The following is a 110624-nucleotide window of genomic DNA, read 5'->3' on the forward strand; positions in this document are numbered from 1 at the left end:
GGTTGATGATCGCCAGCCACTCTTGCGGGACCGAGGAAGAACCGTGCATCACCAGGTGGGTGTTAGGGATGCGCTTGTGGATTTCCTTGATGCGGTCGATGGCCAGCACGTCGCCGGTAGGCGGCTTGGTGAACTTGTAAGCGCCGTGGCTGGTACCGATGGCGATGGCCAGGGCGTCAACTTGGGTCTTTTTCACGAAGTCCGCGGCTTCTTCCGGGTCGGTCAGCATTTGGCTGTGATCCAGCACGCCTTCGGCGCCGATGCCGTCTTCTTCGCCGGCCATGCCGGTTTCCAGAGAACCCAGGCAGCCCAGCTCGCCTTCAACCGATACGCCGCAGGCGTGGGCCATGGCCACGGTTTGTTGGGTGACACGTACGTTGTACTCGTAGTCGGTCGGGGTCTTACCGTCTTCGCCGAGGGAACCGTCCATCATCACCGAGCTGAAGCCCAGTTGGATGGAGCGCTGGCACACGTCAGGGCTGGTGCCGTGGTCCTGGTGCATGCACACCGGGATGTGCGGGAATTCTTCGATTGCGGCGAGGATCAGGTGACGCAGGAACGGGGCACCGGCGTATTTGCGGGCACCGGCCGAGGCCTGGACGATCACGGGGGAGTCGGTCTTGTCAGCGGCTTCCATGATGGCGCGCATCTGCTCAAGGTTGTTGACGTTAAAGGCTGGGACGCCATAGCCGAACTCGGCTGCGTGGTCCAGCATTTGACGCATGCTGATAAGTGCCATTGTGTTGTCTCTCCCGGTCGAGGGTCGTTAATCGTGCAAGCCTGCCGTAGCGGCGGCTGCTATTCAAGTTATTGCCGGCGAGGCTTTCAATACCTGGCCTGCTGAATCGTTATTGCTGTCAGGCTTACTGCGCTTTGCAGCCGCGCCCGATCAAATCATCGGTGGCAACCCAGTAAACCAGGCCTTCCTCACCTTTTGTGTGAAACGCCAATTGACCGTCGCTGTACAGCACGCCCGAGGCGGCAACGTCCTGCTTGAGGCGGTAAACCTGGTCGGAACCGCCCAAACGGACATCCACCTCGGATTTGGCCTGATTAGCAAAGCGCCAGTTCACCTCGGCTTTGCTGTCGCAGGTCCACGTGGTCCACTTGTCGGCAGTTTCTGCCTTGTTGCTGAACAAGTTCATGCTGCTGCAGCCGGCCAACAGGGCCAGGGCTGCCAGGGCGAAAACGCCTTTCATTGCCAATCCTCGTGAGGCGACCGATGGCCGCCAGTTGATCAGACCCGTCAAGGGCAACCCTGTTCCTGACCGTTGGGCGCGGCGTCGTATTTCTCCAGCCGTTCGTTGCCGATGCGCTTGTTGATCACCGGCATGGTCTCGGCTTGCCAGTCCGCCTGGTAGCAGCTCTTTTTCTGCTGTGCCGCAGGCTTGCCAGCGTCCGGCTCTGCGTTTGGCGTGCTGCCGCAGCCGGCCAACAGGCCCGCTGCGATCACCATTGCCAACGACTTGATCATGGGAACACTCCTTTTCCGGATCACGAGCCTCAGCCTTTGGCTCGGGTTTCCAACACTTCCACGGCCGGCAGAACTTTGCCTTCGACGAATTCAAGGAACGCGCCGCCACCGGTAGAAATGTAGGAGATTTGGTCAGCAACGCCATATTTATCGATAGCTGCCAGGGTGTCGCCGCCGCCGGCGATGGAGAAAGCCGAGCTTTCTGCGATGGCCTTGGCCAGCACTTTGGTGCCGTTGCCGAACTGGTCGAACTCAAACACGCCAACCGGGCCATTCCACAGAATGGTCTGCGAGGCTTTCAGCAGTTCGGCGAAGTTGGCTGCGGTTTGTGGGCCGATGTCCAGGATCATGTCGTCGGCGGCCACATCAGCGATCAGCTTGACGGTGGCTTCGGCGCTTTCGGCAAATTCCTTGGCGACCACTACGTCGACCGGCAATGGCACGCTGACTTTGGCGGCGATGGCACGGGCCGTGTCGAGCAGGTCCGGTTCGTACAGGGACTTGCCCACCGGGTGACCGGCTGCGGCCAGGAAGGTGTTGGCGATGCCGCCACCGACTATCAACTGGTTGCAAATCTGGCTCAGGCTGTTGAGCACGTCCAGTTTGGTGGACACCTTGGAGCCGGCCACGATGGCAGCCATTGGCTGAGCCGGAGCGCCCAGCGCCTTGCCCAGTGCGTCCAGTTCAGCAGCCAGCAGCGGGCCAGCGGCGGCAACCTTGGCGAACTTGGCCACGCCGTGGGTCGAACCCTCAGCACGGTGAGCGGTGCCAAACGCGTCCATCACGAACACGTCGCACAGCGCCGCATATTGCTGGGCCAGTTCGTCGCTGTTCTTTTTCTCGCCCTTGTTGAAGCGTACGTTTTCGAACAACACGATGTCGCCAGCTTTCACGTCCACACCGCCCAGGTAATCAGCCACCAGCGGCACGTCGCGGCCCAGGGCCTTGCTGAGGTAATCGGCGACAGGCTTGAGGCTGTTTTCGGCGGAGAACTCACCTTCGGTCGGACGACCCAGGTGGGAGCAGACCATCACGGCCGCGCCTTTTTCCAGGGCCAGCTTGATGGTCGGCAGCGAGGCCAGGATTCGCGCATCGCTGGTGACAACACCGTCCTTGACTGGGACGTTGAGGTCTTCGCGGATCAGTACGCGCTTACCTTGCAGATCGAGGTCGGTCATCTTCAACACGGTCATGGGTCGCAGTTCCTGAATTACTGTTGAGGTTGTTTAGAGGCGATGTGCAGATAATGTTCCGCAACATCCAGCATTCGGTTGGCAAAGCCCCATTCGTTGTCGAACCAGGCCAGGATGTTCACCAGCCTCGGGCCGGAAACGCGGGTCTGGCTGGCATCGACAATTGCCGAATGCGGGTCATGGTTGAAATCGCAACTGGCGTGCGGCAACTCGGTGTAGGCCAGCAGGCCTTTGAGCGGGCCGCTGGTGGCGGCGTCGCGCAGGATCCGGTTGACCTCTGTCGCATCGGTGTCGCTGACGGTTTGCATGGTGATGTCCAGGCAGGACACGTTCACCGTCGGCACCCGTACGGCTTTGGCCTGGATTCGCCCGGCAAGTTCCGGCAACAGTCGTTCGATACCGCGAGCCAGGCCCGTGGACACCGGAATCACTGACTGGAACGCCGAACGCGTGCGGCGCAGGTCTTCGTGGTGATAGGCGTCGATCACCGGCTGGTCGTTCATTGCCGAGTGAATCGTGGTGATCGACACATAATCCAGGCCAATCGCCTGATCCAGCAGGCGCAACAGCGGCACGCTGCAGTTGGTGGTGCAGGAAGCGTTGGACACCAGCAGCTCATCGCCGGTCAGGCAATCCTGATTGATGCCGTAGACGATGGTGGCGTCGACATCCGCCTCGCTGGCCATCGGCTGGGAAAACAGCACACGCGGTGCGCCGGCGTCGAGGAAACGCTGGCCGTCGGCACGGGTGTGATAGACACCGGAACATTCCAGCACCAGGTCGACGCCCAATGCCTTCCAGTCGATGCCTTCGGGGGTGGCACTGCGCAAGACCTGCACGCAGTTGCCATTAATGTGCAGACAATCGCCTTCGACCCGTACTTCGCCGGGGAAGCGACCGTGGGTGGAGTCAAAGCGTGTCAGGTATTCGATGCTGGCCATGTCGGCCAAATCATTGATCGCGACAATTTCAAACCCGGCCGCCGCCCCTCGCTCGAACAGAGCACGCAAGACGCAACGACCAATGCGGCCGTAGCCGTTGAGTGCAACTTTGTAGGGACGCGGTTGAGGCATGGGGTTCTCGCATTATGGGCGACACAAACCATTGTAGGAGCTGGCTTGCCAGCGATGAGGCCATCAGCTTCAACATGGATGTTGGCTGGACGGACGCCATCGCTGGCAAGCCAGCTCCTACAAGGGGTGCGGCGGCCAGTCGACCACCGCGTTCGCGCTTTAGTCTTCCAGCAGCTCTTCAGCCTGACCCAGGATGTTTTCCAGGGTGAAACCGAACTCTTCGAACAACGCTGGCGCCGGCGCCGACTCACCGTAGGTGGTCATGCCAATCACGCGGCCTTCCAGGCCCACGTACTTGTACCAGTAGTCGGCATGCGCCGCTTCGATGGCAATGCGCGCGCTGACCTGCAACGGCAGCACCGATTGCTTGTAGCCGGCGTCCTGGGCTTCGAACACGCTGGTGCACGGCATGGACACAACGCGTACGTTGCGGCCTTGGGCAGTCAGCTTGTCATAAGCTTGAACGGTCAGGCCCACTTCGGAACCGGTGGAGATCAGGATCAGCTCCGGCTCGCCGATGCAGTCCTTGAGCACGTAGCCGCCACGGCTGATGTCGGCGATCTGCGCGTCGGTACGCACTTGGTGCTGCAGGTTCTGACGCGAGAAGATCAGCGCCGAAGGGCCGTCCTTGCGCTCGATGGCGTGCTTCCAGGCCACGGCGGATTCCACCGCGTCGGCTGGGCGCCAGCAATCCAGGTTCGGCGTGGTGCGCAGGCTGGTCAGTTGCTCGACCGGTTGGTGCGTCGGGCCGTCTTCGCCGAGGCCGATGGAATCGTGGGTGTACACGTGGATCACGCGCTTCTTCATCAGCGCGGCCATGCGTACAGCGTTGCGGGCGTATTCCATGAACATCAGGAAGGTCGCGCCGTAAGGCACCAGGCCGCCGTGCAGGGATACGCCATTCATGATCGCGCTCATGCCGAACTCACGTACGCCGTAGTACATGTAGTTGCCGCTGGCATCTTCCGCCGACACGCCCTTGCAGCCTTTCCACAGGGTCAGGTTGGAGCCGGCCAGGTCAGCCGAACCGCCGAGGATCTCCGGCAGCAGCGGGCCAAAGGCGTTCAGGGTGTTCTGGCTGGCTTTACGGCTGGCGATGGTTTCGCCCTTGGCCGCGACTTCGGCGATGTAGGCCGAGGCTTTTTCCGAGAAGTCGGCAGGCAGGTCACCGGCGAGGCGACGGACCAGCTCATTGGCCAGCTCAGGGAATTCGGCGGAGTAGGCCGCGAAACGCTGGTCCCACTCGGCTTCGGTGGCCAGGCCTTTTTCCTTGGCATCCCATTCGGCGTAGATGTCGGCCGGGATTTCGAACGGGCCGTGGTTCCACTTCAGGGCTTCACGGGTCAGGGCGATTTCCGCATCACCCAGGGGGGCGCCGTGGCAGTCTTCTTTGCCCTGCTTGTTCGGCGAACCGAAACCGATGGTGGTCTTGCAGCAGATCAGGGTTGGCTGCGCGCTCTTGCGAGCGGTGTCGATGGCGGTCTTGATCTCTTCCGGATCGTGGCCGTCGACGTTGCGGATCACCTGCCAGTTGTAGGCTTCGAAACGCTTAGGGGTGTCATCGGTGAACCAGCCTTCGACTTCGCCGTCGATGGAGATGCCGTTGTCATCGTAGAACGCGATCAGCTTGCCCAGGCCCAAGGTGCCGGCCAGGGAAGCGACTTCGTGGGAAATGCCTTCCATCATGCAACCATCACCCAGGAACACGTAGGTGTGGTGATCGACGATGTCATGGCCAGGGCGGTTGAACTGCGCGCCCAGGACTTTTTCAGCCAGCGCGAAGCCAACGGCGTTGGCCAGGCCTTGACCCAGCGGACCGGTGGTGGTCTCGACGCCTGGGGTGTAGCCGAATTCCGGGTGGCCCGGGGTGCGGCTGTGCAGTTGACGGAAGCTTTTCAGGTCGTCGATGGTGACGTCATAGCCGGTCAGGTGCAGCAGCGAGTAGATCAGCATCGAACCGTGGCCGTTGGACAGCACGAAGCGGTCACGGTCGGCGAACGACGGGTTGCTCGGGTTGTGTTTCAGGTAGTCACGCCAAAGCACCTCGGCGATATCCGCCATGCCCATCGGGGCACCGGGATGGCCGCTGTTGGCTTTTTGCACGGCATCCATGCTGAGGGCACGAATGGCGTTGGCACGCTCACGACGGCTGGGCATCGCTGATCTCCTGGGGTTTGCTGAAAAGAAACGGAAAAAAGGACCGGCATTTTCCCTCAGCCACCGCCTGCGGGCAATGACAGATAGTCACTTGAGGACGTTTTTCCTGTGCTTTGGGCATCAATCCCTTGCAGAAACCTTTAGCCGGTTCGTCTAAAGGTTATAGCGGCGGCTTATAACCGCCACTTATCGATCAATATCAAAACTTTTTGATATTGGCCTTGCGATGCATTCCGCCCGTCACTAGACTGCTGGCCTTATGAATCTACCCATGCCCTCACTGCGCCCCGACGACGGCGATGAACTGGCAGCCTTGTGCAAGGCCGCTGGCGATCCGTTGCGCTTGAACGTGTTGCGCGCACTGGCCAACGATTCCTTCGGCGTACTGGAACTGGCGCAGATCTTTGCCATCGGCCAATCCGGCATGAGCCACCATTTGAAGGTGCTGGCCCAGGCCGACCTGGTGGCTACCCGCCGTGAAGGCAATGCGATTTTCTACCGCCGCGCGCTGCCCCATACCGAGCTGCTGGGCGGCAAACTGCACGCAGCCCTGCTTGAAGAAGTGGATAACCTGAGCCTGCCGGGCGACGTACAGTCGCGCATCGGCCAGGTGCATGGGCAACGCGCCGCCGCCAGCCAGGATTTTTTCGCACGGGTTGCCGAGAAATTTCGCGCCCAGCAAGACCTGATTGCTGGCCTTGCCCAATACCGCGACAGCGTATTGGCGCTGCTCGACAAATTGAGCTTCAGTGATGACGCCACGGCACTGGAAGTCGGCCCTGGCGACGGCGGTTTCCTGCCAGAGCTGGCACGGCGTTTTCAGCAAGTCACAGCGTTGGACAACAGTCCGGCGATGCTCGAACTGGCGCGCCAGCTCTGCGAGCGTGAGTCGCTGGGCAACGTCAGCCTCCAATTGGCCGACGCACTGAACAGCACAAATTTAAAGGCCGACTGCGTGGTGTTGAACATGGTCTTGCACCATTTCGCCGCCCCCGCCGACGCCCTCAAGCAAATGGCCGGGCTGCTGCACCCCGGCGGTAGCCTGTTGGTTACGGATTTATGCAGCCACAACCAGAATTGGGCCAGGGAGGCCTGCGGTGATCTCTGGTTGGGTTTTGAACAGGATGATCTGGCCCGTTGGGCCACCGCTGCGGGACTTGTTCCCGGGGAAAGCCTCTATGTAGGTTTACGTAATGGTTTCCAGATCCAGGTCCGCCATTTTCAGCGGCCGGCTGGCGACACTCACCATCGGTAAATATCAGGAAAACATCGAGATGAGCGAATACTCCCTTTTCACCTCCGAGTCCGTGTCTGAAGGGCATCCGGACAAAATCGCCGACCAGATTTCTGACGCGGTACTGGACGCCATCATTGCTGAAGACAAGTTCGCCCGTGTGGCGTGCGAGACTCTGGTGAAAACCGGTGTAGCGATCATCGCTGGCGAAGTGACCACCACCGCCTGGGTTGACCTGGAGCAGATCGTTCGTGACGTGATCACCGACATCGGCTACACCAGCTCCGACGTCGGCTTCGACGGCGCGACCTGCGGCGTGATGAACATCATCGGCAAGCAGTCCCCGGACATCAACCAGGGTGTCGACCGTGCCAAGCCTGAAGATCAAGGCGCCGGCGACCAGGGCCTGATGTTCGGCTATGCCAGCAACGAAACCGACGTGCTGATGCCTGCGCCGATCACCTTCTCGCATCAACTGGTACAGCGTCAGGCCGAAGCGCGTAAATCCGGCTTGCTGCCGTGGCTGCGCCCGGACGCCAAGTCCCAGGTGACCTGCCGTTATGAAGGCGGCAAAGTCGTCGGTATCGACGCTGTCGTACTGTCGACCCAGCACAACCCGGACGTGTCCTACGCCGACCTGCGCGAAGGCGTGATGGAGCTGATCGTCAAGCACGTGCTGCCGGCCGAACTGCTCAGCAAGGACACCCAGTTCCACATCAACCCGACCGGCCAGTTCATCATCGGCGGCCCGGTAGGTGACTGTGGCCTGACCGGTCGCAAGATCATCGTCGACAGCTACGGCGGCATGGCCCGTCACGGCGGCGGCGCGTTCTCGGGTAAAGATCCATCCAAGGTTGACCGTTCGGCTGCTTACGCCGGTCGTTACGTGGCCAAGAACATCGTCGCCGCTGGCTTGGCCGAGCGCTGCGAGATTCAGGTTTCCTACGCCATTGGTGTGGCCCAGCCTACGTCGATCTCGCTGAATACCTTCGGCACCGGCAAGATCAGCGATGACAAGATTGTGAAGCTGGTGCGTGAGATCTTCGACCTGCGCCCTTACGCGATCACCACCATGCTCGACCTGCTGCACCCGATGTACCAGGAAACCGCAGCCTACGGCCACTTCGGTCGTACCCCTGCGCAGAAGACTGTCGGCGACGACACGTTCACCACCTTCACCTGGGAAAAAACCGACCGCGCCAACGACCTGCGCACTGCCGCCGGCCTGTAATCGCTATCGATGCACAAAAGCCTCGCCGGATTATTCCGGCGGGGCTTTTTTATTGCGCGACGACCTTCACGCTTTTTGGATCCAAAGCTTGCAGGCCAAATGATGGCCCCTTAGAATCCGCGCCCTCTCGGGCCCTTCACCTTATTTGGATATTGCCCTGCGCCAGCCCGGGATTCATCAGTGCGCAGGCAATCGAACATTGAGGTTTTTCATGCGCATTTCCACGCTCGCCCCTGCCGCCCTTCTGCTCAGCCTGTTCGCCCTGCCGGTAAACGCCGCTGACCTGAGCGCACTGAGTGGCGCCCTGAGCGCCCAACTGGGTGGCGGCAACTCCGGCGATTGCCAGAAACAAGCCAACGACCTGCAAGCCAAGATCGAGGCCGCCGAAGCTCAGAAAGACACCCTGAAAGTGAAGGCCTTCAAAGCCGCGCAGGACCAGATCAACAAAGGTTGTGACAAACTTTCTGAAGCCCAGGCCAAAGCCGACGCCAAGCAGCAAACACAGGAGGCCAAGGCAGATAAGCCAGACGCCATGAAGGCCCTGGGTGGTCTGTTCAAGTAAATAGAAACACCCAGTAAAAAGCCCCGCAACGTCGGGGCTTTTTTGTGCCTGAGTGGATCATTTAGGCTGGGCACCCTTTTCGAGCAAGGATGCTCATGATGTATTTACTGCTAGCGCTTTTACTCAGCATTTTACCCAGCGTGGCGTGGGCCGAGGAGTGTCCCGACGCAGACCGGGCACAGGTCAAGACCTTGGCCGAACAGATACGCTTGTGGGACGACAGCTACCACCGCCTCAACCAATCCCCCGTCAGCGACGAACTCTATGACCAGGCGCGTCAACGCCTGGCCCGCTGGCGCCAATGTTTCCCCGATGCCCTAACGAAACCCGACAAGCCACTGGCGAGTTCACGCGGCACCCAAGCTCACCCCATTGCCCATACGGGTCTTGAGAAGCTGCTAGATGAACAGGCGGTCGGTACCTGGCTGCAAACACGCGAAGAGGTATGGATTCAACCCAAGGTGGATGGCGTGGCAGTGACGCTGGTCTATCAACGAGGTCGCCTACGGCACGTGATCAGCCGGGGCGACGGCTTGATGGGCCGCGACTGGTCAGTGTCCGCGCGCAGGATCCCCGGCATTGTCCAGCAACTGCCGGAGCCTATCGACCTGGTGCTGCAAGGCGAACTCTATTGGCGACTCGACGACCATGTGCAATCGGCAAACGGCGGGCTCAATGCCCGCAGCAAGGTGGCCGGGCTGATGAGCCGCCTGCATCTGAGCGACGCCGACGCTGCCGGTATAGGCCTGTTCGTGTGGGCGTGGCCGGAGGGGCCTGACTCGTTTACCGAGCGCCTGGCCACACTGGCACGCTGGGGTTTTACCGATAGCCGACGCTACAGTCAGCCCATCCGGGATATCGCCGAAGCCACGCACTGGCGCACCTATTGGTACAACCATCCATTGCCATTCGCCAGCGATGGGGTGGTGCTGCACCAGGCGCAGCGCGCACCCGCCAAACGCTGGCAAGCCAGCGAACCTTATTGGGCGGTGGCCTGGAAGTATCCGGCTGCCAAGGCCCTGGCACTGGTGCGCAGTGTGCAATTCAAGATCGGTCGCACCGGACGCATTACACCCATGCTTGAGCTGGAACCCGTGCGGTTGGATGACCGGCAGATCAGCCGGGTGAGTACCGGTTCATTGAAGCGTTGGCAAGCGCTGGATATCCGCCCTGGCGACCAGGTTTCCATCAGCCTGGCGGGCCAGGTGATCCCGCGACTGGATGAAGTCATCCTGCGAAACACTCACCGGGCAGACCTGAAAGTGCCTGACCCACGGGACTTTCATGCCTTGAGCTGCTGGCAACTGGACCCTGGCTGCGAAGAGCAGTTACTCGCGCGCCTGACCTGGCTGAGCAGCAATCAAGGCCTTGCATTACCCCATATAGGCCGCGAGACCTGGAACATATTGATCCAGGCCGGTCTAATCGCAGGCTTTCTCGATTGGTTAACCCTGGATGCGGCAGAGCTTGCTAACATTGATGGCTTGGGTGATCGCAGCCGCGCGCGCGTGCTCGAAAGCCTCCACAACGCGCGGCAACAGTCCTTTGCTCAATGGCTCAAAGCCTTGGGCGTACCGCCTGCGGCACGCAACAACCTGGAAGGCGACTGGCACACGCTGGTCGCGCGCGACACCCAGGCCTGGCTGGCCATCGATGGCATCGGCCCGGGCCGCGCGGCGCAACTGAGCGCTTTTTTCCGCGACCCGCAAGTACAGGCCTTGGCAAACACATTACACGTGGCCGGCATCGACGGTTTTTGAACCCGAGCCGACCACCAGATTGCGACCTTGGAGCTCCACATGAAATTTCTAGCCCCCTTTGCCCTGTTGACCGTCGCAAGCTTCATGGCGCCCCCCCTGCTGGCGGCCGAAGAGGCCCCTCAGCTCACCGGCTGCGCCGCCAAGCGCCAAGCCATCAGCACGCAGATCGAACAGGCCAAAGCCCACGGCAACAGCGCCCAGCAAGCCGGCCTGGAAAAAGCCCTGAGCGAAGTCACCACCAATTGCACCGACGCGTCCTTGAAGAAGGAGCGCGAAAACAAGGTGCTTGATGCCAAGCATGAAGTCAGCCGCCGTCAGGCCGACCTCGACAAGGCCATGAAAAAAGGCGACGCAGACAAGATCAACAAACGTAAGGACAAACTCGCCGAGTCCCGCAAAGAACTGCAGGACGCGGTGGAAGAACTCGACCAGTAAAACCGGTCAGTGGTCCCGGAACTGCTTATGGCAGGCGCTGCAGGCATCTTCGACTTTCTGCACTGCCGGCCCCAGGTTGCTGGCTTTGTAAGGCTGAACCTGGCTCGCGGTCACCAATTCACCGGTGGCCGCTTCAAGGTCGCGGGCCAGTTGCTGGAATTGCGCCTGCTTCTGCCAGACATCATCCTTGGCACTGGTGTGATCTTCTTCGCGCACGCTCGGAAAATGCTTCCAAGGCTCATGGGACAACGCGTCCAACTTGACCGCGCCTTCGGCAAATTTGGCGCCGTCGAACGGGATACGCCCACGCAGCATGCCGCCCAGGTCTTCGCCGGTCTTGAGCATCTGTTTGAAGATCGCCTTGCGCTGGCCCAGCGGCGAATTCGGATCCACGCCGCCACAGGCGGACAGTGTCAGGCAGGCCAGCAATACAACAGTCAGTCTTTTAAAAGTCATGGTTGCTTCGAGGTCACGGGAGACGGCGGCCAGTATCCTCGCCTCGCCCGCAAAGACCAATAGCCCTATTAATAATAAGGGTTGCCCAGCAGCGTTGCGACGCGGGCAACCGCTTCAGGAAGTGTTTGTATGAATGTCACCTTGAAACCCTGGAGCCGGCGCCTGGCGTGGGCTCTGCCGATGATCGCACTGCTGGCCGGCTGCGACGCGGGCAAAGAAACAGCCAAAGATGAAACACCCAAGCCCCACGCCGTCGCCACTTATGTCAATGCGCCGTGGGAAGCGTTGCCGGCGGTGTCCGACAGCGACTTGCTGGCGGGATTTGAATCCTGGCGCAGCGCCTGCCAACGCCTCAAGGCGGACCCGATCTGGGGTGCGACGTGCGCAGCCGCTGCGACCGTGCCCGCAAATGCGGCGGCGGTGCGGGGCTTCCTCAAGGAACGTCTGGATGTGTTCGGCCTGCGCTCTGCCGACAACACGCCCAACGGCTTGATCACCGGCTACTACGAACCGGTCTACCCCGGCAGCCTGACCAAGACCGCCAAAGCCAACGTGCCGGTATACGGCGTGCCAGACGACCTGATCATCGTCAACCTGGAAAGTATCTACCCCGAACTCAAGGGCAAGCGCCTGCGCGGTCGCCTGGAAGGTCGTGTGCTCAAGCCTTACGACGATGCCAACGCCATCAACGGCCAGGGTTCCACGGCCAAACCGATTGCCTGGCTGACGGACCCGATGGACCTGCAATTCCTGCAAATCCAGGGATCTGGCCGCATCCAACTGGCGGGTGGGCGCCAACTGCGCGTCGGTTATGGCGACCAGAACGGCTACCCCTATCGCCCTATCGGCCGCTGGTTGGTGGAGCAAGGCGAGCTGAAGAAGGAAGACGTCACTATGGGTGCCATCAGTGCCTGGGCCAAGGCGCACCCGCAGCGCATTCCGGAACTGCTGGCGAGCAACCCGAGCTACGTGTTCTTCAGCGCGCGCCCCGACAGCAACGAAGGCCCGCGCGGCTCGTTAAACGTGCCATTGACCGCCGGCTACAGCGTGGCGGTGGATCGCAAGGTGATTCCGCTGGGCAGCCTGTTGTGGCTGTCGACCACCAAGCCCGATGGTTCGCCAATCGCACGGCCCGTTGCTGCACAGGACACCGGTGGCGCGATCACGGGTGAAGTGCGTGCAGATTTGTTCTGGGGCACCGGCGATGCGGCGGGTGAACTGGCTGGGAATATGAAGCAGCAGGGGCAGATCTGGATGTTGTGGCCAAAGGGTGCAGCGTTGCCCCAGGTGCCGGATGTGAGTCCCGGGAGCTGAAGACGCTCTGCCCAACTCAATGTATTGGGGTGAGCGGGCTTGCCCCGCGCTGGGTGGCGAAGCCGCCCTAAAACCATACGCCTCGGCGCGCCTGAAGCAATGTGGTGAGGCTGATAGGGGCTGCTGCGCAGCCCAGCGCGGGGCAAGCCCGCTCACCACACAAGCCCGCTCCCACAGGGGATCTTCATCAACCCGTCAGATCGAGACGAAGAAGAAACTCGCAATCAACACCATCCCCACGAACCACACCAGCGAACGCAGCATCGCCCAGTCTGCCAGGTAGCAGATGATGTACAGCAGGCGGCTGGTGATAAACAGCACGGCCAGCACATTGATGGTCACCAATTCGGCCGTGCCGGCCAGGTGCGCGATGATCACTGCCGCCGAGAAGGCCGGCGTGACTTCGAAACTGTTGAGCTGGGCACTGTGGGCACGCTTGGCAAACCCTTCAAGGGTGTCCAGGAAAGCACGCGGGTCATGGTTCTGCCGTGGGCCGAACTTGCCACCGCTGAACTTGGCCACACCTGTGCACAGGTAGGGTAGAAAAATTGCGATCAACACACACCAGAAAGCGACCGTCATCACACATTCCTTTTGTAGTTTTAAACAGCGATTAGAGTTTTAGCACTATAAATACCAAACCGCACTCACCCGCTATGAGCCCTGGCTCACCCAAAGGTTCTATGGCGTTTTATCCAATGCCTTGCAACATCGCGTCTGTGGCGCGGTCCATCCCCCCAACAACGCACTGCCACCCAACTTCCAAGGACCCCGGATGCTTGAACTTGTCGCCGCCTTTATTTGCCTCACCACCCTGCTCACCTATGTGAACTTCCGCTTTATCGGCCTGCCGCCCACCATCGGTGTGATGGTCACGGCCCTGTTGTTTTCGCTGATCCTGCAAGGCTTGAGCGTTCTCGGTTACCCAGGCCTGGAAGAGCGCATCCAGCAGTTGATCGGCCAGATCGACTTCGGCGATTTGCTGATGAACTGGATGCTGTCGTTCCTGCTGTTCGCCGGCGCCCTGCACGTGAACCTGAACGACCTGCGCAGCTATCGCTGGCCCATCGGCCTGCTGGCGACCTTCGGCGTATTGATCGCGACCGGGGTGATCGGCAGCCTGGCGTATTACATCTTCGCCCTGTTTGGTTGGCATGTGAGCTTCCTTTACTGCCTGCTGTTCGGTGCGCTGATTTCGCCTACCGACCCGATTGCGGTGCTGGGTGTATTGCGTACGGCCAATGCCTCGAAACCGCTGAAAACCACCATCGTCGGCGAATCGCTGTTCAACGATGGCACCGCCGTGGTGGTCTTCACCGTATTGCTGGGTATCGCTCAATTGGGTGAAACGCCCACCCTCGGCGCCACCGCCATGCTATTCGCCCATGAAGCCATCGGCGGCGTGGTGTTCGGCGGGCTGATTGGCTACCTGGTCTACCTGATGATCAAGAGCATCGAGCAGCACCAGATCGAAGTGATGCTGACCCTCGCCCTGGTGATCGGCGGCTCGGCGATGGCCACCGAACTGCATGTCTCGGCACCGATTGCGATGGTGGTCGCCGGCCTGATCATCGGCAACCTGGGCCGCAAGCTGGCGATGAATGACATGACCCGTCGCTACCTGGATGGCTTCTGGGAATTACTCGACGACATGCTCAACGCCCTGCTGTTTGCCCTGATCGGCATGGAACTGCTGCTGTTGCCGTTCAACTGGCTGCATGTATTCGCCGCCAGCCTGCTGGCCGTGGCAATCCTGTTGTCGCGCCTGTTGACGGTGGCCCCGGCGATTTTGTTGCTACGGCGCTGGCGCACCGTGCCGCGCGGCACCATCCGCATCCTCACTTGGGGCGGTTTGCGTGGCGGAGTCTCGGTGGCACTGGCACTGGCTTTGCCGCTGGGTCCGGAACGCGACCTGCTGCTGAGCATCACCTACATTGTGGTGCTGTCGTCGATCCTGTTGCAGGGCTTGACCATTGGTCGAGTCGTAAAACGCGTAGCCGAGCCGCAGTAAGCCTTACACCACACGTTTGTCCATCGACGCTCTGCACAGGTGTTCAAGCAGATGCCGCATCGCCACCGGGCGGCGCGGCGTCGAGCTATGCATGACAACCAAGTCCCGCGCATAGCGCGGCGCGTCGTCGACCGGCAACACGGATAGGCCACTGCATGACATCCCCGCCCACTGCGGTACCAGTGATACACCCATGCCTTGGGCGACGAGTATGGCAATGGTTTCCAAGGCATCCAACTCGCACAACACCTGTGGATCAAACGACTGGTCCTCCAGATAACGCTGGGCAATCTGCCCACCCCAGGACCGAGCGTCGTAGCGGATCAGTGACTGTTCACGCAGCAATGCTTCCAACGTCCGCGTTCCCCACTCCGTGGGCGCGATCAGAATCAACGGTTCGACCCGCAACAAAGTCGCCGTCAACGCCTTGGGCGGCTGAAACGGTGGTCTGACAAAAATCACCGCGTCCAATTCTTGGGTCAGCAATCGTTCATAGAGGCTTCTGGAATCTCCTGGTGTGATCTTCAGTCTCAGCCTCGGTGCCGACAGCGCCATTCGCTCGATCGCTTCTGGCAAGACGCCGGTCAATGCCGTTGAAATAGCACCAATCTTGATCTCTCCCGATAAACCATCTTGGCTCAGGTCCTCCTGCAACTCGCGCGCCTGCTCAATGACTGCCTGAATCTTTGGTAACAACAGCAGGCACTGGTCCGAGGCACAGGCACCATGCGCCGAACGCATAAGCAGCGTGCAACCCAGCGTCCGCTCAAGCGCCTTGATCCGTTGGCTGATCGCCGCCGCCGTACGGTTTTCACGTCGTGCGGCCGCAGCAATGGAGCCGGCTTCAATGACGGCGACCAGGCTTCTCAGGAATCGAACATCCATAAGTTTTCCTTTCGCTCAGACCAAGGCGAATCCGTTTTACCCGGATATACGGTCTGTTTAATTTGAGGGCTCCCCCACCCGGAGATCCCCCATGAACAGACCTTTCCACGCTGCATACCATGTTTATGACCTAAACCAGGCGCGCATTTTTTATCGAGATGTTTTGGGCTGCACGGAAGGCCGTAGCAGCGAGACCTGGATCGACTTCGATTTTTTCGGCAACCAGCTTTCACTGCACCTGGGCACGCCCTTTCCCACCACGCGTACCGGCCTGGTAGGTGAGCATCATGTCTTGATGCCGCATCTTGGCGTCGTGCTGCCGCTTGAGGAGTGGACGGTGCTGGCCGAGCGTCTCACCCACCTGGGCACGCCCTTCGAAATCCCGCCCGTGATCCGCTTCGCCGGCGAGCCGGGCGAACAACGCACCCTGTTTTTTCTCGACCCCAGCGGCAACCCCATCGAAGTGAAAGGCTTCAAGGACTACGCAGGACTGTTCGCGCAGTAAATCCCTGACAACGACAACAATAAAGGGCTACCCCCCATGACCATCAGAAAACCAACCAGCCTTGTCACCCGCATCATGATCGGCCTGGCGGCCGGGATAATTGTCGGCATCCTGCTCAACCAGTTCCCCGAACATAAGGCCTGGTTCATTGACAATCTGCTGCAACCGGCAGGTGACCTGTTCATCAAGCTGATGAAGATGATCGTCGTGCCTCTGGTCTTCGCCTGCATGACGGTCGGCATTGCCGGCATGGGCAATCCTGCCGCCCTGGGGCGCGTCGGCATAAAGACCTTCGTTTATTTCTTCACAATCACCAGTATTGCAATCGTGTTCGGCCTGGTGGTTGCCAATGTCGTCGAGCCAGGCGCAGGTGCCGAGTTCGCCAGCACGCTGCAGACGCCGGTCACAGGGCTGGTCGCCAACGGCACCACGCAGAACCTGGGCCAAACGTTACTAGCGATCGTGCCGGATAATGTCGTCCTGGCCATGTCGCAGGGCAAGCTGCTCTCGGTGCTGTTTTTCGCCATTCTGTTCGGCTGTGCGCTGTCCCTGCTGCCCGAGGAGCGCAAAGCGCCGTTGATCAGTGTGATGCAAGGCGTCTCCGACACCATGTTCAAAGTCACCCACCTGGTCATGCATTACTCGCCGATTGGAATTTTCGGACTGATCGCGGTCACTGTCGCCAGCTATGGCCTCAATGCCTTGCTGCCATTGGCCAAGCTGATCGGCACGACGTATGTGGCGGTGCTGTTATTTGCATTGTGCGTATTGGGCGCTGTCGCACGGCTGGCGGGCGTGCGCTTTTTCCACTTGGTACGAGAAATACGCAGTGAGTTGCTACTGGCCTATAGCAGCGCCGCCTCGGCAACGGTAATGCCTCAACTGATCGAGAAGATGGAGCGCTATGGCGCGCCACGCCCTATCACCAGCATGGTTATCCCGCTGGGTTACTCGTTCAACCTGGATGGTGCATCACTGTTTGCCGCCCTGGGCACATTGTTCATCGCCCAAGCGTATGGCATCGACTTGAGCCTGGCAGATCAGGGCATGCTGATATTGATCATGGTGTTGACTTCGAAGGGTGCAGCGGGCGTACCAGGCTTCATGTTTATCATCCTTACTGCGACCTTGACCACAGCTGGGCTCCCCGTGGAGGGCGTGGCGATCATCGCAGGGGTCTATCGCCTGATGGATATGCCGGTCACAGCTTTGAATGTACTGGGCAACGCGTTGGCCCCCTTGGTGATTGCCCGGTGGGAGGGTCAATTGAAGGCGCCTGACAGTACAACAGCAGTCGAGCCAGCCAGCGCACCGTTCAATGCCTGACGGCTCTATTCCAAACGCCCCGCAAAGCGTGCGCTCGAGCCTTTGCGGGGCGATTTCAGATCTTTTCCTTACGCTGAGGGTGCTGTTTCACTGCGCCTGGGTGAGTACCAGAAGGCGCCTTGGTTTCGCTGCGAATCTGCGCGTGGCTGATCAACGCAAAGATAAAGCTGCCGCCGATGATATTGCCTGCCAAGGTCGGTCCGGCAAACACCAGCCAGAAGTCCTTCCACGCCAACTCGCCAGCAAACACCAAGTACGACACTTCCGCCGAGCCCACCACGATATGGGTAAAGTCCCCCAGCGCCATCAGGTAGGTAATCAAGATGATGATGAACATCTTGGCGCTTTCCATCGATGGGATCATCCACACCATGGTCGCGATCATCCAGCCGGAGATGATGCCTTTGGCGAACATCTGGCCAGCGTCGTTTTCCATGATCTTGCGCCCGATCTCGAGGAAGGCCTGGTCAGTCCGGGTATCGAAGATCGGCAGGTGCAGCATCACATACGCCACCAGCAGGGTGCCGCACAGGTTGCCGACCAGCACCACTGTCCATAACCGCAACAGTCGCCCGGCGTTGCCCAACGTGGGCTTGCTCATTACCGGCAACACGGCCGTCAGGGTGTTTTCAGTAAACAATTGCTGGCGCGCAAGGATCACGGCCAGGAAGCCTGCGCAGTAACCAAAGCTGGCGATCACCTTGAACGCTTCACCATCCGGCAGCCGCGAGTTCAGCAACCCCATCGCCATCAGCGACAACCCCATGGTCAACCCGGCTGCCAAGGCCGACCACCACAAGGCGGCGACGCTGCGCTCCAACTCCTGGTCGCCCTGGGTGCGAATGATTTCATGCAACACCGCCGCTCGAGGCGGCTGATTCTTGTCGACGTCCTGCTGCTCTTCCTGCGACAGGTTGGGGGTTTTGCCTGATTCGTCAGTGGCCATGATTTTCCGGAGTCCAAAGGGTGCGTGTAGCTACGACACGCCGCCGCGATGGCTGTTCAGTGGCCAGGCAACTAAACCTGCAACCTCCAGGCCTTGGCCATCTCCACGGTGGTTGAACGGAAGGCCTTGTCCCAGGGTTTGTTACGCGCCTTGTAACTGTCAGCGAGGGTGTCGAGTACCCGGTTGAATGCGGCGGGGGTGGTGGCCCATGCCAGGTCCTGAGCCGCACGGTGCAACAGTTCAACATTGGATTTGGGCTGGCCGGGTCGAAACAGCGACGGGTAGATCACCTCCCGCGTAAAGTTTTCAGCTTTTATCGCAATATCACGCACGCTCATCTCAGCGACAGCACTGCCAATAACCTTGGACATCGGCAATGCACCGCCTGCGATCTGCCTGGCCGCCACTTGCAGCAACTGCTGAAAGTTGGGTTGATTGGCGACGTTGAGGCGTCGCGCCAACCAATCAATTTGCTCAGGACGCTGGGCCAGGGCATCGAGATTACGCAGGGACGATAAGATTCTCGGCGTGAGCACCAGCGCGCCCTTTGCCTGGTTAGCCTCGGCAATCGAGGCATCCAGTACTTGCAACGCCTGTTGCGCGGTTTTCCGAAACATCAGCACATCCGAGGCGGCCGGGTCTTTTTGCAGCGCTGGCTGCACGCTGGCAAGCATTGCATCATCCATGGCCAACACCGCATCACTCAGCGACTGGAACGAGTGCTGCTCCAGTGCCGTGGTGCGGCGCTCCAAATGCGCATCTACCACCTGGCGCGCCTTCGCTTGCAGATGTTGCTTCTGCTCATCCTGCATCGTGAAGTTGACCGTACCCGTGAGCAGCCCTCGAAAATCGCCTTTTTCGGTCTTCAGGGGCAATGTCACGATCTGCTCGGCGAACGCCTCGAGCTTTTTGTCTTGGAAGGCTCCAGCAGCCGTATGCGCAACGCCTGTGATGCGATCTGCCACACTGCCGAGAAAACTGCCACTGCGCGCTCGCGTATCAGGTGCGTCGGACTCGAACTTGACGATCAGCGACTCAGACTTGGCCAGAGGGCTCTCGGGAAACACCCGATCCACCACCCCTGGAGCCGGGGTATTGAGCAGCAAGCCACCGTCCTTGAACGCGGTGCTTTCAGCTGAAGCCTGAAAACCGTGCCCTTGTTCCACCGGGCTTTTGAACACCAGTGGCAACGAACCGGAAATATGCGCCGCCCGGGCGATGTCCATCTGCGGGGTCAGGCTGGCATTGAACACCACCAACTGAGGACGGCCAGCGAACATGCCGGTGCCGGTGATGTTGAGTTGCTTGATTGCGGGAATGTGTCGGTTCAACACCTCAAGATCGCCAAACGTAGGGCCACTACCGGCACTCAACCTGTCAGCAATGCGCATGACTTCGGCCGAGCGGGTTTCCCGAGGGGTTTGCGCGATATGCCCCAGAATCGACCGGCGCGACTCGTTGCGGACCAGTTCCTCAAGGGGAAATGCCTCACTCTGCAGGCGCGGCAGCAAGGTCATCAACAACTGAGAGGTACTGCCGACGGCGCCGGGCAAGCGCCCCACAAGCTTGCCCAATGTCGAACTGGCTTCCTGCATCCAGGCCGTCACCGCGTCTTTGCTGTTCAGCTGGCTGGGCAAATCTATACCGTCCGACAACCGGTCGAACGCTTCAGCGCCCATGCCACTGGCAATCAAGGCCGCCGAAATCGCACCGGCGGATGAGCCGGAGATCGATTGGATACCTTGCAACTTCTGGGCATCTTCAAGTGCCCGCACCACCCCTGAGAAAGCAATGCCCTTGGCGCCACCCCCACTGAGTACCAAGCTGGTGACAGGGGGTGCCGATAAAAACACGTCTACCCGTCCCTGCTGATCACGCATGAGTGTCACATTGCGCGCGCCAACCCCCTCCACCAGTGGCGCCCCGACCGCTTGATGGGTCGTGGAATACGCCCTTTCAGTCAATGAGGGTTGGGTCTTGGCAACCGAGTTAAACACTTTCATCCGCGGGCTCTCTCTACAGGGTGTAGTCCTGAGTGATGAGAGCGCCCGGGAAAGATCCGCGCGGAATGATTTGGTAAAGCAAATCAGGCCGCTGCTGGTTTACTCGGGAAGGCTATCGTCCTTGAATTGGTCCTTCACATACCTGATCTCGGTGCGACCGTGGGGCGCCGGCAAACCGTCTTCACCCAGGTTGACGAAGACCATCTTCTCTACTGTGAGGATGCTTTTGCGGGTGATTTTGTTGCGCACTTCACAGGTCAGGGTGATGGAAGTGCGACCAAATTCGGTAGCCGTAATGCCCAGTTCGATGATGTCGCCCTGGCGCGAGGCGCTGACGAAGTTGATTTCGGAAATGTACTTGGTCACCACGCGCTGGTTGCCCAGTTGGACAATGGCATAGATCGCGGCTTCTTCGTCGATCCAGCGCAGCAGGCTGCCGCCGAACAGAGTGCCGTTGGGGTTGAGGTCTTCGGGTTTTACCCATTTGCGGGTGTGGAAGTTCATGGTCACTCCAAAGCGTCTTGCCGAATGATAGGCAACATCATGGCAGAGCCTGGGCCCAAGCTCTATGCGCCATTGCCTATCAACCCCATCAGCGATCTTCATATGGCCGACGGAAAGGCTTGGGAAGTCTGGCGCACACAGCTATAATCGGCGCCGTTTCAAAACGGTCATCTCTAGTTGATACCGTTCTCCCGCCACCTGTCCGAGGGGCGCTGCAGCAGGTTCAACCTGTCAGGCTCGGATGGGGCGTTGTCCGGCCTGGTTAGCCAGTTGGATACTAAACGCACAACGGCGCCCATTCGCACACTACGAATGGAGGCTCTTCATGAGCGCAGTAAACACGCCTGCAGATTTCAACGACTACAAAGTCGCCGACATGTCCCTCGCCGCCTGGGGCCGTCGCGAAACCTTTATCGCCGAATCCGAAATGCCTGCCCTGATGGGTCTGCGCCGCAAGTACGCGGCTGAGCAGCCGCTCAAAGGCGCGAAGATCCTTGGCTGCATCCACATGACCATCCAGACTGCCGTGCTGATCGAAACCCTGGTTGCCCTGGGTGCCGAAGTACGTTGGTCGTCTTGCAACATCTTCTCGACTCAAGACCAGGCCGCTGCCGCTATCGCTGCTGCCGGTATCGCCGTATTCGCCTGGAAAGGCGAGACCGAAGAAGAGTACGAGTGGTGCCTGGAGCAAACCATCCTCAAGGATGGCGCGCCTTGGGATGCCAACATGATCCTCGACGACGGCGGCGACCTGACCGAGCTGCTGCACAAGAAGTATCCGCAGATCCTGGACCGCGTCCACGGTGTGACCGAAGAAACCACCACCGGCGTACACCGTCTGCTGGACATGCTGGCCAAGGGCGAGCTGAAAATCCCGGCCATCAACGTCAACGACTCGGTGACCAAGAGCAAGAACGACAACAAGTACGGCTGCCGTCACAGCCTGAACGATGCCATCAAGCGCGGCACCGACCACCTGCTGTCGGGCAAGCAAGCCCTGGTGATCGGCTACGGTGACGTGGGCAAGGGTTCGTCCCAGTCCCTGCGTCAGGAAGGCATGATCGTTAAAGTCTCCGAAGTTGACCCGATCTGCGCCATGCAAGCGTGCATGGACGGTTTCGAAGTGGTTTCGCCGTTCATCAACGGCCAGAACGACGGCACCGAAGACAGCATCGACAAGGCCCTGCTGGGCAAGATCGACCTGATCGTGACCACCACCGGCAACGTGAATGTTTGCGACGCAAACATGCTCAAAGCCCTGAAGAAGCGTGCTGTTGTCTGCAACATCGGCCACTTCGACAACGAAATCGACACCGCTTTCATGCGCAAGAACTGGGCATGGGAAGAAGTGAAGCCACAGGTACACAAGGTTCACCGTACCGGCGCAGGTGATTTCGACCCGCAGAACGATGACTACCTGATCCTGCTGGCTGAAGGCCGCCTGGTTAACCTGGGCAACGCCACTGGCCACCCAAGCCGCATCATGGACGGCTCGTTCGCCAACCAGGTACTGGCGCAGATCTTCCTGTTCGGCCAGAAATACGCCGACCTGTCGCCTGCCCAGAAGGCCGAGCGCCTGACCGTGGAAGTACTGCCGAAGAAACTCGACGAAGAAGTGGCCCTGGAAATGGTACGTGGCTTCGGCGGCGTAGTGACTCAACTGACCAAGACCCAGGCCGACTACATCGGCGTGACCGTTGAAGGTCCGTTCAAGCCGCACGCTTATCGTTACTAAGTAACCGGCTCTCTCCCTGTCGGAGCGGGCTTGTGTGGGAGCGGGCTTGCTCGCGAATACGGAGTGTCAGTCGAAGCAATCATGACTGACCCACCGCATTCGCGAGCAAGCCCGCTCCCACATTGACGGTGTAAGCCTTCCAGTTTTGAGTTTCCAAGGATACGACCATGTCCCAAGATCGTCGCTACAGCTTCGAGTTCTTCCCGACCAAGACCGATGCTGGGCATGAAAAACTGATGGCCACGGCCACCCAGTTGGCCAGCTACAACCCCGACTTCTTTTCCTGCACCTACGGCGCCGGCGGCTCGACCCGTGACCGCACGATCAACACCGTGTTGCAGCTGGAAAGCCAAGTCAAAGTTCCCGCCGCTCCGCACTTGTCGTGCGTGGGCGACAGCAAGGACGACCTGCGCGGCCTGCTGACGCAATATAAGGCCGCCGGCATCAAGCGCATCGTCGCCCTGCGCGGCGACCTGCCGTCCGGTATGGGTATGGCCAGCGGTGAGCTGCGCCACGCCAATGACCTGGTGAGCTTCATCCGTGAAGAAACCGGCGACCACTTCCATATCGAAGTGGCGGCGTACCCGGAGATGCACCCCCAGGCACATAGTTTCGAAGACGATCTGCAGAATTTCGTGCGCAAGGCCAACGCCGGCGCCGACAGTGCGATCACCCAGTACTTCTTCAACGCCGACAGCTACTTCTACTTCGTCGAGCGTGTGCGGGCGATGGGCGTGAACATCCCGATCGTGCCGGGCATCATGCCGATCACCAACTACAGCAAGCTGGCGCGCTTCTCCGACGCCTGCGGTGCAGAGATCCCACGTTGGGTGCGCAAACAACTGGAAGCCTATGGCGACGACGTCAAGAGCATCCAGGCGTTTGGCGAGCAGGTCATCAGCACTATGTGTGAAGATTTGTTGCAAGGTGGCGCGCCAGGGTTGCACTTCTATACCCTGAACCAGGCTGAACCCAGCCTTGCCATCTGGAACAACCTCAAGCTGCCACGCTGAAGTTTGTCCGACTGTGCCAAGGCCTTCGTCTCTACGAGGGCCTTCGTCGTTTTACGTGCCCACGGAACCCAGCAGTCCATGAATACAGTGCCCACGACTTCCCGCCCACAACTGGTCTACCTGGTCTTCGGCTCCGAGACCTACCACCAGGAAGCGGTGTTCAGCATCGCCAGTGCGCTGGCCTTCCTGCGGGACACCCCGGACGCCGCCGTGGATATCCAGATATTCAGCGACAACCCCGAGCCCTATCGCCTTTTACCCGTGCGCGTACGCCCGCTGGACGAAGCCACGCGCAAGCGCTGGAGCGAGCCCCACGGCTATCACTTCCGCACCAAGCATGTGGTGTTGCGCCAAGTGCTGGAAGAGTCCCCGGTGGCCATGCTGATCGACACCGACACCTTCTTCCATCATTCACCCATGGACCTGTTTGAGCGCGTGCAGCCTGGCACCCTGTTGTGCAACGCCTTCTACACCAAGTACGGCGATAACCACGAAAGTATCCTTTACACCGCCTTGCACCAGCGTCTGTTGGATATGGGTGTGGCCGACGATGACATGATGACCCTCAATTCCGGGGTCATGGGCCTGACGCAACAGGACGCGCACATCCTTGATCGCTCCATCGAGCTGATGGACGAACTGTTTCCCCATGCCCAAGGCGCCTACACCCTCGAAGAGTTCTGCCTGTCGATCGCGGCCTATCGCACGGTCAACGTGCGCGAGTGCCCGGACCTGATCCATCATTACTGGAGTCGCAAGCAACTGTTCCGCGCCAAGGTCAAGGCCTGGATCGCCAAGCATGCGTCAGCCCCGACCAGCGCATTGGCACTGGCCGACACTCGCCAGGTCTCCTCACACCTGCCACGCCCTCCCCGCCTGCAACGCCTGCTGTACAAGCTGATCACGCTGGTATTGCCCAAACACCAGCAGCAGTTCATCCGCGAAATTCTCTATGGTTGCTACGAGCACGAGAACGAATTCGACCAAGCCTGTGGCCCGGTTTGGTGGGACAAAGCCCGACAGAACCTGGAAGAACGCCAGAAACGCCCGCTGGAAGCCCACCAGTTGGAACACTGGTTCGCCAACCCCGTGGTGCGCCTGATTCTCGGCGAACGCCGCGCGGCGATCTATGAGCATTTGATGACGTCGCCGACCCAATAGCCCCGCCTGCGGATGCGCGTGCCAGAGCTTCTCTTTAGGGCAGGAGCATCGTAACCTCAGGGCATGCCCGTCATTCTCAAGTTGTTGACCGCCGCCCTCTTTACTTGCCTGAGCCTGGCCGCTTATGGCGAGAAACTGCGTATTGTCACCGAGCCATGGGCGCCTTATGTGTACGACGACAAAGGCACCATGCGCGGCCTGGACTACGAAGCCACCGTCATCGTATTCCAGCGCCTGGGCATTGAGGTGCAATGGCAGTTCCTGCCCTGGAAGCGCTGCCTGGCCATGCTCGACCAAGGGAATGCCGACGGGGCGCTGGATATTTTCCACAGCCATGAGCGCGACGCCTTGCTTCTGTACCCCAGCGAACCGCTGTCGGAGGTGGAGTTCGTGCTGTTCTACGCCAATGAGCGCCCCCACCCCGTTCAAAGCCTCGAAGATCTGCGCGGCCTTACTGTCGGTACGTCGCCGGGGTATCTGTACGGCGCAGCATTCAGCGATTCCACCCTGTTCAACCGCGAGCCTGCCCCCAGTCATGAGGCCAACTTCGGCAAATTGATGCTCGGGCGCATCGACATGGTGATCACGGACCGCCGGGTGGGCCAGCATGTGATCAAGGCGCTGGGCCTGGAAGGCAAGGTCAGCCAGGCTCCCGTGGTGGTCAGCCGCCAGCAGCAGTTCCTCGCGGTGCGCCGTGGCGCGGGCATGGACCTGTTGGTACAGCGCTTTGCCGCCGAGCTCAAACGCTTCAAACAAGAACCAGCCTATAGCGTCTTGAGCGCCAAATATGGTGGAATCCAAGCGATTACGGGGTCTGGACACACCGTTGAGCAGCAGGAAAGCAGCGCGCCGTGATTGCTCTGTTATACTCCGGCCTTTCCGCCAGGCTCACGCCCGGCCGCTGAGGTCTTGAAAAAGGCACCCAACCCCGCTACAGCGCAGCTTTCAGCCCGCGCGAGCCGGTGGAGTGCCCGCCAGACGCAGCAGGACCGGACGGGATTTCGCTCCCCTAAGCGTCATTCACGCCCGGCAAGATTATCCCTTTGGGCCAAGCCCTAACTAAAACAGGATTACTCATGTCCTTTGCTTCCCTCGGTCTCTCCGAGGCTTTAGTCCGCGCCATCGAGGCAGCGGGCTATACCGAGCCTACTCCGGTGCAACAGCGGGCCATTCCCGCCGTGTTGCAAGGTCGCGACCTGATGGTTGCGGCTCAGACAGGTACTGGTAAAACCGGCGGCTTCGCCCTCCCGATTCTGGAGCGGTTGTTTCCCAATGGTCACCCGGACAAATCCCAGCGTCACGGCCCGCGCCAACCGCGCGTACTGGTCCTGACCCCCACCCGCGAACTCGCAGCCCAAGTGCACGACAGCTTCAAGCTGTATGCCCGCGATTTGAAGTTCGTCAGCGCCTGCATCTTCGGCGGCGTCGGCATGAACCCACAGGTTCAGGCCATGTCCCGCGGCGTGGACGTGCTGGTCGCGTGCCCGGGTCGTTTGCTCGACCTGTGCGGCCAAGGCAGCGTCGACCTGTCCCACGTGGAAATCCTCGTACTGGACGAAGCCGACCGCATGCTCGACATGGGCTTTGTCCATGACGTGAAAAAAGTCCTCGCCCGCCTGCCGGCCAAACGCCAGAACCTGCTGTTCTCGGCCACGTTCTCCCAGGACATCACTGCCCTGGCCGGCAAGCTGCTGCACAACCCGGAACGCATCGAAGTCACGCCGCCGAACACCACGGTCGAGCGCATCGAGCAACGCGTCTTCCGCCTGCCAGCCAGCCACAAGCGTGCGCTGCTGGCCCACCTGATCACCGCCGGTGCGTGGGAACAGGTGTTGGTCTTCACCCGTACCAAGCACGGCGCCAACCGCCTGGCCGAGTACCTGGACAAGCACGGCCTCACCGCCGTCGCCATCCACGGCAACAAGAGCCAGAACGCGCGCACCAAGGCCCTGGCTGACTTCAAGGCCGGCTCTGTGCGCATCTTGGTTGCCACCGATATCGCCGCCCGCGGCCTGGATATCGACCAACTGCCGCACGTGGTCAACTTCGAGCTGCCGAACGTCGATGAAGATTACGTGCACCGTATCGGCCGCACCGGCCGTGCCGGTCGTTCGGGTGAAGCCATCTCCCTGGTTGCACCGGACGAAGAAAAACTGCTGAAAAGCATCGAGCGCATGACCAAGCAGAAAATCGCCGACGGCGACCTGATGGGCTTCGATGCCAGCGCCGTTGAGGCTGAGAAGCCTGAAGCGCGCGAACGTCCGGACGTGCGCAACCCGCGCAATCCACGCGGTCCGAAGGGCGATGGCCCGAACGGCGGCGGTGGTGGCGGCGGTCGTCGCGACAAAGGCAAAGACAAAGGCAAGGAAAAATCCGCCTCCAGCGGCCGTGGCGAACGCCCAGCCCGTGAGCAGAAACCCCGTGAAGGCACCCCGGCCCGCGAACAGCGCCAGCCGAGCCAGCCACCTCGCGCTGCTGCCGACCGCGCTCCGGACGAGTTCCTCGACGACGATGTGGATAACTTCGGTAACCGCGTTGACTACGTGCCACAGGCCAAACCGGCCCAAGGCCGTGGCCGTCGTCCAGGTGCCCCGGCACAGGGTGCAGGCGCAGGCGCTCCACGTGGCGGCCAGCCACAAGGCGGTCGCCAGAACGGCCCGCGCAACAGCAGCGGCGGCACCACCGGTACGCCGCCTGCCAAGCGCAACGGCCCGCGTAACGGTGCACCCCGTGACGGCCAGGCTCGCCGCGAAGACTCGCGCAGCAACAACCGCCGCCCAGCCCGTGACGACCAGCCTCGCTCCTCCGAACCGGCCGTGCAGAACCCACGCGGTGGCCCGGCGCCAAAGATCATCCACAAGGAGTCGAAGGCTGACCGCTTCCCGACACCCGAGCAGTTGGATCAACTGCCAGGCCGCCCTCGTGGTGAAAAACCAGCGTTGCTGACGCGCAACCGCTAGTTTCAAAACGCCAAAAAAAATGCCTCGCATCGAAAGATGCGGGGCATTTTTTTAGCGCTTTGAAACTGTAGGAGCCGGCTTGCCGGCGATAGCGGTCATTGGGTCACTGCAAACCTCAAGGGCCTCATCGCCGGCAAGCCGGCTCCTACGTACGAAGCATTACTTCGTCTTCACACCTTCCAGCGAGATGTCCAGATCCACGGTCTGCGAGGACGGGCCTGGGCCTTTGATGCCGAAGTCGTTCAGGTTGACAGTAGTCTTGGCGTTGAAGCCGGCGCGCTCGCCGCCCCACGGGTCTTTGCCCTCACCGTTGAAGGTGGCCTTGAAGGTCACCGGCTTGGTCACGCCGTGGAAGGTCAGGTCGCCGGTCACGTCAGCGGTTTTGTCGCCGGTGGACTTGACTGCGGTGGAGACGAACTTGGCATCAGCGAACTTGGCAACGTCCAGGAAGTCTTTGCTGGCGATGTGCTTGTCACGCTCGGCGTGGTTGGACCACAGGCTGGCGGTTTTCACGTCGACCGCGATTTTGCTGGCCTCAGGCTTGGCGGCATCCCAGCTGAAGGTGCCATCCCAATCCTTGAAGGTGCCGTGGATGAAGCTGTAGCCCAGGTGGCTGATTTTCCAGTCGATGAAGGCGTGCTGGCCTTCTTTATCGATCTTGTAGTCAGCAGCCATCACCTGACCTGCAGACAGCAGGGCGGTACCGATTGCCAGCGCAGCGAGTGTCTTTTTCAACATGCTTTCTATTCCTTGTGAGTCGAGGTTGAACATCAGGCTTTGCGCCCCAGCATACGAACCAGGGTCGCATCACGATCGATAAAGTGGTGTTTCAACGCAGCCACGCCGTGCAAGCCGGCGAAGACCACCAACACCCAAGCGAGGTACAGATGCACCAGGCCGGCGTTATCTGCCTGGTCCGGTAGTCCGGAAACCACAGCAGGAATCTCAAACAGGCCAAACACCGGGATACCGACACCGTCTGCGGTGGAAATCAGGTAACCGGCGATCATCACGGCAAACAACCCGAGATAAAGGAACCCGTGGCCGAAGGCAGCGCCGATACGGGTCATGCGGCTGTAGCTGGCCAGCGGTGGCGGCGGCGGGCTCACCAGGCGCCAGACAATACGCACCAGCATGATGGCGAACAGCGTGATGCCAATGCTCTTGTGCAAGTCCGGCGCGTCTTTGCGCCAGGCGCTGTAATAGTCAAGACCGACCATCCACAGGCCCAGGGCGAACAAGCCAAACACCACCAGGGCCACGCCCCAGTGCAAAACCATGCTGACCCAACCATAGCGGGCCGGTGAATTGCGTAACTGCATGTACTTAATCCCGTAGTAGTGCGCCCAAGACTAGCGATTTACCTATCGAATTAAAGCGGAAAATTTCGCTTTGAAATATCGAGAAATACGATCTTGAGGGTATGAAGCGTAAATTAACATCGGATTAAGGACTATCCAGAAGAAACGTGACAGACCGTCCTGCCTTTACCGTCAATTCATAGGTAATGGCTTGTGACACAGCCATGCATTGCATAGGCTTGCGCGATTGTTTTACCTGCGCCCGCCGCAGGACCGCTTCGAGGAGATCACCGATGGGCTTGAACAACCAGTGGATGCAACGCGACCTTGCGGTGCTGTGGCATCCCTGCACCCAGATGAAAGACCACCAGCAACTGCCGCTGATCCCGATCAAACGCGGTGAAGGCGTGTGGCTGGAAGACTTCGAAGGCAAGCGCTACCTCGATGCCGTCAGTTCCTGGTGGGTCAACGTGTTTGGCCACGCCAACCCGCGCATCAACCAACGCATCAAGGACCAGGTCGACCAACTGGAACATGTGATCCTCGCCGGTTTCAGCCACCAGCCGGTGATCGAGCTGTCCGAGCGCCTGGTGCAAATGACGCCTGAAGGCCTGACCCGCTGCTTCTATGCCGACAACGGCTCGTCCTGCATCGAAGTCGCGCTGAAGATGAGCTTCCACTATTGGCTCAACCGCGGCCTGCCAAATAAAAAGCGCTTCGTCACCCTGACCAACAGCTACCACGGCGAAACCATCGCCGCGATGTCGGTGGGCGACGTGCCGCTGTTCACCGAGACCTACAAGGCGCTGCTGCTCGACACGATCAAAGTACCAAGCCCCGATTGCTACCTGCGCCCCGAAGGCGTGAGCTGGGAAGACCACTCGCGCACGATGGCCCAGGTGATGGAACAGACCCTCGCCGAGCACCACGACACCGTCGCCGCCGTGATCATCGAACCGCTGATCCAGGGTGCCGGCGGCATGCGCATGTATCACCCGGTGTATCTCAAATTGCTGCGCGAAGCCTGCGATCGCTACGGCGTGCACTTGATACACGACGAAATCGCCGTAGGCTTCGGTCGCACCGGCAGCATGTTCGCCTGTGAGCAGGCCGGCATCCGCCCGGACTTCCTGTGCCTGTCCAAGGCCCTCACCGGCGGTTACCTGCCGTTGGCCGCCGTAGTCACCACCGATGACGTGTACGACGCGTTCTACGACGACTACCCGACCCTGCGCGCGTTCCTGCACTCCCACAGCTACACCGGCAACCCGCTGGCGTGTGCGGCAGCATTGGCGACCCTGGATATCTTCGAAGAAGACAACGTCATCGAGAACAACAAGGCCCTGGCCCAGCGCATGGCCACCGCCACCGCGCACCTGGTGGACCATCCGCACGTGTCGGAAGTGCGCCAGACCGGCATGGTGCTGGCTATCGAGATGGTGCAGGACAAGGCCACCAAGACCGCCTACCCCTGGCAGGAACGCCGTGGCCTGAAGGTGTTCGAGCACGCCTTGGAACGCGGCGCACTGTTGCGGCCTCTGGGCAGCGTCGTGTACTTCTTGCCGCCCTATGTGATTACGCCGGAACAGATCGACTTCCTTGCTGAAGTGGCCAGCCAAGGCATCGATATCGCCACCAATAGCAAAGTCAGCGTCGCCGTTCCAGACAATTTCCACCCCGATTTCCGCGACCCAGGCTAGCCCCCCTTGTAGGAGCCGGCTTGCCGGCGATGAGGCCTTTACGCCTTGCAGCGAGCTTACAGCCGCCATCGCCGACAAGCCGGCTCCTACAGGGATTTGTCATCGCTACCATTTTCCAGAGAACAGAAATGAGACTGTCCCGTTTTTTCACCGACACCCCGCTGAGCATTGGCGATCACGAACTGCCGGAAGCCCAGGCGCACTACATCAGTCGTGTACTGCGCATGGGCGAAGGTGACGCCGTGCAATTGTTCGACGGCTCCGGCCAGGAGTTCCGGGGCAGCTTGCTGGAGGTCGGCAAGAAACGCGTCACTGTGCAGCTCACCGAAAGTTTCGCCGGCCAGACCGAATCGCCGCTGCATATCCACCTCGGCCAAGGCCTGTCCCGTGGCGAGCGCATGGATTGGGCGATTCAGAAAGCCACCGAACTGGGCGTCAACGCCATCACGCCGATTTTCAGCGAGCGCTGCGAAGTGCGCCTCAAGGACGAACGCGCCGACAAACGCCTGCTGCACTGGCGCCAGGTGGCGATCAGCGCCTGCGAGCAATGCGGGCGCTCCACGGTGCCGGTGATTCACCCACCGCTGCTGCTGGCGGATTGGTTGAAACAGACCGAAGCGGACTTGAAGCTGGTGCTGCACCCGGTGGCCGAGCCGATGGTCAGTCACGCCAAGCCTTCCAGCCTGGCCTTTCTGATCGGCCCTGAAGGTGGGCTGACCGATAATGAAGTCGACAGCGCCCAAGCCGCCGGCTACCACGCCGCCCGCCTCGGCCCGCGGGTGTTGCGTACCGAGACGGCGCCGGTGGTGGCGTTGGCAGTCGCCCAACAGTTGTGGGGCGACTTCTAGGGTTTATTCCACCGGGTCACTGACCGGCTTGGCAATGATCGCCTTCAACTCGCTGGTCATCGGGAATTCCAGGTTCAGGCCCTTGGGCGGAATCGGCTGTTCAAACCAGCGCTGGTAAATCCCGTTGATCTCGCCACTGCGGTACAGGTCGGCGAGTGTTTCATTGACCATCGCCAGAAACTGCGGGTCGTCCTTGCGCACCATGCAACTGTAGATTTCCCGCGATTGCTCCTCGCCCACCACGACCCAGTTGTGTGGGTCCTTGGCCTTGGCGCGCTCGCCGTAGAGCAACGCGTCGTCCATGTAGAACGCCACAGCGCGGCCGGTTTCGAGCATCTTGAACGCTTCGCCGTGGTCCTTGGCGCTGATCACGAACATGTTGGTCTTGTGCTCGGCGTTGTAACTCTTGAGGAAGCGCTCGTTGGTGGTGCCCGCGGTGGTCACCACGTTCTTGCCCGCCAGGTCGGGAAAGCCTTTGATGCCGCTGTCCTTGGCCGTGAGCAATTGCCCCTTCACGTAGATAAACCCGTAGGAAAACGCCACCTGCTTCTGCCGCTCGGCGGTCACGCCGGTGGAGCCGCATTCCAGGTCGACGGTGCCATTTTGCACCAAGGGGATACGGGTCTGCGACGTCACCAGGTTGTACTTCACATTGAGCTTCGCCACCCCGGTTTTCTGCTGGATGCGCTGGACGATCTTGTTCGCCAGCTCCACCGAATAGCCCAAGGGCTTGCCACTGTGATCCCCCACGTAGGAAAACGGCACCGACGCATCGCGATAGCCCAAGGTTATAGACTTGGCGCTGGCGATCTTGCCCAGCGTGCCGTCCAGCGGCACTTGATTCGCATGGGCCTGCGCGCCCAGCAAAAGCCCCAGGGTGCAGCCGGTCAACAGGATCTTTTTCATTGTTATTCTCCGTTGGTCTTTGAAGTTATTGACGTACTGCGATCACACTGATTTCCACCAGCACACTCGGTCGCGCCAGTTCTGCTTGCAAGGTGGTGCGCGTCGGCGCCATGCCGGGCGACAGCCAGGCTGACCACTCGTCGTTCATCGGCGCAAAACCTGCACCGATGTCTTTCAGGTAAATCGTCGCGTTGAGCAGGTGATCCTTGTCGCTGCCCGCCTGGGCCAACAGCGCATCGATCTTGGCCAGCACTTCGCGGGTCTGCGTGGCCACATCCTGGCCATCGCCGGGCACTTGGCCCGAGAGAAACACCAGGTCCTTGAAAATGGCCGCGCCACTCAGGCGTTCATTGCTGCTGATTCGGGTGATGGTCATCGGTGCATCCTCATGCAGCGCGGGGCGCAAGGCCCTGCATATCAATGGAAGGGGCGCGCTGGCTGATCAGCTCGGCCAGCAGTTGGCCGCTACCGCAGGCCAGGGTAAAACCGAGAGCGCCGTGGCCAAGGTTCAGCCACAGGTTGCGGCAAGTGCTGGCGCCAATCAGCGGTACGCCAGTCGGGGTGGCCGGGCGCATACCGGCCCACTCCACCGCATGGGTGTAATCGCCCGCCAGTGGAAAGGTCTCCAGAGCCTGACGTTTCATCAACGCAAGGCGCTTGGGTTCAAGGCGGGCGTCGAAGCCGACGATATCCACCATGGCCGCGACCCGCAGTTGCTCACCAACACGCGCGTAGACGATCTTGCGGTCGTAATCGGTGATGCTCACATTCGGCGCCTGATGTTGCATGCCAATCGGCACGCTGAGGCTGTAGCCCTTGAGCGGGTACAGCGGCAACGGCACCCCCAACTCGGCGCTGCGATACCCGGCCGCCAGCACCAGATGCTCGACCGACATGACCTCATCGCCCAACTCGATGGCCTGCACCACTCCGCCAGCCTGACGAATGCCGGTGACCTTGCGACCCAGCAAAAATCGGCATCGTCCCGACGCTTCCAATCGCGCCGCCAACTGCTGGCAGAACGCATGACAATCACCGACCTCCTCATTGGGCGTGTAGATCCCGCCGACAAAACCACCGCCCGCCAGCGCGGGTTCCAGGCGTGCGCAATCGGCGCCCGAAAGCACTTGCTGTTGCAGGATATCGGCGACCTTGCTGCGCGCCAGTTCAAAAGAGCCGGCATTGCGGAAGGTCACCAGCTTGCCGTTGCGCCGCCAATCGAAGCCATCCAGGTGATCTTCGTCACGCCACTGTTGCAAGGTGTCCTGGCTCAGGGATGCCAGGCGCAGCAGGTGAGCGGCATTGCGTTTGTTCACCGAGCCACGGCAGGCACCGAGAAACGCCGCCATCCAGCGCCACTGTTGCGGGTCGAGACGCGGGCGCAGCTTCAAGGGAGAGTCACCTCGCAACAACCAACCAATGGCTTGCAGCGGCACACCGGCATCGGCCAGTGGCGCGACGTAGCGATAAGACAGCTGCCCACCGTTGGCAAAGCTGGTCTCGCTGCCCAGGGTCTGGCGCGCATCGATCACCGTCACCTCATGACCTGCACGCACCAACGCATAGGCGCTGGCCAGACCAATCACTCCACCCCCGATGATGCACACCATTGCCGCCACCCGCCGTTGAATCAAGAGGCCTCAAGCCTAGGGGCAGGTGACAGGTCGCCGACAATGAATAAAGATGGCTCACCTATAAACAAAGGTTATGGACTTGCCATGCGCTTGCGTCATATCGAAATCTTCCAGGCCATCCGCCAAACCGGCTCCGTCAGCGCCGCCGCGCAGTTGCTGCACGTGTCGCAACCGGCAGTGACCAAGGTGTTGCAACACGCCGAATTGCAGCTGGGCTTCCCCCTGTTCCTGCGGGTACGCGGCAAATTGCAGCCCACCCCGGAAGCCCTGGCGCTGGAAAGCGAAGTGGAGAAAGTCACCGAAAGCCTGCAAGGGGTGCGGCGCCTGGCCAAGAGTCTGCGCCGTGCGCCAGGCCAGAGCGTACGCATTGGCGCGATCCCGGCGCTGGCCCTCTCGTTGCTGCCACCGGCGATTCTGGAATGGAAGCGCGACTATCCGGAGATGGCCTGCGAGCTGTCCAGCGACCACAGCCGCGAGTTGGTGCAAAAGCTGCTGATGCGTGAAATCGACCTGGCGCTGACGCTCAACTTCTCCGGGCATCCGGGTTTGACCACGCAGGTGCTGGCCAACGGTGTGCTGGTGGCGCTGGCATCCAAAGGCTATTGGTCCGACGCCGAGCTGAGCCAGCCGCTACCCCTGGCGGACCTGGCAGGCACCGCATTGATTGGTCTTTCCAGCGCCGATCCGCTGGCGGCGAAACTCGACAGCTACCTGGAAAACGTCGACCCACCGCCGCGGGTGACAATCTCCGTACAAACCTACTCCCTGGCCCGCGCCATGGTGGAGTCCGGCGCCGGCCTGACGGTGATCGACCCCTTTACTGCCCTCGGTGCCTCGACAGCCACCACGTGCATCCGCACACTCACGCCGCCGCTGCCGATTACCCTATACGCCCTCACCCGCGCCGATGAACCACCGCCGCACATGCTGGCCAATCTGCTGCAGATTTTTGGCCACCGAGCCCGTGAGCTTCTGGAGCGTTTATAGGACGTAATGCATGATCGCCACGAAGTGCAGCAAACTCCCACCGATCACAAACAAATGCCAGATCCCATGGGAATGCCGCAGACGGTCCTCCAGGGCAAAGAAGATGATGCCAACGGTGTACAACACCCCGCCCGAGGCCAACCAGATAAACCCCGCCGTGCCCAAGGCGGCGAGCAGTGGCTTGACCGCCACCAGCACGATCCAGCCCATCACCGCGTAAATCACGATCGACAGGATGCGCGCCTCGGAGCGCGGCTTGATCTCCTGCAGGATGCCAATCACCGCCAGCCCCCACACGATGCCAAACAGCGTCCAGCCCCACGGCCCTCTCAAGGTCACCAGGCAGAAAGGCGTGTAACTGCCGGCGATCAGCAGGTAGATCGAAAAGTGATCGACCTTTTGCATGATCTCTTTTCGACGCCCACGCACGCTGTGGTACACCGTGGACGCGCTGTACAGCACCATCAGCGTAAAGCCGTAAATCGCCACGCTGACGATCTTCCAGGGGCTGCCGTCCAGGCTTGCCACTACCAACATCCATACGGCGCCAATACACGCCGCGACTGCACCGAGCAAATGGCTCCAAGCGTTGAATCGTTCCCCGTGGTACATGTGCCGCTGACCTCCTGTAACCGTTAAGGGCTGATGGGCAAGCGTCCAGCCTTGCGCATAAGAGTGCAAGTGGCGTGTGACGTTCCGGGGACGGCGCGCGGTTTTGCGGGCACAATCGAGGGTATTCGAACAAGAGCCACGGCCATGCTGATCGACGAAGAATTCACCCTCAAAAAGCTCGAGATCTTCCTGGCGTTCATGCGCACCGGCAACCTGGCCCGCGCTGCCGCCGAGCTGCAAACCAGCAACGTCAGCGTGCACCGCGCCATCCATTCCCTGGAAAATGCCCTGCGCTGCCCGCTGTTCAAGCACGAAGGGCGCAACCTCACGCCGCTGGAAAGCGCCTACGTCTTGGAAGAACGCGCACAGAAGCTGGTGGCCGATGTGGTCGACAGCGTACGCCTCACCCGCGAAGCGGCCGGCTTCTCGGCCGAACGCTTCAAGCTCGGCTCACTGTACTCGCTGACGGTGAAGACCGTGCCGCAGCTGATCATGGGCCTGAAGATCCGCCGCAGCGAACTCAATATCGACCTGATCCTGGGCTCCAACTTCGACCTGCTCTACAAGCTCAAGAACATGGAAGTGGACGCGATCCTCATCTCCCTCGACGAGCACGCCAACGACCCGGACTGCGAACAGATTGCCTTGTTCTCCGACGACATCTTCCTCGCCACCCCGGCGGATTCACCGTTCGACCGCGATCAACAGATCGACCTGGCGGATGTGCGCGACGCAACCTTCATCACCCTCACCCAAGGCTTCGCCACGCACCAGGATGGCAATCGCGTGTTCAAGCAGGCGGGGTTCGAGCCGAAGGTGGCGATGCAGGTCAATGACATCTTCACGCTGTTGAGCATGGTCAGTTCAGGCGTGGGTTATGCGCTGTTGCCGGGCAGGATCGCGGCGGTGTATGAGAACCGCGTGAAGTTGATACCGCTGCAACCCCGGTACCGGTTGCAGCAGCATATTGGCGTGGTGTTCCTGAAGGCCAAGGAGCGTGATCCGAACTTGCTGGCGTTGTTGGCGGAGTGTCGGATGTATGCCAATCGGCAGGTTTGACCCAACCTTGTAGGAGCCCGGCTTGCCGGCGATAGCGTCCTTGAGATCGCCATCGCCGGCAAGCCGGGCTCCTACAGGGGATTGGGGTTAGCCGACCAACCCGCGCACGATGAAATAGAGCAACGAAGGCCCGAGCAGGCAGCCCAGCCCGGTGTGGAACGTCGCCGTCAACGCGCCATACGGCACCAACCGCCGATCTGTCGCCGCCAAGCCAGCGGTCACGCCGCTCACCGTGCCGGCCAACCCACCAAACACCATCGCCGAACGCGGGTTATCCAAGCCCATCCAGCGCGCCGCCACAGGCGTACCCACCATCACCAGAATCGCCTTGATCAACCCGGTGGCAATCGACAGCGCCATCACATCCGACGTCGCGCCAATCGCCGCACCGGTCACCGGGCCGACGATATAGGTCACGGCACCCGCGCCAATGGTGGTCATGCTGATCGCATCGCGATAACCAAAGGCCCAGGCCATGCTCGCACCGACGATAAACGGCAGGATCGTGCCCAACAGCAGCGCAATCACACCGATCATCCCGGCCTTGCGCGCCTCGGTGGCTTGCACTTCGAACGCGGTGGCGACGATGGCGAAGTCGCGCAGCATCGCGCCGCCCATCAGGCCGATGCCGGAGAACAGCGCCAGGTCCGCCAGGCCTTTCTGGCCGCCGGTGATCGTGCCGCCGACCCAGGCCAATACCAGGCCGATGACAATGGCAATCGCCGAGCCATGAATACGCCCGAAGGTCAGGCGCTTGGACAGCACCACCGAAATCCACATGACCACGCCAACGAAGGCAAACGCGGTAATCAGGCCGTTGTGTTCCAAACCTTTTTCAATGAGATCCCACATATCAGCGACCTCCTACTGGCGCGATCAGCGGCTCTTCATCGGGCAAGGGTTCGCCCTTGTGGGTACGGCTGATCAGCGCGATGGTGCAACCACACACCACCACAGAACCAATCGCCGCGAGTACCGCCACCGGCCCACCGTGCAGGGCGGTGACCACGTTTTGTTGCGCAGCCATCGCCACCACCACGGGGATGTACATCGCGCCCCAGAAGCCCACGCCCATTTCGCAGTCCTTGGTCATGCCGCCGCGCTTTTGCATCCACAGGCGGGCGCAGATCAGCAGGATCATCGCGATCCCCACCCCGCCCACGTTGGATTTGACGCCCAGCAACACGCCAAGCATGTCGCCCATGATCACGCCCGCAAGCGTGCAGATCGCCAGCAGTGCCACACCGTAGATAATCATTGTTGTTGTCCTCAAAGTGCTCGATCGAAATTGTTGTTGTTGTGCTTCGAAAGCCTTGGGTGATGCTTTATCGGTGGCGGCGCTCCTCCTCTTGCAGCAGGGCCTGCAAGGTGTCCAGGCGCGCGCCTTCGCAGGCGATCACCGTGCCTTGTTCGAATACGCGGCGTGACAGACCAGTGAGCACGGCGCCGGGCGGCAGTTCGATTTGCAGGCGCACGCCGCGCTCGTAGGCGCTTTGCACGGTGCCGCGCCAGTCGACGATGCGACACATGTTGAAGGCCAGGTCGTCGCGCAATTGTTCGGGGTTGTGGATCGGCCGCGCACGGGTGCTGCTCAGGTAGGTGATGCGCGGTGCCTTGAGCGGCACGAAGGCTTGTGCCAAAGCCTGGGCTGGCTGCTCCAGCAACGCGCAGTGAGACGGCACGCTGACAGCCAGTCGCTTGGCGATGCCGTTGCCTTTGATGCGACTGGCGACAAGCTTCATGGCCTGGTCGCTGCCAGCGATCACCGTCTGGTTGTCGGCGTTGATATTGGCCAGGTACACCGGGGTTTCGGGGCTGTGGATTTCGGCCAGCAGGTTTTCGACGGTGGATAACTCCGGGCCGATGATCGCGGTCATGCCGTAGCCCTGTGGATAAGCGTTTTGCATCAGCTCGCCGCGCAGGCTGACCAGCTTGAGAGCGTCGGCGAAATCCAGCGCACCGGCAATCACCGCTGCCGGGTAAGCACCGATGGACAGTCCTGCTACGTAATCCGGCGTGTGCTGCAGCAAGCGGGCGTGGGCCACGCCGGCGATCAGCAGGCAAAGCTGCACGGCGCGGGTACTCGCCAGGGCATGCGCCGAATCCAATGCACGAACGTCTTCACCCAAGGCTTCGCTGGCGTGTTCCAACACATCGGCCGGCAACGCCTGGAGCATGCCGGGGCGTTGGGCGCCCTGGCCGGGGAAGACAAGAAGGCTGCTCATGCTAAGGCCTGCCAAGGGTCGGGGACGAGGTGCGCACCGCTGACCGTTTTCAACAGCACCCGCCGCGATGGACCGGCCCATTCGCGCAGGGCGATAGCGCCGAAAGGTGTTTGCAGTTGCATATCCACAGCGCACGCGGCTTTGTCCAAGGCTGCCAGCAAGTCGCGTGCATCGTTGCGATCCAGCGGCTCGGGCGTGCGCAGAATCAGGTCCAGATCGCTCTGGGCATGCAGCGCTTCAATGCCCGTGGCCAGCTCAAAACCCGCGCTGCCGGTGATGCCCCAATTCAAGGGCGCCAGCACCGGCCGCAGTTGTTCCAGTGCCTGCAAGGCCGGTAAGTCCCGTGTCGAGGCAACATCACGCAGCGCTTCCGGCGTTACTCGCCGCTGCACCGCGGCAATCGGCATTTCGGCGGCAAACCGCTGCTCGCGCAAACGCCCGCGCACGCCTACCGCGACCCAGCCCGGCGTGACGGTGGCGCGACGCACCACCACCGTGCCTACTGCCTCCACCGCCCACGCCGGAGCGTCAGCAGGCAGATGCGCCGGGGTCATGCCCCAGAGCAAGTCGTGGGCGTTCACCATTGCTCTCGCAGCAGTTGGCGCACGTGGCTGGAGGCGGCGCGATTGGTCGCACCCAGGCGGCCGCTCAAGTCGGTGCTGCCAATATCCTTGATCGCACTCACCAGGCAATCGCTGACCCGCGCCACATCCTCCGGCGTGGGCTGTTCAATCTGGCTGACCGACAAGGTTTCCCACAGCAACCCCAGGCTGGCGTAACTGTCGATGTCGTAGGCCATGGGCGGCACGCTGGCGGCCAGGGCTTCCAACTCTTCAACGCTGCGCAGCGTCACGCGCGCGGCCGAGGCCTTGCCCATGGCGTGCACCATCACACCGGGATCGCGCAGGGCGATCAGGCGATTGGCTTGGTACCCATGAGCGAGAAACGCACCGGACATCGCCTTGCCGACCAACAGCGCAATCACCGGGTGCCCCGCCAGACGCGCACGGGCATAGCTGTCGGCGGCGGCGGCCAGGGCTTGGTGAATGCCGAGGGCTTCTTCGCGACGGCCATAGGCTTGGCTCGGTACATCGACGATGGCGATGATCGGGCGTTTATCGCCACGGGCGATGGCTTCATCGACGGCCTTCGCCAGCCCCCAGCCTTCCAGCAGGCCGACTTCGCCGTTGCGTGCGCGGGGGAAGCGGTTTTGCGCGTCGGTGACCACAGCGATATAGCGCACAGGCTGCTCACCCAGCACACCATCGGCGACTTTCAGCGAGTTGGGCAAACCCTCAACGGCTGTCGCTCCGGCGCTCAATGCGTTGAACCACTGCAAACCTCTCATGAGCGATCTCCTTGAAACAGCGCGCGTACCGTCGCCGGGTCGATTTGCGGCGTTGCGTCCAGTTCGGCCAAGCGCGCCAGGTAATAGTCGGCCTGACGACTGCGTTGTTGGGTGGGCAGGCCTTGTTGTCGTAATGCGCTGACGGTCTGTTGAATCTCGGCCACATCGTCAGCGACATAGCGATCGGCCAGGCCGCTGTTGAAGCGTTGCTCACCGCCGGTCAGGCTCCAGATGAAAGGCCGATCGCGGGAGTCGTACTCCTCAAGCCCCGCTTCCTGTTCGATGACTTGCGGGCCATTCAAACCCAGGCGCGCTTCGCGGGTGACGACAAGGTAACTGCACAATCCAGCCGCAATGGACATGCCGCCAAAGCAACCGACACTGCCCGCCACCACGCCGATCACCGGCTGGTGTTGGCGCAGATCGACAATCGCCGCGTGGATATCCGCGATGGCCGCCAGGCCCAGGTTGGCTTCCTGCAAGCGCACGCCACCGGTTTCCAGCAACAGGACGGCGCAGGTGGGAATGCCCTTGCGATTGTCCTCGGCCGCCAGCTCCAAGGCGCCAGCGATTTTTGCGCCGCCCACTTCGCCGAGACTGCCACCCTGGAAGTTGCCTTCGATGGCGGCAATGACGACAGGTTTGCCGTCGATGCTGCCCTTGGCGATCACCACACCGTCATCGGCCTGTGGCACCACGCCTTGGCGGCTGAGCCACGGCGACATGACGCGCTGGAACGGGTCGATCAATTCGCGGTAGGAACCGGCGTCCAGCAACGCCTTGGCCCGCTGCCGAGCGCCCAGCTCAACGAAGCTGTGTTTGGCGAGTAAGTCAGTCATGGCCGATCTCCTCGAAACCCTGCTCCAGGCGCAAACGCACCACGCCCGGGGTGGCACCGAAGTCGTGGATATCAATGTTCAACGCCGGTGGCGTCTGCTCCTGGAAGATGCGCTCGAACAGATGCTGCCAGCGTTGTTCGGCGCCATTCACCGAGGTTTGCACCTGGATGGTCAGCGTGCCCGGCGTACCCGGTTCCAGCAGCACCTCCAGATCGCCCGAGCCGACGCAACCCACCAGCGCACGGCCTTTTGGCGGCTGCCCGGCGGGGAATTCAAAGGACAAGGTTTCCATCACAACGCTCCGTCGAGGCGGTCGATAAACAGGCAGGCAGCCAACAGGTCGGCGGCGCCGCCGGGGGAGGCATTCAGGGCCAGCAGTTGAAGGTCCAGCGCGTGCAGTTGGCGACGACCGCCGAGGGTTGCGCTGCCGCCTGCCTCCAGCACGGCCTGGGCGCCGCGTTGCATCGCGTAGAGGCCTTCGGGACCGGCGCGGTAAAGCACGCAGGTGTCGGCCAGGTCCGTCATGATCGCGAGCAAGGCGTCCAGGCGCGCGTTCTGTTCGCCGGCGTTTTGCTGGCGGCTTCGGTGCAGCTGCGGCAAGCCGCGTTGCACCACGGACGGGAAGCCCAGTTGCGCTTCTTCACGAGCGCCGCGTGCGCCGTAACGTTGGGCGACTTGAGCACCGTGGCTCACGGGCTGCGGCGCATAGCGGTCGTTGAGCAAGGCCAGTTTGGCTGCCGTCAGCGTGACGGCGCGGGGTTCCAGCGCCGCCGCTGCCGTGAGCAAACCAAGGGCCCAGATCGCACCGCGATGGGTGTTCACGCCGTTGGTGGTGGTCAACATTGCTTGCTCACCTTCACGGCCAATGCGCCCAAGGGCTTCGCGCAGGGGCAAACCGACTTCACCGAACTCAATCGCGGCTTCAGCCATCTCCTTAAACATCGGCCACAGCGACAACGCCGAGGCGTGCATCAGGCCCAGGTGCAAATCACTGTGGGCGCCGTTGCCACGCCGGTCCACCAGCGCGGGTTTGGGCGACAGGTCCGCTTCATCGATCAGCGCATCGACGGCCAGATCGGCCAGGCGATCCGCAAGACTGAGTTCATGCAATTTAAGGGCGCGCATTTACCAGCTCCTGAATTTGGCGGGCGGGTTGTACAAGCCACCGGACCACTCCACCAGGTCGGCCACGCTCTTGGCGGCCAACAACTCGCGGGTGGCGTCGGTGCGGCGGATGCCCAAGTCTTCGGGCAAGGCGATCAACCCTTCGCGGCGCATGCGCGCGGTGTCCTTGGGGTTGTGGCGCATGCCAATCGCCGTGACACCTGCGACGGCAGCGATCATCGCCTGGCGCTCTTCGAGTGAACGCGCTTTGTACAGGTAGGCTATGCCCTCTTCGGTAAGCAAGTGCGTGACGTCATCGCCGTAGATCATGATCGGTGCCAGGGGCATGCCGCTTTTGCGCGCGACCTCCACGGCATCGAGGGTGTCGACGAAGGTGGGTTTGCCGCCTTCCTGGAAGGTCTCGACCATTTGCACCACAAGCTTTTTGCCGCGCTCCAACAAGGCTTCGGGCGCATCGTCGTGGCGCATATCCAACCACGCCGGCGTGCCATGGCGGCGGCCGCGCGGGTCGTGCCCCATGTTCGGTGCGCCACCAAATCCGGCGAGTCGGCCACGGGTCACGGTGGAGGAATGGCCGTCACCGTCGACTTGCAGCGTCGCACCGATAAACAGGTCCACCGCGTATTGGCCGGCGAGTTGGCAAAACATTCGGTTGGAGCGCATCGAGCCGTCGCGGCCGGTGAAGAACACATCCGGCCGTGCGGCGATGTAGTTCTCCATGCCCAGTTCGGTGCCGAAGCAATGCACGCTTTCCACCCAGCCGCTTTCAATCGCAGGGATCAGGGTTGGGTGCGGGTTGAGGGTCCAGTTGCGGCAGATCTTACCCTTAAGGCCGAGAGACTCGCCGTAGGTGGGCAGGATCAATTCGATGGCGGCGGTGTTGAAGCCGATGCCATGGTTAAGCGACTGCACATTGTGTTTTTCGTAGATGCCACGGATTGCCATCATTGCCATCAGCACGTGCACCGGCTTGATATGGCGCGGGTCGCGAGTGAACAGCGGCTCGATATAGAACGGCTTGTCGGCCACCACCACAAAATCCACCCAGCTCGCCGGGATATCCACACGCGGCAAATCGGTGACGTCATCCACCAACTGGTTGACCTGCACGATCACGATGCCATCGCTGAACGCGGCGGGCTCGATCAGCGCCGGGGTGTCTTCAGTGCTGGCGCCGGTGTAGATGTTGCCGGCGCGGTCGGCCATAAACCCGGCGGAAAGCACCACGTTGGGGATCAGGTCCACCACCAGCCGCGCATAGAGTTCGATGTAGGTATGGATCGCGCCGATTTCCAGCAGGCCGTCTTCGAGCAATTGGCTGATGCGTAGGGATTGGGTGCCGGCGAAAGAGAAATCCAGCTTGCGGGCGATGCCTTTTTCAAACAGGTCCAGGTGCTCGGAACGGCCAACACTGGGCATGATCATGTGCAAATCGTGGAGCTTGGACGGGTCGGCTTTGGCGAGGGAGCGCGAGAGGAAATCCGCCTGCTTCTGGTTATTGCCCTCCAACACCACACGGTCGCCGGGCAGGATCAGCGCCTCAAGCGCCTCGACGATCCTGTCACTGGGTAACACCGCCCCGTCTGCGTATTTTTTGACCAGCCCGAGCCGCCGCTGCTTCTCGTCGCGCCGCCGCGTCCAGCGCGAGTCGGGGGTGATTGTTGTTGTCATGGTCGCTCCACGGGTTTGCTGTCGTGGGCTGTACCTTAGGAGTGATTCAGAGGGCCATCAATCAAGCTCGGCGGTGAACCGTTACGGCTGGAGTAACAAAGCCTGTGTAGGAGCTGGCTTGCCAGCGATAACGGTCGCTAATTGAACAATGTGCCAACTGACAGCACGCCATCGCCGGCAAGCCGGCTCCTACAGTTGACCGGTGATTCATTCCCACCTATGACCAGCAAGCAATGCTTGCACATTGCTCATTAATATCTTCGCACCTTCCATTAATTGGCCCAGCAGCGCCTCATCTTCATCCATGTACCCTTCATATTCCGCGAGGTTCCGACGCTCATGACACAAAGCCAACAACCTCACCTGCACCTTGCCGGCGTCTGCGGTATGAACCAGGCATTGGAAGACCAGATAGCGTTTATCCGAGCGATAACCTTGCAAGCGCAAGGCCGTAAGGGCGATAGCATGAGCGGCGTTGTAAGCCAGGTCGAAACGACTGGCGAATGATAACTGCGGATTACCGGCGTCCCTCAGCCGATCCCTGGCTGAACGCATCAGCCCATCACACTCTTTGCGATCCGGCGGCTCAGCCTTCACGCCGCCGCTACGTTGCAGATTCTCCAGGTTTACCTTGTTGTCCATCCGTGGATTCCAGGGGGTTGCTCCCCATCAGGTTGATCTTGTCCTGCTGCACGACCCGCTGCACAAAACTGTTCCCGGCATTCCATTTGCCGATCCAGTCTTCAGGGGTGTAAAGCGTCGGGTTGAGGGTGCGGCCCAGTTGCTCTTCCAGCGGCATGAGCTGCTCCATGACTTCACTGTAGTTGAGGCTTTCGCCGATCAACATGAGATCTATGTCACTGGATGAGTGCGCCTCGCCTTTGGCGATGGAGCCGTAGATAAACGCCCAGGTTATCTGCTTGGCGAACGGCGCCAGTGCAGTGCGCAATGGTTCATCCAGGCTCAGGGTCTTGCGCACGATGGCCAACAACTCCGAGTAAATCGGGCATTGGGGGTTGGCTTGGTAATGGGTCTGGTTGCCTTGGCGCGTCATGCTCAAGATGCCCGCCAATTGCAGACGTTCAAGCTCACGAGTGAGGCTGCCCTTGCCCACCTGGGCCCATCGCGCAATTTCATTGGTGAAGAAGCTTTGGTCGGGTTTGCCGAACAGCAGGCCCAGTACTTTTTGTTGGGTGACGGTGAAGAGTGCAGTGCTGATCGGCAAGGTGTGCATGGCAGCGGCCAAAGAGTCCCAAAAAGGGAACGATAGGTCCCTTTTTGGGAACGATCAAGTTTTAAGCGACTGCAGAAGGGGAAATCTGTTCCAGGGCCCGATCCACTAATAGCTGCCCCAGCTCCGCCATTTGCTGGATGCCGAGCATGATCGCGCGCTGGGAGGTGTCCAGGTCGAAGGCGAGATTGCAGGTGAGTGCGTTAAGAGAAGACAGGGTTTCGCTGGCGTTGACCAGCAGGGTTTCGGTGTTTTCGTGCGGGTTTACGGTGAAGAGGGGCGGATTGGGGGTAGGTTTGACCATGATTTACAGCTCCGATATGTGATGGAGACTGCCCTCTTCCGCTTGCACGCGAATAAAGGTGGCAGCTGTGCGCAGGTGTGCAAGACCGGGCATATCGGACCCCGGCAGACCCCGAAGGGTCTCCCACGCACAGCCGCCATAACAAATACAGCAGGCATAAAAAACGCCCGTTGGATGGCTATGGGCGTTGGTGCGCCGATATGTAACCGGACTTGCACGTCCGTGTCACCGTTTTTTGCGATGACAGGACGAAGACTAGGCGCGCTGACGGCACGCGACAAGTTCATGCACGGCCCAACATCTTGCAGGAAAAATCCGAAGCCAGCCGGTCTACAACTTCATGTCTATGCTCACAGCGCCCAAACCTTCAAGCGGATAGCTGCGGTACGCATAAACCTCACCACGAACAGTGAGGTGGATGACGCCATCCTGCCGGGTCACTTGAACATCCGGCGCTTTGGTTTTCAAAAAGGGATGTGCCGAAACCAGCGCTGTCAGTATCTCCCGATCACTACCTAAGTCTTTATGAACGTAGTACCTGTAGGAAAATCCCACTGTCGCGCCGCCCTGACCGTCACGTGCTCCATAAATTGAGCTGCCGTTGCCCAAGGAGTGTTTCAAAACCACTTCGTCCAAATCCGGTGTACCGGATGACATGATCCAATTGCCCCCGATATAAATCAGGCAGGCTACCAGCAGGCAGTTGCGCAGAACCGGCAAGAGGCCCTTAGTAGCCCTGAGAAATTGCATACTCAATACCCCTCCTTATCCAATATTGATCTCGAGGATCATCGCCAAAAGGGTCTGCGCCCCACCATGACCCAAATTCCGGCTTGGTGGTTTTTGCGAATGTTTGAGCGACACCTGCTGCCCGTAACAGAACATGCTCGGGAATACCCAGCACCGTACCTGTAGCACCATAATTGAAGTTACCAAAAGCTTCGTACTGACGCCCTCGCTTCTTGTAGTTCCATGGGCCGGCAGCCCTGACCTGTGAGTAAAACCAGGAATAAGCGAATGCCGAGCCTGGCTGGAGATGAGTGCCTTTACACTTGGCGGTCGCCATATTTTCGAGAAGTGAAACACCCGGCGGCATTAACGGTACGGCCATTTGCGAATCCTTGCTGGCTGTGAGGAGCGCCGAACCTAGCACCCCACCTGGCACTGAACATCCCGCGCAATCCAGATACAGAACTTGCCTACAACAGCTCCATCCCGTTCCGACATATTGATTTTCTCCACACAGAGCCTGGGAACGAGCGCGATTTAGTGTAGGAGCTGGCTTGCCAGCGATAGCGGTGGGTCAGTTGTTAATGAGTGGGCTGGCAGACCGTCATCGCCGGCAAGCCGGCTCCTACAGGGATCTATGCCAAACCGGATTCGACCAGCAGGGCCTCAAGCCCCATAAGGTCCGGCACCTTCGCCACATGCTCGCCCACCTGCACCGCCGCCAGCTCCAGCGGGCACAGCGGCACGTCCACGTAGCTCAATTCACTATCAAGCTTGTACGACCGGGGAATCCCCTGGATCACCAGCGCAATAAACTTCAGCGTCGGCCGCCCGCCCAACGCGTTCAACACCACTATCCGCGAGCGTTCGCCGGTCACGCTGGCTTCACCGCACACCGCTTCAAAGCTGATCAGCGGGATTTGCCTGTCGCGCCAAGTCACTTGCCGCAAATACCACGGCGGTGCATCGCTGGCCGGTTCGCCGCGCTGAAAGTCGATCAGTTCGGCGATGGCGACGTTGGGTAGCACCAGATGGCGGTCGGCCAGGGGCAGCAGCAGGCCGGTGAGTTGGCTGGTGCGGTGGTCAAGCATGGGACTTGCTCCAGTAGGCGATGCTTTCGAGCAGCACCGATTCCTGGTACGGCTTGCCGAGGTAGTCATTCACGCCGATGGCCATGGCGCGGTCGCGGTGTTTCTGGCCGGTGCGCGAGGTGATCATGATGATCGGCAGGCGCATCAGCCGGGGGTCGTTGCGCACTTGGGTGGCGACTTCGAAGCCGTCCATGCGCGGCATTTCGATGTCGAGCAGCATCAGGTCCGGGCTGTGCTCTTCCAGCACGGCGAGGGCGTCGATGCCGTCTTTGGCGGTGAGCACGTTCATGCCGTTGCGTTCCAGCAGGCGGCTGGTGACTTTGCGCACGGTGACCGAGTCGTCCACCACCAGCACCAGCAACGGACGCTTTTTCAGCGGGTCGTTGAGGATCAGTGGCGCATCCACTGACTGCGCCGGCAAGGCCGCTGGGCGGGCGCGGATATGCGCCAGCAGGTCGATGATCAACACCACGCGGCCATCGCCCAGAATCGTCGCGCCAGACAAACCCTGCACGCCGGCAAACTGCGGCCCCAGGCCCTTGACCACGATTTCCCGCGTGCCGGCCATGGCGTCCACATGGATCGCCACGCGCCGCTCGTTGCATTGCACCAGCAGTACCGGGACCGGCTGATATTGGCCCAACAGTTTCGGGCGGCTGACGGTGTGCAGCAGGTCGCCTAGGTAGAACAGCTCGTAACGCTGGCCGGCGTATTCATAACGCGGTGGATCTTGCTGGTAGTGCCCGGCCAGCTCATGGGGCAACACACGCACCAGGCCTTCGATGGTGTTGAGCGGGATCGCATATTGGTCGTCCGCACATTGCACCATCAGCGCGCGGTTGACCGACACGGTGAACGGCAGGCGAATACGGAAGTGCACGCCCATACCCGGCGTCGAGTCGATGAACATCGAACCGCCCAACTGACGCACTTCCTCATGCACCACGTCCATACCCACACCACGCCCGGAAATCTGCGTAATCTTTTCCGCCGTGGAGAAGCCCGGTTGCAGGATGAACTGCAACACGTCGCGGTCGCTGATCTCCTGATTGGGATCGAGCAAACCGCGCTTGATCGCCTTGCGCCGCACCGCCTCCAGCGGCACACCCGCGCCGTCGTCGCGCATGTCGAAGACGATGTCGCCGCCTTCGTGGGTCAGGTCCAGGGTGATGCGACCTTTCTCGGGCTTGCCGGCCAGCAGCCGTGCATCGCGGGACTCCAGGCCGTGGTCGACGGCGTTGCGCAGCATATGCTCCAGCGGCGCGGCCATGCGTTCCAGCACGTTGCGGTCCATCTCGCCCTCGGCATTGCCGACAATGAATTCCACGTCCTTGCCCAGCTCACCCGCCACCTGGCGCACGATGCGCTTGAGGCGCGGCAGCATGCGCTCGAACGGCACCATGCGCGTGCGCATCAGGCCTTCCTGCAACTCGGTGTTGATGCGTGCCTGCTGCTGCAACAGATCGTGGGCGTCTTCGTTGCGGCGCTCAAGGGTGTCCTTGAGGTCGAGCAGGTCAGAGGCGGATTCGGACAACGCGCGAGACAGTTGCTGCAACTGCGAATGACGGTCCATTTCCAGCGGGTCGAAGTCTTCATAGCCCAGGCGCTCGGCCTCGGCTTGCTGGCGGCTGAGGATGCGGCCCTGGGTTTCGGTGTCGAGGCGACGCAGTTGGTCGCGCATGCGCTCAATCGTAGTTTCCACTTCGGTCAGGGCGATGCGTGCGTCGTTGACTTGCTGTTCGATGCGGCCACGGAAGATCGAGGTTTCACCGGCCAGGTTGACCAGGTCGTCGAGTAGCTCGGCAGAGATCTTCACCATGTCGGCCATCGGATCGACGACGGCCTCCGCCTTGCCCGCCGGCAACGCTAATGGCGTCACGGGCTCATCGCTCGGGTGCACCAGGCTTTTGATGCGCTCGATGAGCTTGTCCACCGAGCCGACCGGCAAGCCGTCCGCCACCGCGTCGATCATCTGCGCCAGGCGATCATGGCAGCCTTGCAGCAACGCGAACAACTCCGGGGATGGCGCGAGCAATCCGGCAGACAGGCCTTCATAGAGAAATTCCAGCTCATGGGCCAGGTCGCCAATGGGCGCAATCTCGACCATGCGCGCGCCGCCCTTGAGGGTGTGCAGGTCGCGCAGCAGGGTCTCCACTTCCTGGCGATTGCCGGGCTCGGCCTGCCAGCGCGACAGCGCAGCACTGGAGCTGTCGAGGATGTCTGCGGCCTCTTCGAGGAAGATATCCAGCAGCTCAGGGTCGGCGCCGGACGCCGGCGGCGCGGCGACCGGTGCCGCTGGCGCGCTGCCTTGGCGCAGTGCGCGCACCCTGGCGATCAGCTCGTCGCTATCGCTCAGAGGCTGGTGATGGTGCAGTTCTTCAAGCTGCAAGGCGAGGCGCTCATGGCTGGCCATCAGCACGTGGGACAGTTCGGCAGAGTAGCTGTAGCGGCGGTCCACCAGCCCTTCATACAGGCATTCCAACTCGTGGGCCAGGTCGCCAATCGGCTCGATTTCAGCCATGCGCGCACCGCCCTTGAGGGTGTGCAGATCGCGTTGCAACGACGACAGCGGCGCGGCGTTGTCGGGCTCCAGCAACCAGCGCTTGAGCGACTGCCCGGCGCTGTCGAGGATGTCCACGGCTTCTTCGAGGAAGATCTCGACGATCTCGTCGTCCATCGCCGTTTGGTGATCCAACTGCTGTGTGGCGGCACCCAGTTCGGCAATGCTCAGCGCACGGCTGCCATCGCTTTTGATCAGGCCGGTGGCGGACGGGTCGAGGGCTTCATCCAGCAGCTCACGCAGGGCTTGGACACGGGCCGGCGCCGGGCTGATTTCCTGGCCGGCGGCCAGTTGGTCGAGCATGCTGATCAGCGCTTCATGGGCCTGTTCGGCCTCATGGAAAAACCGCTCGCTGACCGCCAGGCTGCTTTCCTCAACGGCGCCGTACAGGTCGAGCAAGGCTTCGCAGAGTGCGTCGATGGCGTACAGGTCGGCAACGTGCGCGCCCTCCCCCAACGTGGTCAATTCATCCAGCAGCGCAGTGAGTTCCTGGCGATCGCCGGGGTGTTGCTGCCAGCGACGCAGCAGGCTTTCGGCGTCGAGCAGGATGTCCATGCCCTGGGCCAGGAAGTTGGCGATCAGTTGTGGATCGCGCTTGATGCGCACGTCGAGCAGCGCTTCAAGCTGCTGATCCAGCAAACGTTGAGTGCGGCTGATCAAGTCCTCTGCACCGTTGATCGGCGCCAGGGGATCGCTCTCCAGATCCCGTAGACCCCGCTGGAACAGTCCTTCGGCTTCCAGCAACAACTCCACTTCGTCCAGGTCCAGCGGCAGGCGGTGGGCCTTGTACTCACGGGTCAGGTGGTCGAGCGGGCGCGCCAGCTCGGCAATGGGCAGCACGCCAGCCATATAGGCGCTGCCCTTGAGGGTGTGCAGGGCGCGTTGCAGTTCATCGCTGACTTGCAGCGGCACATGCTCGGCGGCCTGTTGCAGGAAGTGGTTGAGGCTGTCCAGATGGCTTTGGGCTTCGTTGCGGAAAATCTCCAGCAGCATCGGATCATGAGGCTCGGCGGCCAGCGCGGGTGTACCGCTGGCCAAGGCGTGGGCACGGGCGGCCAGGGCGTCGACTTCATCGCGTTGACGCTGGTCGTCGATGGCAAAGTCAGCGATCAACTCCGGCAGCAAGGCCACCGCTTCATCCAGCACCTGCTGCACATCCGGACCGAGGGTCACGCTGCGTTCCAGCACACGGTTCAGCAGGTTCTCCACAGCCCAGGCCAACTCCGCCAAGACCAGGGCGCGCACCATGCGCCCGCTGCCTTTGAGGGTGTGGAAGGCGCGGCGCATTTCGGCCTGGGCGGTTTTGTCCGCGCTGTTAGGCAGGTAACGGTGCAGCACCTCGAGGACTTCGTCGGTCTCCTCAAGGAAGACTTCGCGCAGTTCATCATCGATAGGCTCTTCATCGGCCGGCGGCGGCAACAGGCTGCCAGGGCGCTGCAGGGCCGGCGGGTTCAGCCGCGACGTTGGGCTGGCGAGTGCGTCGAACTGCGATTGGCTCGGCGTAACCTCGGCCGAGAGCGCGCCATCCGGTACGACCAGGGCCTGGCGCCAGGGTTTTTCGGCGGGCAGGTAACCCAGTGCGGCCAAGCCTTGGGTGGCCAATTCCAGCACACGCTCACCCGCCGCATCCGGGTCCTGGAGCATGCGCTCCAGGTAATATTCCAGGCTGCTGATCACGTCGGCGAAATGCGCCAGTTGCATCTCGGAAGGCGGTGCATCGTTGCCCATCAACTGCTCGTCGACGTAATCGGTGCAGCCGCGCATCAGGCTTGCCGCGCGGGGCAACGGAATCATCGCCAGGGCGCCACGCACCTGGCTCAGCAGCTCCGGCAAGGACTCCAGGCGTTGGCGATCCCAATCAGCTTCGATGCAGTCGATCACCAGTTCCTTGGCCTGCTTGAGGCACTGGCAGGACTCACGGATCACCAACTGGTGGATCTGGGTCAGGTCGGTGGTGGGCAAGCGGCTTTCTTCGCGGCTTTCCGGTTCGACGGTGCCAACCATGCCCGCCAACGTGGCTTCGACGTAGAGCAAGGCGCCGGCGACATCCATCAATACAGCGTCATTGGGTTCGCGCTGGCCTTGGACCAGGCTCAGCACCACGGCGAGTTGGTCGATGATGACTTTACGCGGCTGGCCGAAGCCCAGCACCGCCAGGGTGTCGGCGATCTGCCGCAACGGCGCCAGCAGTGCATCAAGGTCGCTGGTGTGCTGGCGGTCGCTGCGTACGAACAAGTCGAGGCGTTCTTTGACCCGAACCAGCTCTTCACACAAGGCGCCCAGCACCGAGCCCATGGCGTTGCGATCCGGCCCGGCCAGACGGGCGCGTTCGGCATCGACCACCGCGCTGTCAGGCAAGGCTTCATCCAGGCCGTAGCGTTCCTTGAGGCTTTGCATGCGCGGCGTCGGCCGGGTGACCTTGGCCACATAGAACAGCAGGCTCTTGAGCAATTCATCCGGCGCCGGCTGGTTGATCCCGCCGATGCCCTGGGCCAGCAGGCGTTTGAGTTGCTTGTCACTGGCCTTGAGCAGACTGCGCAACGCCGGACTGTTGGCGATCACGCCGGTGAGCATGCCTTCGACCAGCGCCGAGGTGACCTGCCACAGCGGCAACAGCGGCGCGCCTTGGCACAGTGCCTCGAGGCGTGCGAACACCCGCGCCATGTCTTCCAGGTTGCTGGGGCCATGGTCTTCACGCAGCAGCCCGGCCAGCGCCTGCTGCAAAAGCTGGTGCCACTGGCGCAATTGCTCTTTCAGGTCGGGCGCGGCGCGTTGGGCCAGGGCCTCATCCGGCAGCGCCGCGATGGTCAGCAGTTGCGGGCTGAACAGGCTGGTTTCCGACAGCAGGCTTTCGCCGCGCGCACTGCGCAGGTCATTGAGCAGTGGCAACACCACCAGCGGCAGGTCGCGGCGGGCGCTGTGCACGCGGTCAAGGTACAACGGCAATTGAGTCAGGGCCTGTTGCAGCAGGCGGATGCTTTCGTCGCGCTGACCGACACTCCCGGCTTGCAGCGCCAGCGCCAGCGCTTCGACTTCTTCCGCCAACAGCGCCGCGCCGTAGAACTCGACCATCTGCAACGCGCCATGCACTTGATGGACACACGCCAGGCACTCGCTGATCGCTTCGGCGTCTGAGGTTTCGACGTACGCGTCTAGCGCCGAACGGGCCTGTTTCAGGGTTTCGGCAATGTCGCCCTTGACCCATTCGAGGGCCACGTAGTCGTGCCGATCAACCATAACTGCTCCGCTTAGAATTCGTGGGTTGCTGGTGGTACGAGATCTCAAGACAGATAGAGATCAAATGTGGGAGGGGGCTTGCCCCCGATGGCGATGCATCAGTCAAAGATTGGGTGACTGACCCACTGCTATCGGGGGCAAGCCCCCTCCCACATTGACACTGCATTTCAATCGTCGACCTGCTTCGGTGGCGGCAAGGTGAAACCCGACACCGACCGGCGCAGTTGGCTGGCCATTTTTGCCAGGTTGCCGATGCTTTCGGCGGTGGCCGTCGACCCCGACGAGGTCTGGGTAGTGATCTGTTGGATCACGTTCATGGTCAGCGATATCTGCCCGGCCGATGAAGTCTGTTGCTGCGCTGCGTTGGAGATGCTCTGGATCAGCGCCGCCAGGGTCTTCGACACGCCTTCGATCTCTTCCAGCGCCACCCCGGCGTCCTGGGCCAGCCGCGCGCCGCGCACCACTTCGGTGGTGGTCTGCTCCATGGAGATGACCGCTTCGTTGGTGTCGGCTTGGATCGCCCGCACCAGCGTTTCGATCTGCCGGGTGGCCGCAGACGAACGTTCGGCCAGACGCTGCACTTCATCGGCCACCACCGCAAAGCCGCGCCCGGCGTCACCGGCCATGCTGGCCTGGATCGCGGCGTTGAGGGCGAGGATGTTGGTCTGGTCGGCAATGTCGTCGATCAGGCTGACGATATCGCCAATCTCCTGGGAAGATTCGCCAAGGCGCTTGATGCGCTTGGCGGTGTCCTGGATCTGTTCGCGAATGTTGTCCATGCCGTGGATGGTGTTATGCACCACCTCGTTGCCCTTGTTGGCGATTTCCACCGAGCGCTCTGCCACCGCCGAGGACTCGGCAGCGTTGGCCGAGACCTGGTCGATGGACTGGGCCATCTGGTTGATCGCGGTGGACGCCTCGGCGATCTGCTGGGCCTGGTGCTCCGAGGCCTGGGCCAAGTGCATCGCGGTGGCCTGGGTGTCCTGCACGGCACCGGCGACTTGCCCGGCGGTGAGGTTGATGGTGGCGACCAGGTCGCGCAATTGGTCAACGGAATAGTTGATGGAGTCGGCGATGGTGCCGGTGAAGTCTTCGGTCACCGAGGCGGTCACGGTGAGGTCGCCGTCGGCCAGGTCTTCGATTTCGTCCAGCAGGCGCATGATCGCATTCTGGTTGCGCTCGTTCTTCTCGGCGGTTTCGTGCAATTGGCGGTTGGTTTCGCGCACCATCACCAGGCCGATCAAAATGATCGAGGTCAGTGCGAGCAGGCCCAGGACATAGCCGCCGATGGTGTCAAAACTGCGCCCGCTGGCGAGGTTTTCGAACCCGGTGGCCAGGTGCGAGGCTTCATCGAGCAGGGTTTGCGACAGGTTGAAGATATTGCTCGCCGAGGCCCGCACCTGGAACAACTGTGGCGAGGTCTCGAGGATTTCATCCACGGAGCCGGAAACGAATTCGAACAGTTCGGCGATTTCCGCCAAACGCGCGCGGGCGTCGCGGTCTTCGACCTGGGTGATGCGCAAACCGGGGTTGCCCTGCAGCATGCCATTGAGCACTTGGCCGAAGCGGTTGGCGTCACGGCCAAAGGCATCGGCGGCCTGCACGGCGGTTTCGTCGCCGGCCAGCACGGTGTTCACCGCGCCAAGGATACGTTCGGCCAGCAGTGACTGGCGCTGGGCCACGGCCACCTGGCTCGCCGGGGCACCACGTTGCAGAAGTATATCGACGACCTTTTCCGATTCCATCTGCAGTTGCGGCACGGTTTCGGCCAGGGTCGCGGCCACTTGGTGCAACGACAGCACGGTCTGCTCGCTGGCGAGAATCGCGTCGGTGTTTTTCAGCAGCGCTTCCCAGTCGGTCTGCACCGCGCGCATTTCGGCACGCACCGCGCTTGGCGCGGCGGGCAGGCCGGTTTCCGGGTCACCTTTTTTCAGGAAGCCCCAGCGCTGGGCGAAGTCGTTGCGCGCATCGCCCAGCAACTTGAACGCCGCAGCCTTGCCGGCGGCGGCTTCGGTGGCGTTCTTGGCGATGCGCTGGGACAGCACGCGCAGCTCACCGGCGTGGCCGATGTACTGTTTGTCGTAGGTGGACTGGGTATTGAGGTACGCGAAGTTGGCGAACAGCAACATGATGAACACGATCAGTGCGATGAACAGCACGATGATCTGCGAGCGGCTGCGTGAGCCGGCCTGGGGTTTGAGTGCGGTAGCGGTGGTCATGCGGCAACATCCATGAAGCCAGGGGCCTGGGCCAGAGCAAAGGGGCTGAACACCTGCCACGACGGATCGCCGTCGAACCGGCCCTGGATAAACGATACGTCAGGCGTAGCGTTCGCCCGCCAGGCGTCTTGTGCGAAATGCTGCATCCCCACTACCTCGTCGACCAGCAGCCCGACAAACAAGTCGTTGAACTCCACCACCAGCACTCGCCGTTGCTTGCGCGCCTTGGACAACTCAAGGCCGAGGAACCCACCCAAGTCCATCACCGGCAACAGGCGCCCACGCAGGTTGGCCACGCCCTTGACCCAGGCCTTGACTCCGGGCATCAGCGTGCAACGCGGCTCATGCAGGACTTCGGCGACTTCGCCCATGGGCGCCACATACCAGTGCTGGCCCAGGCGAAAGCCAATCCCGCTCCAGCGTTGCAGGCGGGTTTCCTGGGACGGCAGGTCAGCGGCCAGCAGGCGGCAGCGGCGGTCGATGTCCAACAGCAGCTCGAAGGCGGTTTGCGACTCGGTCATGATGGCAAACCGTCAGCCGGCCAGCACCTTGTTCAGGGTGGCAATCAGGGTTTCTTCATCCACCGGCTTGGTCAGGTAATCCTTGGCGCCCTGGCGCGCGCCCCAGATCTTGTCGGTTTCCTGGTCCTTGGTGGTGATGATGATGATCGGGATGCCGTTGGTTTCCGGCTCCTTGGACAGCTGGCGGGTGGCCTGGAAGCCATTGAGGCCCGGCATCACGATGTCCATCAGCACGGCATCGGGTTTTTCCTGGCGGGCCAGGGCCACGCCGTCCGCGCCGTTTTCGGCCTTGAGGACCTGGTGGCCATGCTTTTCCAGCATGCCGGTCAGTTTGTACATTTCGGTCGGCGAATCGTCGACGATCAGAACACGTGCCATGGTTTTCCCCACTACATAAGTGGACGCCAGCCCTTGTGAGGCGGTGTCAGTGTGCTTGTTCTACTGCGGCGAACCCCGGCACGTAGGCCTTGATCGCGCCCAGCAGTTCTTCCTTGCTGAAAGGCTTGGTCAAAAACTGATCGACACCGACGATGCGCCCCTTGGCCTTGTCGAACAGGCCGTCCTTGGACGACAGCATGATCACCGGGATCGACTTGAACGCCGGGTTGTTCTTCACCAGCGCGCAGGTCTGATAGCCATCCAGGCGCGGCATCATGATGTCGACAAAAATAATATGCGGGTGATGATCAACAATCCGGGCCAGGGCATCGAAACCGTCGATGGCCGTGATGACATCGCACCCTACGTTCTTCAACAAGGTTTCAGCGGTGCGGCGGATCGTCTTCGAATCATCGATCACCATCACTCTCAAGGCGTTGGAATGCTGTTCCATATCTGCTCTGCCATCGCCACAGCGAATCGGTTTTCGGTGTGTACTGCCTGATGTTGCACAGGATGAGCGCCGCAAGCCTTGGAATTCAAGGGCTGCTGCGCCGTGGCAGTCTTTTTAGCACAGTCTCCGGGCGCAATCTATCGAGCAACCGGCCAGGTGGTTTTTCCTTGACCCACAACAGCCGCAGCGCCACTCTGACGCCACTTTTATGCGCCCTTATTTGCTAGAGGAAATCCCCCATGAGCGTTCGCGTCGGCATTGTCATGGACCCTATCGCCAGCATTTCCTATAAAAAGGACAGCTCGCTGGCCATGCTCCTGGCCGCCCAGGCCCGCGGCTGGACCCTGTTCTATATGGAACAGCGCGATCTTTACCAGGGCGACGGAGAAGCCCGCGCGCGCATGCGCCCGCTGCAGGTATTTGCCAACCCTGAAAAGTGGTTCGAATTGCAGGACGAAATCGACAGCCCGCTGAGCGATCTGGACGTGATCCTGATGCGCAAGGACCCGCCGTTCGACATGGAGTTCGTCTACTCCACCTACCTGCTGGAACAGGCCGAACGCGCTGGCGTGCTGATCGTCAACAAGCCGCAAAGCCTGCGCGACTGCAATGAAAAGCTGTTCGCCACCCTGTTCCCACAGTGCACGCCGCCGACCGTGGTCAGCCGCCGCGCCGATGTGCTGCGTGAATTCGCCGCCAAACATGGCGATGTGATCCTCAAGCCGCTGGACGGCATGGGCGGCACCTCGATCTTCCGTCACCGCGCAGGCGACCCGAACCTGTCAGTGATCCTGGAGACCCTGACCGCCCTGGGCACCCAGCAGATCATGGGCCAGGCCTACCTGCCGGCGATCAAGGACGGCGACAAGCGCATCCTGATGATCGACGGCGAGCCGGTGGATTACTGCCTGGCGCGCATCCCGGCAGCCGGCGAGACCCGCGGCAACCTGGCGGCCGGTGGGCGGGGTGAAGCCCGCCCGCTGTCGGACAAGGACCGTTGGATTGCCGCCCAGGTCGGCCCGACCCTGCGTGAAAAGGGCCTGCTGTTTGTCGGCCTGGACGTGATCGGCGAGAACCTGACTGAAATCAACGTCACCAGCCCGACCTGCATTCGCGAGATCGACAACGCATTTGGCACGAACATCGGCGAAATGTTGATGGCCGCCATTGAGCGCAAGCTACAAGCCAAGTGACATAGAACAGCCGGACACGCACCAACATTGCGCTATCATGCCCCACCTGTGAAACGCGCGATGTTGGTTTTTTTGTCATGACACTCCCGTCCGACCTGCCCCCCGAACTCTCCCCCAGCGGCGTGCGCCCGGCTGATCGGCTCGGATTTACCCTGTTCCTGGCCGCGTTGATTCACCTTGCCCTGATCCTCGGCGTGGGTTTCACCATGGTCGAACCCAAGCAGATCAGCAAAACCCTGGAAATCACCCTGGCCACGTTCAAGAGCGAAAAGAAGCCCGAGAAGGCTGACTTCCTCGCCCAGGACAATCAGCAAGGCAGCGGCACCCTCGATAAGAAAGCCGTGCCCAAGACCACCGAAGTGGCGCCGTTCCAGGACAACAAGGTGAATAAAGTCACCCCGCCGCCGGTGCCCAAGCCCGAGGTCAAGCAGGCCGCGCCCAAGGCTGCGGTGACCACCGTCGCGCCCAAGCCGCAAAAAGCCCCGACCCAGCGCGAAAAGACCAAGACCGAACCCACGCCCGAGCCCGTAAAGCCAGCGCCGACCTTCGACAGCTCGACCCTGTCCGACGAAATCTCCAGCCTCGAAGCCGAACTGGCAAACGAACAACAGTTGTACGCCAAGCGCCCACGCATCTATAGGCTCAACGCCGCCTCGACCATGCGCGACAAAGGTGCCTGGTACAAAGATGAGTGGCGCAAGAAGGTCGAGCGTATCGGCAACCTCAACTACCCGGAAGAAGCCAGGCGCCAGCAGATTTACGGCAATTTGCGTCTATTGGTTTCAATCAACCGCGACGGCACGTTGTATGAAGTGCAGGTGCTGGAGTCGTCCGGCCAGCCGCTGCTGGACCAGGCCGCCCAGCGCATCGTGCGCCTGGCCGCGCCTTTCGCGCCGTTCAGCGGTGATTTGAACGACGTCGACCGCCTGGAAATCATCCGCACCTGGAAGTTCGCCAAGGGCGATCGGTTGTCGAGCAATTGATGACAATTGCCACCTGTGGCACATCACCAGCTTGTCAGTTCGCCCCTCCACCGCCACACTATCGAACATGAAAAACGTCAGCCCGACCTACCTCAAGCATCAATTCCTGATCGCCATGCCCCATATGGCCGACCCGAACTTTGCGCAGACCTTGACCTACATCGTCGAGCACACGGCCAATGGTGCCATGGGGTTGGTGGTCAACCGCCCGCAAGAGCTGAACCTGGCGGATATCCTTGAGCAACTGCGCCCGGAAGTCGATCCGCCCACGCGTTGCCAGGGCGTGCCGATCTACATCGGCGGGCCGGTGCAGACCGATCGCGGTTTTGTGCTGCACCCGACCGGGCCAAAGTTCCAGGCCACGGTCGACCTGGAAGGTGTGTCACTGTCCACCTCCCAGGACGTGTTGTTCGCCATCGCCGACGGTGTGGGTCCCGAGCAAAGCGTGATCACCCTCGGTTACGCGGGCTGGGAAGCCGGCCAGTTGGAGGCTGAACTCGCCAGCAACGCCTGGCTGACCTGCTCCTTCGACGCCGACATCCTGTTCAACACGCCCAGCGAACTGCGCCTGGAAGCGGCTGCCGCCAAACTGCGGGTCAACCTCAGCCTGTTGACCAGCCAGGCGGGGCACGCCTGATGGCTTTGCGACTGATCCTGGGTTTTGACTACGGCACCAAACAGATCGGCGTCGCCGTCGGCCAGGTCATCACCGGCCAGGCCCGCGAGTTGTGCACGTTGAAAGCCCAGAACGGCGTGCCGGACTGGAACCAGGTCGAAGCCCTCATTAAAGAGTGGAAGCCCGATGCGGTCGTGGTCGGCCTGCCGTTGAACATGGACGGCACCCCCAGCGACATGTGCCTGCGCGCCGAAAAATTCGCCCGCCGCCTCAATGGCCGCTACAACCTGCCCTTCTATACCCACGATGAACGCCTCACCACCTTTGAAGCCAAGGGTGAGCGCCGTGACCGTGGCGGGCAAAAGGGCAGCTACCGCGACAACCCCGTGGACGCCATCGCCGCCGCCCTGTTGTTGCAGGGATGGTTGGATGAAAACACTGCTTTATTTGAATCCTGAATTGCCGCATTGCTTTTTGTAGGAGCGAGCTTGCTCGCGAAAAACGTCAACGATTACGCACGCATCCAGTGATGCACGCGGCGCCTGTGAGTTCTTCGCGAGCAAGCTCGCTCCTACAGTGTCTTTTACGTTTGAGCCCGGACCTTGCCTGCGCCAAGGTCCTGAAGGAGCCTGCATGAGCCTGCCGAACCCCGCCGAACTGATCAGCCAGATGGCCACAAGCCTCACGGCCCATCTGCAACACCGCAACATCAGCGAGCCGCGCTTCATCGGCATTCGCACCGGTGGTGTGTGGGTGGCCCAGGCATTGCTGGAAGCACTGGGCAGCGACTCGCCCCTCGGCACGCTCGACGTGTCCTTCTACCGTGACGACTTCAGCCAGAACGGCCTGCATCCACAAGTGCGCCCGTCGGCCCTGCCTTTCGAGATCGAAGGCCAGCACCTGGTGCTGATCGACGATGTGCTGATGAGCGGCCGCACCATCCGCGCCGCCATGAACGAACTGTTCGACTACGGCCGCCCGGCCAGCGTGACCCTGGTGTGCCTGCTCGACCTGGATGCCGGCGAACTGCCGATCAGCCCGGATGTGGTCGGCGCCACACTGTCGCTGCAAGCCCACCAACGGGTAAAATTGTCCGGTCCCACGCCGCTCGAACTCGAACTGCAAGACCTCGCCCTTTAAACCGCCTTGTAAAGAGTCCCCGCGATGACGCCTCTCGATGCCAAGCGCCCGCTGCAGCTCAATGCTCAGGGCCAGTTGCAACACTTCTTGTCCCTCGACGGTTTGCCCCGCGAACTGCTCACCGAAATCCTCGACACCGCCGACTCGTTCCTTGAAGTCGGTGGCCGCGCGGTGAAGAAGGTCCCGCTGCTGCGCGGCAAGACCATCTGCAATGTGTTCTTCGAGAACTCCACGCGCACCCGCACCACCTTTGAACTGGCGGCCCAGCGGCTGTCGGCCGACGTGATCACGCTGAACGTGTCCACCTCATCGGCAAGCAAGGGCGAAACCCTGCTCGACACCCTGCGCAACCTGGAGGCCATGGCCGCCGACATGTTCGTGGTGCGCCACGGCGACTCCGGTGCCGCGCACTTCATCGCCGAACACGTGTGCCCGCAGGTGGCGATCATCAACGGCGGCGACGGCCGTCACGCCCACCCGACCCAGGGCATGCTCGACATGCTCACCATCCGTCGGCACAAGGGCAGCTTTGAAAACCTCTCGGTGGCCATTGTCGGCGACATCCTGCACTCGCGGGTTGCACGCTCGAACATGCTGGCCCTCAAAGCCCTGGGTTGCCCGGATATCCGCGTGATCGCCCCGAAAACCCTGCTGCCGATCGGCATCGAGCAGTACGGCGTAAAGGTCTATACCGACATGGCCGCAGGCCTCAAGGATGTGGACGTGGTGATCATGCTGCGCCTGCAACGCGAGCGCATGGCCGGTGGCCTGCTGCCGAGCGAAGGCGAGTTCTACCGCCTGTTCGGCCTGACCACCGCACGCCTGGCCGGCGCCAAGCCGGATGCCATCGTGATGCACCCAGGCCCGATCAACCGTGGGGTGGAGATTGAGTCGGCGGTGGCCGACGGCCCTCAGTCGGTGATCCTGAACCAGGTCACCTACGGCATCGCCGTCCGCATGGCCGTGCTGTCCATGGCCATGAGCGGGCAAACCGCGCAACGTCAATTCGAGCAGGAGAACGCCCAGTGAAGCTCAGCATTCTTGGCGCTCGCGTTATCGATCCGGCCAGTGGCCTGGATCAAGTTACTGATCTGCACTTGGAAGCCGGCAAGCTCATCGCCATCGGCGCCGCCCCTGCGGGTTTCAGCGCGACTGAAACCATCAACGCCAAAGGCTTGGTGGCCGCGCCTGGCCTGGTCGACCTGAACGTCGCCCTGCGCGAGCCGGGTTACAGCCGCAAGGGCAACATCATCAGCGAAACACGCGCCGCCGCTGCCGGTGGCGTGACCAGCCTGTGCTGCCCGCCCCACACCAAGCCGATCCTCGACACCTCGGCCGTGACCGAGCTGATCCTCGACCGCGCCCGCGAAGCCGGCAATTGCAAGGTGTTCCCTATCGGCGCCCTGAGCAAAGGCCTGGAAGGCGAACAACTCGCCGAACTGATCGCCCTGCGCGACGCCGGTTGCGTAGCGTTCGGCAATGGCCTGGAAAGCTTCCGCAGCACCCGCACGCTGCTGCGCGCGCTGGAATACGCGGCCACCTTCGACCTGACGGTGATCTTCCATTCCCAGGACCGCGACCTGGCCGAAGGCGGCCTGGCCCATGAAGGCGCCGTGGCCAGCTTCCTCGGTTTGCCGGGCATTCCGGAAACCGCCGAGACCGTGGCCCTGGCCCGTGACCTGCTGCTGGTGGAACAAAGCGGCGTGCGCGCGCACTTCAGCCAGTTGACCAGCGCTCGCGGCGTGGCCTTGATCGCCCAGGCCCAGGCCCGTGGCTTGCCGGTGACGGCGGATGTGGCGCTGTATCAGCTGATTCTGACGGATGAAGCGCTGATCGACTTCTCCAGCCTGTACCACGTGCAGCCGCCGCTGCGCACCCTGGCCGACCGTGAAGGTTTGCGTGCGGCGATCAAGTCCGGCGTGGTCTCGGCGATTTCCAGCCATCACCAGCCCCATGAGCGGGATGCCAAGCTGGCACCGTTCGGCGCGACAGAGCCGGGTATCAGCAGTGTTGAACTGTTGCTGCCGTTGGCGATGACGTTGGTGGAGGATGGGTTGCTGGACTTGCCGACGCTGCTGGCACGCCTGAGCAGCGGCCCGGCAGAGGCCTTGCGCCTGCCGGCGGGCAAGTTGGCGGTGGGTTCGGCGGCAGACCTGGTGCTGTTCGACCCGGCCAGCTCCACAGTTGCCGGGGAGCAGTGGCTGTCCAAGGGTGAAAACTGCCCGTTCATCGGCCATAGCCTGCCGGCGACGGTGCGTTACACCCTGGTTGACGGACGCATCAGCTACCAGGCTTGACGCTACCCAACACTGTAGGAGCGAGCTTGCTCGCGAAGAACGGACAGGCAGCGCGGACTACCTGAGAGCGCTGCGTTTTCGTTAACGTTCTTCGCGAGCAAGCTCGCTCCTACAGGTTATTTACCGCCCGGAATTGCGTTCGGCATTGCGGATCGAAATCTGCGTATTCAATGTCCAGAAGTCATACAGCACCCCCACCAGGAACAAGCCGCCGGTCAGCAGGTAGATCAGGCCGGTGATCCATTTGCCCTGATACATGCGGTGCACGCCAAATACCCCCAGAAACGCCAACAGTATCCAGGCCACGTTGTATTCGATGGGCCCGGCGGTAAAACGCAGGTCCGCTTCACGGTCCATGGCCGGGATCAGGAACAGGTCGATCAACCAGCCAATACCCAACAGACCGAAGGTGAAAAACCAGATCGTGCCGGTGACGGGTTTGCCGTAATAGAAGCGATGCGCCCCGGTAAAACCGAAAATCCACAGCAGGTAACCGATCACCTTACTGTGGGTGTCTTGCTGTGGACCAATCTGCTGATAGGTGTTCATCGCGTACCTCTTTTGCCTCGATAGATAAATTTTTTCATTTTCTTTGTGACTTTTTTACAGGCGCCCGACGTACGGCAAATGGTATCTTCCCTGCCCTGAAAGCCTTATGCCACCTGACTTGTGTAGGACAATTGCGGCGAATCGTCGCGTTTTTCCTGATTTTGACGTCAAGGTTCAGTCGACAAACGGCCTGAGAACGACACAAAAAGCTGTTATAAAGTTGCGCGCAAACCCACAAGAGCCACGCCTAATGCGACCATTTTTCAAGACATGGCTAACCATTTGCCTATTAATGCCACTGGCCGCCCACGCCACCAATCGTGAGCAACGACTTCCTAACGTTAACGGTTTCACCCCTAAAGTCCACAGCACGCCAAGCACCGCCAAGTCGGTCAAGCTGACCGTCAACCGCCCGACTCAACTGAGCAAGGCCCATAACGGTAAAGCAGTTCCGGGCCTGGTTGGCGTCAACACCAAGCAGAGCAGCACCGTCCTCAGCCGCGCCGTCAACGTGCTCGGTACTCCTTATCGTTGGGGCGGCAGCAGCCCAAGTAAAGGGTTCGACTGCAGTGGTTTGGTGAAATATGCGTTTAACGACGTAGCCGCCGTGGATTTGCCGCGCACCTCCAACGCCATGGCCGCCGGCCACGGGCAGAAGGTCGATCGCAAGGACCTGAAACCCGGTGACCTGCTGTTCTTCAAACTGAAGAGCCGCCAGGTGAACCACGTTGCCATCTACCTGGGCAATGACCGCTTCATCCACGCACCGCGCCGTGGCAAGTCGGTGAGCATCGACACGCTGAAGAAGCCGTTTTGGGACAAGAACTACGTGATTGCCAAGCGCGTACTCCCAAAAGAGCAGAACAACAATCTGCGAGTCGTGCAGCGCTAAGCCGGCGTCAAAGCTATGGGCGGCTTGTTGTGGTGAGCGGGCTTGCCCCGCGCTGGGGCGCGCAGCGGCCCCAATAAGGCCACCGTATTTCCACAGGTACAACTCGTCGCCTGGTTTTGGGGCGGCTTCGCCACCCAGCGCGGGGCAAGCCTGCTCTCCACAAAAACCAGCTCCGACTTGCTTCATATGTCTGCTGGCACCCTCGCTTTCTCCCGCGCCTCTTCCCGGCTGATCACCCCCTCTCCGACCAACCCCTTCAAGCTCATATCCAGCGTCTTCATCCCCAACGCCCCACCGGTCTGTATCGCTGAAACCATCTGCGCCACCTTGTCCTCCCGGATCAAGTTCCGAATGGCCGGCGTGCCCAGCATGATTTCATGGGCCGCCACGCGTCCGCCGCCGATCTTCTTTACCAGCACTTGGGACACCACCGCCTGCAACGACTCCGATAACATCGAGCGGACCATGGCCTTTTCCCCAGCCGGAAACACGTCCACCAGCCGGTCTACGGTCTTTGCCGCTGAACTGGTGTGCAGGGTGCCAAACACCAGGTGCCCGGTCTCAGCCGCCGTCAGCGCCAGGCGGATAGTTTCCAGGTCACGCAGTTCGCCCACCAGGATCACGTCCGGGTCTTCCCGCAGCGCCGAGCGCAGGGCGGTGGAAAAACAATGGGTGTCGCGATGCACCTGGCGCTGATTGATCAACGCCATTTTCGGCGTGTGGATAAATTCGATGGGGTCTTCAAGGGTGAGGATGTGATGGCGCCGATGCTGATTGAGGAAATCGATCATCGCCGCCAGAGTCGTAGACTTGCCTGAGCCGGTCGGGCCGGTAACCAGAACCAGGCCCCGTGGCAGTTGGGCGATACGCCGGAACACTTCGCCAAGGCCAAGACCTTCCAGGCTCTTGACCTCAGACGGGATGGTGCGAAACGCCGCACTCATGCCGCGATCCTGCCGGAACACATTGGCCCGGAACCGCGCCACGCCGGGCAGTTCGAAGGCAAAGTCTGTTTCAAGAGATGTTTCGAAATCCTTTTGTTGGTGCTGATTGAGCAAAGGCCTCAGTAAGTCCGCTACTTGCGTAGGTGAAAGCACCGGCCCATTCAGCGGCCAGACCTCGCCATCCACGCGTAACATCGGCGCCAGGCCGGCAGACAAATGCAGGTCGGACGCACCGCGGCGCACGCTGGCCGTGAGTAATTCAGTGATATCCATAGGGCTTTCCATTTCCAGTAGAATGCCGCGGACTCCATATCCACGGGCGCATCTTGAATGTCGACGATAGCAGACAACATCGGCCAGGTTAGCCAGCGCATCCGCGCCGCAGCCGACGCCGTGCAACGTGACGCAAGCAGCATCCACCTGCTGGCCGTGAGCAAGACCAAACCCGCGCAAGCCGTGCGCGAAGCCTATGCCGCCGGGATGCGCGACTTTGGCGAGAACTATCTGCAAGAAGCCCTGGGCAAACAGGCCGAATTAACCGACCTGCCCTTGAGTTGGCACTTCATCGGCCCCATTCAATCGAACAAGACGCGCGCTATCGCCGAGAACTTCGCTTGGGTGCATTCCGTGGACCGCTTGAAAATCGCTCAACGCTTGTCCGAACAACGCCCGGCCGACCTGCCACCGCTGAACATCTGCATTCAGGTCAATGTCAGTGGCGAAGCCAGTAAGTCCGGCTGTACGCCCGCCGACCTGCCGGCCCTGGCCGACGCCATCAGCGCCCTGCCGCGCTTGAAGCTGCGTGGCCTGATGGCGATTCCGGAGCCGACTGAAGATCGGACCGCGCAAGACGCAGCGTTCGCCGCTGTACGCGACCTGCAAAACAGCCTGAACCTGCCACTGGACACACTTTCCATGGGCATGAGCCACGACCTTGAGTCGGCCATCGCCCAAGGCGCCACCTGGGTGCGGATTGGTACCGCCCTATTTGGCGCCCGCGACTACGGCCAGCCATGAACATGGCTGACTTCCCTCTGAGTAAGGACCTGTCATGAGCAACACGCGTATTGCCTTTATCGGCGCCGGTAACATGGCGGCCAGCCTGATCGGTGGCCTGCGGGCCAAGGGCCTGGACGCCGCGCAGATTCGCGCCAGCGACCCGGGCGCCGACACCCGTGCCCGCGTCAGTGCCGAGCACGGCATTGAAACCTTTGCCGACAACGCCGAGGCCATCCAGGGCGTCGATGTCATCGTGTTGGCCGTTAAGCCGCAGGCCATGAAAGCCGTGTGCGAAAGCCTGCGTCCGAGCCTGCAACCGCATCAACTGGTGGTGTCCATCGCTGCCGGTATCACCTGCGCCAGCATGAACACCTGGCTCGGTGCCCAGCCAATAGTGCGCTGCATGCCCAATACCCCGGCACTGGTCAGCCAAGGCGTGAGTGGGCTGTACGCCACCGCCGAAGTGAGCGCCGAACAACGTGACCAGGCGCAAGAGCTGCTGTCTGCCGTGGGCCTCGCCCTGTGGCTGGAGCAGGAGCAGCAACTGGACGCGGTCACCGCCGTGTCCGGCAGCGGCCCGGCGTACTTCTTTCTGCTGATCGAGGCCATGACCGCCGCCGGCGTGAAACTGGGCCTGTCCAAGGAGGTTGCCGAGCAACTGGCCGAGCAGACTGCCTTGGGCGCCGCGCATATGGCCGTGGCCAGCGATGTGGACGCCGCCGAATTGCGCCGTCGCGTGACCTCGCCAGGCGGTACTACGCAGGCGGCCATCGAGTCGTTCCAGGCCGGGGGCTTTGAAGCCCTGGTAGAAAAAGCATTGGGTGCCGCTGCGCACCGCTCGGCGGAACTTGCCGAACAACTGGGCAAATAAGGAGCCAACATGATTGGTTTGAACACCGCAGCCGTCTACGTGCTGCAAACCCTCGGCAGCCTGTACCTGCTGATCGTGCTGTTGCGCTTCGTGCTGCAACTGGTGCGCGCGAACTTCTACAACCCGCTCTGCCAGTTCATCGTCAAGGCCACCCAGCCACTGCTCAAGCCGTTGCGTCGGATCATCCCAAGCCTGTTCGGCCTGGACATGTCGTCGCTGGTCCTGGCGATCCTGGTACAGCTGGCCTTGATGGCGCTGACCTTGTTGCTGACCTATGGCACCACCGGCAATTTCGTCCAACTGCTGGTCTGGTCCATCATCGGCGTGACCGCGCTGTTCCTGAAGATCTTCTTCTTCGCCCTGATCATCAGCGTGATCCTGTCCTGGGTCGCCCCGGGCAGCCACAACCCTGGCGCCGAGCTGGTGAACCAGATCTGCGAACCGGCCCTGGCGCCGTTCCGCCGCCTGCTGCCGAACCTGGGCGGCCTGGATATTTCGCCGATCCTGGCGTTCATGGTGCTCAAGTTGCTGGATATGCTGGTGATCAACAACCTGGCAGCCATGACCGGGATGCCAGAGATTCTGCGCCTGCTGATCTAACGCCCCCTGTAGGAGCCGGCTTGCCGGCTCCTACAGGGTCAGGGTTCGCTTGCCGCTAGGTGCAGCGGTCTTTAGACTTACGCCTCATTTAAACGAGAGCAGGGTCGATGCCAGCTGCCTTCCCCCCCGATTCTGTTGGACTGGTCGTGCCCCAAGTGGCGCACTTCAGCGAACCGTTGGCCCTGGCCTGCGGGCGTTCGCTGCCTGCCTATGACCTGATCTATGAAACCTACGGCCAACTGAATGCCACGGCGAGCAACGCCGTGCTGATCTGCCACGCCTTGTCCGGCCATCATCATGCCGCCGGTTTTCACTCGGTCGACGACCGCAAGCCCGGCTGGTGGGACAGTTGCATCGGCCCCGGCAAACCCATCGACACCAACAAGTTCTTCGTGGTCAGCCTGAACAACCTCGGCGGCTGCAACGGTTCCACCGGCCCGAGCAGTATCAACCCGGAAACCGGCAAGCCGTTCGGCGCCGATTTCCCGGTACTGACCGTGGAAGACTGGGTGCACAGCCAGGCCCGCCTCGCCGACTTGCTCAGCATCCAACAGTGGGCCGCCGTGATCGGTGGCAGCCTGGGCGGCATGCAGGCGCTGCAATGGACCATCACTTACCCGGACCGTGTGCGCCATTGCCTGGCCATCGCCTCGGCGCCCAAGTTGTCAGCGCAGAACATCGCCTTCAACGAAGTAGCGCGCCAGGCGATCCTCACCGACCCGGAGTTCCACGGCGGTTCGTTCCAGGAAGCCGGGGTGATCCCCAAGCGTGGCCTGATGCTGGCGCGGATGGTGGGGCATATTACCTACCTGTCCGATGACTCCATGGGCGAAAAATTCGGCCGTGGCCTCAAGAGCGAGAAGCTCAACTACGACTTCCACAGCGTCGAGTTCCAGGTGGAAAGCTACCTGCGTTATCAGGGTGAGGAGTTCTCCGGGCGTTTCGACGCCAACACCTACCTGCTGATGACCAAGGCTCTGGACTATTTCGACCCGGCGGCCAATCACGACGACGACCTGGCGAAAACCTTCGAAGGCGCCACGGCCAAGTTCTGCGTGATGTCGTTCACTACCGACTGGCGCTTCTCGCCGGCCCGCTCCCGTGAGCTGGTGGATGCGCTGATGGCCGCGCGCAAAGACGTTTGCTACCTGGAAATCGATGCGCCGCAAGGCCACGACGCCTTCCTGATTCCGATCCCGCGTTACTTGCAGGCGTTCGGCAATTACATGAACCGGATTACTGTGTGAGAACGCCATGAGAGCCGACCTGGAAATCATCCAAGAATGGATCCCCGCCGGCAGCCGCGTGCTCGACCTGGGCTGCGGCGATGGCGAACTGCTGAGCTGGCTGCGCGACAACAAGCAAGTCACCGGCTACGGCCTGGAAAACGACCCGGACAACATCGCCCAGTGCGTGGCCAAGGGCATCAACGTGATCGAACAGGACCTGGACAAGGGCCTGGGCAACTTTGCCAGCAACAGCTTCGACATCGTGGTGATGACCCAGGCACTGCAAGCCGTGCACTACCCGGACCGCATCCTCGACGAAATGCTGCGCGTCGGCCGCCAGTGCATCATCACCTTCCCCAACTTCGGCCACTGGCGCTGCCGCTGGTACCTGGCCACCAAGGGCCGCATGCCGGTGTCGGACTTCCTGCCCTATACCTGGTACAACACGCCGAACATCCACTTCTGCACCTTCGAAGACTTCGAAGCCTTGTGTGGCGAGCGTGAAGCCAAGGTGATCAACCGCCTTGCCGTCGATCAACAGCACCGCCACGGCTGGGCGAGTAAACTATGGCCCAACCTGTTGGGCGAAATTGGTATTTACCGGGTCAGCAGTCCTGGCCTGACCGACCACAAGATTGCCGTCTAATCATCTTCAAGAGGGACGCTCATGAGTCGTTTGGCTATTTTTCTATTGACCGCCTGCCTGGGCGCCAGCGCCGTGGCCGCAGACGCAATAGACGCTAACCGCAAGAAAGACTTCGGTGACATCACCGTGCACTACAACACGTTCACCTCCAGCTTCCTGCAACCGGAAACTGCCCAGGCAGTCGGCGTGGTACGCAGCAAGGAGAAGGGCCTGATCAACGTAACCGTGATCAAGGGCGTAACCCCGGTGGCCGCGCAAGTCACCGGCACCATCAAGGACCTGGGCGGCAAGAGTGAAGTCCTGACCTTCAAGCAAATCAACGAGAAAGGCGGCGTCAATTATCTCGCGCCCTACTCCGTGACCCAGCGGGAATACAAGACGTTTACCATCAATGTTGAAACCGGCGGCAAAGCCCATAGCTTCCAATTCAACCAAGAACTCTTCCCGGCCGAATGATGAAACTCACCCAACTCGTACTCGCCAGCCATAACGCCGGCAAACTCAAAGAACTGCAGGCGATGCTCGGTGACTCCGTGCAGCTGCGCTCGATTGGCGAATTCAGCCAGGTGGAGCCGGAAGAGACCGGCCTGTCGTTCGTCGAGAACGCCATCCTCAAGGCGCGCAACGCCGCACGCATCTCCGGCCTGCCGGCACTGGCGGATGACTCTGGGCTGGCGGTGGACTTCCTCGGCGGCGCCCCTGGCATCTACTCGGCGCGTTATGCCGACGGCAAGGGCGACGCGGCCAACAACGCCAAGCTGCTGGACGCGCTCAAGGACGTGCCGGACGCCGAGCGCGGCGCGCAGTTCGTCTGCGTGCTGGCCCTGGTGCGCCACGCCGACGACCCGCTGCCGATCCTGTGTGAAGGCCTGTGGCACGGGCGCATCCTGCATGCGGCCAGTGGCGAACATGGCTTTGGCTATGACCCGCTGTTCTGGGTGCCGGAGCGCAATGTCTCCAGCGCCGAACTGAGCCCGGCCGACAAGAACCAGATCAGCCACCGTGCTCGCGCAATGGATTTGCTGCGCCAACGCCTGAGCCTTCAATGACCCAGAACACCTCTGCGCAGCCGCTGATCCACGGCGGCGCGCAAACACCTCGGGCGGCCTTGCCGGTACTGCCGCCCCTGGCGCTGTATATCCACATCCCGTGGTGTGTGCGCAAATGCCCTTATTGCGACTTCAACTCCCACACCGCCAGCAAGGTGCTGCCGGAAGAGGAGTATGTGGATGCACTGCTGGCCGACCTCGATCAGGACCTGCACGCCGTGTACGGTCGCGAGCTGAGTTCGATCTTCTTTGGCGGGGGTACGCCGAGCCTGTTCAGCGACGCCGCATTGGGCCGCCTGCTCAAGGGTGTGGAAGCGCGCATCCCGTTTGCCAGTGATATCGAAATCACCCTGGAAGCCAACCCAGGGACCTTCGAACAAGAGAAGTTCGTCGCCTATCGCAAGCTGGGGATCAACCGCCTGTCCATCGGCATCCAGAGCTTCCAGCAGGAAAAGCTTGAGGCCCTCGGCCGTATCCACAATGGCGACGAAGCCGTGCGTGCCGCTGACATGGCGCGCCAGGCCGGGTTCGATAACTTCAACCTGGACTTGATGCACGGTTTGCCCGATCAGTCCCTGGACGATGCCCTGAGCGACTTACGCCAGGCCATCGCGCTGAAGCCGACGCATCTGTCCTGGTATCAACTTACGCTGGAGCCGAACACCGTGTTCTGGAACCAGCCACCCGCGCTGCCGGAAGACGACACGCTGTGGGATATCCAGGAAGCCGGCCAGGCGCTGCTCGCTGAACACGGTTACGCGCAGTATGAAGTGTCGGCCTACGCCCAACCCGGACGCCCGGCGCGGCATAACCTGAACTACTGGAGCTTCGGCGACTTTATCGGCATTGGCGCCGGAGCCCACGGCAAGCTCAGCCACCCCGACGGGCGCATCGTACGCACCTGGAAGACCCGAGCACCGAAGGACTACCTCAACCCGGCCAAAAGCTTTCAGGCCGGCGCGAAAGAACTGACCAACGAAGAACTGCCGTTCGAGTTTCTGATGAACGCGTTGCGCCTCACCGATGGCGTCGAGGCCAAGCTTTACGCCGAGCGTACCGGCCTGGAACTGGCGAGCCTGGATGAAGGCCGCCGCGAGGCAGAACAAAGTGGCTTAATGCAGGTCGAACCGTCACGCCTGGCGGCGACCGACCGTGGGCAACTCTTTCTCAATGACCTGTTGCAGAAGTTTTTGAGCTGACCGCTCTTAAGGAAATCGAATGGATTTGGTACTCGACCTGCTCGCCACCGTATCCCGCTGGAGCCGCAGCAACCTGTCAGAAATCTCCCTGGCCCTCGTCGGCTGCCTGCTGGTGCTGTTTGGCGCTGATATTAAAGGCTGGGTGGAAGCGCGCTTGGGCAGCATCGCCGGCGCGTTGCGCGTACCGTTGATGGCGCTGGTGTGCATGATCGGCAGCGGCGCCGCGTTGATCTACGCCACGCCGTGGATTGTGCGGGGGTTGAGCCAGTTCAATAACTACAGCCTGGCGCCGGTGTTGATCGTGGTGCTTGTATTGATTGGCGTCGTCGCAGACCGCCGCTGATCCCAAACCCAACACAGATACAAATGTGGGAGCGGGCTTTTGTGGTGAGCGGGCTTGCCCCGCGCTGGGTGGCGAAGCCGCCCCGAACCCATCACCTCGGCTCATCTGGTACTGCGCGGAGGTCTTATTGGGGCCGCTTCGCAGCCCAGCGCGGGGCAAGCCCGCTCACCACAACAAGCCCGCTCCCACATTTTTGACCGCGTACTGTCAGTCAACCTTCTCGAACTTCAAATCCCACACCCCATGCCCCAACCGCTCACCACGGCGTTCAAACTTGGTGATCGGACGCTCAGCCGGGCGTGGCACGCATTTGCCGTCTTCGGCGATGTTGCGGTAGCCAGGGGCGACGTTCATCACTTCCAGCATGTATTCCGCATACGGCTCCCAGTCGGTGGCCATATGCAGGATGCCGCCAACCTTAAGCTTGCTGCGTACCAGTTCCGCAAAGGAGGCCTGGACGATACGGCGCTTGTGGTGACGGGCTTTGTGCCATGGATCGGGGAAGAACAACATCAGGCGGTCAAGGCTGTTGTCGGCGATGCAGCGGTTGAGCACTTCAATCGCATCACAATCGTAGACCCGCAGGTTGGTCAGGCCCTGGGTGAGTACACCGTTGAGCAGCGCGCCGACGCCTGGGCGGTGCACTTCCACACCGATGAAGTCCTGGTCCGGGGCGGCGGCGGCCATTTCCAGCAGGGAGTGGCCCATGCCGAAGCCGATTTCCAGGGAGCGCGGGGCCGAACGGCCGAACACCTGGTCGTAGTCCACCGGCGCGTCGGCCAGGGGCAACACGAACAGCGGCGTACCTTGCTCCAGGCCCTTTTGCTGGCCTTCGGTCATGCGGCCGGCGCGCATCACAAAACTCTTGATGCGGCGGTGCTTGGACTCGTCGCCTTCTTCTACAGTGTTCGGCGTTTCGTTTGATTCAGTCATCAATGGCTCTTACTTGATCAGACCATCCAGCGGCGAGGAGGCGCTGGCGTAGAGTTTTTTCGGCATGCGACCGGCGAGGTAGGCCAGGCGGCCCGCGACGATGGCGTGGTTCATGGCTTCGGCCATCATGATTGGCTGCTGGGCGTGGGCGATGGCGGAGTTCATCAGCACCGCGTCGCAGCCCAGCTCCATGGCGATGGTTGCGTCTGAGGCTGTGCCTACACCCGCATCCACTAGCACCGGGATCTTGGCTTCTTCCAGGATGATCTGCAGGTTGTACGGATTGCAGATACCCAAGCCGGAACCGATCAGGCCGGCCAACGGCATGACGGCGATGCAGCCGATTTCCGCCAGTTGGCGCGCGATGATCGGGTCATCGCTGGTGTAGACCATCACGTCGAAACCTTCCTTGACCAGGGTTTCGGCGGCCTTGAGGGTTTCAATCACATTGGGAAACAGGGTTTTCTGGTCGGCCAGCACTTCCAGCTTCACCAGGTTATGGCCGTCGAGCAGCTCACGGGCCAGGCGACAGGTACGCACGGCCTCGATGGCGTCGTAGCAACCGGCGGTGTTGGGCAGGAAGGTGTAGCGGTCCGGCGACAGCACTTCGAGCAGGTTCGGCTCGCCTTCGATCTGGCCGAGGTTGGTGCGGCGCACGGCGAAGGTAACGATCTCGGCGCCCGACGCTTCGATGGCCAGGCGGGTTTCTTCCATGTCGCGGTACTTGCCGGTGCCGACCAGCAGACGGGACTGGTAGGTACGACCGGCCAGGACGAAGGGCTTGTCGCTACGAACGATGCTCATGGGAAATCCTCGAAATGGGGTGAGGTTCTGCAGAATTCAGGAAGCTGCGCGACTAACCGCCGCCGATGGCGTGGACCACTTCGACCTGGTCACCCTCGGTGAGCGTGGTCTCGGCGTGCTGGCTACGCGGGACGATATCCAGATTGAGTTCCACTGCAACACGACGTCCGGTCAAGTCCAGACGGGTCAGCAGGGCCGCAACGGTTTCACCGTCGGGTAGTTCAAAGGATTCGCCGTTCAACTGAATGCGCATGCCACGGGCCGCCATCGTTTTTAGGGGCCCGCATTCTAGCCCGATTGAGGTTGCCGGCCCAAGCCCCTTGGTCAGGCGGCCTGCAAGCGCCACGCCGCCAGACCGAGGAAAAACCAACCTAAAAGGAACGCTAGCCCGCCAAACGGCGTAATGATGCCTAGCTTGCTGATCCCGGTCAGGGTCAGCACATACAGGCTGCCGGAGAACAGCAGGATGCCGACGGTAAACGAGATGCCCGCCCAGCTGACCAACCGGCCAGGAATATGCGCCGCCAGCAACGCCACGCCGAACAGCGCCAGGGTATGGACCAGTTGGTAGGTCACGCCGGTATGGAAGATCGCCAGGTACTCGGCGCTCAAGCGGTTTTTCAGGCCATGGGCGGCGAACGCACCGAGGGCCACGCCGGTGAAGCCGAAAAAGGCCGCCAACATCAGAAAGCCACGCAACATGAGGAACTCCAGTCAGACTCAAAGGGCCGGGTCTGTATAATGGCCCGCTCAACGGGTTCGGCCAAGCCATCTCTATGCTGCGTCTCCTCTTCAAACGCTTTCTCACCCTAGTGAAATGGTTTGCCATCGGCAGTGTGCTGCTGGTGCTGCTGTTTCGTGTCGTCCCGCCGCCGTTCACCGCGCTGATGGTGGAACGCAAGGTTGAATCCTGGTTCGACAGCGAACCCATTGACCTGCAGCGCAGTTGGGTGCCGTGGGATGAGATCTCCGACGACCTCAAAGTGGCGGTAATGGCGGGTGAAGACCAGCGCTTCCCGCAGCATTGGGGGTTTGACTTCGGCGCGATCCAGGCGGCGATCCTGCACAACGAGCGCGGTGGCTCGATTCGCGGCGCCAGTACGTTGAGCCAGCAGGTGTCGAAGAACCTGTTCCTGTGGGCCGGCCGTAGTTATTTGCGCAAAGGCCTGGAAGCCTGGTTTACCGGGCTGATTGAGGCGTTGTGGCCCAAGCAGCGGATTCTTGAGGTGTACCTCAACAGCGTCGAGTGGGATGAAGGCGTGTTCGGCGCGGAAGCGGCGGCGCGGCATCACTTTGGGGTGAGTGCCAAGGGGTTATCGCGACAGCAGGCCAGCTATTTGGCTGCTGTACTGCCTAACCCGAGGGTGTGGAGTGCCAGTCACCCGACGGCGTATGTGGCGAGGCGAGCGGCTTGGATTCGCCAGCAGATGAGCCAGTTGGGTGGGGATGGGTATCTGGTTGAGCTGAACAACTCACGCAAAGCACCCTGGTCCGACTGACACCCCGCGGTTCCTGTGGGAGCTGGCTTGCCTGCGATAACGGTGGGTCGGTCAACAGTTGTTTTGGCTGACACGGCCTCATCGCAGGCAAGCCAGCTCCCACATTAAATCGAGTTGACCTGAGACTCTTTGAGCACAAACAAAAATGCCCCGATCTTCCGATCGGGGCATTTTTTTATCTTTTCGCAGCGTTTTAGGCGGCGATCGACAACTTAAGCTTGTTCATCGCGCTTTTCTCAAGCTGACGAATTCGCTCGGCCGACACGTTGTACTTCTGTGCCAGGTCGTGCAGCGTGGCTTTTTCTTCCGCCAGCCAGCGCTGGTAGAGGATGTCACGGCTGCGGTCGTCGAGCACTTCCAGCGCTTCGTGCAGGTTGTGGTTGGAGTTGTCGCTCCAGTCCGCATCCTCCAGTTGACGCGCCGGGTCGTACCGGTGGTCTTCCAGGTAGTTGGCCGGCGATTGGAAGGCGCTGTCGTCGTCCGCTTCAGCAGCGGGGTCGAAGGCCATGTCATGGCCGGTCAGGCGGCTTTCCATCTCGCGCACTTCACGCGGTTCCACACCGAGGCTTTCGGCCACGCGGTGGACTTCCTCGTTGTTCAGCCACGCCAAGCGTTTTTTCTGGCTGCGCAGGTTGAAGAACAGCTTGCGCTGGGCCTTGGTGGTCGCCACTTTCACGATGCGCCAGTTGCGCAGGATGAACTCGTGGATTTCCGCCTTGATCCAGTGCACAGCAAACGACACCAGACGCACACCCATTTCCGGGTTGAAGCGTTTCACAGCCTTCATCAGGCCGACGTTGCCTTCCTGGATCAGGTCAGCCTGGGCCAGGCCGTAGCCGCTGTAGCTACGGGCGATATGTACGACAAAACGCAGGTGGGCGAGCACCATCTGCCGAGCCGCCCCCAAATCCTGCTCATAGTAGAGACTCTCGGCCAGTTCACGCTCCTGCTCAGGCGTCAGCAATGGAATGCTGTTGACCGTGTGCACATAGGCTTCCAGGTTCGCACCCGGGACCAAGGCATAAGCAGGTTGCAAAGAAGTGGTCATACGAAAAAACCTCCGACTCACATAACTCGTGCAGTGAAGCACTGCGAAAATTGACCGGGAACCGTAGGACAAGTTCCCTAAACCACCAATACGGTCAATACAAACGAAACCACATTAATCTGACATTAACTACTTCGGTGCCAACTCGCGTAAATGACGAGCGACCGCAATCCACGCACCGATATACCCCAACAATACCGCGCCAAGCAAGAGACTCAGACCATCGGCTACCGGAACGCCGGCCAGCGCGAAATCACTGCCGTAGAGTCCGGCCAGCCCGACCACCGCGTCGTTCAGCCAGTCCAGGCCGAATGCCAGCACGCCCCAGGACAAAACCCCGGCACCAAAGCCATAAAGCGCGCCCATGTACAGAAAAGGACGACGCACATAGCTGTCCGTGCCGCCGACCAGTTTAATCACTTCTATCTCGGTGCGACGGTTTTCAATATGAAGACGAATGGTATTACCTATCACCAAAAGTAATGCAGACACCAACAGCACCGTCAAACCGAACACAAACCGGTCGCCCAGCTTGAGGATCGCCGCAAGGCGCTCTACCCAGACTAGATCAAGTTGCGCCTGCTGCACCTTGGGCATCTCTGCGAGTTTTTGTCGCAGGGCTTCCAGCGCCGGCTTGTCGACTTCATTCGGCGTCACCAGTACCACGCCCGGCAGCGGGTTCTGCGGCAGCTCTTTAAGCGCCTCGCCCAGGCCGGATTGTTGCTGGAACTCTTCAAGGGCCTGGTCGCGGCTGATGTACTCGGCATCCGCCACACCGGGGATGTTCTTGATGTCGTCGCGCAACGCTTCGCCGTCTTTGGCGCTGGCGTCGATGTTCAGGTACAGCGAGATCTGCGCCGCGCGCTGCCAGGAACCGCCGAGGCGCTCCACATTATTCAGCAGCAACGACAAACCCATCGGCAGGCTCAGGGCCACCGCCATCACCAGGCAGGTGAAAAAGCTGCCAATCGGCTGCTTGCCCAAGCGGCGCAGGCTGTCGACCAGGCTGGCGCGATGGCTTTCGATCCAGGCGCGCAGCAAGGTGCTGAAGTCCGGGCCGTCGTCATCATGATCGTGTTTTTTCTTCTGCGGTTGCGGGTCGGCCGGTTTCGGCGCCACGCGCTCGGAGACTTTAGGGCTGCGTGTCGCACTCATACGCCGGCCTCCCCGTCACCGATCAGGCGGCCGCGCTGCAGGGTCAGCATGCGATGGCGCATGCGGGCGATCAGCGCCAAGTCGTGACTGGCGATCAGCACGCTGGTGCCCAGGCGGTTGATGTCTTCGAACACGCCCATGATCTCGGCCGCCAGGCGCGGGTCGAGGTTACCGGTAGGTTCGTCCGCCAGCAGCAAGGCCGGGCGGTGGACGATGGCGCGGGCGATGCCAACGCGCTGTTGCTGGCCGGTGGAGAGGTCGCCGGGGTACAGGTCGGTCTTGTCCGACAGCGCCACGCGCTCCAAGGCCGAATCCACGCGCTTGACGATCTCGGCCTTGGACAGCCCGAGGATCTGCAACGGCAGCGCCACGTTGTTGAACACGGTGCGATCAAACAGCAGTTGGTGATTCTGGAACACCACGCCGATCTGCCGGCGCAGGAACGGGATCTGCGCATTGCTGATGGTTGCCAGGTCCTGCCCGGCCAGCAGCAGTTTGCCGGTGGTCGGGCGCTCCATGGCCAGCAGCAGGCGCAACAGGGTACTTTTGCCGGCGCCGGAGTGGCCGGTTACAAACAGAAACTCGCCGCGACGCACCCGAAAGCTCAGCTCATGCAAGCCCACATGCCCGTTGGCATAGCGTTTACCGACCTGCTCGAATCGAATCATGAACGCTCCCGCTCGGCAAACAGTGCCTGTACAAAGGGTTCGGCTTCAAAGGTGCGCAGGTCGTCGATGCCTTCACCGACGCCGATATAACGAATCGGCAACCCGAACTGTTTGGCCAGGGCGAAGATCACGCCGCCCTTGGCCGTGCCGTCGAGCTTAGTCAATGCCAGGCCGGTCAGTTGCACCGTCTGGTTGAATTGCTTGGCCTGGCTGATAGCGTTCTGGCCCGTACCGGCGTCCAGCACCAACAGGACCTCGTGCGGGGCGTCTGCGTCGAGCTTGCCGATCACGCGGCGAACCTTTTTCAGCTCTTCCATCAAATTGTCTTTGGTGTGCAGGCGACCGGCGGTATCGGCGATCAGCACATCAATGTTGCGGGCCTTGGCGGCTTGCACGGCATCGAAGATCACCGAGGCGGAATCGGCGCCAGTGTGCTGGGCGATGACCGGGATTTTGTTGCGCTCGCCCCAGACCTGCAGTTGTTCAACTGCGGCGGCACGGAAGGTGTCACCCGCCGCCAGCATGACCTTCTTGCCTTCGGACTGCAGCTTTTTGGCCAGCTTGCCGATGGTGGTGGTCTTGCCGGCGCCGTTGACGCCCACCACCAGGATCACGAATGGCTTGTTCGGGGTGATCACCAGCGGTGCTTCCACCGGCTTTAACATCGCCGCCAGTTCGGCCTGCAGGGATTTGTACAGCGCGTCGGCATCAGTCAGTTGCTTGCGCGCGACCTTCTGGGTGAGGCTCTGGATTATCACGGCGGTGGCTTCGACGCCAACGTCGGCGGTGAGCAGGCGGGTTTCGATGTCTTCCAGCAGTTCGTCATCGATGACTTTTTTGCCGAGGAACAGGCTGGCCATGCCTTCGCCAATGCTGGCACTGGTCTTGCTCAGGCCTTGCTTGAGGCGGGCAAAGAAGCCGGTCTTGTTGGTTTCGACGGCAGCCACTACGGGTTCTGGCTCGATAACCGCAGGCGCAGCGACCTCGACCACAGCCGGAATGGGCGGAGTCACGTGCTCAGCCTGCACATCCTCAACCAGTGCCACGGGCTCTTCGGCCACCGGCAGTTCCGGCCACGCCTTGTGTTCTGGCTCTGGCTCTGGCTCTGGCTCAGCTTCGACCACCGGCTGCAACACCGGCTCGGCCATCGTCAACACCACCGGCTCCGGGGTTTCGGCAACCGGCTCGGCTTCTACTATTGGCTCAGGGATAGGTTCAGGCTGAACCGGCGGCTGCTCGTCGACGGTTTCCTGCGGCTTTTTGCGCAGCCATCCGAACAGGCCTTTTTTCTCGCCAGCCGCAGCTGGGGTCTTCTTGTCGTCGTTGGAACCAAACATGGAGACGGCTATCTCAAGGTAGCGACGCGCCAGTAGGCGCGTCGGTAAATAAAATTCGATGCGTAACAGACTGTTTTTTAGCCAGCTCGTTCATGCGCAACATTTTGAAGGCCAAAATAGGGCCTCAACAAGACAGCCGCAGTGGCCGTCACTCAGTCGGATCAGTATCCTAGCACCTCCTCGCCCGCCGACGCTAAGACCAAGCGGGCAGCCCAACAGGTTTAAAAACGAATGAATGCTCTAGCCCGCCGCGCCGCAGGCCTGCTGTTCAGCACAGTTTGTCTGCCTCTTTCAGCCTTGGCTGCCGACCCACAACCCACCCACGAATTCACCCTGGACAACGGCCTCAAGGTCGTCGTGCGCGAAGATCATCGTGCGCCCGTGGTGGTTTCCCAGGTCTGGTACAAGGTCGGTTCGAGCTACGAAACCCCGGGCCAGACCGGTTTGTCCCACGCCCTGGAGCACATGATGTTCAAGGGCAGCGCCAAGGTCGGCCCCGGCGAAGCCTCGCTGATCCTGCGCGACCTGGGCGCCGAAGAGAACGCTTTCACCAGCGATGACTACACCGCTTACTACCAAGTGCTGGCCCGTGATCGCCTGGGCGTGGCCTTCGAGCTGGAAGCCGACCGCATGGCCAGCCTGCGCCTGCCGGCCGACGAGTTCAGTCGCGAAATCGAGGTCATCAAAGAGGAGCGCCGCCTGCGCACCGACGATAACCCGATGTCCAAGGCCTACGAGCGCTTCAAGGCCATGGCCTTCCCGGCCAGCGGCTACCACACGCCGACCATCGGCTGGATGGCCGACTTGGAACGCATGAAGGTCGAAGAGCTGCGCCACTGGTACCAATCCTGGTACGTGCCGAACAATGCCACGTTGGTGGTGGTCGGCGACGTCACGCCGGACGAAGTGAAAAACCTGGCCCAGCGCTACTTTGGCCCAATTCCCAAGCGTGACGTGCCACCGGCCAAGATCCCGATGGAATTGGCCGAGCCCGGCGAGCGCCTGCTGACCATGAAAGTGCAGACCCAACTGCCGAGCGTGATCCTGGGCTTCAATGTGCCAAGCCTGGCCACCGCCGAAGACAAACGCTCGGTACAGGCCCTGCGCCTGATCTCGGCTTTGCTGGACGGCGGTTACAGTGCACGGATCTCCGAGCAGTTGGAACGCGGTGAAGAGCTGGTTTCCGCTGCCTCCACCAACTACGACGCCTACACCCGTGGCGACACCCTGTTCATGCTGACCGCCACCCCCAACCAGCAGAAGAAAAAGACCGTCGCCCAAGCCGAAGCCGGCCTGTGGCGCCTGCTGGAAGAGCTGAAGGCCAAGCCGCCGACCGCCGAAGAACTGGAACGCATCCGCGCCCAGGTGATTGCGGGCCTGGTCTACCAGCGTGACTCCATTACCAGCCAGGCCACAGCCATTGGCTCCCTGGAGACCGTGGGCCTGTCCTGGAAACTGATGGACACGGAACTGGCCGACCTGCAAAGCGTGACCCCGGAAGATATCCAGAAAGCCGCGCGCACCTATTTCACCCGCGAACGTCTCAGCGTCGCCCATGTCTTGCCTCTGGAGACCGCTCATGAGTGATCGCAAAAGCAGCCGCCTGATCTTCCCCGGCCTGATCGTCGTCACCCTGATCGCCGCCAGCGCCGTGTATTTCCTGCGCCCGAGTGACTCCGTCGCCAGCCCGGCACTGGAAAAAGCCCAGTCGAGCAACAAGCTGCAATCCCTGGCAGAGCTGGACGACAAGGCACCGACCAACCGCAAGCTCGACGTACAAACCTGGAACACTGCCGAAGGCGCCAAGGTGCTGTTCGTCGAAGCCCATGAACTGCCGATGTTCGACGTGCGCATCCTGTTCGCCGCCGGCAGCAGCCAGGACGGCAACGTGCCGGGCCTCGCGCTGATGACCAACGCCATGCTCAACGAAGGCGTGCCGGGCAAGGATGTAAGCCAGATCGCCCGTGACTTCGAGGGCCTGGGCGCAGATTTTGGCAACGGCGCGTACCGCGACATGGCGCTGGTGTCCCTGCGCAGCCTCAGCGACAGCGATAAACGTGACGCCGCCCTGAGCCTGTTTGACCAGGTGATCGGCAAGCCGACCTTCCCCGCCGATTCCCTGGCGCGGATCAAGAACCAGATCCTCGCCGGCTTCGAGTACCAGAAGCAGAACCCCGGCAAGCTGGCGAGTCTGGAGCTGTTCAAGCGCTTGTACGGCGATCACCCTTACGCACACCCGAGCGAAGGCACGCCAGAAAGCGTTCCGAAGATTACCCTGGCGCAGTTACAGGCATTCCACGCCAAAGGCTATGCGGCCGGCAACGCGGTGATCGCGGTGGTGGGCGACCTGACCCGCGCCGAGGCCGAAGCCATGACGGGCAAGATTTCCGCCTCGCTGCCTAAAGGCCCGGCCTTGCCGAAAATCGCCCAACCGACCGAACCCAAGCCAGGCTTGGACCGCATCGAATTCCCTTCCAAGCAGACGCACCTGTTGTTCGCGCAACTGGGCATCGACCGCGCAGACCCGGACTATGCAGCCCTGTCCCTGGGTAACCAGATCCTCGGCGGCGGTGGTTTTGGCACCCGACTGATGAGCGAAGTGCGTGAAAAACGCGGCCTCACCTACGGTGTGTACTCCGGCTTTTCACCGATGCAGGTACGCGGCCCATTCATGATCCAGCTGCAGACCCGCGCCGAAATGAGCGGCGGCACCCTGCGCCTGGTGGAAGACGTGGTGAAGGACTACCTCGACAATGGCCCGACGCAAAAGGAACTGGATGACGCCAAGCGTGAGCTGGCCGGCAGCTTCCCGCTGTCCACCGCGAGCAACGCCGATATCGTCGGGCAGCTGGGTGCGATGGGTTTCTACAACCTGCCGCTGACCTATCTGGAAGATTTCATGAAACAATCCCAGGCCCTGACCGTAGAGCAGGTCAAGGCTGCCATGAACAAACACTTGAGCGCCGACAAGATGGTCATCGTGACCGCCGGCCCGACGATTGCGCAAAAGCCACTACCGCCCCCCACTGATAAACCCGCCGAGCAGCCGCTCGGGGTTCCGGAGCATTAATGGCCAGTTCATCTCGCCCGAAAAAACCTGTCCACAACGTGCATAACGGTGTGGGCCAACTGCGCATCATTGGCGGCGAATGGCGCAGCCGCAAGCTGAGTTTCCCCGACGTCGTAGGCCTGCGCCCGACGCCGGACCGCGTACGTGAAACCCTGTTCAACTGGCTCGCGCCCTACATCGCCGGTGCCAAAGTGCTGGATCCGTTTGCCGGCAGTGGCGCGTTGTTCCTGGAGGCGCTGTCCCGTGGCGCCGCCCTGGGCCAGGCGCTGGACGCCAGCAACGTGGCCGTTTCCAGCCTCAAGGAACACCTTGGCACCCTGCGTTGCACCACCGGCCAGGTCCAGACCGCCGACGCCCTGCGCTACCTGGAAACCCAGCCGGCCAGCCAGTTCGACGTGGTGTTCCTCGACCCACCGTTCAACCAGAACCTGCTGCCGACCGTGTGCACGCTGCTGGAAGAGCGCCAATGGCTGGCGCCGGATGCGTGGATCTACACTGAGAGCGAGACCGCGCCTTCGACCCTGGGCCTGCCGGCAGGCTGGCGCCTGCACCGGGAACAGAAGTCCGGGCGGGTGTATTACGCGTTGTGGCATCGCAGCGTCGCCTGATCCCCGGTTGTGGCAGCAGGGCTTGTGTTGTGATGAGCAGGTTTGTTGTGGTGAGCGGGCTTGCCCCGCGCTGGGCTGCGAAGCGGCCCCAGTAAACACACCGCGCACTGTCAGTTAAAACTCACCGCCAGGATTCAGGGCCGCTTCGCGCCCCAGCGCGGGGCAAGCCCGCTCACCACAACAAGCCCGCTCGCCACAGCAGAGAGTTTCATGAAACCTTCCGTCGACCTGTTCACCCCCGCCTTCGGCCTCGGCAACCCCCACCTGCAAACACTGTGGGGGCCGTTGTGGCGTCCCACCACCCACATCGAACGCCAACGCGAACGCCTTTGGCTGGACGACGGCGACTTCCTCGACCTCGATTGGCACGGCCCTCATGACGCGCAAGCGCCGTTGGTGCTGGTGCTGCACGGGCTGACCGGCTCATCCAACTCGCCCTACGTGGCCGGCCTGCAAAAATCCCTGGCTGCGCAAGGCTGGGCCAGCGCTGCGTTGAACTGGCGTGGCTGCTCGGGCGAACCGAATCTGTTGGCGCGCAGCTATCACTCGGGCGCCAGCGAAGACCTCGCGGCAGCGATCGCCCATCTGCACGCCAAGCGCCCGTTGGCGCCGCTGTATGCAGTGGGTTATTCGCTGGGCGGCAATGTGCTGCTCAAGCATCTGGGTGAAACCGGCGCGGCATCGGGACTGCAAGGCGCGGCGGCGGTGTCGGTGCCGTTTCGCCTGGACCAATGTGCGGACCGCATTGGCCTGGGCTTCTCGCGGGTTTATCAGAGGCATTTCATGCGTGAGATGCTGGCGTATATCCGCGTCAAGCAGAGCCGTTTTCTGCAAGATGGTCGGGCAGACGGGCTCAAAACCCTGGAAGCCTTGGGCTCACTGGAGAAGATGCGTACGTTCTGGGATTTCGATGGCCGGGTGACTGCGCCGCTCCACGGGTTTCTGAGTGCCGAGGACTATTACCGCCGCGCGTCGAGCCGTTATTACCTGGGCGATATCCGCACGCCCACCCTGATCATCCAGGCTGCCGATGACCCGTTTGTGTTCGCCCACAGCCTGCCTGAGACGAGCGAATTGTCGGCATGCACGGAGTTTGAGCTGCTGGCCAAGGGTGGGCATGTCGGTTTTGTCGATGGTTCTCTCAAACAGCCGAGCTATTACCTGGAACGACGGATTCCCGCCTGGCTGCTGACGCAAACCAAGCCACGCCTGTAGGAGCCGGCAAGCCGGGCTCCTACGGGGGTGTGCTCAGTCGCCGGTAGCGATTGCCCGCGCAGGATCGGTAATCCACTCGCTCCACGACCCCGCATACAACTTGCCCAACGGATAACCCGCCAGGCTCAGGGCGAACAGGTTGTGGCACGCCGTCACGCCAGAACCGCAATACGCCACCAGCTCATCCGGCGAGCGGCCTTGCAGTTGGGCGGCGAAACGCTGCTTGAGCTGTTCAGCCGGAAGGAAGCGGCCATCGGCGCCCAGGTTTTCGTTGAAGGCCGCACATTGCGCGCCAGGGATGTGCCCGGCGATCGGGTCGATCGGCTCCACTTCGCCGCGAAAACGTGCTTGAGCGCGGGCGTCGATCAGGGTCAGACCCGACTGGGCCAAGCGTTTTTGCAGGTGTTCGGCGTCCACCAGCAGGCGGTTGTCCGGCGTACCGGCGAACGTCCCAGGCTCAACCGGCGGCGCGTCCAGGCTCAGCGGGAAACCGGCGGAGTGCCAGGCCTTGAGGCCGCCATCCAGGATAAACACGCCATCGCGCTTGCCCAGCCAGGCCAGCAGCCACCAGGCGCGGGCGGCATAGGCGCCGGGGCCGTCGTCATACAGCACAATATCGGTATCTGCGCTGATGCCCCAGGCCCGCAATTGCTGAACCAAGGTGTCCGCCGCCGGCAATGGGTGACGTCCAGTGACGCCCTTGGTCACCGGGCCACTAAGGTGTCGCTCCAGGTCGGCGTATTGCGCGCCTTCGATATGACCTTCGGCATAGCTGCAACGCCCGTAGTCCGGGTCTTCCAAGGCAAAACGGCAATCCAGGATCACCACCCCGCCGGCCTTCTGGCGCTCGGCCAGTTGCTGGGGGCTGATCAGTTGGGCAAGCGGCATGACGGACTCCTAATGAACAGATTCGGGAAAGGTCCTACTTCACTTCTTCCAATGCCTGATTCAACGGCACGTAAAATTCTTTGAACAAGGCATCTACCGCCTCTTTGGCCTGGGGCGTGACAAACCCAGCCTCCAGCACCAGCACCTGATACACCCCGCGCTTGATCGCCTCGGCGCTTAAATGGGCAGAGTTTTCATTGGTGGTGCACAGGAAACGCACCCAGGAGGTGAGGATGATCCAGGCATTGAGGGTCAGTGCTTCGGTTTGCACCGGGTCCATATTGAGGATGCCGGCGTCGACAAACCCTTGGTAAATAGCCCCGCCCTGGGTCAAGCAACGCTGGGAGAAGCGCCGATAGCCGGTGGCCAGTTCCGGGTCGCTTTCCAGCAGGTGTTCGAGGTCGCGGTGCAGGAAACGGTAGCGCCACATGCCGGCCAACACGGCCTGCAGGTAGAAACGCTTGTCTTCGACAGTAACGGCGCGACCTTGGGGCGGGCGCAGGAAACTATCGACCAGCGCTTCATATTCGCGAAACAGCACGGCGATGATCGCCTGCTTGTTGGGGAAGTGGTAGTACAGGTTGCCCGGCGAAATTTCCATATGGGCGGCAATGTGGTTGGTGCTCACGCTGCGCTCGCCCTGCTGGTTAAAAAGCTCCAGGCTGGTTTGCACAATGCGCTCGCTGGTCTTTACTCGTGGTGCCATAGGGGATCAGCTTCTGTACACGTGATGGGGCATCTTACGGCCTAATCTTGCGAGGATAAATCCGCAACTGCGTAATGACATTTGACAATTTAGAGCAATGACTCTAAAAATCCAGGCAGGCCTATAACAATCGGGAACGCCGCCATGTCTGCCAACGTTGCCTACCTGCAAGATTCCCAGGCGCTGGACCAGCTCCAGAGCCTGTTCGATACCCAGCGCCGTGCCTACACCGCCAACCCGATGCCGCCAGCCGCACAACGCCAGCAATGGCTCAAGGCCCTGCGTGACCTGCTCAGCGATGAGCGTCAGGCGCTGATCAACGCGATCAGCCAGGACTTCAGCCACCGCAGTGCGGACGAAACCCTGTTCGCTGAACTGATGCCCAGCCTGCACGGCATTCACTACGCCAGCAAACACCTCAAGGGTTGGATGAAACCTTCCCGTCGCGCCGTAGGCATTGCCTTCCAGCCCGCGTCAGCCAAAGTCATCTATCAACCCCTGGGCGTGGTCGGCGTGATCGTGCCCTGGAACTATCCGTTGTACCTGGCTATCGGCCCGTTGGTCGGCGCATTGGCGGCGGGTAACCGGGTGATGCTCAAGCTCAGCGAATCGACACCCGCCACCGGCGAGCTGCTCAAGGCGCTGCTGGCGAAGATCTTCCCCGAGGACCTGGTGTGCGTGGTGCTGGGTGAGGCCGAAGTGGGCATGGCGTTCTCCAAGCTGCCCTTCGATCACCTGCTGTTTACCGGCGCCACCAGCATTGGCAAGCACGTGATGCGTGCGGCAGCCGAACACTTGACGCCGGTCACCCTGGAATTGGGTGGCAAGTCGCCCGCCATCGTGTCCGCCGATGTGCCGCTCAAGGACGCCGCCGAGCGCATCGCCTTCGGAAAAGCGCTGAACGCTGGGCAAACCTGCGTGGCACCCGACTACGTGCTGGTGCCGGAGGATCGCGTCGAAGGTTTTGTCGAGGCCTATACCCAAGCCGTTCGTGGGTTTTATCCGACCCTGGTCGACAACCCGGACTACACGGCCATCATCAACGAACGACAACTTGCCCGGCTCAACGCCTACGTCAAGGACGCCACCGACAAAGGCGCCACCCTGATTCCGCTATACGACCAAGGCCAGGCGCGGCGCATGGCCCATAGCCTTTTGCTGAATGTCAGCGACGACATGACCGTGATGCAGGACGAAATCTTCGGCCCGGTGCTGCCGATCGTGCCCTATCGCGGCATCGACCAAGCCTTTGCCTACATCAACCAACGCCCTCGCCCACTGGCCCTGTATTACTTCGGCTACAACAAGGGCGAGCAGGATCGTGTGCTCCACGAAACCCATTCCGGCGGCGTCTGCCTGAACGACACCTTGCTGCATGTGGCCCAGGACGACATGCCGTTCGGCGGCATCGGCCCGTCGGGCATGGGCCATTACCACGGCCACGAAGGCTTCCTCACCTTCAGCAAAGCCAAAGGCGTGCTGGTGAAACAGCGCCTGAACGCGGCGAAGTTGATCTATCCGCCTTACGGCAAATCGATCCAGAAGTTGATCCAGAAGCTGTTCGTCCGCTGAAACCGCCACCCACGGGATAACAATAACAATGAACCCTAGCCTGACTGAAACACCCGCGCTGTCGCGGCGCGGCGTCCTGAAAATCGGCCTGTGTGCCAGCGCCTTCCTGGCTACCGCCGGGCTGGGTGCCAGTCTCAGCGGTTGCTCCAGCAGCACGCCGGCCAGCGGTTTCGTGATGTTGCGTAGCAGTGATCTACCGTTCCTGCGTGCCGTGATCCCGGTGCTGCTGGAAGGTGTGGCCAGTGCCCAGGCAGTTGCCAGCGGCGTTGAAGACACCCTCAAGAAACTCGACTTCAGCCTGCAACACCTGTCGCCGGAGATGTTCAAGCTCACCCAGCAACTGTTCGACGTGCTGGGCATGGCCATCACCCGTGGCCCGCTGACCGGGATCTGGGGCAGTTGGGAAAACGCCAGCGGCGAGCAAATCCGCAACTTTCTGCAGCGCTGGGAAAACAGCTACCTCAACCTGCTGCGCATGGGCCAGGGCTCGCTGCTCAAGCTGGTGATCATGGCCTGGTACTTCCAGCCGGCGTCCTGGGCCCATTGCGGCTACCCCGGGCCGCCGAAAATTTGAATCGCCTCCCCCCACAATAAAAATTAGAGACGACCCTGATGCCCGTACCCGATCCCTTCCGCGACGGCATGGCCCGTGGCTGGAAAACCCACAATGGCGCCGCCCTCGACAACGACCTGACTCTGGAAGCCGATGTGGCGATCATCGGCAGCGGCGCCGGTGGCGGCACCACCGCCGAAATCCTCAGCGCCGCCGGCTACAAAGTACTGCTAATCGAAGAAGGCCCGCTCAAGACCAGCAGCGACTTCAAGCTGTTGGAAGACGAGGCCTACACCAGCCTGTATCAGGAGGGCATCGGCCGCATGAGCAAGGATGGCGCGATCACCATCCTGCAGGGCCGTGCAGTGGGCGGCACGACGCTGATCAACTGGACGTCCAGCTTCCGTACGCCGGACGCCACCCTCAGCCACTGGGCCAGCGAATACGCGGTGAAGGGCCACAGCAGCGCCGAAATGGCGCCGTGGTTCGAAAAGATGGAGCAGCGCTTGGGCATCGCGCCCTGGGCCCTGCCGCCCAACCCCAACAACGATGTGATCCGCAAAGGCTGCGAGAAGCTCGGCTACAGCTGGCACGTGATCCCACGCAACGTGCGTGGTTGCTTCAACCTGGGGTATTGCGGCATGGGTTGCCCGGTCAATGCCAAGCAATCGATGCTGGTGACCACAATCCCGTCCACCCTGGAAAAAGGCGGCGAACTGCTCTACCTGGCCCGCGCCGAACGTCTGCTTTACAGCGGCGACACGATCAGCAGCCTGGAATGCGTGGCCATGGATAACCTGTGCGTGGCGCCGACTGGCCGCAAAATCACAGTGAAGGCCAAGCACTATGTGCTCTCCGGCGGCGGCATCAACAGTCCGGCGCTGCTGATGCGTTCGGATGCGCCCGACCCGCACAAACGGTTGGGCAAACGCACCTTCCTGCACCTGGTGAATTTCTCCGCCGGGTTGTTCGATGAGGTGATCAACCCGTTCTACGGTGCGCCGCAATCGATCTATTCCGACCATTTCCAGTGGCAGGACGGCACCACCGGCAAAATGTCCTACAAGCTGGAGGCACCGCCTCTACATCCTGCGTTGGCCAGCACGTTGCTCGGCGGTTATGGCACTCAGAACGCCTTGGACATGAGCCAATTGCCCAATACCCACGCGATGCTGGCGCTGCTGCGCGATGGTTTCCACCCCGACAGCCCGGGCGGCAGCGTGGAACTGCGCGGTGACGGCACGCCGGTGCTCGACTACCAGGTATCGGATTACGCCTGGGATGGATTGCGCCGTGCGTTCCACAGCATGGCCGAGATCCAGTTCGCCGCGGGCGCCCAGTCGGTCAAGCCGCTGCATCACGATGCGCGCTACGTGAAAACACTGGGCGAAGCCCGAACGATGATCGAGGAGCTCAACCTGGAATTGCACCGCACCTGTCTGGGCAGTGCCCATGTGATGGGCGGTTGTGCCATGGGTGAGGACCCGAAAAATGCAGTCGCCGACAGCCTCGGTCGCCACCACCAGTTGCGCAACCTGTCGATCCACGACGGGTCTTTATTCCCCACCAGCATTGGGGCCAACCCACAATTATCGGTGTACGGTTTAACTGCCCAACTGGCGACAGCTTTGGCCGAACGTCTGAAAACGGCATGAAAAAACGCGCGATTAGCGGTATGTATCTACATAAGTCGACTTGGCCGACCGGGATGGCTGCGATACCATCCGGTTCCCCAACGGACTCCGCCAGGACGACGCGATGAACCGAGTGTTGTACCCAGGAACCTTCGACCCGATTACCAAAGGCCATGGCGATCTGGTCGAACGTGCCTCACGCTTGTTCGACCATGTGATCATCGCGGTCGCAGCCAGCCCCAAGAAAAATCCGCTGTTTCCCCTGGAACAGCGCGTGGAACTGGCGCGTGAGGTCACCAAGCACCTGCCCAACGTCGAAGTAGTGGGCTTTTCGACGCTGCTGGCGCATTTCGCCAAAGAACAGAACGCCAATGTGTTCCTGCGCGGCCTGCGTGCGGTGTCGGACTTCGAATACGAATTCCAGCTGGCCAACATGAACCGCCAACTGGCGCCGGACGTGGAAAGCCTGTTCCTCACCCCGTCGGAACGCTATTCGTTCATTTCCTCGACGTTGGTCCGTGAAATCGCCGCTTTGGGCGGGGATATCACCAAGTTCGTGCATCCGGCTGTGGCAGATGCGTTGACGCTGCGCTTCAAGAAGTAACGCCGTTCAATCGGCGCCTGCTCGCACTGCGGGCGCCAATGCGGCACAATTGCGCGCATTAGTTTTCAGATGCCTTGGCTGACAGCCCTGGCAGGAGTTTCCATGTCCCTGATCATCACCGACGATTGCATCAACTGCGACGTCTGCGAACCCGAGTGCCCGAACGCCGCAATTTCCCAGGGCGAAGAGATCTACGTGATCGACCCCAACCTGTGCACCCAGTGTGTCGGCCACTATGACGAGCCGCAGTGCCAACAGGTTTGTCCGGTGGATTGCATTCCGCTGGATGAGGCTCATCCGGAGACAGAAGAGCAACTGATGGAGAAGTACCGCAAGATTACCGGTAAGGCTTAAGGGCCTCTTCGCGAGCAAGCCCGCTCCCACAGTTGACCGAGTTCCAATATGAGAATGCGGTCGAATGTGGGAGCGGGCTTGCTCGCGAAGGCGGCATCAGCCATCACACAAGATCAGCTCTGGCACTTAGGGCAAAACACACTCGCGCGCTGCCCCAGCACCACATTGCGCAACTCGCTCCCGCAGACCTTGCATGCCTCGCCGCCCCGGCCGTAGACGAACAGTTCCTGCTGGAAATACCCCGGCTGCCCGTCGCCGCCGATAAAGTCGCGCAACGTGGTGCCGCCGCGCTCGATGGCAGCGGCCAGCACGCGTTTGATCTCAATCGCCAGCTTCAAGTAACGCCCGCGCGAAATGCCGCCAGCAGCCCGACGCGGATCAATCCCCGCCGCAAACAGCGCTTCCGTCGCGTAGATATTACCCACACCCACCACCACCGCGTTATCCATGATGAACGGTTTCACCGCCATCGAACGGCCACGGGACAGCTGGAACAAGCGCTCGCCGTCAAACAGATCCGTCAGCGGCTCGGGCCCCAGGCGGATCAGCAGTTCATGGTTGTGCGGGTCCTGGCTCCAGAGCATCGCGCCGAAACGTCGGGGGTCGGTGTAACGCAGGGCCAGGCCCGACTCCAACTCGATATCCACATGCTCATGCTTGGCCGCCGGCATGCCGACCTCCACCAGTCGCAAGTTGCCCGACATGCCTAAATGGCTGATCAAGGTGCCCACTTCGGCATTGATCAACAGGTATTTGGCCCGCCGCTCCACCAACACGATGCGCTGCCCGGACAGGCGCACATCGAGGTCTTCCGGGATCGGCCAGCGCAGGCGCCGTTCACGCACCACCACGCGGCTGACCCGCTGGCCTTCCAGGTGTGGCGCGATGCCGCGTCGGGTGGTTTCGACTTCGGGTAACTCGGGCATGTGTACCTCGTGAAGAAAGGGTCAGTGGGCGCCCAGCTCGCGGATCGACAACTTCATGCTTTCGAAGTCGTAGTCCGACAGGCCCACGTAGTCCAGCACCAGATGGCCGATGGCATTCCACTCATGGTCCACCGCATGGTTGCCCAGCACGCGATAGGACGAGCAGATGTGCTCGGCCATCTTCAGGATCGCCAGCAGATTTTTTAGCTGAGAATTGCGCGAAGACTCATCGCTGAACACCGCCAGGGCGTTGTGGTGGTTGGCGATGGCGTCGGTCACATGTTCCGGCAGGCGCCAGGACTTGGCGGTGTAGTAACCGACCACGGCATGGTTGGTGTTGAACGCGTTGTTCTCGGTGTCGACCACGCGGCAGTCGGGGCCGGCATTGGCGTAGGCCTGCTCCAGTACCGACATGTAATTGGGGAAACGCTTGAGCATCAGCGGCACGCCGCAATCGTGGAACAGGCCCAGGGCATAAGCCTCGTCCACCGCCTGGGCGCCGGTACGCTTGGCCAGGGTGAGGCAGGTCATCGCCACATCCTGCGCGGTGTCCCAGAAGCGGTTGAGGGTGACGATGGTGTCGTCGCTCATTTCGCCCTTGATCGACAGCGCGTTGATCAGGTTGATGATCGAACGGCTGCCCAGCAGGTTCACGGCTCGCTGGATCGAGGCGATCTTGTTGCTCAGGCCGAAATACGACGAGTTGACGATCTTCAGCAATGCACCGGACAGGCCCGGGTCTTGGGCGATCAACCGTGCGATCACTTCCAGGTCTGGGTCAGGCATGTATTGCTCCATCTGCAAATCCACCATGATTTGCGGTTGGGGCGGCACGCTGATGCCTTGCAGGGCCTGTTGGATCTGTTCGGCGGAAAGCTCTTGGGACATAAGTACATACTCTGGGCTAGGCGGGGATTCTAACCTCTAAGCAAACCTGACCGACACCCAAATGCCCGATTGAAATCGGACTAAATGTGGGAGGGTGCTTGCCCCCGATTGCATCACCGCCGTACGTCAGATACACCGCGCCGCCTGCATCGCGGGCAAGCCCACTCCCACATGAACCGCGCCGCAACAGGTATACTCCCGCTCTTTTTTCCGGAGCGACGTCATGTCCCTGCCAAGCCTGCGTCTCAAAGCCAACGCCGATCGTCGTTTGCGCAACGGCCACCTGTGGGTCTACAGCAACGAAATCGACGTGGCCGCCACCCCACTTCACGGCTTCCAGGCAGGCGACCAGGCTATCCTGGAAGCGGCCGGCGGCAAGACCCTGGGCATCGTGGCCATGAGCCCGAACAACCTGATCTGCGCTCGCCTGCTGTCGCGCGACATCAAGTTGCCGTTGGACAAGTCGCTGCTGGTGCACCGCCTGAACGTCGCCCTGTCCCTGCGCGACCGCCTGTTCGACAAGCCGTTCTACCGCCTGGTCTACGGCGATTCCGACCTGCTGCCAGGCCTGGTGGTCGACCGTTTCGGCGACATCCTGGTGGTGCAGATCGCCTCGGCGACCATGGAGGCGCATAAAGAAGACGTGATCGCCGCCCTGACCCAAGTGCTCAAGCCGAGCGGCATCCTGTTCAAGAACGACTCCGCCGCGCGCGACGCCGAAGGCCTCAACCGCTACGTCGAAACCGTGTTCGGCCTGGTGCCGGAGTGGGTTGCGCTGGAAGAAAACGGCGTGAAATTCGAAGCCCCGGTGATCCAGGGCCAGAAAACCGGCTGGTTCTACGACCACCGCATGAACCGCGCACGCCTGGCCCCGTATGCCAAAGGCAAACGCGTGCTGGACCTCTACAGCTACATCGGCGGCTGGGGCGTGCAAGCCGCGGCCTTCGGCGCCAGTGAAGTGTTCTGCGTCGACGCCTCCGCCTTCGCCCTCGACGGCGTGGAGCGCAATGCCGCGCTGAACGGCTTTGCCGAGAAGATGACCTGCATCGAAGGCGACGTGTTTGAAGCCTTGAAAGAACTGAAAGCCAGCGAAGAACGCTTCGACGTGATCGTCGCCGACCCACCGGCCTTCATCAAACGCAAAAAAGACATGAAGAACGGCGAAGGCGCCTACCGCCGCTTGAATGAGCAAGCCATGCGCCTGCTCAGCAAGGACGGCATCCTGGTCAGCGCGTCGTGCTCCATGCACCTGCCGGAAGATGACCTGCAAAACATCCTGCTGACCAGCGCTCGTCATTTGGATCGCAATATCCAGATGCTGGAGCGTGGCGGCCAGGGTCCGGATCATCCGGTGCACCCGGCGATTGCCGAGACGCGTTACATCAAGAGCATTACGTGCCGGTTGTTGCCAAACAGCTAAAGCCAAGCACAGATAAAAATGTGGGAGGGGGCTTGCCCCCGATAGCCGTGTGTCAGCCAGCTAATATGGGGCTGACACTACGCAATCGGGGGCAAGCCCCCTCCCACATTTGTTTGGTGGTTGCCGTAAAAGCTTTCCTACCCAAGCAAGCCACGTCAATTCAGGAACTCTCTCTCAACGCTTTTGATTGAATTCCACTTTTCGCAGACTAGTATCCGTTTCTGGTTTTACTCCGGAAAACAAAAACAATGTCTCGGCCCTACCTCTCCCGCTTCATCCTCATCACCTGCATTTCATTGATCAGTTTCTTTCCGATCAATATTCTCCTGCCCTCATTCCCTGCCCTGGCGGCCCGATTCGACACGCCAAGCGCAGACGTCGCGCTGTCCATCAGCCTGTTCACCCTGGTCTTTTCCATTTCTCAACTGATCACCGGCCCGCTGTCGGACAAATGGGGGCGCAAGGAAGTCCTGCTCGGGTGCATCACGCTGTCGATCCTGGGTGCCCTCGGTTGCGCACTGGCGACGGACTACCTGACCTTCCTGCTGTTTCGCAGTGTCCAGGCCATGGGTTGCGGGTTCTTCGTACTGGGCCACGCACTGGTGGAAGACCTGTTCAAGGAGCAAGACCGCGCTCGCGTGCGCCTTTACTACATGACCCTGAGCGGTTCATTCGTTGCGTTGTCGCCGTTGATCGGCTCCTGGCTGCAAACCACCTTCGACTGGCAAGGCAGCTTTTATGGGTTCGCCGTAATGGCACTGGGCATGTTGATCCACGCCCTCTGCATCCTGCCGTCCAAGTCCGCCAGCCCACACCGCACGCCGGTGTCGATCATCGCCACCCTGAAAGCCGTCGCCCGTAATCGCGACTTCCTGCGCTACTGGTGGATCGCCGCACTGGTATTCGCCTGCTACTTCGCCTTGATCAGCGTGACACCGCTGATTTTCATGGACGCGCTGAAGCTCTCCGAATACCAGTACGCGTTGGTGTTGATGGTCTATGGAGTGGCCTACTTGCTTGGCGGCGTTGCGGCCTCGTACCTGCAAAAGCGGATTTCGCTGTCCCGGCAAATCAATATCGGCCTGGGGCTGCTGCTCGTCGCGGGCGTGCTGTTAACACTGATCGTCAGCCTGGATGCCATCACCCCAGTGACGTTGCTCATCCCGATGCTAATCAGCGCGCTGGCCGTGACCCTGGTTCGTCCGGCGGCGATTTCTGCGGCAATGTTGCTGTTCTCAAGCAGTGCAGGTACTGCTGCCTCGGCGGGCAACAGCATCATGTTCCTGACCGCCGCCGTCAGCAGTGCCGCCCTGGCGCAAACCGGGTCCAACCTATTGATCACCATCGCCCTGAGCTTCATCGTCTTTAGCCTGTGGGGCTGGCTGACCAATGCCAGAACTGGACGCTAACCGACTGTAGGAGCAGGCTTGCCGGCGATGGCGAGCTAACCGACGCTACATCGTCACTCGAACCACCGCTATCGCCGGCAAGCCGGCTCCTACAGTCGGTTGTGGGTCTCCCGCACGTCCCGTAGCCGCTATCTTCACGGTTTCGGCCATTCCCTCCAGCCGCCAGCGGTGTAGAATCGACGCTATTCATCGCCAGTCATCCCCCGGCGGGTTTATGAGCTCGAGGCCCAAGCACGCGGCGATCCCGCGACGCGAGTGGCAACTTCCGGACACACGGCCATTTCTGAGTGTTCCAGACGTCAATAGAAGCTCACTCCCCATTGATACCGATTAGCCGCCCGGAGTGCTCCAATGCCTGATTACCGCTCGAAAACATCCACCCACGGCCGCAACATGGCCGGCGCGCGCGCACTGTGGCGTGCCACGGGGATGAAAGATGACGACTTCAAGAAGCCGATCATCGCGATTGCCAACTCGTTCACCCAATTCGTACCGGGCCACGTCCACCTCAAGGACCTGGGCCAACTGGTCGCCCGCGAGATCGAACGCGCCGGCGGTGTCGCCAAAGAATTCAACACCATCGCCGTGGATGACGGCATCGCCATGGGCCATGACGGCATGCTGTATTCCCTGCCGAGCCGCGAGATCATCGCCGACTCCGTGGAATACATGGTCAACGCCCACTGCGCCGACGCCATCGTCTGCATCTCCAACTGCGACAAGATCACCCCCGGCATGCTGATGGCCTCCCTGCGCCTGAACATCCCGGTGATCTTCGTTTCCGGCGGCCCGATGGAAGCCGGCAAGACCAAGCTCGCCTCCCACGGCCTCGACCTGGTCGACGCCATGGTCATCGCCGCCGATTCCAGCGCTTCTGACGAGAAGGTCGCGGAATACGAGCGCAGCGCTTGCCCAACCTGCGGTTCGTGCTCCGGCATGTTCACCGCCAACTCGATGAACTGCCTGGTGGAAGCCCTGGGCCTGGCCTTGCCGGGCAACGGTTCCACCCTGGCGACCCACAGTGACCGCGAGCAGCTGTTCCTGCAGGCCGGCCGCACCATCGTCGAACTGTGCAAACGCTATTACCACGACAACGATGAGTCGGTGTTGCCGCGCAACATCGCCAACTTCAAGGCGTTCGAGAACGCCATGACCCTGGACATCGCCATGGGCGGTTCCACCAACACCATCCTGCACTTGCTGGCCGCGGCCCAGGAAGCCGAGATCGATTTCGACCTGCGCGACATCGACCGCCTGTCCCGTCACGTGCCGCAACTGTGCAAAGTCGCGCCGAATATCCAGAAGTACCACATGGAAGACGTGCACCGCGCCGGCGGGATCTTCTCGATCCTCGGTTCGCTGGCCCGTGGCGGCCTGCTGCACACCGATCTGCCGACCGTACACAGCAAGTCCATTGCCGAAGGCATCGCCAAGTGGGACATCACCCAGACTGATGACGAAGCCGTGCACACCTTCTTCAAGGCAGGCCCAGCGGGTATCCCTACGCAAACTGCGTTCAGCCAGTCGACCCGTTGGGACACCCTGGACGACGACCGTGAAAACGGCTGCATCCGCAGTGTCGAGCACGCCTACTCCCAAGAAGGCGGCCTGGCCGTTCTCTACGGCAACATCGCCCTCGACGGCTGCGTGGTGAAAACCGCCGGTGTGGATGAGTCCATCCACGTCTTCGAAGGCCGCGCCAAGATCTACGAAAGCCAGGACAGCTCGGTCCGCGGCATCCTCGCTGATGAAGTGAAGGAAGGCGACATCGTGATCATCCGCTACGAAGGCCCGAAAGGCGGCCCGGGTATGCAGGAGATGCTGTACCCGACGTCCTACCTGAAATCCAAGGGCCTGGGCAAAGCCTGCGCCCTGCTGACCGACGGCCGTTTCTCCGGTGGTACGTCGGGCCTGTCCATCGGCCACGCTTCGCCAGAAGCCGCTGCCGGCGGCGCGATTGGCCTGGTGCAGGATGGTGACAAGGTGCTGATCGACATTCCGAACCGTTCGATCAACCTGTTGATCAGCGATGAAGAACTGGCCGCGCGCCGGGTTGAGCAGGACAAGAAGGGTTGGAAGCCAGTGGAGAAGCGTCCACGCAAAGTGACTACCGCATTGAAGGCTTACGCCCTGCTGGCCACCAGTGCCGACAAGGGTGCTGTGCGTAACAAGGCGATGCTTGACGGTCTGTAAGCTGCGCCCATAAAAATGCCCCGCCACGTGCGGGGCATTTTTTTGCCTGGCGTTCTGACGCTGTAGTTTTTCATACGCCGGCCGATAACAGGCGCAACTGTATTCTCAAGGAACTCACCCGCATGGATGCCCGCTCTACCGCTCTACACCCGGCTGCATGGGCGCTTTCCCTATTGGCGTTGGCCGGTTGCAGCTCGCTGCAAAAGCCTCAGGTGGACCCAGGCCTGGCACTCTTCAACGAAGCCATGACACTGCCGGCGCTCGACCACACCATCCTGCGCAACGGCGACAGGGTCGCGTACTCCGTCGATTTGCAGCAAAACCCGATCTCTGTGCAGTTCGACGCCTATTGCACACAAGGCCCTGGAAGGATGTTCTACCCCACGCGCTCGGGCCTGCGGGCATTTACTCCCTCACCGGCAACAGGCGTCGACCTGCCGACGGTACAGGCCCAACAACTGCAGCAAAGCGCTCAATTGCAGAGCGTATGCAAGGCACGCCCCGTCCCCGACTGGCGGATGCTGCAAACCTCTGCCGATCAGGGCTGGCTGCTGATCGACCGTAACAGCGTGCAGCAGCAAAGCAGTCAGATATCCGCCTGGGTCGCACAGGATTACCTGCACTATCAGGTCGCCAAGAACGCATCGTTGTTTACTCAACGGCAGGAGCGGCTGACGCTGGATTGCACACGACGCACCATCACGTTGATGAGCCAGTTCAACCTTGATGAAACGCGCCAGATGATCAACGGCGAAATCCGTCGACAATTCAAGCCGCAAGCCTTGGATCAAGCTTCCGGCGAACATGCCCAGCTCTTCAAGGCTCTGTGCCAGGCGCCGGTGGAGCTGACCCATTTACCCGCTTTCAAGGCGCGCCAGCCATTGCCACCCGTTGCCAGCGCAACCAATGCCAACCCGGCCGTGCTGGCGGCCATCCGAGCGCTCGGCCTGCCTGCGCCAACCCGCACCCTGAGCGAGCTGGCGTATGACTATGACGCCGTGCTCTTCAACAACACCCGAGTGGGCGACCAGACCAAACAGGCATTTATCAGTGTCGACAACGCATCCGGCCAGACACTGGTACAAACGCGCGACTCGGCACTCGGCTTTAACCAGGAGCTGACCTTCCAAGGCCTGTTTGATCTGGACAGCCAAGGTCTCGACCGCAAAACCGGCAGTGACAAGGTGAAGACCCGTCTCTTGGTTGGCCTGAGCTTTCAAGGCGATTGGCGTAACTTGCCCCTCGCCAGTGAGGTGAGCTACACCCAGACATGGTCAAAATCCATCAACCCCGATGGCAGTCCTTCGTCAGAGACCAGTGAACCAAGAACCGTGACCTGCAAGGTCGCTCGGGAAATCCCGGCTGCCACCCTGACCCCGGACCTGAAGGGGCAAGCTCAGGTACTCGACTGCGTTCAGATGAAAGGTTGGACTTATCAGGCAGCCTATCTGAGCGACTATGGGCTGTTCATCAAATTGCGTGAGAACGCGTTGGTTGCGCAATGGAACTGGCATCTGAAATCGGTGAAGTGACGCGCGATAGCGTGGCTTGTTTGAGCCTATGAAAATGCCCCGCCACGTGCGGGGCATTTTTATTCCGGTTGCACTCAGAACTGCGGCGTGTAGGTCATGGTGAACATCACATTGCGCGGGTCGCCATAGTAGTTGCTGCCCCAGTTCGCGTTGTAAGCCGGGATGTAGTACTTCTTATCGAACATATTATTCAGGTTCGCCGCGACGGTGAATTCCTGGTTGATCTTGTAGGCCACCCGAGAATCCCACAAGGCATTGCCGGGCACGCTGAATGTGCGGTCATAGGCGACGGTGCTGCTTTGCGCGGTCACACCGGCGCCGACACTGACGTTGCTCCAGTTCCCTGGCAACTGGTAGTCACCCCAGACCTTGAGCAGGTGCTTGGGCGTCCAGGTGCTGAAGATCTTGCCTTCGTAGGTGTCGTCCTTGATGAATTTGGTGGTGTTGTAGGTGTAGCTGGAAACCAGTTGCAGGCCCGGCAGCACCTCACCGCTCAAGGTGGCCTCGAAGCCCTGGCTGCGAACCTTGCCGGACGCGAGCGAGCAGTACCAGCCGCCACAAACCTTGCCGCCTTGCAGATCTTGAGCCGCACGGTTTTCCTGGTCATAGCGGAAGACCGCGAACGACGTATTGAGGCGGCCATCCGCCAGTTCGCCTTTCAGGCCCAGCTCGTAGTTCTGGCCCTCAATGGGCTTGAGCACGGTCAATGAGGTGGTCAGGTTGGTTTGGGGCTCAAAGGCGTCGGTATAGCTGGCATAGGCCGACCATTGCTCGTTGAGCGCATAAACCAGGCCGGCGTAGGGCGTGACGTGACCATTGCTTTGCGTGGTGCTGCTGGTCGGCTCGCCGTACACCCCCCTGGCACCGCTCTCGTCCTTATAGGAATAGTCATACCAACTGGTACGTGCACCGAGGATCAACGTCAGCGGGTCCAGTACTTGGACGCGCCAGGTGCCATAAATCCCCTTCTGGCGAATGTCATACCAGCTCTTCGTCGCATTCCCTGCCTGGAACAACTGGTTCCTGTCGCGCTGCGGACGGTTGTGGTCGATATTGAAGATATCCGCCCCCGGCGTCGCCGCGCGCGCCCAGAAATCATCTGTGGTGAGTTTGGAATAGTTGGCGCCCAGCACCATCTCCTGCCGCAACCCCAGGCCTTCGAACTTACCGTCGACATACACGTCCACACCGCGACTCTTGGTGTTGAAATCAGTGACCCAGTCCACGTAACGCACGGTGCCGGTGTCACCGGGATTGGGGATGGTGTCCCACGTGGCCTGGTAGGTCGCGTCGTTGTGCTCATCCATGGCCACCAGAGCAGCCTTCACTTTCCAGTCATCGTTGAAGCGATGCTCGATATCGGCAAACACCTGGGTCTGGTTATTGACGTTACGGTTCCAACTGGCGCCGACAAAGGTCGAGCGCGAAAGGCCGATATCGCTGCCGTTGGCATACCGGGGCAGCGACATGAAGTTGGGCCGCGAGTGCCCCTTCTGGTTGCTGATGCCCACGCCGACGGTGGTGTCTGGCGTGAAGTCGTAGTCCACCGCGGCATAAACCGTCTGGTTCCAACCGCCGGCGTAATCGACAAAAGAATCGGTCGTGTCGTAATCAGCCACAAAACGGCCGCGCAAGGTGCCTTCGGTATTGAGCGGGCCACCCGCGTCCACTTGTGTGCCGTAGTGGTCCCAGGAACCGGCCTTGGCAGTGACGGTGACGGTCGGCGCCTGTTGCCCGCGCTTGCGCACCAGGTTCATCGTGCCGCCGGGGCTGTTCGCGCCCTGCAGCAAGGCGGCCGGACCACGCAAGGTTTCCACGCGGTCATAGATCGCCATGTTTTCGGTGAGGTAGCTGCCCAGCGCGTAGGTGTTGCGCGGAATGCCGACGCCGTCGTATTGCAGGGTGCCGACCTCAAAACCACGGGAGAAGATAAACATGCCAGGGCCAGGGGACTTGGTCGCCGTCAGGCCGGGGGTGCGCTTGACCACTTCGGAGAGTTTGGTGGTGTTCTGGTCGTCCATCTGCTTGCGGGTCATGACGCTGACCGATTGCGGGATGTCCTTGAGCTTTTGCTCGCCTTTGCCGAGGGTCACGGCACCGGTGGTGTAGGAGCCGGTGCCTTCGGTGGTCGCCCCCAAGCGTTCAGCGCTGATGGTGGTGGCACCGACTTCGAGAGCGCCGCCGGTGTCCACGCGTTTTTCCAGGGTGACGGTATCGGCGTTGATAAACGCCGCGCTCAGCCCAGTGCCGCCGAGCAGTTGCCCCAAGGCTTCACGTTGGCCCAGATTGCCACTCACCCCCGGCGACACCACCCCTTGGGTCAATTCACCACTCACCAACACCTGCACCCGTGTCACCGCCGAAAAAGCTGCCAGCGCACCGTCCAGGCTCTGCCCTGGAATATCAAAACGGTAGGTCTGTGCCTGAGTGGTCTCAGCGGCCTGCAAGTACAGCGGTGCGGTGCCGCAGGCCAAGGAAATGGCCAGTGCCAGCAAGGGCCGTGCGGCGTATCGGTGTGCCATGGATGAAGCTCCCCGGTGCAAAAAAGTCTGTGATCGGCGCCGCACTACTTGAGAGTGCTTACTATTTACGCCTCAGTGATCAAGGACGATGGCTCGCGGGGAAACCCTGAAACTATTTTGAGAAAGTTGTCGTCAGGACGCTTTGCCTTCGCGCAACACCAGCAAATACGGGGTGTAGTGCTCGGCGTGCAGGTTGAGGGTGTATTCCAGCGCCTTGATCACGGCGTCGGGCTTGTCGATCTCGAACACGCCGGACACCACGCGATTGCGCAGCGCATCGCCCAGCACCAGAGTCTTGCCGGGCCAGTAGCGATTCAACTCGCTGACCACTTCCGACAGCGGCTGCTGACGGAACACCAGTTGCCGTTGGCGCCAGGCGAAACCGCTGGCCGGGTCGAAGCCGTGTACCTCTGCAAGGTGCTGGTCCTGATACTCCACCGCCCGCCCAGGCTCCAGGTAGACCGGCTCACCACTGCCCGCACTGACCTGCACCTTGCCCTGTGCCACCTGTACCCGCGTCTGTGCATCACGCCGCGCCACGCTGAATTGGGTGCCGACCACCTTCACCCAGCCATCGCCGGACTGCACCACGAAAGGCCGCGCCGGGTCCTTGGTCACGCTGAAAAACCCTTCGCCACGCAGCAGACGAATCTGACGCTCACCGCCGCTCATGCGCACTTGAATCGCGCTGTCAGTGTTGAGTTGCAACTGGGAGCCGTCGGCCAGTTCGACTGTGCGCGATTCGCCGGTGCGGGTGGCGTAGTCTGCGCGCAGGCGGTCGAGCCAGGGGGTGTTTTGCACGGTCAAGCCCACTGCCAGCAATATGGCAGCGGCATATGCCCAACGGCGCGCAGGTTGGCGCCAGGCAGCCTGTTCGGCTCGGCGGATCACCCGCGCCGGTTCACGCAAACCGCCGAGCATGGCCTGCACTTCCTGCCAAGCGTCATCCTGTGGCTGGCCCTGCCCAAGCCAGGCGGCAAAGGCGTCCATTTCGGCGGCCGTGACATCTTCGGCCTGTAGGCGGAAATACCAGCCAGACGCTTCTTCGAACAATTCGTCGGCAGTGGGTGTGGCGGTCATGACCGACGTCCTTGTGTGTCGCTGGCGAGCCGCGTCTTGATGTACGCGCGGCATTCAATCAAGGCGCGACGCAATTGGTATTCCACGCTGCGCGGGGTGATCGACAGTCGCTCGCCAATCTCGCGGTAGGAAAGTTCGTCGACATGATAGAGCAGGAAGATCTGCCGAGTCGCCTCGGGCAACGCCAGGATAGCGTCCTGCATCAGTTGCTCCTGCTGATAGGCAGCCAATTGCTCATCGGCGCCAGGATTGCTGCAAGGCAATTCTTCACTGGGTTCACCGGCATCCAGGCGCTCGCGGCGAATGGCCTGGCGTTGGTGATCACGCACCAGGTTGCTGGCGATGGTGAAAAGGAAGGCTGGGAGGTTGTCGATCTTCTCGCCGGAATCCAGGCGCGCCAGGCGCAGGAACGATTCCTGGGTCAAGTCAGCGGCCACCTGAGCGCTGCCCGTGCGACGGGTGACGAAGGCCTCGAGGGCTTTCTTCTGCTCCGCGAACAGGCGCGCGATCTGCGAATTCCAGGAGGACACAGCACTACCTTGAGAAGAACGGAGGGTTCAGGAAGTGCGCACGCTAGCAGAGGATGAGATTGGTTCGCAATTGATATCTATTTTGCCGACCTCTGTAGGAGCCGGCTTGCCGGCGATGACGGCCTTGAGTCTTGCATTGATCTCACTGACGCCATCGCCGGCAAGCCGGGCTCCTACAGGGTTGCGTCGGGCTACTGGATTTCGTCAGGCTTGACGATCACCCAGTTCTTGTCCGCCGTCACCGGCAACCCTTCCTTGGCCTGCGCCGCCGCATGCTTGGCGATCATGCCGTTCAGTTGGGTCATGTATTTGTCCTTGCGGTTGATCCACAGGTGGATGCCGCCCTTGGCCACATCCACATCGTGGAACAGCATGTAGCCATCGCTGGTCGGCGTGTCGCCACCTACCAATACCGGTTTTTTCCACTCGTCGATGTAGGTGAGGATTGCCGCGTGCTTGCCCGCCATCCAGGTCGCCGGGGTCCACAGGTAAGGGGTGAGTTCCAGGCCGAGGTTGGCCTTCTCGTCATATTTGCCGGCGGTGATCTGTTTGCGTGCGGTGGTCAGTTCACCGGTCTTGCGGTCCTTGAGCAGGGTGGTCACGCCGATGACGTTCTCGGGTTTGACGTTGTAGCCGTACTTCGGATCGGCGGCGACCATGCGCACCAGTTCTTCCGAGGCGGCGGTCATCACATACACCTCGATGCCGTTTTCCATCAGCTTGTTGTACAGCTCGGCCTGGCCGGTGAAGACTTTCGGCGGTTGCACCTCGGACTTCTTCACCACATCGCCTTCGAAATAGCTGACGGGCACGGGCTTGCCGGAGGCCATCAGCTCATCGACCTGCACTTTGAGTTCCTTGAGGGTGAACCCCGAAAACACCTGGGCGACCCACGGATAGCAGACCATGTCGTCCACTTCGCAGAGGCGATAGTAGTAACTGAACAGACTTTCCTTATGGTCGGCGGTGTCTTTGAAAGGCATAAGCTTGAGCGACGGATCAAGGCTGTCGCGGGTGATCAGGCCTTTGTTTTCCATGTAGGGCAGCAGGGATTCTTCGAGGTCGTAGCGGTAACTGGTGTTGTCCATGTCGAACACCGCGAAGTTACCCTTGTTGGCGTTGGCGGCGATCATTTCGTTCAGTTGCTTGGCGGCGGGGGCCGGCCAGTGTTTCAACTCGGTGGCGGCCATGGTTTGGCCGGCAAGGCCAAGGCACAGCGCGGCGGCAAACAATCTCGAAGCGAGCTTCATATGCGTTTTCTCCCTGAGTGAAAGACACCGACGCTAACAAATCCCTGTGACGGTTATCGCCCGAGCGCGACCGCTTGCGTCGTGATCGCGCCAACGGCATGTGCCTGAGCGTCAAACGCTTATTCCAAAAACGACAGTCACCATTCCATATCGGTATTAAATCAATATATTTCAAGCTGTTAGGCTTTCCGGTTCGCAATCGCAGGCTCACGCGATTGGCTGCCTTCTCAACGGAGCTTCAATGAATCTGCCCCTGATTCTCAACTTACTGGTGTTCGTGGCCCTGTTGCTGGGCCTGGCACAAACCCGTCGTACTAACTGGAGCCTCGCCAAGAAGGTCCTGTTCGCCCTCGTGCTCGGTGTGGTGTTCGGCACCGTTCTGCACACGATCTACGGCGATGGCAATCCGGTGCTCAAGGCCTCCATCGGCTGGTTCGATCTGGTAGGAAAAGGCTACGTACAACTGCTGCAAATGATCGTGATCCCGCTGGTATTTGCCTCGATCCTCAGCGCTGTGGCCCGTCTGCACAACGCCTCGTCATTGGGCAAGATCAGCTTCTTGACCATCGGCACGCTGCTGTTCACCACCGCAATTGCGGCGCTGATCGGTATCGGCCTGACCAACCTGTTCGGCCTCACCGCCGAAGGCCTGGTGGCCGGCACCCAGGAAATGGCGCGCCTGCAAGTGATCCAGAGTGATTACGCCGGCAAGGTTGCCGACCTGAATATCCCGCAACTGCTGCTGTCGTTCGTGCCGGCCAACCCGTTTGCCGACCTGGCCCGGGCCAAGCCGACCTCGATCATCAGCGTGGTGATTTTCGCCGCTTTCCTAGGGGTTGCCGCGCTGCAACTGCTCAAGGATGACGTGGAAAAAGGCCAGAAAGTGCTCAACGCGATCGACACCCTGCAAGCCTGGGTGATGCGTCTGGTGCGCCTGGTGATGAAGCTGACCCCGTACGGCGTATTGGCGCTGATGACCAAAGTGGTCGCCGGTTCCAACCTGCAAGACATCATCAAGCTCGGCAGTTTTGTCGTGGTCTCGTACCTGGCCCTGGGCCTGATGTTTGTGGTGCACGGCCTGCTGCTGTCCCTGGCCGGGATCAACCCGCTGCGTTTCTTCCGCAAAGTGTGGCCGGTGCTGACCTTTGCCTTCACCAGCCGCTCCAGCGCGGCGGCGATCCCGCTGAGCATTGAAGCGCAGACCCGTCGCCTGGGCATCCCACAGTCCATCGCCGGTTTCGCTGCCTCGTTTGGCGCGACCATCGGCCAGAACGGTTGCGCCGGTCTTTACCCTGCGATGTTGGCGGTGATGGTCGCGCCGACCGTAGGCATCAACCCGCTGGACCCGCTGTGGATCGCGACTTTGGTGGCGATTGTGACCTTGAGTTCGGCAGGCGTTGCCGGCGTGGGCGGCGGTGCAACCTTTGCCGCGCTGATCGTGCTGCCGGCCATGGGCTTGCCAGTGTCACTGGTGGCGCTGCTGATTTCCGTAGAGCCGCTGATCGACATGGGCCGTACGGCGCTGAACGTAAATGGCTCGATGACCGCCGGTGCGATCACCAGCCAGGTCATGGGGCAGACGGATAAGGCGCTGTTGAATGCGGATGAGCATGCTGAGTTAGCGCAGGCTTGATAGACCGCTATCGCCGGCAAGCCGGCTCCTACAGGGTAACGCAATCAACTGTAGGAGCCGGCTTGCCGGCGATGCTCCTAGGCCTTTTCCCAAACCTCGAAGTTATACGCCGGCTTATCTCCCTCAGCCGCATTCTCGACATTCGACACCAGCTTCCACTGCTTCGTATCAAACTCCGGAAACCAAGCATCCCCTTCCGGACTCAACGCCACCCGCGTCAAATACAGGCGATCCGCCTGCTCCAGCCCCTGCGCATACAATTGCGCACCGCCGATCAGCATCAGCTCGTCCACGCCTTGCGCCTTGGCCCATGCTTCAGCGCGCTCTACCGCCGCCTCCAGTGACGGAAAAACTTCCGCACCTTCAAGCGCCAGATCGGTCTGACGGCTAACCACGATGTTCAAGCGCCCCGGCAACGGTCGGCCCAGGGAATCCCAGGTCTTGCGCCCCATGATGATCGGCTTGCCAAGCGTGGTGGCCTTGAAATATTTGAAATCCCCCGGCAAATGCCAGGGCATGCTGTTGTCGACGCCGATCACACGGTTTTCACCGAGGGCTGCGATCAGGCTTAAAGGGAGAGTTTTTTTCATGGCGACGAGAATACCAGAGCCCCGAGCCAGGGGTTATGCTCCAGACTCACAAACACAACAGGACTACGCGTGACTCCACTGCACACACTCTGGCTGACAGAAACCGTGCGCCTGCGCGAAGAACACGCCGGCCCGCTGGAAGACCTGGAAGCCAACCGCCTGGCCCGCACGGCCGGGGGCGACCTGCCGACACGTATCCAGCAGCGCGCCTTGCACCTGGCCGAACGCGATGGGCTCACGGTGGCCCTCACCCGCTGGCTGCAAGGTGCGCGTCTGGCGCTGGTGCTGCTGGCAATCGTCGCGGTCATCAGCGGCGCAGGCCTGGCGTTTGCTGCACTGGGCAACGGTCTAACGCCGGTGAATGTGTTCTGGGCCTTGGGCAGCCTGCTTGGCTTGAACCTGATCCTGCTGGTCAGTTGGGCGTTGGGCCTGCTGTTTGCCGGTGAACACAGTGCCAGCCTGGGGCGACTATGGTTGTGGCTCAGCGAAAAATTCGCCCGTGATGCCAAAGCCGCCCAACTGGCGCCAGCACTGTTACTGCTACTGCAACGGCAGAAACTCAATCGCTGGGCCGTAGGCGTGCTGGTCAACAGTCTATGGTTGCTGGCGTTGCTCAGCGCCATGGTGATTCTGCTCACGCTACTCGCTACCCGCCGCTACGGCTTCGTGTGGGAAACCACCATTCTCGGTGCCGACACCTTCGTCGCCGTCACCCAGGCCCTCGGCACCTTGCCTGCTCTGTTGGGCTTCAATGTGCCGACCGTCGAGATGATCCGCGCCAGCGGCGACTCCGCCCTGAATATCGATAGCGCCCGCCAAGCCTGGGCCGCCTGGCTGGTCGGCGTGCTGCTGGTCTATGGCCTGCTGCCCCGCCTGATCCTCGCGTTGCTGTGCCTGTGGCACTGGAAACGCGGGCGCGCCGCCCTGCGCCTGGACCTCAACCTGCCCGGCTACAGCCCATTGCGCGAGCGTCTGATGCCGAGCAGCGAACGCCTTGGGGTCAACGATGCCGCGCCCGAGCAGTTGCACCACGTCAGCGGCGGCGTCAGTGAACTGGAAAGCGACGGCGCCCTGCTGGTTGCCATCGAACTGGACGACCAACATCCCTGGCCACCCAAACTGCCCGCCAGCGTGAAGAACGCCGGCATCCTCGACAGCCGCGAATCACGCCACAAACTGCTGGAGCAACTCTCGCGCTTCCCGCCCGCACGCCTGGCCGTCGCCTGCGACCCACGGCGCTCGCCGGATCGCGGCAGCCTGGCGCTGATCGCCGAACTCGCGCGCAGCGCCACCGCCACCCGCGTGTGGCTGCTGCAAGCGCCACCCGGCCAGGCGCTGGACGCCGAACGCCTAGGCGACTGGCACGCCGCGTTGCAGCAACTGGAGTTACCTTTCGCCGACTGCGCGCCGTTGAACTGGCTGGAGACGGGTCATGACTAAACCGCTGAAACTCGCCGTGGTCGGCCACACCAATGTCGGCAAGACCTCGTTGCTGCGCACCCTCACGCGTGATGTTGGCTTCGGTGAAGTCTCCCATCGCCCCAGCACGACACGGCATGTGGAAGGTGCGCGCTTGTCGGTGGACGGCGAAGCCTTGCTGGAGCTGTACGACACACCCGGCCTGGAAGACGCCGTCGCCCTGCTCGATTACCTGGAACGCCTGGATCGCCCCGGCGAACGCCTCGATGGGCCGGCCCGCCTGACGCGCTTCCTGGAAGGCAGCGAAGCCCGCCAGCGTTTCGAACAGGAAGCCAAGGTGCTGCGCCAACTGCTGGCCTCCGATGCCGGCTTGTATGTGATCGACGCCCGCGAGCCGGTGCTGGCCAAGTACCGCGACGAGCTACAAGTGCTGGCCAGTTGCGGCAAGCCGTTGCTGCCCGTGCTTAATTTCGTCAGCAGCAGCGACCACCGCGAGCCAGACTGGCGCGAAGCCCTGGCCCGCCTTGGCCTGCATGCGCTGGTGCGATTTGACAGCGTAGCGCCGCCGGAAGACGGCGAACGGCGCTTGTACGAAAGCCTCGCCCTGCTACTGGAAAGCGCGCGACCACAGTTGGAGCGCTTGATTCTTGACCAGGTGGCCCAGCGCCAGGCCCGCCAGCAAAGTGCTGCGCGACTGATCGCCGAACTGCTGATCGACTGCGCCGCCTGTCGCCGCAGTGTGGTCACTGAAGATGAGCAACAAGCCATCAGCGACCTGCGCAAAGCCGTGCGCCAGCGTGAACAAAAATGTGTGGAAGCCCTGCTCAAATTATTTGGCTTCCGCCCACAAGACGCCGCCGCCAGCGACTTGCCTTTGCTCAACGGGCGCTGGGGCGATGACCTGTTCAATCCGGAAACCCTCAAGCAACTCGGCGCGCGCGTCGGTGGCGGGATCGCCGCAGGCGCGGCAGCGGGTGCGGGCGTGGACCTGCTAGTCGGCGGCCTGACCTTGGGCGCCGCCGCCCTGGCCGGCGCGATTGCCGGTGGCGCCCTGCAGACCGCGCGCAGCTATGGCAGCCGGTTGCTGGGCAAAATCAAAGGCCAGCGCGAGCTGACCGTAGATGACAGCGTGCTGCGCCTGCTCGCCCTGCGTCAGCGCCAGCTGCTCAAGGCCCTGAACCTGCGCGGCCATGCGGCGATGCACAGCATCAAGGTCGATACACCCCAGGACAAGACCTGGCGCGAAGGCAAGTTGCCGGACGCGCTGCACAAAGCCCGCGCCCACCCGCAATGGTCGTCCCTCAACCCTCACGCCAGGCTCAGCCAGGCCGAGCGCCAGGAGCAGGTCGAAGCCCTGGCCGCTCGGCTTGATGAGACCTGACCGAGTTACTGCACAAACCACCCAAACGCCAGGAAAGCCGTACATAGCGAGCGAATCAGTTCTTTATCGGCTTTATCGACTACCCCATTGCGGTCGATGTCGCTATTGGTGAACGACTCCAACACGCCATCACTGTCGCCGTCATAAGCAGCCGCTTGGTAAACCAGCGACGACTTGCACCTAGACGTCGTGCGCTCATGGAAGTCGAGCTTGATCGCGTTGGGCATTCCGGTTTTACCGAAGTGATCGACGTACATCGTCAACGTACGCTGCCAATGGCTGCGCTGATTGAACCAGCCCAGTTTCAAGAAACTGTCGGCAAAACTATCAACCCGCTCTGTATCCAGCACACGTGGCCGGCTGACGGGGTTCAGGTCCTCCGCCCACTGTAGATCGACACGGCCATCGGCACTCATGTCCACCGCGAAGATCTCGTGAACCAGTTCATCCGGGCAACCTGCCTGATGCTCATAAAAATGCAGGATGACCGTAGCGGCGCGGCCATTACCACTCATGTCCTGGGCAGTGGCTTTCAAGTAACGCATCCGTGTTGCTCCTTAAGGTAAGAAGCAAACACCTTAATGACGCGATGCCCCCGCCTCCAGACGGCGAGTCTGCGTTGGGTGTAGGGCCTGTCTACGCAACCAGTAGCCGCGCAGCCTTTGCCTTGAGTATCTGCAGGTCAAGTACCGGCACATGCCTCTGCTTGGCCTGTTCATCCCAATGACGCATGCGC

The 110624-nt window shown here is 61.3% G+C and carries 111 protein-coding genes and 1 riboswitch (2 of these 112 only partly in view); of the genes, 52 read left to right on the forward strand and 59 right to left on the reverse strand.

Annotation, left to right across the window (positions count from 1 at the left end; genetic code table 11):
• The 6 genes from fba to tkt form a co-directional block, all read right to left on the reverse strand.
• Positions 1-739, reverse strand: partial view of a class II fructose-bisphosphate aldolase gene (gene fba / locus ACP7C6_RS16520; protein WP_003177554.1) — the 5' portion only. The gene continues 326 nt to the left of window position 1, outside the view; the window shows 739 of its 1065 coding nt (coding positions 1-739); its start codon is at positions 737-739; the stop codon falls past the left edge of the window.
• A 124-nt stretch (positions 740-863) separates the two neighbouring features.
• The gene (locus ACP7C6_RS16525) at positions 864-1199 is read right to left on the reverse strand and encodes an MliC family protein (RefSeq protein WP_068937840.1); all 336 of its coding nucleotides are present in this window, start codon (positions 1197-1199) and stop codon (positions 864-866) included.
• A gap of 47 nt (positions 1200-1246) precedes the next feature.
• Positions 1247-1474: a hypothetical protein gene (locus ACP7C6_RS16530; RefSeq protein WP_016977755.1), complete on the reverse strand. Its 228-nt coding sequence runs from the start codon at positions 1472-1474 to the stop codon at positions 1247-1249.
• Between the two features lie 29 nt (positions 1475-1503).
• Positions 1504-2667 (reverse strand): phosphoglycerate kinase, encoded by a 1164-nt coding sequence (locus tag ACP7C6_RS16535; protein ID WP_025857657.1) that lies wholly within the window; start codon positions 2665-2667, stop codon positions 1504-1506.
• 17 nt (positions 2668-2684) lie between these two features.
• Positions 2685-3740: an erythrose-4-phosphate dehydrogenase gene (gene epd, locus ACP7C6_RS16540; protein WP_016977753.1), complete on the reverse strand. Its 1056-nt coding sequence runs from the start codon at positions 3738-3740 to the stop codon at positions 2685-2687.
• Between the two features lie 159 nt (positions 3741-3899).
• On the reverse strand, positions 3900-5897 hold the full coding sequence (tkt, locus tag ACP7C6_RS16545; protein ID WP_028618256.1) for a transketolase: 1998 nt from the start codon (positions 5895-5897) through the stop codon (positions 3900-3902).
• Positions 5898-6156: 259 nt separating this feature from the next.
• Here tkt and ACP7C6_RS16550 point away from each other — a divergent pair, with 259 nt between their 5' ends.
• The 5 genes from ACP7C6_RS16550 to ACP7C6_RS16570 all read left to right on the forward strand — a co-directional run bounded on the left by ACP7C6_RS16550 (position 6157) and on the right by ACP7C6_RS16570 (position 11119).
• Positions 6157-7152 carry an ArsR/SmtB family transcription factor gene (locus ACP7C6_RS16550; RefSeq protein WP_028618257.1) on the forward strand — a complete coding sequence of 332 codons (996 nt, stop codon included), beginning with the start codon at positions 6157-6159 and terminating at the stop codon, positions 7150-7152.
• 19 nt (positions 7153-7171) lie between these two features.
• Positions 7172-8362, forward strand: a complete 1191-nt coding sequence (gene metK, locus ACP7C6_RS16555; protein ID WP_028618258.1) for a methionine adenosyltransferase — start codon at positions 7172-7174, stop codon at positions 8360-8362.
• Positions 8363-8573: 211 nt separating this feature from the next.
• Complete coding sequence (locus tag ACP7C6_RS16560; RefSeq protein WP_426109000.1) at positions 8574-8924, forward strand: hypothetical protein; 351 nt, start codon at positions 8574-8576, stop codon at positions 8922-8924.
• A 95-nt stretch (positions 8925-9019) separates the two neighbouring features.
• Complete coding sequence (gene ligB / locus ACP7C6_RS16565; protein ID WP_122686868.1) at positions 9020-10684, forward strand: NAD-dependent DNA ligase LigB; 1665 nt, start codon at positions 9020-9022, stop codon at positions 10682-10684.
• Between the two features lie 39 nt (positions 10685-10723).
• Entirely contained in the window at positions 10724-11119 is a 396-nt protein-coding gene (locus ACP7C6_RS16570; protein WP_426109001.1) for a DUF1090 domain-containing protein, read from the forward strand.
• A 6-nt stretch (positions 11120-11125) separates the two neighbouring features.
• Here ACP7C6_RS16570 and ACP7C6_RS16575 read toward each other — a convergent pair whose 3' ends face one another.
• Entirely contained in the window at positions 11126-11575 is a 450-nt protein-coding gene (locus ACP7C6_RS16575) for a c-type cytochrome (RefSeq protein ID WP_028618262.1), read from the reverse strand.
• A 129-nt stretch (positions 11576-11704) separates the two neighbouring features.
• Between ACP7C6_RS16575 and mltA the strand changes: the two genes are divergently transcribed.
• Positions 11705-12889 carry a murein transglycosylase A gene (gene mltA / locus ACP7C6_RS16580; protein ID WP_122686872.1) on the forward strand — a complete coding sequence of 395 codons (1185 nt, stop codon included), beginning with the start codon at positions 11705-11707 and terminating at the stop codon, positions 12887-12889.
• A gap of 195 nt (positions 12890-13084) precedes the next feature.
• On the opposite strand, the gene ACP7C6_RS16585 is transcribed toward mltA, so the two are convergent.
• The gene (locus tag ACP7C6_RS16585) at positions 13085-13471 is read right to left on the reverse strand and encodes an MAPEG family protein (RefSeq protein ID WP_311893604.1); all 387 of its coding nucleotides are present in this window, start codon (positions 13469-13471) and stop codon (positions 13085-13087) included.
• Positions 13472-13664: 193 nt separating this feature from the next.
• Here ACP7C6_RS16585 and ACP7C6_RS16590 point away from each other — a divergent pair, with 193 nt between their 5' ends.
• Positions 13665-14900, forward strand: a complete 1236-nt coding sequence (locus ACP7C6_RS16590; RefSeq protein ID WP_028618265.1) for a cation:proton antiporter — start codon at positions 13665-13667, stop codon at positions 14898-14900.
• Positions 14901-14903: 3 nt separating this feature from the next.
• Here ACP7C6_RS16590 and ACP7C6_RS16595 read toward each other — a convergent pair whose 3' ends face one another.
• Positions 14904-15785, reverse strand: coding sequence for a LysR substrate-binding domain-containing protein (locus tag ACP7C6_RS16595; protein ID WP_426109002.1), 882 nt, complete (start codon positions 15783-15785; stop codon positions 14904-14906).
• 91 nt (positions 15786-15876) lie between these two features.
• Between ACP7C6_RS16595 and ACP7C6_RS16600 the strand changes: the two genes are divergently transcribed.
• Both ACP7C6_RS16600 and ACP7C6_RS16605 read left to right on the forward strand, forming a co-directional pair.
• The gene (locus tag ACP7C6_RS16600) at positions 15877-16290 is read left to right on the forward strand and encodes a VOC family protein (protein ID WP_028618267.1); all 414 of its coding nucleotides are present in this window, start codon (positions 15877-15879) and stop codon (positions 16288-16290) included.
• Positions 16291-16326: 36 nt separating this feature from the next.
• Positions 16327-17616: a cation:dicarboxylate symporter family transporter gene (locus ACP7C6_RS16605; RefSeq protein WP_236639986.1), complete on the forward strand. Its 1290-nt coding sequence runs from the start codon at positions 16327-16329 to the stop codon at positions 17614-17616.
• 55 nt (positions 17617-17671) lie between these two features.
• Here ACP7C6_RS16605 and ACP7C6_RS16610 read toward each other — a convergent pair whose 3' ends face one another.
• The 3 genes from ACP7C6_RS16610 to ACP7C6_RS16620 form a co-directional block, all read right to left on the reverse strand.
• A complete protein-coding gene (locus ACP7C6_RS16610; protein ID WP_426109003.1) occupies positions 17672-18562 on the reverse strand; it encodes a formate/nitrite transporter family protein in 891 nt (296 codons plus the stop codon).
• Between the two features lie 71 nt (positions 18563-18633).
• Positions 18634-20565, reverse strand: coding sequence for a patatin-like phospholipase family protein (locus ACP7C6_RS16615; RefSeq protein WP_426109004.1), 1932 nt, complete (start codon positions 20563-20565; stop codon positions 18634-18636).
• A 99-nt stretch (positions 20566-20664) separates the two neighbouring features.
• Positions 20665-21069, reverse strand: coding sequence for an acyl-CoA thioesterase (locus ACP7C6_RS16620; protein ID WP_010207175.1), 405 nt, complete (start codon positions 21067-21069; stop codon positions 20665-20667).
• A 198-nt stretch (positions 21070-21267) separates the two neighbouring features.
• Positions 21268-21373, forward strand: a riboswitch (S-adenosyl-L-homocysteine riboswitch).
• Between the two features lie 21 nt (positions 21374-21394).
• On the opposite strand from ACP7C6_RS16620, the gene ahcY reads away from it, so the two are divergent.
• From ahcY to ACP7C6_RS16645, 5 genes are all read left to right on the forward strand, one after another.
• Entirely contained in the window at positions 21395-22804 is a 1410-nt protein-coding gene (ahcY, locus tag ACP7C6_RS16625) for an adenosylhomocysteinase (RefSeq protein WP_305383187.1), read from the forward strand.
• A 167-nt stretch (positions 22805-22971) separates the two neighbouring features.
• Positions 22972-23817, forward strand: coding sequence for a methylenetetrahydrofolate reductase [NAD(P)H] (gene metF, locus ACP7C6_RS16630; protein WP_028618271.1), 846 nt, complete (start codon positions 22972-22974; stop codon positions 23815-23817).
• A gap of 78 nt (positions 23818-23895) precedes the next feature.
• A complete protein-coding gene (locus ACP7C6_RS16635; protein WP_426109005.1) occupies positions 23896-24978 on the forward strand; it encodes a hypothetical protein in 1083 nt (360 codons plus the stop codon).
• 63 nt (positions 24979-25041) lie between these two features.
• Complete coding sequence (locus ACP7C6_RS16640) at positions 25042-25833, forward strand: substrate-binding periplasmic protein (protein ID WP_028618273.1); 792 nt, start codon at positions 25042-25044, stop codon at positions 25831-25833.
• A gap of 221 nt (positions 25834-26054) precedes the next feature.
• Complete coding sequence (locus ACP7C6_RS16645) at positions 26055-27938, forward strand: DEAD/DEAH box helicase (RefSeq protein ID WP_028618274.1); 1884 nt, start codon at positions 26055-26057, stop codon at positions 27936-27938.
• Positions 27939-28097: 159 nt separating this feature from the next.
• Here ACP7C6_RS16645 and ACP7C6_RS16650 read toward each other — a convergent pair whose 3' ends face one another.
• Positions 28098-28676 carry a YceI family protein gene (locus ACP7C6_RS16650; protein ID WP_028618275.1) on the reverse strand — a complete coding sequence of 193 codons (579 nt, stop codon included), beginning with the start codon at positions 28674-28676 and terminating at the stop codon, positions 28098-28100.
• 32 nt (positions 28677-28708) lie between these two features.
• Positions 28709-29260 carry a cytochrome b gene (locus ACP7C6_RS16655; protein ID WP_028618276.1) on the reverse strand — a complete coding sequence of 184 codons (552 nt, stop codon included), beginning with the start codon at positions 29258-29260 and terminating at the stop codon, positions 28709-28711.
• 272 nt (positions 29261-29532) lie between these two features.
• Between ACP7C6_RS16655 and ACP7C6_RS16660 the strand changes: the two genes are divergently transcribed.
• Together ACP7C6_RS16660 and ACP7C6_RS16665 are read left to right on the forward strand one after the other, a co-directional pair.
• A complete protein-coding gene (locus ACP7C6_RS16660) occupies positions 29533-30939 on the forward strand; it encodes an adenosylmethionine--8-amino-7-oxononanoate transaminase (protein WP_323988105.1) in 1407 nt (468 codons plus the stop codon).
• Positions 30940-31067: 128 nt separating this feature from the next.
• Positions 31068-31787 carry a 16S rRNA (uracil(1498)-N(3))-methyltransferase gene (locus tag ACP7C6_RS16665; RefSeq protein ID WP_122686880.1) on the forward strand — a complete coding sequence of 240 codons (720 nt, stop codon included), beginning with the start codon at positions 31068-31070 and terminating at the stop codon, positions 31785-31787.
• A gap of 3 nt (positions 31788-31790) precedes the next feature.
• On the opposite strand, the gene ACP7C6_RS16670 is transcribed toward ACP7C6_RS16665, so the two are convergent.
• The 3 genes from ACP7C6_RS16670 to ACP7C6_RS16680 are packed head-to-tail and all read right to left on the reverse strand — an operon-like array spanning position 31791 to position 34312.
• On the reverse strand, positions 31791-32693 hold the full coding sequence (locus tag ACP7C6_RS16670; RefSeq protein WP_426109006.1) for a transporter substrate-binding domain-containing protein: 903 nt from the start codon (positions 32691-32693) through the stop codon (positions 31791-31793).
• 25 nt (positions 32694-32718) lie between these two features.
• Complete coding sequence (locus ACP7C6_RS16675) at positions 32719-33069, reverse strand: RidA family protein (RefSeq protein ID WP_028618280.1); 351 nt, start codon at positions 33067-33069, stop codon at positions 32719-32721.
• A gap of 10 nt (positions 33070-33079) precedes the next feature.
• Entirely contained in the window at positions 33080-34312 is a 1233-nt protein-coding gene (locus ACP7C6_RS16680) for a D-amino acid dehydrogenase (RefSeq protein ID WP_426109118.1), read from the reverse strand.
• A gap of 99 nt (positions 34313-34411) precedes the next feature.
• Here ACP7C6_RS16680 and ACP7C6_RS16685 point away from each other — a divergent pair, with 99 nt between their 5' ends.
• The gene (locus ACP7C6_RS16685; RefSeq protein ID WP_028618282.1) at positions 34412-35314 is read left to right on the forward strand and encodes a LysR family transcriptional regulator; all 903 of its coding nucleotides are present in this window, start codon (positions 34412-34414) and stop codon (positions 35312-35314) included.
• Here the strand turns inward: ACP7C6_RS16685 and trhA are convergent.
• Positions 35309-35926 (reverse strand): PAQR family membrane homeostasis protein TrhA, encoded by a 618-nt coding sequence (gene trhA / locus ACP7C6_RS16690; RefSeq protein WP_010207192.1) that lies wholly within the window; start codon positions 35924-35926, stop codon positions 35309-35311. The genes ACP7C6_RS16685 and trhA overlap by 6 nt on opposite strands.
• A 144-nt stretch (positions 35927-36070) precedes the next feature.
• Here trhA and ACP7C6_RS16695 point away from each other — a divergent pair, with 144 nt between their 5' ends.
• The gene (locus ACP7C6_RS16695; protein WP_033897085.1) at positions 36071-36985 is read left to right on the forward strand and encodes a LysR family transcriptional regulator; all 915 of its coding nucleotides are present in this window, start codon (positions 36071-36073) and stop codon (positions 36983-36985) included.
• Between the two features lie 87 nt (positions 36986-37072).
• Here ACP7C6_RS16695 and madM read toward each other — a convergent pair whose 3' ends face one another.
• The 20 genes from madM to pilG all read right to left on the reverse strand — a co-directional run bounded on the left by madM (position 37073) and on the right by pilG (position 56917).
• Positions 37073-37837: a malonate transporter subunit MadM gene (madM, locus tag ACP7C6_RS16700; RefSeq protein ID WP_010207194.1), complete on the reverse strand. Its 765-nt coding sequence runs from the start codon at positions 37835-37837 to the stop codon at positions 37073-37075.
• Position 37838: 1 nt separating this feature from the next.
• Positions 37839-38243 (reverse strand): malonate transporter subunit MadL, encoded by a 405-nt coding sequence (gene madL / locus ACP7C6_RS16705; RefSeq protein WP_015886323.1) that lies wholly within the window; start codon positions 38241-38243, stop codon positions 37839-37841.
• Between the two features lie 67 nt (positions 38244-38310).
• Positions 38311-39210 carry a malonate decarboxylase subunit epsilon gene (gene mdcH, locus ACP7C6_RS16710; protein WP_214497225.1) on the reverse strand — a complete coding sequence of 300 codons (900 nt, stop codon included), beginning with the start codon at positions 39208-39210 and terminating at the stop codon, positions 38311-38313.
• A complete protein-coding gene (locus ACP7C6_RS16715; protein WP_122686887.1) occupies positions 39207-39794 on the reverse strand; it encodes a malonate decarboxylase holo-ACP synthase in 588 nt (195 codons plus the stop codon). The genes mdcH and ACP7C6_RS16715 overlap by 4 nt, the downstream gene beginning before the upstream one ends.
• Positions 39788-40558 (reverse strand): biotin-independent malonate decarboxylase subunit gamma, encoded by a 771-nt coding sequence (gene mdcE, locus ACP7C6_RS16720; RefSeq protein ID WP_028618286.1) that lies wholly within the window; start codon positions 40556-40558, stop codon positions 39788-39790. Before mdcE ends, ACP7C6_RS16715 begins: the two co-directional genes overlap by 7 nt.
• Positions 40555-41397: a biotin-independent malonate decarboxylase subunit beta gene (locus ACP7C6_RS16725; RefSeq protein WP_305383194.1), complete on the reverse strand. Its 843-nt coding sequence runs from the start codon at positions 41395-41397 to the stop codon at positions 40555-40557. The genes mdcE and ACP7C6_RS16725 overlap by 4 nt, the downstream gene beginning before the upstream one ends.
• Positions 41390-41689 carry a malonate decarboxylase subunit delta gene (locus ACP7C6_RS16730; protein WP_015886328.1) on the reverse strand — a complete coding sequence of 100 codons (300 nt, stop codon included), beginning with the start codon at positions 41687-41689 and terminating at the stop codon, positions 41390-41392. Before ACP7C6_RS16730 ends, ACP7C6_RS16725 begins: the two co-directional genes overlap by 8 nt.
• The gene (locus ACP7C6_RS16735; RefSeq protein WP_311893595.1) at positions 41689-42522 is read right to left on the reverse strand and encodes a triphosphoribosyl-dephospho-CoA synthase; all 834 of its coding nucleotides are present in this window, start codon (positions 42520-42522) and stop codon (positions 41689-41691) included. The genes ACP7C6_RS16730 and ACP7C6_RS16735 overlap by 1 nt, the downstream gene beginning before the upstream one ends.
• A complete protein-coding gene (gene mdcA, locus ACP7C6_RS16740) occupies positions 42523-44193 on the reverse strand; it encodes a malonate decarboxylase subunit alpha (protein WP_038849452.1) in 1671 nt (556 codons plus the stop codon).
• Between the two features lie 207 nt (positions 44194-44400).
• Positions 44401-44835 (reverse strand): hypothetical protein, encoded by a 435-nt coding sequence (locus ACP7C6_RS16745; RefSeq protein WP_311893593.1) that lies wholly within the window; start codon positions 44833-44835, stop codon positions 44401-44403.
• Positions 44798-45427 carry a nucleotidyltransferase domain-containing protein gene (locus ACP7C6_RS16750; protein WP_068937827.1) on the reverse strand — a complete coding sequence of 210 codons (630 nt, stop codon included), beginning with the start codon at positions 45425-45427 and terminating at the stop codon, positions 44798-44800. The genes ACP7C6_RS16745 and ACP7C6_RS16750 overlap by 38 nt, the downstream gene beginning before the upstream one ends.
• Before the next feature lie 61 nt (positions 45428-45488).
• Entirely contained in the window at positions 45489-45728 is a 240-nt protein-coding gene (locus tag ACP7C6_RS16755) for a DUF6124 family protein (protein ID WP_028618292.1), read from the reverse strand.
• A 330-nt stretch (positions 45729-46058) separates the two neighbouring features.
• The gene (locus ACP7C6_RS16760; protein ID WP_028618293.1) at positions 46059-46478 is read right to left on the reverse strand and encodes a hypothetical protein; all 420 of its coding nucleotides are present in this window, start codon (positions 46476-46478) and stop codon (positions 46059-46061) included.
• Positions 46456-46839: a polymorphic toxin type 44 domain-containing protein gene (locus tag ACP7C6_RS16765; RefSeq protein ID WP_073860050.1), complete on the reverse strand. Its 384-nt coding sequence runs from the start codon at positions 46837-46839 to the stop codon at positions 46456-46458. Before ACP7C6_RS16765 ends, ACP7C6_RS16760 begins: the two co-directional genes overlap by 23 nt.
• Before the next feature lie 253 nt (positions 46840-47092).
• The gene (locus ACP7C6_RS16770) at positions 47093-47548 is read right to left on the reverse strand and encodes a chemotaxis protein CheW (RefSeq protein ID WP_010207210.1); all 456 of its coding nucleotides are present in this window, start codon (positions 47546-47548) and stop codon (positions 47093-47095) included.
• A complete protein-coding gene (locus tag ACP7C6_RS16775) occupies positions 47541-53345 on the reverse strand; it encodes an Hpt domain-containing protein (protein ID WP_068937826.1) in 5805 nt (1934 codons plus the stop codon). Before ACP7C6_RS16775 ends, ACP7C6_RS16770 begins: the two co-directional genes overlap by 8 nt.
• Positions 53346-53512: 167 nt before the next feature.
• Positions 53513-55564 (reverse strand): methyl-accepting chemotaxis protein, encoded by a 2052-nt coding sequence (locus tag ACP7C6_RS16780; protein WP_028618295.1) that lies wholly within the window; start codon positions 55562-55564, stop codon positions 53513-53515.
• Positions 55561-56085 (reverse strand): chemotaxis protein CheW, encoded by a 525-nt coding sequence (locus ACP7C6_RS16785; RefSeq protein ID WP_028618296.1) that lies wholly within the window; start codon positions 56083-56085, stop codon positions 55561-55563. Before ACP7C6_RS16785 ends, ACP7C6_RS16780 begins: the two co-directional genes overlap by 4 nt.
• Positions 56086-56097: 12 nt before the next feature.
• Positions 56098-56463 carry a twitching motility response regulator PilH gene (pilH, locus tag ACP7C6_RS16790; RefSeq protein WP_014720320.1) on the reverse strand — a complete coding sequence of 122 codons (366 nt, stop codon included), beginning with the start codon at positions 56461-56463 and terminating at the stop codon, positions 56098-56100.
• A gap of 46 nt (positions 56464-56509) precedes the next feature.
• Entirely contained in the window at positions 56510-56917 is a 408-nt protein-coding gene (gene pilG, locus ACP7C6_RS16795) for a twitching motility response regulator PilG (RefSeq protein ID WP_010564379.1), read from the reverse strand.
• 239 nt (positions 56918-57156) lie between these two features.
• On the opposite strand from pilG, the gene gshB reads away from it, so the two are divergent.
• From gshB to ACP7C6_RS16830, 7 genes are all read left to right on the forward strand, one after another.
• Complete coding sequence (gshB, locus tag ACP7C6_RS16800; protein WP_028618297.1) at positions 57157-58110, forward strand: glutathione synthase; 954 nt, start codon at positions 57157-57159, stop codon at positions 58108-58110.
• Between the two features lie 77 nt (positions 58111-58187).
• Positions 58188-59093, forward strand: coding sequence for an energy transducer TonB (locus ACP7C6_RS16805; protein WP_028618298.1), 906 nt, complete (start codon positions 58188-58190; stop codon positions 59091-59093).
• A 67-nt stretch (positions 59094-59160) separates the two neighbouring features.
• Positions 59161-59730 (forward strand): YqgE/AlgH family protein, encoded by a 570-nt coding sequence (locus tag ACP7C6_RS16810; protein WP_426109007.1) that lies wholly within the window; start codon positions 59161-59163, stop codon positions 59728-59730.
• Positions 59730-60167, forward strand: a complete 438-nt coding sequence (gene ruvX / locus ACP7C6_RS16815) for a Holliday junction resolvase RuvX (RefSeq protein WP_003195067.1) — start codon at positions 59730-59732, stop codon at positions 60165-60167. The genes ACP7C6_RS16810 and ruvX overlap by 1 nt, the downstream gene beginning before the upstream one ends.
• A gap of 175 nt (positions 60168-60342) precedes the next feature.
• The gene (pyrR, locus tag ACP7C6_RS16820) at positions 60343-60849 is read left to right on the forward strand and encodes a bifunctional pyr operon transcriptional regulator/uracil phosphoribosyltransferase PyrR (RefSeq protein ID WP_016976043.1); all 507 of its coding nucleotides are present in this window, start codon (positions 60343-60345) and stop codon (positions 60847-60849) included.
• 24 nt (positions 60850-60873) lie between these two features.
• The gene (locus ACP7C6_RS16825; protein ID WP_016976042.1) at positions 60874-61878 is read left to right on the forward strand and encodes an aspartate carbamoyltransferase catalytic subunit; all 1005 of its coding nucleotides are present in this window, start codon (positions 60874-60876) and stop codon (positions 61876-61878) included.
• Complete coding sequence (locus ACP7C6_RS16830; RefSeq protein ID WP_426109008.1) at positions 61875-63146, forward strand: dihydroorotase; 1272 nt, start codon at positions 61875-61877, stop codon at positions 63144-63146. The genes ACP7C6_RS16825 and ACP7C6_RS16830 overlap by 4 nt, the downstream gene beginning before the upstream one ends.
• A 120-nt stretch (positions 63147-63266) precedes the next feature.
• Here ACP7C6_RS16830 and ACP7C6_RS16835 read toward each other — a convergent pair whose 3' ends face one another.
• Positions 63267-63695, reverse strand: a complete 429-nt coding sequence (locus tag ACP7C6_RS16835; protein ID WP_016976040.1) for an NINE protein — start codon at positions 63693-63695, stop codon at positions 63267-63269.
• A 250-nt stretch (positions 63696-63945) separates the two neighbouring features.
• Here ACP7C6_RS16835 and ACP7C6_RS16840 point away from each other — a divergent pair, with 250 nt between their 5' ends.
• Positions 63946-64587 carry a C40 family peptidase gene (locus ACP7C6_RS16840; RefSeq protein WP_028618303.1) on the forward strand — a complete coding sequence of 214 codons (642 nt, stop codon included), beginning with the start codon at positions 63946-63948 and terminating at the stop codon, positions 64585-64587.
• 182 nt (positions 64588-64769) lie between these two features.
• Here ACP7C6_RS16840 and ACP7C6_RS16845 read toward each other — a convergent pair whose 3' ends face one another.
• The gene (locus tag ACP7C6_RS16845; RefSeq protein ID WP_426109009.1) at positions 64770-65804 is read right to left on the reverse strand and encodes a type IV pilus twitching motility protein PilT; all 1035 of its coding nucleotides are present in this window, start codon (positions 65802-65804) and stop codon (positions 64770-64772) included.
• 57 nt (positions 65805-65861) lie between these two features.
• Between ACP7C6_RS16845 and ACP7C6_RS16850 the strand changes: the two genes are divergently transcribed.
• The 9 genes from ACP7C6_RS16850 to ACP7C6_RS16890 all read left to right on the forward strand — a co-directional run bounded on the left by ACP7C6_RS16850 (position 65862) and on the right by ACP7C6_RS16890 (position 72467).
• Positions 65862-66548, forward strand: a complete 687-nt coding sequence (locus ACP7C6_RS16850) for a YggS family pyridoxal phosphate-dependent enzyme (RefSeq protein WP_028618305.1) — start codon at positions 65862-65864, stop codon at positions 66546-66548.
• Positions 66549-66582: 34 nt separating this feature from the next.
• Positions 66583-67401 carry a pyrroline-5-carboxylate reductase gene (proC, locus tag ACP7C6_RS16855; protein WP_028618306.1) on the forward strand — a complete coding sequence of 273 codons (819 nt, stop codon included), beginning with the start codon at positions 66583-66585 and terminating at the stop codon, positions 67399-67401.
• 9 nt (positions 67402-67410) lie between these two features.
• Positions 67411-68001: a YggT family protein gene (locus ACP7C6_RS16860; protein ID WP_028618307.1), complete on the forward strand. Its 591-nt coding sequence runs from the start codon at positions 67411-67413 to the stop codon at positions 67999-68001.
• A 107-nt stretch (positions 68002-68108) separates the two neighbouring features.
• Positions 68109-69248 (forward strand): homoserine O-succinyltransferase MetX, encoded by a 1140-nt coding sequence (gene metX, locus ACP7C6_RS16865; protein WP_028618308.1) that lies wholly within the window; start codon positions 68109-68111, stop codon positions 69246-69248.
• 7 nt (positions 69249-69255) lie between these two features.
• A complete protein-coding gene (gene metW, locus ACP7C6_RS16870; RefSeq protein WP_010207236.1) occupies positions 69256-69876 on the forward strand; it encodes a methionine biosynthesis protein MetW in 621 nt (206 codons plus the stop codon).
• Positions 69877-69897: 21 nt separating this feature from the next.
• Positions 69898-70332: a DUF4426 domain-containing protein gene (locus tag ACP7C6_RS16875; RefSeq protein WP_028618309.1), complete on the forward strand. Its 435-nt coding sequence runs from the start codon at positions 69898-69900 to the stop codon at positions 70330-70332.
• The gene (gene rdgB, locus ACP7C6_RS16880) at positions 70329-70925 is read left to right on the forward strand and encodes an RdgB/HAM1 family non-canonical purine NTP pyrophosphatase (RefSeq protein WP_426109010.1); all 597 of its coding nucleotides are present in this window, start codon (positions 70329-70331) and stop codon (positions 70923-70925) included. Before ACP7C6_RS16875 ends, rdgB begins: the two co-directional genes overlap by 4 nt.
• Entirely contained in the window at positions 70922-72124 is a 1203-nt protein-coding gene (gene hemW / locus ACP7C6_RS16885; protein ID WP_426109011.1) for a radical SAM family heme chaperone HemW, read from the forward strand. The genes rdgB and hemW overlap by 4 nt, the downstream gene beginning before the upstream one ends.
• Positions 72125-72143: 19 nt before the next feature.
• Positions 72144-72467, forward strand: a complete 324-nt coding sequence (locus ACP7C6_RS16890; RefSeq protein WP_015886351.1) for a DUF3392 domain-containing protein — start codon at positions 72144-72146, stop codon at positions 72465-72467.
• 207 nt (positions 72468-72674) lie between these two features.
• On the opposite strand, the gene trmB is transcribed toward ACP7C6_RS16890, so the two are convergent.
• From trmB to ACP7C6_RS16910, 4 genes are all read right to left on the reverse strand, one after another.
• On the reverse strand, positions 72675-73400 hold the full coding sequence (gene trmB / locus ACP7C6_RS16895; protein ID WP_028618312.1) for a tRNA (guanosine(46)-N7)-methyltransferase TrmB: 726 nt from the start codon (positions 73398-73400) through the stop codon (positions 72675-72677).
• 9 nt (positions 73401-73409) lie between these two features.
• A complete protein-coding gene (locus ACP7C6_RS16900; protein ID WP_015886353.1) occupies positions 73410-74204 on the reverse strand; it encodes a thiazole synthase in 795 nt (264 codons plus the stop codon).
• A 52-nt stretch (positions 74205-74256) separates the two neighbouring features.
• Positions 74257-74457 (reverse strand): sulfur carrier protein ThiS, encoded by a 201-nt coding sequence (thiS, locus tag ACP7C6_RS16905; RefSeq protein WP_028618313.1) that lies wholly within the window; start codon positions 74455-74457, stop codon positions 74257-74259.
• Between the two features lie 71 nt (positions 74458-74528).
• Positions 74529-74906, reverse strand: coding sequence for a DUF423 domain-containing protein (locus ACP7C6_RS16910; RefSeq protein ID WP_016976028.1), 378 nt, complete (start codon positions 74904-74906; stop codon positions 74529-74531).
• Between the two features lie 74 nt (positions 74907-74980).
• Between ACP7C6_RS16910 and mtgA the strand changes: the two genes are divergently transcribed.
• Positions 74981-75703 (forward strand): monofunctional biosynthetic peptidoglycan transglycosylase, encoded by a 723-nt coding sequence (gene mtgA / locus ACP7C6_RS16915; protein WP_426109012.1) that lies wholly within the window; start codon positions 74981-74983, stop codon positions 75701-75703.
• A 193-nt stretch (positions 75704-75896) separates the two neighbouring features.
• Here the strand turns inward: mtgA and rpoH are convergent, their stop codons facing one another.
• From rpoH to ftsY, 4 genes are all read right to left on the reverse strand, one after another.
• Positions 75897-76751, reverse strand: coding sequence for an RNA polymerase sigma factor RpoH (gene rpoH, locus ACP7C6_RS16920; RefSeq protein ID WP_003176698.1), 855 nt, complete (start codon positions 76749-76751; stop codon positions 75897-75899).
• A gap of 129 nt (positions 76752-76880) precedes the next feature.
• Positions 76881-77906 carry a permease-like cell division protein FtsX gene (gene ftsX, locus ACP7C6_RS16925; protein ID WP_028618314.1) on the reverse strand — a complete coding sequence of 342 codons (1026 nt, stop codon included), beginning with the start codon at positions 77904-77906 and terminating at the stop codon, positions 76881-76883.
• Entirely contained in the window at positions 77903-78574 is a 672-nt protein-coding gene (gene ftsE / locus ACP7C6_RS16930; RefSeq protein ID WP_003234627.1) for a cell division ATP-binding protein FtsE, read from the reverse strand. Before ftsE ends, ftsX begins: the two co-directional genes overlap by 4 nt.
• Complete coding sequence (gene ftsY, locus ACP7C6_RS16935; RefSeq protein WP_122815005.1) at positions 78571-79911, reverse strand: signal recognition particle-docking protein FtsY; 1341 nt, start codon at positions 79909-79911, stop codon at positions 78571-78573. Before ftsY ends, ftsE begins: the two co-directional genes overlap by 4 nt.
• Positions 79912-80142: 231 nt before the next feature.
• Here ftsY and ACP7C6_RS16940 point away from each other — a divergent pair, with 231 nt between their 5' ends.
• From ACP7C6_RS16940 to ACP7C6_RS16955, 4 genes are all read left to right on the forward strand, one after another.
• Positions 80143-81498: a M16 family metallopeptidase gene (locus tag ACP7C6_RS16940; RefSeq protein WP_311893584.1), complete on the forward strand. Its 1356-nt coding sequence runs from the start codon at positions 80143-80145 to the stop codon at positions 81496-81498.
• Positions 81491-82981 (forward strand): M16 family metallopeptidase, encoded by a 1491-nt coding sequence (locus ACP7C6_RS16945; RefSeq protein WP_426109013.1) that lies wholly within the window; start codon positions 81491-81493, stop codon positions 82979-82981. Before ACP7C6_RS16940 ends, ACP7C6_RS16945 begins: the two co-directional genes overlap by 8 nt.
• Entirely contained in the window at positions 82981-83589 is a 609-nt protein-coding gene (gene rsmD, locus ACP7C6_RS16950; protein WP_016976022.1) for a 16S rRNA (guanine(966)-N(2))-methyltransferase RsmD, read from the forward strand. The genes ACP7C6_RS16945 and rsmD overlap by 1 nt, the downstream gene beginning before the upstream one ends.
• 210 nt (positions 83590-83799) lie before the next feature.
• Positions 83800-84804, forward strand: coding sequence for a hydrolase (locus ACP7C6_RS16955; RefSeq protein ID WP_426109014.1), 1005 nt, complete (start codon positions 83800-83802; stop codon positions 84802-84804).
• Between the two features lie 33 nt (positions 84805-84837).
• On the opposite strand, the gene ACP7C6_RS16960 is transcribed toward ACP7C6_RS16955, so the two are convergent.
• Both ACP7C6_RS16960 and ACP7C6_RS16965 read right to left on the reverse strand, forming a co-directional pair.
• Complete coding sequence (locus ACP7C6_RS16960; RefSeq protein WP_426109015.1) at positions 84838-85692, reverse strand: sulfurtransferase; 855 nt, start codon at positions 85690-85692, stop codon at positions 84838-84840.
• Positions 85693-85726: 34 nt separating this feature from the next.
• On the reverse strand, positions 85727-86398 hold the full coding sequence (locus ACP7C6_RS16965; protein WP_016976019.1) for a TetR/AcrR family transcriptional regulator: 672 nt from the start codon (positions 86396-86398) through the stop codon (positions 85727-85729).
• 144 nt (positions 86399-86542) lie between these two features.
• On the opposite strand from ACP7C6_RS16965, the gene ACP7C6_RS16970 reads away from it, so the two are divergent.
• From ACP7C6_RS16970 to ACP7C6_RS16990, 5 genes are all read left to right on the forward strand, one after another.
• Positions 86543-87970, forward strand: coding sequence for a coniferyl aldehyde dehydrogenase (locus ACP7C6_RS16970; RefSeq protein ID WP_122686908.1), 1428 nt, complete (start codon positions 86543-86545; stop codon positions 87968-87970).
• Between the two features lie 28 nt (positions 87971-87998).
• A complete protein-coding gene (locus ACP7C6_RS16975; protein WP_028618322.1) occupies positions 87999-88544 on the forward strand; it encodes a hypothetical protein in 546 nt (181 codons plus the stop codon).
• A gap of 38 nt (positions 88545-88582) precedes the next feature.
• Positions 88583-90178: a GMC family oxidoreductase gene (locus ACP7C6_RS16980; protein WP_028618323.1), complete on the forward strand. Its 1596-nt coding sequence runs from the start codon at positions 88583-88585 to the stop codon at positions 90176-90178.
• A gap of 103 nt (positions 90179-90281) precedes the next feature.
• The gene (gene coaD, locus ACP7C6_RS16985; RefSeq protein ID WP_003176711.1) at positions 90282-90761 is read left to right on the forward strand and encodes a pantetheine-phosphate adenylyltransferase; all 480 of its coding nucleotides are present in this window, start codon (positions 90282-90284) and stop codon (positions 90759-90761) included.
• A 102-nt stretch (positions 90762-90863) separates the two neighbouring features.
• Positions 90864-91115 (forward strand): YfhL family 4Fe-4S dicluster ferredoxin, encoded by a 252-nt coding sequence (locus ACP7C6_RS16990; protein ID WP_003195146.1) that lies wholly within the window; start codon positions 90864-90866, stop codon positions 91113-91115.
• A gap of 113 nt (positions 91116-91228) precedes the next feature.
• On the opposite strand, the gene mutM is transcribed toward ACP7C6_RS16990, so the two are convergent.
• Both mutM and ACP7C6_RS17000 read right to left on the reverse strand, forming a co-directional pair.
• Entirely contained in the window at positions 91229-92041 is an 813-nt protein-coding gene (gene mutM / locus ACP7C6_RS16995) for a bifunctional DNA-formamidopyrimidine glycosylase/DNA-(apurinic or apyrimidinic site) lyase (protein WP_311893582.1), read from the reverse strand.
• A 21-nt stretch (positions 92042-92062) separates the two neighbouring features.
• Positions 92063-92875: an HDOD domain-containing protein gene (locus ACP7C6_RS17000; RefSeq protein ID WP_174890972.1), complete on the reverse strand. Its 813-nt coding sequence runs from the start codon at positions 92873-92875 to the stop codon at positions 92063-92065.
• Positions 92876-93152: 277 nt separating this feature from the next.
• Between ACP7C6_RS17000 and ACP7C6_RS17005 the strand changes: the two genes are divergently transcribed.
• The 4 genes from ACP7C6_RS17005 to ACP7C6_RS17020 all read left to right on the forward strand — a co-directional run bounded on the left by ACP7C6_RS17005 (position 93153) and on the right by ACP7C6_RS17020 (position 99483).
• Positions 93153-94349: a class I SAM-dependent rRNA methyltransferase gene (locus tag ACP7C6_RS17005; RefSeq protein WP_003195152.1), complete on the forward strand. Its 1197-nt coding sequence runs from the start codon at positions 93153-93155 to the stop codon at positions 94347-94349.
• A 248-nt stretch (positions 94350-94597) separates the two neighbouring features.
• Positions 94598-95758, forward strand: a complete 1161-nt coding sequence (locus ACP7C6_RS17010) for an MFS transporter (RefSeq protein WP_426109016.1) — start codon at positions 94598-94600, stop codon at positions 95756-95758.
• 351 nt (positions 95759-96109) lie between these two features.
• The gene (ilvD, locus tag ACP7C6_RS17015) at positions 96110-97951 is read left to right on the forward strand and encodes a dihydroxy-acid dehydratase (protein WP_016976011.1); all 1842 of its coding nucleotides are present in this window, start codon (positions 96110-96112) and stop codon (positions 97949-97951) included.
• 122 nt (positions 97952-98073) lie between these two features.
• The gene (locus tag ACP7C6_RS17020) at positions 98074-99483 is read left to right on the forward strand and encodes a surface-adhesin E family protein (protein WP_236317419.1); all 1410 of its coding nucleotides are present in this window, start codon (positions 98074-98076) and stop codon (positions 99481-99483) included.
• Between the two features lie 74 nt (positions 99484-99557).
• Here the strand turns inward: ACP7C6_RS17020 and ACP7C6_RS17025 are convergent, their stop codons facing one another.
• From ACP7C6_RS17025 to ACP7C6_RS17040, 4 genes are all read right to left on the reverse strand, one after another.
• Positions 99558-102005, reverse strand: coding sequence for a TonB-dependent siderophore receptor (locus ACP7C6_RS17025; RefSeq protein ID WP_426109017.1), 2448 nt, complete (start codon positions 102003-102005; stop codon positions 99558-99560).
• Between the two features lie 132 nt (positions 102006-102137).
• Complete coding sequence (locus ACP7C6_RS17030; protein WP_311893580.1) at positions 102138-103085, reverse strand: FecR family protein; 948 nt, start codon at positions 103083-103085, stop codon at positions 102138-102140.
• Positions 103082-103615: an RNA polymerase sigma factor gene (locus tag ACP7C6_RS17035; RefSeq protein ID WP_028618331.1), complete on the reverse strand. Its 534-nt coding sequence runs from the start codon at positions 103613-103615 to the stop codon at positions 103082-103084. Before ACP7C6_RS17035 ends, ACP7C6_RS17030 begins: the two co-directional genes overlap by 4 nt.
• A 191-nt stretch (positions 103616-103806) precedes the next feature.
• On the reverse strand, positions 103807-104865 hold the full coding sequence (locus ACP7C6_RS17040; RefSeq protein WP_028618332.1) for a hypothetical protein: 1059 nt from the start codon (positions 104863-104865) through the stop codon (positions 103807-103809).
• A 241-nt stretch (positions 104866-105106) separates the two neighbouring features.
• Here ACP7C6_RS17040 and ACP7C6_RS17045 point away from each other — a divergent pair, with 241 nt between their 5' ends.
• Complete coding sequence (locus tag ACP7C6_RS17045; RefSeq protein ID WP_426109018.1) at positions 105107-106498, forward strand: L-cystine transporter; 1392 nt, start codon at positions 105107-105109, stop codon at positions 106496-106498.
• A 77-nt stretch (positions 106499-106575) separates the two neighbouring features.
• On the opposite strand, the gene ACP7C6_RS17050 is transcribed toward ACP7C6_RS17045, so the two are convergent.
• On the reverse strand, positions 106576-107088 hold the full coding sequence (locus ACP7C6_RS17050) for a dihydrofolate reductase (RefSeq protein ID WP_028618334.1): 513 nt from the start codon (positions 107086-107088) through the stop codon (positions 106576-106578).
• Positions 107089-107157: 69 nt separating this feature from the next.
• On the opposite strand from ACP7C6_RS17050, the gene ACP7C6_RS17055 reads away from it, so the two are divergent.
• Positions 107158-108528, forward strand: coding sequence for a DUF2868 domain-containing protein (locus ACP7C6_RS17055; RefSeq protein ID WP_426109019.1), 1371 nt, complete (start codon positions 107158-107160; stop codon positions 108526-108528).
• A complete protein-coding gene (locus ACP7C6_RS17060) occupies positions 108521-109888 on the forward strand; it encodes a DUF3482 domain-containing protein (RefSeq protein ID WP_426109020.1) in 1368 nt (455 codons plus the stop codon). Before ACP7C6_RS17055 ends, ACP7C6_RS17060 begins: the two co-directional genes overlap by 8 nt.
• Before the next feature lie 5 nt (positions 109889-109893).
• Here ACP7C6_RS17060 and ACP7C6_RS17065 read toward each other — a convergent pair whose 3' ends face one another.
• Together ACP7C6_RS17065 and ACP7C6_RS17070 are read right to left on the reverse strand one after the other, a co-directional pair.
• Entirely contained in the window at positions 109894-110433 is a 540-nt protein-coding gene (locus tag ACP7C6_RS17065) for a hypothetical protein (protein WP_426109021.1), read from the reverse strand.
• 91 nt (positions 110434-110524) lie between these two features.
• Positions 110525-110624 carry the 3' portion of a phosphonate degradation HD-domain oxygenase gene (locus tag ACP7C6_RS17070; protein ID WP_426109022.1) on the reverse strand. It continues 455 nt past the right edge of the window, so 100 of the gene's 555 nt are visible here — the last part of the coding sequence; the start codon falls outside the window, past its right edge — the gene reads right to left on this strand; the stop codon is at positions 110525-110527.

The sequence above is a fragment of the Pseudomonas sp. TWR1-1-4 genome, from assembly GCF_049897165.1.
In the GTDB taxonomy this organism is placed as follows: domain Bacteria; phylum Pseudomonadota; class Gammaproteobacteria; order Pseudomonadales; family Pseudomonadaceae; genus Aquipseudomonas; species Aquipseudomonas canadensis.

Bases quoted from the DNA above. Each gene is read 5' to 3' on its own strand.
- ACP7C6_RS16755 (WP_028618292.1), bottom strand. From the start codon at position 45,728: ATGGTCAAACCTACCCCCAATCCGCCCCTCTTCACCGTAAACCCGCAC.
- ACP7C6_RS16610 (WP_426109003.1), bottom strand. From the start codon at position 18,562: ATGGCCACTGACGAATCAGGCAAAACCCCCAACCTGTCGCAGGAAGAG.
- ACP7C6_RS16845 (WP_426109009.1), bottom strand. From the start codon at position 65,804: ATGGATATCACTGAATTACTCACGGCCAGCGTGCGCCGCGGTGCGTCC.
- ftsX (WP_028618314.1), bottom strand. From the start codon at position 77,906: ATGAGTGCGACACGCAGCCCTAAAGTCTCCGAGCGCGTGGCGCCGAAA.
- ACP7C6_RS16575 (WP_028618262.1), bottom strand. From the start codon at position 11,575: ATGACTTTTAAAAGACTGACTGTTGTATTGCTGGCCTGCCTGACACTG.
- ACP7C6_RS16675 (WP_028618280.1), bottom strand. From the start codon at position 33,069: ATGACCATCACCCGAATCAGCAGCAATGAACGCCTGAGTGGCGCGGCC.
- ACP7C6_RS16650 (WP_028618275.1), bottom strand. From the start codon at position 28,676: ATGTTGAAAAAGACACTCGCTGCGCTGGCAATCGGTACCGCCCTGCTG.
- ACP7C6_RS16810 (WP_426109007.1), top strand. From the start codon at position 59,161: ATGAAAAACGTCAGCCCGACCTACCTCAAGCATCAATTCCTGATCGCC.
- pyrR (WP_016976043.1), top strand. From the start codon at position 60,343: ATGAGCCTGCCGAACCCCGCCGAACTGATCAGCCAGATGGCCACAAGC.
- rsmD (WP_016976022.1), top strand. From the start codon at position 82,981: ATGGCCAGTTCATCTCGCCCGAAAAAACCTGTCCACAACGTGCATAAC.
- ACP7C6_RS16990 (WP_003195146.1), top strand. From the start codon at position 90,864: ATGTCCCTGATCATCACCGACGATTGCATCAACTGCGACGTCTGCGAA.
- ACP7C6_RS17005 (WP_003195152.1), top strand. From the start codon at position 93,153: ATGTCCCTGCCAAGCCTGCGTCTCAAAGCCAACGCCGATCGTCGTTTG.
- ACP7C6_RS16760 (WP_028618293.1), bottom strand. From the start codon at position 46,478: ATGCAATTTCTCAGGGCTACTAAGGGCCTCTTGCCGGTTCTGCGCAAC.
- ACP7C6_RS16730 (WP_015886328.1), bottom strand. From the start codon at position 41,689: ATGGAAACCTTGTCCTTTGAATTCCCCGCCGGGCAGCCGCCAAAAGGC.
- ACP7C6_RS16960 (WP_426109015.1), bottom strand. From the start codon at position 85,692: ATGCCGCTTGCCCAACTGATCAGCCCCCAGCAACTGGCCGAGCGCCAG.
- ACP7C6_RS16655 (WP_028618276.1), bottom strand. From the start codon at position 29,260: ATGCAGTTACGCAATTCACCGGCCCGCTATGGTTGGGTCAGCATGGTT.
- ACP7C6_RS16875 (WP_028618309.1), top strand. From the start codon at position 69,898: ATGAGTCGTTTGGCTATTTTTCTATTGACCGCCTGCCTGGGCGCCAGC.
- ACP7C6_RS16890 (WP_015886351.1), top strand. From the start codon at position 72,144: ATGGATTTGGTACTCGACCTGCTCGCCACCGTATCCCGCTGGAGCCGC.
- ACP7C6_RS16615 (WP_426109004.1), bottom strand. From the start codon at position 20,565: ATGAAAGTGTTTAACTCGGTTGCCAAGACCCAACCCTCATTGACTGAA.
- ACP7C6_RS16525 (WP_068937840.1), bottom strand. From the start codon at position 1,199: ATGAAAGGCGTTTTCGCCCTGGCAGCCCTGGCCCTGTTGGCCGGCTGC.
- ACP7C6_RS16945 (WP_426109013.1), top strand. From the start codon at position 81,491: ATGAGTGATCGCAAAAGCAGCCGCCTGATCTTCCCCGGCCTGATCGTC.
- ACP7C6_RS16850 (WP_028618305.1), top strand. From the start codon at position 65,862: ATGTCGACGATAGCAGACAACATCGGCCAGGTTAGCCAGCGCATCCGC.
- ACP7C6_RS16695 (WP_033897085.1), top strand. From the start codon at position 36,071: ATGCTGATCGACGAAGAATTCACCCTCAAAAAGCTCGAGATCTTCCTG.
- ACP7C6_RS16940 (WP_311893584.1), top strand. From the start codon at position 80,143: ATGAATGCTCTAGCCCGCCGCGCCGCAGGCCTGCTGTTCAGCACAGTT.
- ACP7C6_RS16825 (WP_016976042.1), top strand. From the start codon at position 60,874: ATGACGCCTCTCGATGCCAAGCGCCCGCTGCAGCTCAATGCTCAGGGC.
- rdgB (WP_426109010.1), top strand. From the start codon at position 70,329: ATGATGAAACTCACCCAACTCGTACTCGCCAGCCATAACGCCGGCAAA.
- ACP7C6_RS16645 (WP_028618274.1), top strand. From the start codon at position 26,055: ATGTCCTTTGCTTCCCTCGGTCTCTCCGAGGCTTTAGTCCGCGCCATC.
- mtgA (WP_426109012.1), top strand. From the start codon at position 74,981: ATGCTGCGTCTCCTCTTCAAACGCTTTCTCACCCTAGTGAAATGGTTT.
- ACP7C6_RS16955 (WP_426109014.1), top strand. From the start codon at position 83,800: ATGAAACCTTCCGTCGACCTGTTCACCCCCGCCTTCGGCCTCGGCAAC.
- ACP7C6_RS17025 (WP_426109017.1), bottom strand. From the start codon at position 102,005: ATGGCACACCGATACGCCGCACGGCCCTTGCTGGCACTGGCCATTTCC.
- madL (WP_015886323.1), bottom strand. From the start codon at position 38,243: ATGATTATCTACGGTGTGGCACTGCTGGCGATCTGCACGCTTGCGGGC.
- ACP7C6_RS16910 (WP_016976028.1), bottom strand. From the start codon at position 74,906: ATGTTGCGTGGCTTTCTGATGTTGGCGGCCTTTTTCGGCTTCACCGGC.
- ACP7C6_RS17040 (WP_028618332.1), bottom strand. From the start codon at position 104,865: ATGAAGCTCGCTTCGAGATTGTTTGCCGCCGCGCTGTGCCTTGGCCTT.
- ACP7C6_RS17030 (WP_311893580.1), bottom strand. From the start codon at position 103,085: ATGACCGCCACACCCACTGCCGACGAATTGTTCGAAGAAGCGTCTGGC.
- ftsY (WP_122815005.1), bottom strand. From the start codon at position 79,911: ATGTTTGGTTCCAACGACGACAAGAAGACCCCAGCTGCGGCTGGCGAG.
- ACP7C6_RS16605 (WP_236639986.1), top strand. From the start codon at position 16,327: ATGACCATCAGAAAACCAACCAGCCTTGTCACCCGCATCATGATCGGC.
- ACP7C6_RS16660 (WP_323988105.1), top strand. From the start codon at position 29,533: ATGGGCTTGAACAACCAGTGGATGCAACGCGACCTTGCGGTGCTGTGG.
- ACP7C6_RS16665 (WP_122686880.1), top strand. From the start codon at position 31,068: ATGAGACTGTCCCGTTTTTTCACCGACACCCCGCTGAGCATTGGCGAT.
- mutM (WP_311893582.1), bottom strand. From the start codon at position 92,041: ATGCCCGAGTTACCCGAAGTCGAAACCACCCGACGCGGCATCGCGCCA.
- ilvD (WP_016976011.1), top strand. From the start codon at position 96,110: ATGCCTGATTACCGCTCGAAAACATCCACCCACGGCCGCAACATGGCC.
- ACP7C6_RS16980 (WP_028618323.1), top strand. From the start codon at position 88,583: ATGCCCGTACCCGATCCCTTCCGCGACGGCATGGCCCGTGGCTGGAAA.
- ACP7C6_RS16765 (WP_073860050.1), bottom strand. From the start codon at position 46,839: ATGGCCGTACCGTTAATGCCGCCGGGTGTTTCACTTCTCGAAAATATG.
- ACP7C6_RS16635 (WP_426109005.1), top strand. From the start codon at position 23,896: ATGAATACAGTGCCCACGACTTCCCGCCCACAACTGGTCTACCTGGTC.
- ACP7C6_RS16590 (WP_028618265.1), top strand. From the start codon at position 13,665: ATGCTTGAACTTGTCGCCGCCTTTATTTGCCTCACCACCCTGCTCACC.
- thiS (WP_028618313.1), bottom strand. From the start codon at position 74,457: ATGCGCATTCAGTTGAACGGCGAATCCTTTGAACTACCCGACGGTGAA.
- hemW (WP_426109011.1), top strand. From the start codon at position 70,922: ATGACCCAGAACACCTCTGCGCAGCCGCTGATCCACGGCGGCGCGCAA.
- trhA (WP_010207192.1), bottom strand. From the start codon at position 35,926: ATGTACCACGGGGAACGATTCAACGCTTGGAGCCATTTGCTCGGTGCA.
- metX (WP_028618308.1), top strand. From the start codon at position 68,109: ATGCCAGCTGCCTTCCCCCCCGATTCTGTTGGACTGGTCGTGCCCCAA.
- ACP7C6_RS17045 (WP_426109018.1), top strand. From the start codon at position 105,107: ATGAATCTGCCCCTGATTCTCAACTTACTGGTGTTCGTGGCCCTGTTG.
- mdcE (WP_028618286.1), bottom strand. From the start codon at position 40,558: ATGAGAGGTTTGCAGTGGTTCAACGCATTGAGCGCCGGAGCGACAGCC.
- ACP7C6_RS16670 (WP_426109006.1), bottom strand. From the start codon at position 32,693: ATGAAAAAGATCCTGTTGACCGGCTGCACCCTGGGGCTTTTGCTGGGC.
- ACP7C6_RS17010 (WP_426109016.1), top strand. From the start codon at position 94,598: ATGTCTCGGCCCTACCTCTCCCGCTTCATCCTCATCACCTGCATTTCA.
- ACP7C6_RS17065 (WP_426109021.1), bottom strand. From the start codon at position 110,433: ATGCGTTACTTGAAAGCCACTGCCCAGGACATGAGTGGTAATGGCCGC.
- pilH (WP_014720320.1), bottom strand. From the start codon at position 56,463: ATGGCACGTGTTCTGATCGTCGACGATTCGCCGACCGAAATGTACAAA.
- rpoH (WP_003176698.1), bottom strand. From the start codon at position 76,751: ATGACCACTTCTTTGCAACCTGCTTATGCCTTGGTCCCGGGTGCGAAC.
- ACP7C6_RS17050 (WP_028618334.1), bottom strand. From the start codon at position 107,088: ATGAAAAAAACTCTCCCTTTAAGCCTGATCGCAGCCCTCGGTGAAAAC.
- ACP7C6_RS16970 (WP_122686908.1), top strand. From the start codon at position 86,543: ATGTCTGCCAACGTTGCCTACCTGCAAGATTCCCAGGCGCTGGACCAG.
- coaD (WP_003176711.1), top strand. From the start codon at position 90,282: ATGAACCGAGTGTTGTACCCAGGAACCTTCGACCCGATTACCAAAGGC.
- ACP7C6_RS16600 (WP_028618267.1), top strand. From the start codon at position 15,877: ATGAACAGACCTTTCCACGCTGCATACCATGTTTATGACCTAAACCAG.
- ACP7C6_RS16840 (WP_028618303.1), top strand. From the start codon at position 63,946: ATGCGACCATTTTTCAAGACATGGCTAACCATTTGCCTATTAATGCCA.
- ruvX (WP_003195067.1), top strand. From the start codon at position 59,730: ATGGCTTTGCGACTGATCCTGGGTTTTGACTACGGCACCAAACAGATC.
- epd (WP_016977753.1), bottom strand. From the start codon at position 3,740: ATGCCTCAACCGCGTCCCTACAAAGTTGCACTCAACGGCTACGGCCGC.
- ACP7C6_RS16835 (WP_016976040.1), bottom strand. From the start codon at position 63,695: ATGAACACCTATCAGCAGATTGGTCCACAGCAAGACACCCACAGTAAG.
- ligB (WP_122686868.1), top strand. From the start codon at position 9,020: ATGATGTATTTACTGCTAGCGCTTTTACTCAGCATTTTACCCAGCGTG.
- ACP7C6_RS16585 (WP_311893604.1), bottom strand. From the start codon at position 13,471: ATGACGGTCGCTTTCTGGTGTGTGTTGATCGCAATTTTTCTACCCTAC.
- mltA (WP_122686872.1), top strand. From the start codon at position 11,705: ATGAATGTCACCTTGAAACCCTGGAGCCGGCGCCTGGCGTGGGCTCTG.
- ACP7C6_RS17060 (WP_426109020.1), top strand. From the start codon at position 108,521: ATGACTAAACCGCTGAAACTCGCCGTGGTCGGCCACACCAATGTCGGC.
- metW (WP_010207236.1), top strand. From the start codon at position 69,256: ATGAGAGCCGACCTGGAAATCATCCAAGAATGGATCCCCGCCGGCAGC.
- mdcH (WP_214497225.1), bottom strand. From the start codon at position 39,210: ATGAGCAGCCTTCTTGTCTTCCCCGGCCAGGGCGCCCAACGCCCCGGC.
- ACP7C6_RS16535 (WP_025857657.1), bottom strand. From the start codon at position 2,667: ATGACCGTGTTGAAGATGACCGACCTCGATCTGCAAGGTAAGCGCGTA.
- gshB (WP_028618297.1), top strand. From the start codon at position 57,157: ATGAGCGTTCGCGTCGGCATTGTCATGGACCCTATCGCCAGCATTTCC.
- ACP7C6_RS16770 (WP_010207210.1), bottom strand. From the start codon at position 47,548: ATGCTTGACCACCGCACCAGCCAACTCACCGGCCTGCTGCTGCCCCTG.
- ACP7C6_RS16965 (WP_016976019.1), bottom strand. From the start codon at position 86,398: ATGGCACCACGAGTAAAGACCAGCGAGCGCATTGTGCAAACCAGCCTG.
- ACP7C6_RS16570 (WP_426109001.1), top strand. From the start codon at position 10,724: ATGAAATTTCTAGCCCCCTTTGCCCTGTTGACCGTCGCAAGCTTCATG.
- ACP7C6_RS16685 (WP_028618282.1), top strand. From the start codon at position 34,412: ATGCGCTTGCGTCATATCGAAATCTTCCAGGCCATCCGCCAAACCGGC.
- trmB (WP_028618312.1), bottom strand. From the start codon at position 73,400: ATGACTGAATCAAACGAAACGCCGAACACTGTAGAAGAAGGCGACGAG.
- ACP7C6_RS16560 (WP_426109000.1), top strand. From the start codon at position 8,574: ATGCGCATTTCCACGCTCGCCCCTGCCGCCCTTCTGCTCAGCCTGTTC.
- ACP7C6_RS16900 (WP_015886353.1), bottom strand. From the start codon at position 74,204: ATGAGCATCGTTCGTAGCGACAAGCCCTTCGTCCTGGCCGGTCGTACC.
- ACP7C6_RS16775 (WP_068937826.1), bottom strand. From the start codon at position 53,345: ATGGTTGATCGGCACGACTACGTGGCCCTCGAATGGGTCAAGGGCGAC.
- ACP7C6_RS16640 (WP_028618273.1), top strand. From the start codon at position 25,042: ATGCCCGTCATTCTCAAGTTGTTGACCGCCGCCCTCTTTACTTGCCTG.
- ACP7C6_RS16715 (WP_122686887.1), bottom strand. From the start codon at position 39,794: ATGGTGAACGCCCACGACTTGCTCTGGGGCATGACCCCGGCGCATCTG.
- ACP7C6_RS16750 (WP_068937827.1), bottom strand. From the start codon at position 45,427: ATGCACACCTTGCCGATCAGCACTGCACTCTTCACCGTCACCCAACAA.
- ACP7C6_RS16745 (WP_311893593.1), bottom strand. From the start codon at position 44,835: ATGGACAACAAGGTAAACCTGGAGAATCTGCAACGTAGCGGCGGCGTG.
- ACP7C6_RS16805 (WP_028618298.1), top strand. From the start codon at position 58,188: ATGACACTCCCGTCCGACCTGCCCCCCGAACTCTCCCCCAGCGGCGTG.
- ACP7C6_RS16780 (WP_028618295.1), bottom strand. From the start codon at position 55,564: ATGACCACCGCTACCGCACTCAAACCCCAGGCCGGCTCACGCAGCCGC.
- ACP7C6_RS17020 (WP_236317419.1), top strand. From the start codon at position 98,074: ATGGATGCCCGCTCTACCGCTCTACACCCGGCTGCATGGGCGCTTTCC.
- madM (WP_010207194.1), bottom strand. From the start codon at position 37,837: ATGTGGGATCTCATTGAAAAAGGTTTGGAACACAACGGCCTGATTACC.
- ahcY (WP_305383187.1), top strand. From the start codon at position 21,395: ATGAGCGCAGTAAACACGCCTGCAGATTTCAACGACTACAAAGTCGCC.
- pilG (WP_010564379.1), bottom strand. From the start codon at position 56,917: ATGGAACAGCATTCCAACGCCTTGAGAGTGATGGTGATCGATGATTCG.
- ACP7C6_RS16550 (WP_028618257.1), top strand. From the start codon at position 6,157: ATGAATCTACCCATGCCCTCACTGCGCCCCGACGACGGCGATGAACTG.
- ACP7C6_RS16595 (WP_426109002.1), bottom strand. From the start codon at position 15,785: ATGGATGTTCGATTCCTGAGAAGCCTGGTCGCCGTCATTGAAGCCGGC.
- ACP7C6_RS16530 (WP_016977755.1), bottom strand. From the start codon at position 1,474: ATGATCAAGTCGTTGGCAATGGTGATCGCAGCGGGCCTGTTGGCCGGC.
- ACP7C6_RS16860 (WP_028618307.1), top strand. From the start codon at position 67,411: ATGATTGGTTTGAACACCGCAGCCGTCTACGTGCTGCAAACCCTCGGC.
- mdcA (WP_038849452.1), bottom strand. From the start codon at position 44,193: ATGACAACAACAATCACCCCCGACTCGCGCTGGACGCGGCGGCGCGAC.
- ACP7C6_RS16975 (WP_028618322.1), top strand. From the start codon at position 87,999: ATGAACCCTAGCCTGACTGAAACACCCGCGCTGTCGCGGCGCGGCGTC.
- ACP7C6_RS16725 (WP_305383194.1), bottom strand. From the start codon at position 41,397: ATGACTGACTTACTCGCCAAACACAGCTTCGTTGAGCTGGGCGCTCGG.
- tkt (WP_028618256.1), bottom strand. From the start codon at position 5,897: ATGCCCAGCCGTCGTGAGCGTGCCAACGCCATTCGTGCCCTCAGCATG.
- ftsE (WP_003234627.1), bottom strand. From the start codon at position 78,574: ATGATTCGATTCGAGCAGGTCGGTAAACGCTATGCCAACGGGCATGTG.
- ACP7C6_RS16620 (WP_010207175.1), bottom strand. From the start codon at position 21,069: ATGAACTTCCACACCCGCAAATGGGTAAAACCCGAAGACCTCAACCCC.
- metF (WP_028618271.1), top strand. From the start codon at position 22,972: ATGTCCCAAGATCGTCGCTACAGCTTCGAGTTCTTCCCGACCAAGACC.
- proC (WP_028618306.1), top strand. From the start codon at position 66,583: ATGAGCAACACGCGTATTGCCTTTATCGGCGCCGGTAACATGGCGGCC.
- ACP7C6_RS16785 (WP_028618296.1), bottom strand. From the start codon at position 56,085: ATGACCGAGTCGCAAACCGCCTTCGAGCTGCTGTTGGACATCGACCGC.
- metK (WP_028618258.1), top strand. From the start codon at position 7,172: ATGAGCGAATACTCCCTTTTCACCTCCGAGTCCGTGTCTGAAGGGCAT.
- ACP7C6_RS16735 (WP_311893595.1), bottom strand. From the start codon at position 42,522: ATGCGCGCCCTTAAATTGCATGAACTCAGTCTTGCGGATCGCCTGGCC.